This is a genomic window from Aeromonas sp. 601027 (assembly GCF_049174455.1).
Classification (GTDB): Bacteria; Pseudomonadota; Gammaproteobacteria; order Enterobacterales; family Aeromonadaceae; genus Aeromonas; species Aeromonas veronii_A.
Genome location: NZ_JAAKTN010000001.1, coordinates 634,388 through 749,730, shown reverse-complemented (window position 1 = coordinate 749,730; position 115,343 = coordinate 634,388). Strand labels below are relative to the sequence as shown.

The 115,343-nt window shown below is 58.0% G+C and carries 105 protein-coding genes and 1 pseudogene (2 of these 106 running past the window's edge); 62 read left to right on the top strand and 44 right to left on the bottom strand.

The features are described 5' to 3' along the window. Window positions 1-910: the 3' end of an anti-phage defense-associated sirtuin Dsr1 gene (gene dsr1 / locus G5193_RS03215; protein WP_421204931.1), read on the top strand. Its footprint begins 2,807 nt before the window's first position; the window shows 910 of its 3,717 coding nt (coding positions 2,808-3,717); its start codon lies beyond the left edge, outside the window; the stop codon is at window positions 908-910. 70 nt (window positions 911-980) lie between these two features. On the opposite strand, the gene G5193_RS03210 is transcribed toward dsr1, so the two are convergent. From G5193_RS03210 to selD, 3 genes are read right to left on the bottom strand one after another with little or no spacing between them, the layout of a single operon-like run. Beyond that, the gene (locus G5193_RS03210) at window positions 981-1,625 is read right to left on the bottom strand and encodes an MBL fold metallo-hydrolase (protein WP_421204930.1); all 645 of its coding nucleotides are present in this window, start codon (window positions 1,623-1,625) and stop codon (window positions 981-983) included. A gap of 22 nt (window positions 1,626-1,647) precedes the next feature. Beyond that, a complete protein-coding gene (gene mnmH, locus G5193_RS03205) occupies window positions 1,648-2,763 on the bottom strand; it encodes a tRNA 2-selenouridine(34) synthase MnmH (protein WP_421204929.1) in 1,116 nt (371 codons plus the stop codon). Then, on the bottom strand, window positions 2,760-3,797 hold the full coding sequence (gene selD / locus G5193_RS03200; RefSeq protein WP_043850834.1) for a selenide, water dikinase SelD: 1,038 nt from the start codon (window positions 3,795-3,797) through the stop codon (window positions 2,760-2,762). Before selD ends, mnmH begins: the two co-directional genes overlap by 4 nt. Window positions 3,798-4,206: 409 nt before the next feature. Here selD and G5193_RS03195 point away from each other — a divergent pair, with 409 nt between their 5' ends. Then, window positions 4,207-4,635 (top strand): GNAT family N-acetyltransferase, encoded by a 429-nt coding sequence (locus tag G5193_RS03195; RefSeq protein WP_421204928.1) that lies wholly within the window; start codon window positions 4,207-4,209, stop codon window positions 4,633-4,635. 34 nt (window positions 4,636-4,669) lie between these two features. Here the strand turns inward: G5193_RS03195 and G5193_RS03190 are convergent, their stop codons facing one another. The 3 genes from G5193_RS03190 to G5193_RS03180 form a co-directional block, all read right to left on the bottom strand. Further along, the gene (locus tag G5193_RS03190) at window positions 4,670-5,854 is read right to left on the bottom strand and encodes an acyltransferase family protein (RefSeq protein WP_421204927.1); all 1,185 of its coding nucleotides are present in this window, start codon (window positions 5,852-5,854) and stop codon (window positions 4,670-4,672) included. Window positions 5,855-6,199: 345 nt separating this feature from the next. Continuing rightward, window positions 6,200-7,393, bottom strand: a complete 1,194-nt coding sequence (locus G5193_RS03185; protein WP_025201720.1) for a class I SAM-dependent methyltransferase — start codon at window positions 7,391-7,393, stop codon at window positions 6,200-6,202. Between the two features lie 110 nt (window positions 7,394-7,503). Further along, on the bottom strand, window positions 7,504-8,934 hold the full coding sequence (locus G5193_RS03180) for a methyl-accepting chemotaxis protein (RefSeq protein WP_421204926.1): 1,431 nt from the start codon (window positions 8,932-8,934) through the stop codon (window positions 7,504-7,506). Between the two features lie 82 nt (window positions 8,935-9,016). Here G5193_RS03180 and G5193_RS03175 point away from each other — a divergent pair, with 82 nt between their 5' ends. Further along, window positions 9,017-9,289, top strand: a complete 273-nt coding sequence (locus G5193_RS03175; protein WP_194496408.1) for an acylphosphatase — start codon at window positions 9,017-9,019, stop codon at window positions 9,287-9,289. 15 nt (window positions 9,290-9,304) lie between these two features. Further along, on the top strand, window positions 9,305-10,171 hold the full coding sequence (locus G5193_RS03170) for a CHAD domain-containing protein (RefSeq protein ID WP_421204925.1): 867 nt from the start codon (window positions 9,305-9,307) through the stop codon (window positions 10,169-10,171). A gap of 136 nt (window positions 10,172-10,307) precedes the next feature. On the opposite strand, the gene metG is transcribed toward G5193_RS03170, so the two are convergent. Continuing rightward, complete coding sequence (gene metG, locus G5193_RS03165) at window positions 10,308-12,341, bottom strand: methionine--tRNA ligase (protein ID WP_026034905.1); 2,034 nt, start codon at window positions 12,339-12,341, stop codon at window positions 10,308-10,310. 186 nt (window positions 12,342-12,527) lie between these two features. On the opposite strand from metG, the gene apbC reads away from it, so the two are divergent. From apbC to G5193_RS03140, 5 genes and pseudogenes are all read left to right on the top strand, one after another. Further along, window positions 12,528-13,610: an iron-sulfur cluster carrier protein ApbC gene (apbC, locus tag G5193_RS03160; RefSeq protein WP_421204924.1), complete on the top strand. Its 1,083-nt coding sequence runs from the start codon at window positions 12,528-12,530 to the stop codon at window positions 13,608-13,610. A gap of 110 nt (window positions 13,611-13,720) precedes the next feature. Next, a complete protein-coding gene (gene udk, locus G5193_RS03155) occupies window positions 13,721-14,365 on the top strand; it encodes a uridine kinase (RefSeq protein ID WP_005345570.1) in 645 nt (214 codons plus the stop codon). A 63-nt stretch (window positions 14,366-14,428) separates the two neighbouring features. After that, window positions 14,429-15,010: a dCTP deaminase gene (gene dcd / locus G5193_RS03150; protein ID WP_005336719.1), complete on the top strand. Its 582-nt coding sequence runs from the start codon at window positions 14,429-14,431 to the stop codon at window positions 15,008-15,010. 377 nt (window positions 15,011-15,387) lie between these two features. Further along, on the top strand, window positions 15,388-16,857 hold the full coding sequence (locus G5193_RS03145; protein WP_216950818.1) for an inorganic phosphate transporter: 1,470 nt from the start codon (window positions 15,388-15,390) through the stop codon (window positions 16,855-16,857). 116 nt (window positions 16,858-16,973) lie between these two features. Continuing rightward, window positions 16,974-17,596 (top strand): annotated as a pseudogene (locus G5193_RS03140) (IS3 family transposase); the annotation flags it as partial. A gap of 446 nt (window positions 17,597-18,042) precedes the next feature. Here the strand turns inward: G5193_RS03140 and rne are convergent. Next, on the bottom strand, window positions 18,043-21,135 hold the full coding sequence (gene rne, locus G5193_RS03135) for a ribonuclease E (RefSeq protein WP_421204923.1): 3,093 nt from the start codon (window positions 21,133-21,135) through the stop codon (window positions 18,043-18,045). A 413-nt stretch (window positions 21,136-21,548) separates the two neighbouring features. On the opposite strand from rne, the gene rluC reads away from it, so the two are divergent. Continuing rightward, window positions 21,549-22,493, top strand: a complete 945-nt coding sequence (rluC, locus tag G5193_RS03130; protein ID WP_005351815.1) for a 23S rRNA pseudouridine(955/2504/2580) synthase RluC — start codon at window positions 21,549-21,551, stop codon at window positions 22,491-22,493. After that, window positions 22,493-23,173 (top strand): HAD family hydrolase, encoded by a 681-nt coding sequence (locus tag G5193_RS03125; protein WP_421204922.1) that lies wholly within the window; start codon window positions 22,493-22,495, stop codon window positions 23,171-23,173. Before rluC ends, G5193_RS03125 begins: the two co-directional genes overlap by 1 nt. 105 nt (window positions 23,174-23,278) lie before the next feature. Here G5193_RS03125 and G5193_RS03120 read toward each other — a convergent pair whose 3' ends face one another. Further along, window positions 23,279-23,860, bottom strand: coding sequence for a Maf family protein (locus G5193_RS03120; protein ID WP_216953600.1), 582 nt, complete (start codon window positions 23,858-23,860; stop codon window positions 23,279-23,281). A gap of 119 nt (window positions 23,861-23,979) precedes the next feature. On the opposite strand from G5193_RS03120, the gene yceD reads away from it, so the two are divergent. From yceD to G5193_RS03045, 15 genes are all read left to right on the top strand, one after another. After that, window positions 23,980-24,501, top strand: coding sequence for a 23S rRNA accumulation protein YceD (yceD, locus tag G5193_RS03115; protein WP_337072246.1), 522 nt, complete (start codon window positions 23,980-23,982; stop codon window positions 24,499-24,501). 19 nt (window positions 24,502-24,520) lie between these two features. Further along, a complete protein-coding gene (rpmF, locus tag G5193_RS03110; RefSeq protein ID WP_005300935.1) occupies window positions 24,521-24,688 on the top strand; it encodes a 50S ribosomal protein L32 in 168 nt (55 codons plus the stop codon). Window positions 24,689-24,697: 9 nt separating this feature from the next. Then, the gene (gene plsX, locus G5193_RS03105; protein WP_337072245.1) at window positions 24,698-25,717 is read left to right on the top strand and encodes a phosphate acyltransferase PlsX; all 1,020 of its coding nucleotides are present in this window, start codon (window positions 24,698-24,700) and stop codon (window positions 25,715-25,717) included. Between the two features lie 7 nt (window positions 25,718-25,724). Next, window positions 25,725-26,684 carry a beta-ketoacyl-ACP synthase III gene (locus tag G5193_RS03100; RefSeq protein ID WP_040065495.1) on the top strand — a complete coding sequence of 320 codons (960 nt, stop codon included), beginning with the start codon at window positions 25,725-25,727 and terminating at the stop codon, window positions 26,682-26,684. A gap of 71 nt (window positions 26,685-26,755) precedes the next feature. Continuing rightward, on the top strand, window positions 26,756-27,691 hold the full coding sequence (gene fabD, locus G5193_RS03095) for an ACP S-malonyltransferase (RefSeq protein ID WP_255912249.1): 936 nt from the start codon (window positions 26,756-26,758) through the stop codon (window positions 27,689-27,691). A 13-nt stretch (window positions 27,692-27,704) separates the two neighbouring features. Further along, window positions 27,705-28,439, top strand: a complete 735-nt coding sequence (gene fabG / locus G5193_RS03090; protein ID WP_005333159.1) for a 3-oxoacyl-ACP reductase FabG — start codon at window positions 27,705-27,707, stop codon at window positions 28,437-28,439. A gap of 158 nt (window positions 28,440-28,597) precedes the next feature. Next, window positions 28,598-28,834, top strand: coding sequence for an acyl carrier protein (gene acpP / locus G5193_RS03085; protein WP_005300909.1), 237 nt, complete (start codon window positions 28,598-28,600; stop codon window positions 28,832-28,834). A gap of 82 nt (window positions 28,835-28,916) precedes the next feature. Then, window positions 28,917-30,158, top strand: coding sequence for a beta-ketoacyl-ACP synthase II (gene fabF / locus G5193_RS03080; RefSeq protein WP_005333158.1), 1,242 nt, complete (start codon window positions 28,917-28,919; stop codon window positions 30,156-30,158). A gap of 68 nt (window positions 30,159-30,226) precedes the next feature. Beyond that, window positions 30,227-31,033, top strand: coding sequence for an aminodeoxychorismate lyase (gene pabC / locus G5193_RS03075; RefSeq protein WP_106843692.1), 807 nt, complete (start codon window positions 30,227-30,229; stop codon window positions 31,031-31,033). After that, window positions 31,023-32,024, top strand: coding sequence for an endolytic transglycosylase MltG (gene mltG / locus G5193_RS03070; RefSeq protein WP_005333156.1), 1,002 nt, complete (start codon window positions 31,023-31,025; stop codon window positions 32,022-32,024). Before pabC ends, mltG begins: the two co-directional genes overlap by 11 nt. Next, entirely contained in the window at window positions 32,024-32,665 is a 642-nt protein-coding gene (gene tmk, locus G5193_RS03065; protein ID WP_421204921.1) for a dTMP kinase, read from the top strand. The genes mltG and tmk overlap by 1 nt, the downstream gene beginning before the upstream one ends. Beyond that, complete coding sequence (gene holB, locus G5193_RS03060) at window positions 32,650-33,597, top strand: DNA polymerase III subunit delta' (protein WP_421204920.1); 948 nt, start codon at window positions 32,650-32,652, stop codon at window positions 33,595-33,597. The genes tmk and holB overlap by 16 nt, the downstream gene beginning before the upstream one ends. A gap of 25 nt (window positions 33,598-33,622) precedes the next feature. Further along, complete coding sequence (locus G5193_RS03055; protein WP_421204919.1) at window positions 33,623-34,402, top strand: TatD family hydrolase; 780 nt, start codon at window positions 33,623-33,625, stop codon at window positions 34,400-34,402. Between the two features lie 286 nt (window positions 34,403-34,688). Then, complete coding sequence (locus tag G5193_RS03050; protein ID WP_107682950.1) at window positions 34,689-35,717, top strand: site-specific integrase; 1,029 nt, start codon at window positions 34,689-34,691, stop codon at window positions 35,715-35,717. Window positions 35,718-35,877: 160 nt separating this feature from the next. Next, window positions 35,878-36,162: a RepB family protein gene (locus G5193_RS03045; protein ID WP_236322132.1), complete on the top strand. Its 285-nt coding sequence runs from the start codon at window positions 35,878-35,880 to the stop codon at window positions 36,160-36,162. 226 nt (window positions 36,163-36,388) lie between these two features. On the opposite strand, the gene rsmF is transcribed toward G5193_RS03045, so the two are convergent. From rsmF to G5193_RS03025, 4 genes are all read right to left on the bottom strand, one after another. After that, window positions 36,389-37,819 (bottom strand): 16S rRNA (cytosine(1407)-C(5))-methyltransferase RsmF, encoded by a 1,431-nt coding sequence (gene rsmF / locus G5193_RS03040; RefSeq protein WP_107682952.1) that lies wholly within the window; start codon window positions 37,817-37,819, stop codon window positions 36,389-36,391. A 143-nt stretch (window positions 37,820-37,962) separates the two neighbouring features. Beyond that, a complete protein-coding gene (locus G5193_RS03035; RefSeq protein ID WP_421204918.1) occupies window positions 37,963-40,515 on the bottom strand; it encodes an MlaD family protein in 2,553 nt (850 codons plus the stop codon). A gap of 55 nt (window positions 40,516-40,570) precedes the next feature. Continuing rightward, on the bottom strand, window positions 40,571-41,173 hold the full coding sequence (locus G5193_RS03030) for a paraquat-inducible protein A (RefSeq protein ID WP_005333132.1): 603 nt from the start codon (window positions 41,171-41,173) through the stop codon (window positions 40,571-40,573). Beyond that, window positions 41,157-41,783, bottom strand: coding sequence for a paraquat-inducible protein A (locus G5193_RS03025; protein WP_421204917.1), 627 nt, complete (start codon window positions 41,781-41,783; stop codon window positions 41,157-41,159). The genes G5193_RS03030 and G5193_RS03025 overlap by 17 nt, the downstream gene beginning before the upstream one ends. A gap of 147 nt (window positions 41,784-41,930) precedes the next feature. Between G5193_RS03025 and prpB the strand changes: the two genes are divergently transcribed. From prpB to G5193_RS03010, 3 genes are read left to right on the top strand one after another with little or no spacing between them, the layout of a single operon-like run. After that, window positions 41,931-42,818 (top strand): methylisocitrate lyase, encoded by an 888-nt coding sequence (gene prpB / locus G5193_RS03020; protein WP_421204916.1) that lies wholly within the window; start codon window positions 41,931-41,933, stop codon window positions 42,816-42,818. 10 nt (window positions 42,819-42,828) lie between these two features. Next, the gene (gene prpC / locus G5193_RS03015; protein WP_374841259.1) at window positions 42,829-43,956 is read left to right on the top strand and encodes a bifunctional 2-methylcitrate synthase/citrate synthase; all 1,128 of its coding nucleotides are present in this window, start codon (window positions 42,829-42,831) and stop codon (window positions 43,954-43,956) included. A gap of 10 nt (window positions 43,957-43,966) precedes the next feature. Beyond that, on the top strand, window positions 43,967-45,412 hold the full coding sequence (locus tag G5193_RS03010; protein ID WP_421204915.1) for a bifunctional 2-methylcitrate dehydratase/aconitate hydratase: 1,446 nt from the start codon (window positions 43,967-43,969) through the stop codon (window positions 45,410-45,412). Window positions 45,413-45,511: 99 nt separating this feature from the next. Here the strand turns inward: G5193_RS03010 and G5193_RS03005 are convergent, their stop codons facing one another. Then, on the bottom strand, window positions 45,512-46,240 hold the full coding sequence (locus G5193_RS03005) for an FFLEELY motif protein (RefSeq protein ID WP_416034878.1): 729 nt from the start codon (window positions 46,238-46,240) through the stop codon (window positions 45,512-45,514). Window positions 46,241-46,498: 258 nt separating this feature from the next. Between G5193_RS03005 and G5193_RS03000 the strand changes: the two genes are divergently transcribed. Continuing rightward, entirely contained in the window at window positions 46,499-46,831 is a 333-nt protein-coding gene (locus G5193_RS03000) for a polyhydroxyalkanoic acid system family protein (RefSeq protein WP_100645872.1), read from the top strand. 255 nt (window positions 46,832-47,086) lie between these two features. Further along, complete coding sequence (locus G5193_RS02995; RefSeq protein ID WP_421204914.1) at window positions 47,087-48,517, top strand: wax ester/triacylglycerol synthase family O-acyltransferase; 1,431 nt, start codon at window positions 47,087-47,089, stop codon at window positions 48,515-48,517. Between the two features lie 127 nt (window positions 48,518-48,644). On the opposite strand, the gene G5193_RS02990 is transcribed toward G5193_RS02995, so the two are convergent. The 4 genes from G5193_RS02990 to G5193_RS02975 form a co-directional block, all read right to left on the bottom strand. Further along, on the bottom strand, window positions 48,645-49,433 hold the full coding sequence (locus G5193_RS02990) for a hypothetical protein (protein WP_421204913.1): 789 nt from the start codon (window positions 49,431-49,433) through the stop codon (window positions 48,645-48,647). Window positions 49,434-49,458: 25 nt separating this feature from the next. After that, window positions 49,459-50,100, bottom strand: a complete 642-nt coding sequence (locus G5193_RS02985) for a TetR/AcrR family transcriptional regulator (protein ID WP_421204912.1) — start codon at window positions 50,098-50,100, stop codon at window positions 49,459-49,461. A gap of 1 nt (window position 50,101) precedes the next feature. Continuing rightward, on the bottom strand, window positions 50,102-51,289 hold the full coding sequence (locus G5193_RS02980; protein WP_421204911.1) for a patatin-like phospholipase family protein: 1,188 nt from the start codon (window positions 51,287-51,289) through the stop codon (window positions 50,102-50,104). Between the two features lie 94 nt (window positions 51,290-51,383). Next, window positions 51,384-51,956, bottom strand: coding sequence for a phasin family protein (locus tag G5193_RS02975; RefSeq protein WP_005333118.1), 573 nt, complete (start codon window positions 51,954-51,956; stop codon window positions 51,384-51,386). A gap of 248 nt (window positions 51,957-52,204) precedes the next feature. Between G5193_RS02975 and G5193_RS02970 the strand changes: the two genes are divergently transcribed. Then, a complete protein-coding gene (locus G5193_RS02970) occupies window positions 52,205-54,178 on the top strand; it encodes an SDR family oxidoreductase (RefSeq protein ID WP_266134647.1) in 1,974 nt (657 codons plus the stop codon). A 90-nt stretch (window positions 54,179-54,268) separates the two neighbouring features. Here G5193_RS02970 and G5193_RS02965 read toward each other — a convergent pair whose 3' ends face one another. Then, window positions 54,269-55,144, bottom strand: a complete 876-nt coding sequence (locus G5193_RS02965; RefSeq protein ID WP_421204910.1) for an esterase/lipase family protein — start codon at window positions 55,142-55,144, stop codon at window positions 54,269-54,271. Between the two features lie 170 nt (window positions 55,145-55,314). Between G5193_RS02965 and G5193_RS02960 the strand changes: the two genes are divergently transcribed. The 4 genes from G5193_RS02960 (at window position 55,315) to G5193_RS02945 (ending at window position 58,689) form a co-directional block, all read left to right on the top strand. Further along, a complete protein-coding gene (locus G5193_RS02960; RefSeq protein WP_216953581.1) occupies window positions 55,315-55,617 on the top strand; it encodes a YebG family protein in 303 nt (100 codons plus the stop codon). A gap of 380 nt (window positions 55,618-55,997) precedes the next feature. Beyond that, complete coding sequence (locus G5193_RS02955) at window positions 55,998-57,278, top strand: tyrosine-type recombinase/integrase (RefSeq protein ID WP_421204991.1); 1,281 nt, start codon at window positions 55,998-56,000, stop codon at window positions 57,276-57,278. Between the two features lie 200 nt (window positions 57,279-57,478). Beyond that, on the top strand, window positions 57,479-57,814 hold the full coding sequence (locus G5193_RS02950; RefSeq protein WP_216953580.1) for a hypothetical protein: 336 nt from the start codon (window positions 57,479-57,481) through the stop codon (window positions 57,812-57,814). A gap of 725 nt (window positions 57,815-58,539) precedes the next feature. Continuing rightward, entirely contained in the window at window positions 58,540-58,689 is a 150-nt protein-coding gene (locus tag G5193_RS02945) for a hypothetical protein (protein WP_216953579.1), read from the top strand. A gap of 24 nt (window positions 58,690-58,713) precedes the next feature. Here G5193_RS02945 and G5193_RS02940 read toward each other — a convergent pair whose 3' ends face one another. After that, window positions 58,714-59,112: a hypothetical protein gene (locus G5193_RS02940; RefSeq protein WP_421204909.1), complete on the bottom strand. Its 399-nt coding sequence runs from the start codon at window positions 59,110-59,112 to the stop codon at window positions 58,714-58,716. Between the two features lie 173 nt (window positions 59,113-59,285). On the opposite strand from G5193_RS02940, the gene G5193_RS02935 reads away from it, so the two are divergent. After that, entirely contained in the window at window positions 59,286-61,262 is a 1,977-nt protein-coding gene (locus G5193_RS02935; RefSeq protein WP_421204908.1) for a Lon protease family protein, read from the top strand. 97 nt (window positions 61,263-61,359) lie between these two features. Then, window positions 61,360-61,899, top strand: a complete 540-nt coding sequence (gene fabA, locus G5193_RS02930; RefSeq protein ID WP_421204990.1) for a 3-hydroxyacyl-[acyl-carrier-protein] dehydratase FabA — start codon at window positions 61,360-61,362, stop codon at window positions 61,897-61,899. A gap of 84 nt (window positions 61,900-61,983) precedes the next feature. On the opposite strand, the gene rmf is transcribed toward fabA, so the two are convergent. The 15 genes from rmf to G5193_RS02855 all read right to left on the bottom strand — a co-directional run bounded on the left by rmf (window position 61,984) and on the right by G5193_RS02855 (window position 81,306). Beyond that, entirely contained in the window at window positions 61,984-62,163 is a 180-nt protein-coding gene (rmf, locus tag G5193_RS02925) for a ribosome modulation factor (RefSeq protein WP_005315693.1), read from the bottom strand. A gap of 158 nt (window positions 62,164-62,321) precedes the next feature. After that, window positions 62,322-64,232, bottom strand: coding sequence for an ABC transporter ATP-binding protein (locus tag G5193_RS02920; RefSeq protein WP_421204907.1), 1,911 nt, complete (start codon window positions 64,230-64,232; stop codon window positions 62,322-62,324). A 73-nt stretch (window positions 64,233-64,305) separates the two neighbouring features. Further along, window positions 64,306-64,536, bottom strand: coding sequence for a glutaredoxin family protein (locus tag G5193_RS02915; protein WP_201951089.1), 231 nt, complete (start codon window positions 64,534-64,536; stop codon window positions 64,306-64,308). Further along, window positions 64,536-66,725: a bifunctional 23S rRNA (guanine(2069)-N(7))-methyltransferase RlmK/23S rRNA (guanine(2445)-N(2))-methyltransferase RlmL gene (rlmKL, locus tag G5193_RS02910; RefSeq protein ID WP_421204906.1), complete on the bottom strand. Its 2,190-nt coding sequence runs from the start codon at window positions 66,723-66,725 to the stop codon at window positions 64,536-64,538. Before rlmKL ends, G5193_RS02915 begins: the two co-directional genes overlap by 1 nt. 139 nt (window positions 66,726-66,864) lie before the next feature. Then, window positions 66,865-66,990 (bottom strand): type B 50S ribosomal protein L36, encoded by a 126-nt coding sequence (ykgO, locus tag G5193_RS02905; RefSeq protein WP_005336596.1) that lies wholly within the window; start codon window positions 66,988-66,990, stop codon window positions 66,865-66,867. Further along, window positions 66,991-67,254, bottom strand: coding sequence for a type B 50S ribosomal protein L31 (locus G5193_RS02900; protein ID WP_005336598.1), 264 nt, complete (start codon window positions 67,252-67,254; stop codon window positions 66,991-66,993). It abuts the gene before it with no gap. Window positions 67,255-67,634: 380 nt separating this feature from the next. Continuing rightward, the gene (locus G5193_RS02895; protein ID WP_421204905.1) at window positions 67,635-68,174 is read right to left on the bottom strand and encodes a cell division protein ZapC; all 540 of its coding nucleotides are present in this window, start codon (window positions 68,172-68,174) and stop codon (window positions 67,635-67,637) included. A 90-nt stretch (window positions 68,175-68,264) separates the two neighbouring features. Then, window positions 68,265-69,275, bottom strand: a complete 1,011-nt coding sequence (gene pyrD / locus G5193_RS02890) for a quinone-dependent dihydroorotate dehydrogenase (RefSeq protein ID WP_236345905.1) — start codon at window positions 69,273-69,275, stop codon at window positions 68,265-68,267. 77 nt (window positions 69,276-69,352) lie between these two features. Then, window positions 69,353-74,191, bottom strand: a complete 4,839-nt coding sequence (locus G5193_RS02885; RefSeq protein ID WP_421204904.1) for an NAD-glutamate dehydrogenase — start codon at window positions 74,189-74,191, stop codon at window positions 69,353-69,355. A gap of 278 nt (window positions 74,192-74,469) precedes the next feature. Next, window positions 74,470-74,691 (bottom strand): DUF2835 domain-containing protein, encoded by a 222-nt coding sequence (locus G5193_RS02880; protein WP_033136823.1) that lies wholly within the window; start codon window positions 74,689-74,691, stop codon window positions 74,470-74,472. 67 nt (window positions 74,692-74,758) lie between these two features. Next, a complete protein-coding gene (gene pepN / locus G5193_RS02875) occupies window positions 74,759-77,383 on the bottom strand; it encodes an aminopeptidase N (RefSeq protein ID WP_421204903.1) in 2,625 nt (874 codons plus the stop codon). A gap of 144 nt (window positions 77,384-77,527) precedes the next feature. Next, a complete protein-coding gene (prc, locus tag G5193_RS02870; RefSeq protein WP_216978779.1) occupies window positions 77,528-79,543 on the bottom strand; it encodes a carboxy terminal-processing peptidase in 2,016 nt (671 codons plus the stop codon). Between the two features lie 8 nt (window positions 79,544-79,551). Next, entirely contained in the window at window positions 79,552-80,190 is a 639-nt protein-coding gene (gene proQ / locus G5193_RS02865) for an RNA chaperone ProQ (protein ID WP_005351923.1), read from the bottom strand. A 102-nt stretch (window positions 80,191-80,292) separates the two neighbouring features. Beyond that, window positions 80,293-80,751, bottom strand: coding sequence for a GAF domain-containing protein (locus G5193_RS02860; protein ID WP_216978778.1), 459 nt, complete (start codon window positions 80,749-80,751; stop codon window positions 80,293-80,295). Between the two features lie 93 nt (window positions 80,752-80,844). Then, window positions 80,845-81,306 carry a hypothetical protein gene (locus G5193_RS02855; RefSeq protein ID WP_040065751.1) on the bottom strand — a complete coding sequence of 154 codons (462 nt, stop codon included), beginning with the start codon at window positions 81,304-81,306 and terminating at the stop codon, window positions 80,845-80,847. Between the two features lie 281 nt (window positions 81,307-81,587). On the opposite strand from G5193_RS02855, the gene ccoN reads away from it, so the two are divergent. The 11 genes from ccoN (at window position 81,588) to ttcA (ending at window position 91,831) form a co-directional block, all read left to right on the top strand. Next, on the top strand, window positions 81,588-83,012 hold the full coding sequence (ccoN, locus tag G5193_RS02850) for a cytochrome-c oxidase, cbb3-type subunit I (protein WP_005336616.1): 1,425 nt from the start codon (window positions 81,588-81,590) through the stop codon (window positions 83,010-83,012). A gap of 16 nt (window positions 83,013-83,028) precedes the next feature. Then, window positions 83,029-83,643, top strand: coding sequence for a cytochrome-c oxidase, cbb3-type subunit II (gene ccoO / locus G5193_RS02845; RefSeq protein ID WP_005336618.1), 615 nt, complete (start codon window positions 83,029-83,031; stop codon window positions 83,641-83,643). A 10-nt stretch (window positions 83,644-83,653) separates the two neighbouring features. Then, window positions 83,654-83,833: a CcoQ/FixQ family Cbb3-type cytochrome c oxidase assembly chaperone gene (locus G5193_RS02840; protein WP_005336620.1), complete on the top strand. Its 180-nt coding sequence runs from the start codon at window positions 83,654-83,656 to the stop codon at window positions 83,831-83,833. Beyond that, on the top strand, window positions 83,833-84,816 hold the full coding sequence (ccoP, locus tag G5193_RS02835; protein WP_421204902.1) for a cytochrome-c oxidase, cbb3-type subunit III: 984 nt from the start codon (window positions 83,833-83,835) through the stop codon (window positions 84,814-84,816). Before G5193_RS02840 ends, ccoP begins: the two co-directional genes overlap by 1 nt. 140 nt (window positions 84,817-84,956) lie before the next feature. Then, entirely contained in the window at window positions 84,957-85,457 is a 501-nt protein-coding gene (locus tag G5193_RS02830) for a FixH family protein (RefSeq protein ID WP_005345427.1), read from the top strand. An 86-nt stretch (window positions 85,458-85,543) separates the two neighbouring features. Next, window positions 85,544-87,928, top strand: a complete 2,385-nt coding sequence (locus G5193_RS02825) for a heavy metal translocating P-type ATPase (protein ID WP_421204901.1) — start codon at window positions 85,544-85,546, stop codon at window positions 87,926-87,928. Window positions 87,929-88,066: 138 nt separating this feature from the next. Next, on the top strand, window positions 88,067-88,255 hold the full coding sequence (ccoS, locus tag G5193_RS02820; RefSeq protein WP_005360558.1) for a cbb3-type cytochrome oxidase assembly protein CcoS: 189 nt from the start codon (window positions 88,067-88,069) through the stop codon (window positions 88,253-88,255). Beyond that, a complete protein-coding gene (locus G5193_RS02815; RefSeq protein WP_421204900.1) occupies window positions 88,239-88,925 on the top strand; it encodes a sulfite exporter TauE/SafE family protein in 687 nt (228 codons plus the stop codon). Before ccoS ends, G5193_RS02815 begins: the two co-directional genes overlap by 17 nt. Before the next feature lie 68 nt (window positions 88,926-88,993). Continuing rightward, entirely contained in the window at window positions 88,994-89,749 is a 756-nt protein-coding gene (locus G5193_RS02810; RefSeq protein WP_005336632.1) for an FNR family transcription factor, read from the top strand. A gap of 151 nt (window positions 89,750-89,900) precedes the next feature. After that, on the top strand, window positions 89,901-90,848 hold the full coding sequence (gene uspE, locus G5193_RS02805) for a universal stress protein UspE (RefSeq protein WP_005345417.1): 948 nt from the start codon (window positions 89,901-89,903) through the stop codon (window positions 90,846-90,848). 74 nt (window positions 90,849-90,922) lie between these two features. Next, window positions 90,923-91,831 (top strand): tRNA 2-thiocytidine(32) synthetase TtcA, encoded by a 909-nt coding sequence (gene ttcA, locus G5193_RS02800; protein WP_005336634.1) that lies wholly within the window; start codon window positions 90,923-90,925, stop codon window positions 91,829-91,831. 103 nt (window positions 91,832-91,934) lie between these two features. Here ttcA and G5193_RS02795 read toward each other — a convergent pair whose 3' ends face one another. Both G5193_RS02795 and G5193_RS02790 read right to left on the bottom strand, forming a co-directional pair. Further along, on the bottom strand, window positions 91,935-92,621 hold the full coding sequence (locus tag G5193_RS02795) for a DUF2987 domain-containing protein (RefSeq protein ID WP_204477063.1): 687 nt from the start codon (window positions 92,619-92,621) through the stop codon (window positions 91,935-91,937). 16 nt (window positions 92,622-92,637) lie between these two features. Continuing rightward, window positions 92,638-93,375, bottom strand: coding sequence for a hypothetical protein (locus G5193_RS02790; RefSeq protein WP_005351939.1), 738 nt, complete (start codon window positions 93,373-93,375; stop codon window positions 92,638-92,640). 201 nt (window positions 93,376-93,576) lie between these two features. Here G5193_RS02790 and potA point away from each other — a divergent pair, with 201 nt between their 5' ends. The 13 genes from potA to G5193_RS02725 all read left to right on the top strand — a co-directional run bounded on the left by potA (window position 93,577) and on the right by G5193_RS02725 (window position 106,154). Beyond that, window positions 93,577-94,680, top strand: coding sequence for a spermidine/putrescine ABC transporter ATP-binding protein PotA (gene potA / locus G5193_RS02785; protein ID WP_139432899.1), 1,104 nt, complete (start codon window positions 93,577-93,579; stop codon window positions 94,678-94,680). Continuing rightward, window positions 94,667-95,554 carry a spermidine/putrescine ABC transporter permease PotB gene (gene potB, locus G5193_RS02780; protein WP_421204899.1) on the top strand — a complete coding sequence of 296 codons (888 nt, stop codon included), beginning with the start codon at window positions 94,667-94,669 and terminating at the stop codon, window positions 95,552-95,554. Before potA ends, potB begins: the two co-directional genes overlap by 14 nt. Next, window positions 95,551-96,321, top strand: a complete 771-nt coding sequence (gene potC / locus G5193_RS02775) for a spermidine/putrescine ABC transporter permease PotC (RefSeq protein ID WP_005336644.1) — start codon at window positions 95,551-95,553, stop codon at window positions 96,319-96,321. The genes potB and potC overlap by 4 nt, the downstream gene beginning before the upstream one ends. 81 nt (window positions 96,322-96,402) lie before the next feature. Next, the gene (locus G5193_RS02770) at window positions 96,403-97,470 is read left to right on the top strand and encodes an extracellular solute-binding protein (RefSeq protein WP_421204898.1); all 1,068 of its coding nucleotides are present in this window, start codon (window positions 96,403-96,405) and stop codon (window positions 97,468-97,470) included. 402 nt (window positions 97,471-97,872) lie between these two features. After that, window positions 97,873-98,277, top strand: a complete 405-nt coding sequence (locus G5193_RS02765; protein WP_005336648.1) for an MbcA/ParS/Xre antitoxin family protein — start codon at window positions 97,873-97,875, stop codon at window positions 98,275-98,277. Further along, a complete protein-coding gene (locus G5193_RS02760; RefSeq protein WP_005336650.1) occupies window positions 98,277-98,966 on the top strand; it encodes an RES family NAD+ phosphorylase in 690 nt (229 codons plus the stop codon). The genes G5193_RS02765 and G5193_RS02760 overlap by 1 nt, the downstream gene beginning before the upstream one ends. 435 nt (window positions 98,967-99,401) lie before the next feature. Then, window positions 99,402-100,019: a glutathione S-transferase family protein gene (locus tag G5193_RS02755; protein ID WP_421204897.1), complete on the top strand. Its 618-nt coding sequence runs from the start codon at window positions 99,402-99,404 to the stop codon at window positions 100,017-100,019. Window positions 100,020-100,252: 233 nt separating this feature from the next. Next, on the top strand, window positions 100,253-100,672 hold the full coding sequence (gene rbsD, locus G5193_RS02750; protein ID WP_021230086.1) for a D-ribose pyranase: 420 nt from the start codon (window positions 100,253-100,255) through the stop codon (window positions 100,670-100,672). Between the two features lie 36 nt (window positions 100,673-100,708). After that, window positions 100,709-102,238 (top strand): ribose ABC transporter ATP-binding protein RbsA, encoded by a 1,530-nt coding sequence (gene rbsA, locus G5193_RS02745; RefSeq protein WP_216953559.1) that lies wholly within the window; start codon window positions 100,709-100,711, stop codon window positions 102,236-102,238. Further along, window positions 102,235-103,203, top strand: a complete 969-nt coding sequence (gene rbsC / locus G5193_RS02740) for a ribose ABC transporter permease (protein WP_005336670.1) — start codon at window positions 102,235-102,237, stop codon at window positions 103,201-103,203. The genes rbsA and rbsC overlap by 4 nt, the downstream gene beginning before the upstream one ends. Before the next feature lie 30 nt (window positions 103,204-103,233). Beyond that, window positions 103,234-104,109 (top strand): ribose ABC transporter substrate-binding protein RbsB, encoded by an 876-nt coding sequence (gene rbsB, locus G5193_RS02735; protein WP_005360585.1) that lies wholly within the window; start codon window positions 103,234-103,236, stop codon window positions 104,107-104,109. Between the two features lie 108 nt (window positions 104,110-104,217). Further along, window positions 104,218-105,150 (top strand): ribokinase, encoded by a 933-nt coding sequence (gene rbsK / locus G5193_RS02730; RefSeq protein WP_100645834.1) that lies wholly within the window; start codon window positions 104,218-104,220, stop codon window positions 105,148-105,150. After that, complete coding sequence (locus G5193_RS02725; protein WP_421204896.1) at window positions 105,150-106,154, top strand: substrate-binding domain-containing protein; 1,005 nt, start codon at window positions 105,150-105,152, stop codon at window positions 106,152-106,154. The genes rbsK and G5193_RS02725 overlap by 1 nt, the downstream gene beginning before the upstream one ends. Before the next feature lie 87 nt (window positions 106,155-106,241). Here the strand turns inward: G5193_RS02725 and G5193_RS02720 are convergent, their stop codons facing one another. The 7 genes from G5193_RS02720 to ihfA form a co-directional block, all read right to left on the bottom strand. After that, a complete protein-coding gene (locus tag G5193_RS02720) occupies window positions 106,242-107,891 on the bottom strand; it encodes a diguanylate cyclase domain-containing protein (RefSeq protein WP_421204895.1) in 1,650 nt (549 codons plus the stop codon). Continuing rightward, complete coding sequence (locus G5193_RS02715) at window positions 107,891-108,367, bottom strand: hypothetical protein (protein WP_216978767.1); 477 nt, start codon at window positions 108,365-108,367, stop codon at window positions 107,891-107,893. The genes G5193_RS02720 and G5193_RS02715 overlap by 1 nt, the downstream gene beginning before the upstream one ends. Window positions 108,368-108,456: 89 nt before the next feature. After that, window positions 108,457-109,230 carry a Sir2 family NAD+-dependent deacetylase gene (cobB, locus tag G5193_RS02710; RefSeq protein WP_216978766.1) on the bottom strand — a complete coding sequence of 258 codons (774 nt, stop codon included), beginning with the start codon at window positions 109,228-109,230 and terminating at the stop codon, window positions 108,457-108,459. 59 nt (window positions 109,231-109,289) lie between these two features. Continuing rightward, window positions 109,290-109,931, bottom strand: coding sequence for a GNAT family N-acetyltransferase (locus tag G5193_RS02705; protein ID WP_216978765.1), 642 nt, complete (start codon window positions 109,929-109,931; stop codon window positions 109,290-109,292). 3 nt (window positions 109,932-109,934) lie between these two features. Further along, complete coding sequence (locus G5193_RS02700) at window positions 109,935-111,179, bottom strand: response regulator (protein ID WP_266134623.1); 1,245 nt, start codon at window positions 111,177-111,179, stop codon at window positions 109,935-109,937. Then, on the bottom strand, window positions 111,166-115,155 hold the full coding sequence (locus tag G5193_RS02695; protein WP_421204894.1) for an ATP-binding protein: 3,990 nt from the start codon (window positions 115,153-115,155) through the stop codon (window positions 111,166-111,168). The genes G5193_RS02700 and G5193_RS02695 overlap by 14 nt, the downstream gene beginning before the upstream one ends. Before the next feature lie 15 nt (window positions 115,156-115,170). Beyond that, window positions 115,171-115,343: the 3' portion of an integration host factor subunit alpha gene (gene ihfA / locus G5193_RS02690; protein WP_005300715.1), read on the bottom strand. It continues 124 nt past the right edge of the window; the window shows 173 of its 297 coding nt (coding positions 125-297); its start codon lies beyond the right edge, outside the window — the gene reads right to left on this strand; it ends in the stop codon at window positions 115,171-115,173.

The window sequence follows — 115,343 nt, the reverse complement described above, 5'->3', positions numbered from 1 at the left end:
TCCCGTTGGGCATATTACTCAAGCATTATTGAACCAGTGGTTTAAACAGCAGCTGAACGATAATGACGGACTGCCTGCCGATTTGGCTCCAATATTTACAGAGTTATGTGATACCACTGTTGCGGTATTTCGTCATGGTCGCATAGTACTCTGTTCTCGATTGATTACATTTTTCCGTGTGGATCAAGAATGGACGACTCAAATCCTGTTGCCTCTGCTCGATTGGGAGAATCAAGCTGATGCCAATGCATATTGGCAGGGTTTTCTCTGGTCACCCCGTCTTTACCTTCCTTTATTAATGGCCTTTAAACCACATTTGCTCGCCTGTGCTGGCCATTACAATCAACTGGGCGAACACAGTCAGCAATTCGCAACATTTATGACGTATGTCGCCTTAGCACAAGCTGATGGTTATAAACCAGAAGAGTTCCGTGCAGCGATTGAAGTGATGCCACCTGAGGGATTCCAAAGTGTTTTGCATGCACTGGTTCAAGCGCTTGATGGCGCGGGTGAGCAGCGTGAGGAGTACTGGATAAACCGAGCCAAGCCTTTTTGGCAAAATATCTGGCCTAAATCCAACGCATTCTTCACGAGTAAAATCGCTGAAACTTTGGCCAGATTGGTCATTGCCGCTCGCGGTGAGTTTCCGGATGCATTAGCGACAGTTCATGCTGGATTACAGCCGATTCAAAACACTCATTACGTTATACACCTTTTGCATCAATCAGGCTTATGCAAACAATTCCCTACACATGCATTGTCTTTGCTGAACGCTATTATCGCTGAGCCGCAGTGGGTATCAGACGAGTTGGGTTTATGTCTGACAGCGATTGTGCAAAGCGATCCGCTTCTTGAGGAAAATCGTGATTACCAGAGGCTTCTCGGTGTCGTCCGGATAAAGACATTGTGAGTGATATGCACCAGGGGATTGCAGCGTAACGAATTGAAAAGGCAGCGGCTAACACCGCTGCCTTTTTTGATCACCAGATAGGCTGGGTCAGGTAGGGGTTGCTCACCTTCTCGCGACCGAAGGTGGAGCTGGGGCCGTGGCCCGGGATAAAGACAATCTCGTCACCCAGCGGCAGCAGGGTCTCGGTGATCGACTTGATCAGCGTACCGTGATCGCCACGGGGGAAGTCGGTGCGGCCGATGCTGCCGGCAAACAGCACATCGCCAACCCAGGCGAGTTTTTCGGCCTGGTTCAGCAGCACGATATGGCCCGGGGTGTGGCCTGGGCAGAAGTAGACCTCCAGCACGCACTGGCCAAGCTGCACCTTGTCACCTTGTTCAAGCCAGCGATCCGGTGTGAACGCGGGGGTATGGGCGAAGCCGAACATCTGGCTCTGCTGGGGCAGCATGTCGAGCCAGAAGGCGTCCTCCTTGTGGGGGCCGGTGATGGCGACGCCGGTCTTTTCCCGCAGCTCGGCGGCGGCGCCCACATGATCCAGATGACCGTGGGTCAGCAGGATATGAGTCAGGGTCAGGCCGCGCTTGGCGATGGCGGCCAGCAGTTTGTCCGCTTCGCCGCCCGGATCGATCAGTGCCGCCTGACGGGTCTCGTCACACCAGATGAGGGAGCAGTTCTGGGCGAACTGGGTGACCGGGATCACCTCGAATTTCAACATAGAGTTCCTCTCTTGGGATGGGTCAGCCGCGCAGCGCGCTGGCATGCTGCTCGGCGAAATAGTCGAGACAGGCCTGCTTGTCACCGCGAAACACGATGCGCTCCTGCTTGTTGCCAAGCTGATAGAGATACATGGGGTCGTAGTAGCGGGTCAGCAGCAACGTGATCCAGGCCAGATGCAGCCCGGTATCGCCGCTCTTTTCCTGCTCGGTGAGAGCGGTTTGCATCAGGGCATCCAGCTCGCGGTGGGCCAGATCGCCAAGACGGCGCTTGAGACGGGCCAACGCATCGGTGAGATAGGCGGCAAACAGCGGCCATCCCTCTTCTTGGCCATACATGGCTTGATAGCGCAGCCAGAGATCGTGCACGTAATCTTCTCGGATCTGCTCGGCGCGATCGATCTGCGGTACATCCACCACCACCAGCGGTGCCTGACTCATGGCCTCATGGAGGGAGAGGGGCAGGCAGCAGCGGCCAATCAGGCGGCTCTCGTCCTCGACCACGAAGGCATGCTCGCCCTGATGGCGGCGCTTGAGCAGCTCGATGGCCATGTTGTTTTCAAAATTGATGTTGCTGGGCTGGCCGCCGGGCAGCTGACCAAACGACGAGCCCCTGTGATGGGCGTGTCCTTCCAGATCGAGCGCCTGAGCTACGTGGTCCAGCATATGGGTCTTGCCGGAGCCGGTCATGCCGGTCAGCACAGTCCAGCGGCACTCGGCAGAGGCCTTGTCCTGGGTGTCGATCAGGAAGCGGCGCAGCTCCTTGTAGCCACCGGCGACGCGGGGGCGAGTCACCCCCGCTTCAGCCAGCCACTGTTGTACAGTTTGCGAGCGTAGGCCGCCGCGAAAGCAGTAGAGCAGGGCATCGGGCTGCTTGCGCAACTGCGCCAGCCAGCCTTCGAGTCGTTCGGCACGCACTGCTCCCCCCACCAGCTTGTGTCCAAGCTCAATGGCGGCGGCCTGACCCTGCTTCTTGAAGCAGGTCCCCACCTGGGCGCGCTCATCGTCTGTCATCAAGGGCAGGCTGGTCGAGCAGGGGAAGGCCCCCTCCTTGAACTCGATGGGGGCGCGCACATCAATCAACGGCACATCGTCCAAAAAGAGTTGGGCGTAGTCCGTGGCCAGTGGCAATTCACTCATTGGACAATCTCGATAAAGCGGGAGCCCTCAAGGGGCTTGATCTGGCCGATGGGCGAGAGCGCAAGGCCAGCTTCGCGCGCGATGGCGAGCAGCTCGGCTTCGCTCTCTTTACCCACGGCGACCAGCAGGCCGCCACTGGTTTGCGGATCGCACATGATGTTGCGGGTGCGATCGTCCATGGCATCCAGCTTGTGGCCGTAGGAGTCGTGATTGCGCAGGGTGCCGCCCGGGACGCAGCCCTCGGCGAGGTAGTAATCCACCTCGTCCAGCAGCGGCAGCGCCTTGAAGTCGAGGCGGGCGCTGACATTGGATCCCTCGCACATCTCCAGCAGATGGCCCGCCAGACCAAAACCGGTGACGTCGGTCATGGCGTGGACACCCGGCAGCTCGGCAAAGCGCTGGCCAATCTTGTTGAGAGTGCACATGGCGTTGGGGGCCAGTTGCTCGTGTTCAGGCTTCAGCTTGCCCTTCTTCTGGGCGGTGGTGAGGATACCGATACCGAGGGGCTTGGTCAGATAGAGGGTGTCACCCACCTTGGCGGTGTCGTTCTGCTTGATGGCATCCAGAGGCACGATACCGGTGACCGCGAGGCCGAAGATGGGCTCTGGGGCATCGATACTGTGACCACCGGCCAGCGAAATCCCCGCTTCGTGGCACACTTGACGGCCGCCGTCGATCACCTGCTGGGCCACTTCCGGCGCCAGGGTATTGATGGGCCAGCCGAGGATGGCGATGGCAACGATAGGCTTGCCGCCCATGGCGTAGATATCGCTGATGGCGTTGGTGGCGGCGATGCGGCCAAAGGTGAAGGGGTCATCGACGATGGGCATGAAGAAGTCGGTGGTGGAGACAATGCCCTGACCGTTGCCGATATCGACCACGGCCGCGTCATCCTTGCTGCTATTGCCAACGATCAGGGTCGGGTCGTTGAAGCCCGGGATCTGGCTCTTGAGAATGGTGTCGAGCACCTTGGGAGAGATTTTGCAGCCACAGCCAGCGCCGTGGCTGTATTGGGTCAGACGAATGGAAGACATACTTACCCCTTTTATTTGCAAACAGAGCAGAGGCTCTGTGGAGCCGTCTTGGTCAATGGGCGGCCTTGTAGAGAGGAAGACAAGAAGCCGCAAATATGGGTGGCCTCGGTGCCAACAGGGGCAGCGATGACTGGCAGTTATGAAGGACCGCCAGGCCAGACGGGGAAGAAAAGGGCGACAAGGTGCGCCAGCGCAGCCCCGCCAAGGGCCACAGGACGGGGCATTATGCCACATTTGCCCCTTGGGGTTCGAACAGGAATTCACATAAACAGCAGGGAATTGCCCGCACTTGCTTGTCATCGGGCTGGAACCGCCGCGCACTGCTTGATTGCAGTACAGATGCAGCCAAGAGAACGTCAATTGAGAGCAATGGCGCACGCAACCACTGCGTCATCAGGAGGAGAGCTTAGTGACCACCACATTTTTGGTTAACCACCCCATTACCACGGCGCAGTTTGCGGCGTTGTTGGCGCAGACCTCGCTGGGAGCGAGACGGCCGCTGGACCGTCCCGCCACCCTGCAGGGCATGCTGGATAACGCCAATTTGCTGATCACCGCCTGGCAAGGCGAGACCCTGGTCGGTGTGGCCCGCTTGGTGACCGATTTTCATTTTTGCTGCTACCTCTCGGATCTGGCGGTGGCCGAGTCGGTGCAGGGGCAGGGGATTGGCAAAGCCCTTATTCGCGAGACGTTTTTGCAATTGCAGCCGGGCTGCAAGCTGATCCTGCTGGCCGCGCCGCAGGCGGTGGCGTACTACCCCAAGCTCGGATTTAGCCAGCACCTGAGCGCCTGGGTGATGAGCAGTCTGGATGAACTGGTACTGGATGAGTTGGCATAAGCCCGTCAACTCATCCAGACAGGGTGAGATTAACTTATCCGGCTTGCTCCAGCGCCGGTTGCCGTGACTTGCCCCAGCGGCGCAGGCGCCGTTGCAGTGGCCGCTCCAGCAGGTTGTAGCTCAACGCCGAGAGCCCGATCAGCACCGCCAGCATCAGCAAGGTTGCCACTACCCCCAATAGCGGATTGGTCTGGCCATACCACCACTCGGTGAGCCCCGGTGCCAGATAGTGGATAAGTTCGCAACCGGTGAGCAGCACCAGCGCATGGAGCAGGTAGATGGAGTAGGAGAGATCTCCCAGCCAGTTGGTGAAGCGGTTATCCAAAAGGTGCAGCAGCGGGCTCTGGCGCTCCCCTTGGGCGGCGGCAATCCAGATCAGCAGCACGTAGGAGGCGATCAGCAGCAGGGTCAGCTGCGGCGTCATGGCGAACTGCATCAGCGCGAAGGGCAGCACAAAGGCGATCAAGAGCGGCAGATCATGCTTCATCATGGGCGAGCCTTTCGCGGCCTTCACCCTCGGCAGCAGCCAGAGGCCGAGCACAAATTCACTCACCCCGCGTCCCACTGCAAGCGCGCCGCTGGTGACATCCAGGGTGCTGCGACTGTGCACGATAAAGGCCAGCACCGTCAGCGCCAGCAGGGGGGCGAGATGGCTCCAGCGAGTGCGGGTCACCGCCAGCGGGATCAGCAGCGGGAACAGCAGGTAGCTTATCCACTCTACGCTCAGGGACCAGGCGGCGAAGTTCCAGGTCAACCCGTGATCGGTTACCACCTGCAGCAGCAGTAAGGCGCTGGGCAGCGCTTCGGCTGGCGTGAAGGGGGAACCGAAAGGCGGCATCCCTTCCCACTCCCACATCTTGAACAAGGGGCCGGCGTAGAAGCCCACCCCGTGCTGCGCCTTGTAAAGCTCCCAGCCGACCAGCAGCAGCAGGGTCACCAGATAGAGGGGGTAGACGCGGGTCAGCCGCAGCCAGAGAAAACGGCCATAGCTCACGGTGCGGGGTGCGCGGGTAAAGGCCTCGCCATAGACATGGGCCAGCACCACGCCGCTCAAAATAAAGAACAGGTCGACCCAGAGGTAGCCATTCTCGATGAGCAGGGTGTGGCCTGCGATCGGCTCCATCCACTGGGGAAAGAGCAGCAAGCGGGCATGGAATAGCACCACCATCAGGGCAGCGATGCCCCGCAGCGGCGTTAACAGCGGCAATGATTGATTCATAACGGGATCCCTTGTGATGTTCAGCTTGGCCTGACATCGATTTTTGTTGTTGTACCGTCCATCAATCCTGATGGGACGGTTGCCCCGGCTTGGCTGCCGCAGGCGGGATCACACTACGGAAATGAGAGCCATACGGGTGTGATTTAAATCATAAATGTGCAGTTATTGTGCAAAAAAATTTAAACAGATAAGAACGTGGGACGCAGGCAGGGAAGGAGGAGGAGAGAGAACACCCATAAAGCAGAGAGGGTGGTCAACGGAGCAAGGGGCTGGTCTATAGGCGTAAAGCAAAACAATCAGGCCCGCAAGGGGCCTGATTGATCACAAGAGGAGGGTGGTGGCCGATCAGCGGGCGCGTACCACCAGACCCTTGAGGTAGAAGCCTTCCGGATAGGCGGTACCGATAGGGTGATCAGAGGCCTGGGAGAGCAGCTCCAGGATCTGGGCATCGCGACCGGCATCAAGCGCTGCATCGGCAACGATCTTCTGGAACAGGCTCTGCTCCATCAGGCCGGAGCATGAGTAGGTCAACAGCACGCCACCCGGCGCCAGCAGCTGGAACGCCAGCATGTTGATGTCCTTGTAGCCGCGGCAGGCACCCAGCAGCTGCGCCTTGCTCTCGGCGAATTTGGGCGGATCCAGCACGATGACGTCGAACTTCTCGCCCTTCTCGCGATATTCACGCAGCAACTTGAACACGTCGTGACGGACAAACTGGGTGTTGCTGGTATCCAGCCCATTCAGCTCGGCGTTCTGGCGGGCGATATCCAGTGCATTCTGGGAGAGGTCGACGTTGACCACCTCCTTGGCACCGCCCTTGAGGGCATAAACGCCAAAACCGCCGGTGTAGCAGAAGCAGTTGAGCACCCGCTTGCCTTCGGTGTACTTGGCGGCAGCCTGACGGTTGTCCCGCTGATCCAGATAGAAGCCGGTTTTGTGGCCGTTGCGAATATCCACCAGGATCTTGACGCCGCCATTCTCCTCGATGACCACCGGCTCGTTCGGGGTCTCGCCATAGATGACGCCGGTGCGCTCTTTCAGCCCTTCCTTCTTGCGCACTGCCACATCGGAGCGCTCATAGATGCTGCACTCGGGGTAGAGGGTACGCAGTGCCTGCGTTATCAGCTCACGCTGGAACTCGGCACCGGCAGAGAGAATTTGGCACACCAGAAAATCGGCGTAACGATCGATGGTCAGACCCGGCAGACCGTCGGATTCAGCGGCGCAGAGGCGATAACCGGTGAGGCCCTGACGCTTGATGAGCCCGTCACGGGACTCTTGCGCATATTTGAGGCGACGGATAAAGAAGTCGAGATCGACGGTCTCATCCTTGTCGAAGGTCCAGACCCGGGCACGGATTTGGGAACTGCCCGACCAGGCGCCACGAGCGAGCCATTTGCCGTCATGGGTGAGGATCTCGACGGTATCGCCGTCAATGGGGTTGCCCTGAACCCGCTCAATCCCCTTGGAGAAGATCCAGGGGTGGCGACGCAGCAGGGATTTTTCGCGGCCTTTGACGAGATAGATGGAAGCGCTCATGGATGTTTGCCAGATGGTCAAAAGAAAAGGGGCCACATTCTATGTGGCCCGCAGGTAAAACTCAAACGGCCCGGTGCATCAGCGTGCCCGAACCGGATGTGACTGACAGATCAGATCCTGATCCCCTTGAGTGCCTGGGCCAGTTCGCTGGCTGTGGCTTTCAGCCCTTGCGTGCCAGCCACCGAGGCGCTGGCGGACTCTTCCACCTGCGCTGCTTCATGGCGCACCTGATCCAGATTGTGGGTGATCTCGGCGGCGACCGAACTTTGCTCTTCGCTGGAAGTGGCGATCTGGGTGCTCATCTCCAGCACCGCATCGCTGTGATTGCTCAGTTTTTCGATATCCAGCCCCACCTCGCTGATGAGCTGCTGGCTGCTGGCGGCGCGCCCCACGGTTTTCTCCATGATCTCGTTAAGGGCGCCGGTGCCGGTCTGCAGCTCTTCGATCATCTGCTGGATCTCCACCGTCGCCTGCTGGGTACGGCTGGCGAGAGTACGCACTTCATCTGCCACCACCGCAAAGCCGCGACCCTGCTCACCGGCACGGGCCGCTTCGATAGCGGCGTTGAGGGCCAGCAAGTTGGTCTGCTGGGAGATGGCGTTGATGACGTTGACCACCTCGTTGATCCGGTTGGCGTTGTGGGTGAGCCGCTCGACCGCGCCGGAGGCGTTGCCAATTTCGTCGGCCAGGGTACGGATCGCCTCTATGGTGCGGGCTACCCGGTTGGCACCATTGGCCGCCTCTTCGCTCGACTGGCGGGTCTGCTGCAGGGTGTCGTTGGCATTGCGCGCCACTTCGCGGATCGCCGCCGACATCTGCTCCATGGCAGTGGCCAGTGAATCCATGTGCTGGCGCTGGGAACGCGCCATGGTCTCGCCTTCGCGGGCATGGTCACGAAACTCGTCGGCGGCCATGGTCAGCGCTTCGGCAGACTCTTCCACCAGTTTGACGATCTGGTGCTGGCGGTCGGTAAAGCGGTCGATGCTGCCCGCCAGGGTGGAGAACTCGTCGCGCACCGGGAAGAAGTTGAGGCGGAAGGTGAGATCGCCGTCCGCCACGGTTTGCAACGCCTTGTTGGTGGAGTAAAGCGCACCGGAGACAAAGGTCATCATGTAGTGGATCACCAGCGCCATCAGGGCGGCCAGCGCGCCGATCAGGAGCAGGGTCGAGCCCTGCCCCTCCCACATGGAGAGGTTGCCGGTATCGAGATCACCGGTGACGTAGCCCGCCTGACCCGCTGGCGCGCTAAAGAGGTAGTGATCTCCTTGCTGCTGCAACCCGCTGCTGCCTTGCCGGGTGAGGCGCAGATCAGCAGGCAACACCAGAGTGGGCTGCTGGCTGACCAGCTGCGCCGTGGTCTCGACCCGTTGTTGCAACTGCGCTACCCGCAGGGAGATCTCCTGCTGATGGCTGGCCGCCAGCATGTACCAGCTGAGGAAGGCGATGATGAAGAGAGGTAACCAGAACGCGATATGGAATTTTTCACTGATGGTGAGGTGAATGAGATAGCGGTCAACCCACCGGAATTTAACTTCTTTCATAATGGAGCTGCATCCTGCAGAGATAGAGTGTCGGGCACATTATCGTCTCGGGAATTTTTTTCTTAAGCAGAAGGTGTGAGAAATGGGAGAGCAATCGTTTGTCATTCGGGTGTGGGGGCAGGTGCAAGGGGTCGGATTTCGCTACTTCACCCGTGAGCGTGCCTTGCAGCTGGGGCTGCGCGGCCATGCCTACAACCTGGAGGATGGGTCGGTGGAGATCCTCATCAGCGGGCCGACGCAGGGGGTACAGATGATGCTGGGCTGGCTGGAACATGGCCCGCGCACCGCCAGGGTGACCCGGATGGAGTATGAAGAGGCGCTGCCGCCCACCGGTCAGGGCTTTCACACCAACTGAAGGGGCGGAGACGAGATGGACGCTGACAAGGAAGGTCTGTTGCTGACTCAGGCAACAAGCTGGGTCGCCCGTTATCAGGAGGCGGCGCGGACGGTGCGCGAAGAGGCCAGTGAACCGGCCGTGCATGGCTACCGTATCGCAGCGCGCCGCTTGCTGGCGCTGCTCGCCCTGTGGCGGCCACTCACCTATCATCCCGAGCTGGAGCGGCGTCTGCTGCGCTCGGTCGGGCGGCTTTCGGCGCTGCGGGATGCTCAGGTTTACGCCGAGCGTTTTGGCAAGCCGCCTGCCAGCACGGGCAATACTCACAAATCGGCCTGTCGCGTACCCCTGTTGTCGCGGCGACTGGCCCGCTGGCTTGCGGCGGTGGCGCAGGTGCAGGATGCGTGGGCATTGGCGTTCCTCTATCAGCAGCATCTGGCCCTGCGCCTTGATGAGGCGCAGAGCGCTCACGATGAACCTATTCCCTGCGTTGGGAAATCTGCCAGCTCCCGTCAGCAACAGTTGCGCCGCTGGCATCGGCTGCGCCTCGAGATCAAGCAGGCCCGTTATGGCGTGGAACTGTTGCTGGATCTGGGGAGTGGAGATCCCGGCTGGTTGAGCACTTTGACTCACTGGCAGGAGCGACTCGGCCAGTTGCAGGATTGGCGTCAATGGCGGCGGAGGTTGCGAACAGAGCAGGGGAACACCTGCAAGCAGACGAAACTGCGGCAGCAGTTGAAGGGGAAGATCACCGCCCGTTTGTGTCAACTGGACTGCCAGCAGGCGGAGCTGGTGGCGCTCAAACTGGCGATGCTGGCAGGCCACAACATGAATGACATGCCAAGTCGGGTGGTCAGGTATTCAGAACAAAATGTATCGTCCACCAAGTCAAGCGGTGGATAGCCTCGAGGCCGCAATCTACGAAAGTCATCCGCGACCAGCATCTACAAAAACTATCCAAGCCAAACAGGTGAGACAAAAAAGAGAGGCCGTTTGGCCTCTCTTCTCTATCTGGTTGTGGTCGCAGTCAGCGATACGCTTACTTGACGCGCATGCCCGGCTGGGCGCCTTCCTGCGGCTCCAGGATCCAGAGATCCTTGCCGCCCGGGCCTGCAGCCAGCACCATGCCTTCGGACATGCCGAAGCGCATCTTGCGCGGCGCCAGGTTGGCCACCATGACGGTCAGCTTGCCTTCCAGATCTTCCGGATTGTAGGCGGACTTGATACCGGCAAACACCTGACGGGTTTCGCCGCCGATATCCAGTTGCAGCTTGAGCAGCTTCTCGGCTTCCGGTACCGCTTCGGCCTTCTTGATCAGCGCGACGCGCAGGTCAATCTTGGCAAAATCGTCATAGGTGATGGTTTCGCTGATGGGGTCATCAGCCAGGGGGCCGGTCACTTTCGGTGCCTGCTCTTTGGCCAGGTCTTCCTTGGAGGCCTCGATCATGGCTTCAATCTTCGCCGGCTCGATGCGGGAGAAGAGCGCCTTGAACGGTGCAACGGTGTGATCGACCAGCGGCATCTCGATGCCATCCCAGCTGAGGGTTTCGGCCAGGAAGGCTTCGGCACGCTCGGCCAGCAGCGGCATGACGGGCTTGAGGTAGGCCATCAGCACGCGGAACAGGTTGATACCGACGGAGCAAACGGCTTGCAGCTCGGCGTCAGCGCCTTCCTGCTTGGCGATGACCCAGGGAGCCTTGTCATCCACATAGCGGTTGGCCTTGTCGGCCAGCGCCATGATTTCACGGATGGCGCGGCTGAACTCGCGGCTCTCATACGCTTCGGCAATGGCGGTACGGGCATTGGCAAACTCGGCGTAGAGCTCGGGTTCGGCGCAGGTTGCCGCCAGCTTGCCGCCAAAACGCTTGGCGATAAAGCCGGCGTTGCGGGAGGCAAGGTTGACCAGCTTGTTGACCACGTCGGCGTTGACGCGCTGCACGAAATCTTCGAGGTTCAGGTCCAGATCGTCGATGCGGCTGTTGAGCTTGGCGGCGTAGTAGTAACGCAGGCACTCCGGATCCAGGTGGTTCAGGTAGGTAGATGCCTTGATAAAGGTGCCCTTGGATTTGGACATCTTGGCGCCGTTGACGGTCACATAACCATGCACGTTGACCTTGGTCGGCTTGCGGAAGTTGGCACCTTCCAGCATGGACGGCCAGAACAGGCAGTGGAAGTAGGCGATATCTTTACCGATGAAGTGGTAGAGCTCGGCGTCGGAGTCCGCTTTCCAGTAGCTGTCAAAGTCGATGTCGCCACGCTTGTTGCACAGGTTCTTGAAGGAAGCCATGTAACCGATGGGGGCATCCAGCCAGACGTAGAAGTACTTGCCCGGGGCGCCGGGAATTTCGAAACCGAAGTAGGGGGCGTCGCGGGTGATGTCCCACTGCTGCAGGCCGCTCTCGAACCACTCCTGCATCTTGTTGGCCATCTCTTCCTGAATGGCGCCGGAGCCGCGCACCCACTCAGAGAGCCATTTTTCAAACTGTGGCAGGTCGAAGAAGAAGTGCTCGGAGTCCTTCATTACCGGAGTCGCGCCGGAGACGGCAGATTTCGGATCGATCAGCTCGGTTGGGCTGTAGGTGGCGCCGCAGCTGTCGCAGTTGTCGCCATACTGCTCCGGAGATTTGCACTTGGGGCAGGTCCCCTTGACGAAACGATCCGGCAGGAACATGGATTTTTCCGGATCGAACAGCTGGGAGATGGTGCGGCTCTTGATAAAACCACCATTTTTCAGGCGGCCATAGATCAGCTCCGCCAGCTCACGGTTCTCGTCGCTGTGGGTAGAGTGATAGTTGTCAAAGCTGATGTTGAACCCGGCGAAATCGGCCTGGTGCTCCTTGGAGACCGCGGCAATCATCTCTTCCGGGGTGATCCCCATCTGCTGTGCCTTGAGCATGATCGGGGTGCCGTGGGCATCATCGGCACAGATGAAGTGCACCTGATGGCCGCGCATTCGCTGATAACGAACCCAGATATCGGCCTGGATATGTTCCAGCATGTGGCCAAGATGGATGGAGCCATTGGCATAGGGGAGGGCGCAGGTTACCAGCATTTTACGAGGATCAGTTGCCATATTACGTTCTTGATGTGCTTGTTGGGATGATAGAGTGCCGTGCATGTTACCCGAATTGGGGGTAGCCTGCCTAGGGTTGTGGCTATGCCAACCTTGGCAGCACCTGCCGTTATGATGGCAGGCAAGCCACTGATTTGTGTGTGGTAACCGTTCACCTCAAGATAATGACAAGATAATGAGGAGTTAATGGTGATTGATTCAGTAAAACAGATCCTCGCCGAATTTAAGCCAGCAGGCTGGCACAAGGATCTGGTGGATGCCGGATTCGTTCGCGAGATCATCAATCAGGGTCAGGGGCTTACTATCCGGCTGGTCTTGCCGTTTGCCGGTCTCTCGCTGCTCGATCAGCTCAAAGAGAACTACGATGCCAGGCTGCGTAGTGCCACCGGCGCTGCCCGTATCGACTGGGCATTGGAGATTGACGTCGCCAGCATGCCGCGGGCGCAGGGCCTCAATGCCGTGCAGGGCATTCGCAACATCATCGTGGTTGCTTCCGGCAAGGGCGGGGTAGGCAAGTCCACCACCGCAGTCAATCTGGCGCTGGCGCTGCAAAAAGAGGGGGCGCGGGTCGCTATTCTCGATGCCGATATCTATGGCCCTTCCATTCCCACCATGATGGGCACCCTCAAGGAGCGCCCGGTCAGCCATGACGGCAAGCTGATGGAGCCGGTGATGGCCTGCGGCCTCAAGAGCAACAGCATCGGCTATCTGGTCTCCGAGCAGGATGCCACCATCTGGCGTGGCCCGATGGCGAGCAAGGCGCTGGCGCAGATCCTCCATGAGACCCGCTGGGGCGAGGTGGATTATCTGGTGGTAGACATGCCGCCGGGCACTGGCGATATCCAGCTCACTATGGCTCAGCAGGTGCCTACCTCGGCGGCAGTGATCGTCACCACCCCGCAGGATGTGGCGCTGGCCGATGCCCGCAAGGGGATCGCCATGTTCAACAAGGTCAATGTGCCAGTGCTTGGCATCATCGAGAACATGAGCTACCACGTCTGCAGCGCCTGTGGTCATCATGAGCCGCTGTTTGGTACCGGTGGCGGCCAGAAGATGGCAGAGCAGTATCAAGTGGCACTGCTTGGTCAATTACCGCTGCACATCGATATCCGCCAACACATGGATGATGGCTGTCCGACGGTGTTCGGCGCACCGGAAGGACGCCTGGCTCAGGCCTATTTGAAGCTGGCGCGCAGGGTAGGGGCTGAACTCTTTTTCAGCGCAAAACCGATTGCGACCCCCCTCTATGCCATGGCGCTGGATGAATAATCGGCGGTCGGTCACTTGAAAGGGAATTGAGGGTGGGCATGACCCACCCTTTTTTATATAATGGATCGGTTTAAACCATCCCCACTGCTCTTCTCTTTTAGGTATTTGTCATGTCTGATACTCAACATTCGTGTGTGATCATCGGTATTGCGGGCGCATCTGCGTCTGGCAAAAGTCTTATAGCCCAGACCATTTATGAAGAGCTGGTGGCCGAACTGGGCGCAGGTCAGATTGGTGTGATCACCGAAGATTGCTACTACCGTGATCAGACCCACCTGACCATGGAAGAGCGGGTCAAGACCAACTATGACCACCCCAATGCCTTGGATCACGACTTGCTGGTACAGCACCTGAGCCAGCTGGTCAAAGGTGACGCGGTAGCCATTCCCCAGTACTCCTACACCGAACACACCCGGATGAGCGAAGTGACCCCGTTTGCGCCGCGCCGGGTGATCATTCTGGAAGGGATCCTGCTGCTGACCGACAGCCGTCTGCGGGATCTGATGGATGCCTCCATCTTCATGGACACCCCGCTCGACATCTGCCTGCTGCGCCGTCTGGTGCGTGATGTGCAGGAGCGTGGCCGTACCATGGACTCCGTGCTCAAGCAGTATCAGAAGACGGTGCGTCCGATGTTCCTGCAGTTTATCGAGCCGTCCAAACAGTATGCCGATGTGATCGTGCCCCGTGGTGGCAAGAACCGCATCGCCATCGACATGCTCAAGGCGCGTATTCGCCACATGTTGATCGGTTAAGATGAAACAAGCCGGGTGATGCCCGGCTTTTTTAAAAGCACAATTTGTCAGGAGAGTCGCCCAATGCGTCTGTGTGATACCGATATTGAACGCCATCTGGATGAAGGCAAGATCGTCATTGAGCCACGGCCCGGGGTAGAGCGGATCAGTGGTGTCAGTGTCGATGTGCTGCTGGGTAACGAGTTTCGGGTGTTTCGCGATCATACCGCGCCCTATATCGACCTGAGCGGCCCGAGCAGCGAGATGGCCGATGCCATCGATCGGGTGATGAGTGACGAGATCCATATCCCCGATGGCGAAGCCTTCTATCTGCACCCGGGTCAGTTGGCGCTGGCGGTGACCTACGAATCCGTTACTCTGCCTGCCGATATCGTTGGCTGGCTGGATGGCCGCTCTTCACTGGCGCGCCTGGGTTTGATGGTGCACGTGACCGCGCACCGCATCGATCCGGGTTGGTCCGGTCGCATCGTGCTGGAGTTCTACAACGGCGGCAAGCTGCCGCTGGCGCTGCGCCCGAAGATGAAGATCGGCGCCTTGAACTTCGAGATGCTTTCCGGCGTCGCGGCCCGTCCCTACAACAAGCGGGAAAATGCCAAGTACAAGAGCCAGCAGGGCGCCGTCGCCAGCCGCATCAATCAGGACTGATAACTGGCAACACAGCAACGATTCAAGGGAGCACAAGGTGCTCCCTTTTTGCATCTGGAATCAAACGGATATGGGATTGATGGTGCTGGTCGGATGAGATTGGTGGGGTAGGGGCGTTTTATCACCAATTTTGCCTGTTTTTATGTCATAAAAACGTCATAAAAATGAAATCATTGGCTTAATTGTCAGCTAATTTTGCCATTTCCTGCAATCATTGATGGCTTTAATTAATCGATGGCAAGCCGCATGAGGACTGGCTCTAGGATATTTTTTTCCAAAAAGCTCTTTTTTTTTATGGCTGAAATATTTCAATGGTGGCTATGGTGTTGGCCGCCATCTGGCATAATCCGCCGCAACTCATAAACAGGCTTTTTTTTATGTTTGAAATGTTTAGTGGTTTGGGTTTGTGGTGGTCAATCGGTTTGGTATTGGCCGTTTTTTTTGTGCTTGCCTATGAATTTATCAACGGCTTTCACGATACCGCCAACGCGGTAGCAACGGTTATCTATACCAAGGCGATGCCGGCTCACCTGGCGGTTGTCGCATCGGGGATCTTCAACTTTTTTGGCGTCATGTTCGGCGGTCTGGGGGTGGCTTATGCCATTGTCCATCTGTTGCCCATCGACCTGCTGCTTGGGATGGACTCCACCCAAGGGTTGATCATGGTCTTCTCCTTGCTGTTTTCCGCCATCGTGTGGAACCTGGGCACCTGGTTCTTCGGGATCCCGGCCTCCAGTTCACATACCTTGATCGGTTCCATTCTGGGGGTAGGCGGCGCCTATGCCTGGATCACCCATAAACCGGTGACAGAAGGGATCAACGTGGGCAAAGCGATCGACATCATGCTTTCCCTCATCATCTCTCCCACCATAGGTTTCATCATCGCGGCGCTGCTGCTGCTGGCAATGAAACGCATCTGGACCAGCAACAAGATCCACAAAACACCGGAAGAGCGTCAGCTGGTGGATGGCAAGAAGCACCCGCCGTTTTGGGCGCGTCTGACCCTGGTGGCATCGGCCATGGGCGTCAGCTTCGTGCACGGCTCCAACGATGGCCAGAAGGGTATCGGTCTGGTGATGCTGGTGCTGATCTGCATGGCACCCGCCTATTTCGCGCTGGACATGAACAGCCGCTCTTATGACCTGGATCGGACCCAGGATGCCAACCAGCGCATCATGGAGATCTACCAGCGCAACCAGTCCGCCCTCTCTGGTGTCATCAACTTCTCTGCACCGGCAACGGCTCAGGAAGAGCTGATGACTCACTGCTCCGCCGATGGCGTGCTGCAGGCGATGGCCACCCTGGATGCCCGTCTGGGGGCTGTGCGTACTTATGATCAGATGAGCCTGACCGACCGTCGCGAAGTGCGTCGTCTGCTGCTCTGTATCGATGACACTGCCCGCAAGGTTGCCAAGCTGCCGCTGCCCGCCAAGGAGCTGACCGACCTGGCCAAATGGCGCAAGGATCTGACCGCGACCGCTGAATACGCACCGACCTGGGTGATCGTCTCCATCGCACTGGCGCTCGGTTGTGGCACCATGGTGGGCTGGCGTCGTATCGTCCATACCGTGGGAGAGAAGATCGGCACGACCGGCATGACCTACAGCCAGGGCATCGCGGCCCAGATCACGGCTGCGACCTCCATCGGAGTCGCCAGTCTGACTGGTATGCCGGTGTCCACCACCCACATCCTCTCTTCTGCGGTGGCGGGGACCATGATTGCCAACAAATCCGGCCTGCAGAGCCAGACTATCAAGACCATCCTGATGGCCTGGGTGCTGACCCTGCCGCTGACCATGCTGCTCTCCGGCGGCCTGTTCATCGTCAGCCATCATCTGTTTGGCTAAATGCCAATACCATATTCGATAAAGGGCCTGCGGGCCCTTTTTTGTGTTTCCTGTCCTCTCCTGAATACGGTTTACACCTTTCCCCCCAATAAATGAACAGTCCTATGGGATAAGGTGTGAAACGGACACCGCGCGATGACTCGCTGACGTTTAAACTGGCGTTGGTCGAACAGATTGAAAAAGGCGAGCTCAGCTGCCTGCAAGCACAAGCCCGATATGGCATTCAGGGCAATTCGACCATTCTGGTGTGGTTTGCGTAAACATGGTTGGCAAGATTGGAGCCTGAGGTATCTGTACCCGCCGGCAATAGCATCACCATGCCTGACCCCGACAAACAGACGCACCAACAATGTATCAAAGAGCTCGAGCAGCTGGCGCTGATAAGCCTGAAGGCCCAAGTCGTCGATGTGCTGAAGAACGACTAGGCGTTTCCATCGTAAAAAAGCGACCCGACAAGTCCTCTCGCAGCGGCAGGTCGAGAGGCTGACCATTGTCAGGGCTTGCCTGTTTCTGGGAATAAGCCGGCAGGCTTTCTACAAGCGCAATCGGGTTGCGGACGGACATCTAAGCTCAGGGGCTGCAGGTGGTGCGATTTGTGCGTCAGGTTCAGCTGCGACAACTGCAGGTCGGCACTAGCAAGCTGCATTATCTGCTTCAGGGTCAGGATGATGCCTAGTTCAAGGTCGGGCGGGACAGGCTGTTTCGGATATTGGCCGAGTACCGCTACTGGTGCAGCCCAGTCTAGGGTTTCCTCGTCGCGCAGTAATGCCGATTAATCCCTGTTTGTATTGTGTATGCACTGAGCGATGCTTTGCTGTTATATGCCAACAGACTAGAAATCGAATATCATTTTTAACGAGTCGGAAGATAGAATGAAAATCTTGAGCCGGTTTAGCAAACCTTTACGACACAGACACAGTTTGCTGTCGCCAAGCTCCCGGTTCAAACAGAGGAGAGAGTCATGAGCCAGTCTGTGGCTTGGTCAATGCCATGCGGCGTATCGGTAGCGGATTTGTTTGTCCATATCCGAGGTATTACTGACCGGAGTCGGGTGTTCAAGAGGATATTTGCATTAGGTTCCTCATCCAAACTCCTTATCGATGAAGCTCGAGCAATCTATGTCATGAAGATAAAAAAAGAGCCACACAATGGTGTGGCTCTCGATTTAGTCGTTACCGGTGGATATCAGGGGCGGCCGGCCGGGCAGGTGGCCACGTTGACGGCGGCAGTGCTGCCACCGTGACGACCTGATGTGCTCACTTCGTTGCGTACCAGCGGCGGGTAGTTAACCGGCTCACGAGCAGGCAGGGCAGGGGCTTCGGCGGGGGTTGCCATCGGCGCGGATGCTTTGCGGGCACGAGCCAGCAGGCCAGCTCCGTGAGCTACCTGTTTGGTGACGGCCGGAGTCTCTTCCACCGCAACGGCAGCGACAGGAGTCAGGGCTTCGACAACAGCAGCTGGCATTTCGACTGCAACAGGTACAGCTTCCACGACAGGAGTGTTGACTGCAGGGGCTTCTTCAACAACCGGAGCGGTTTCAACCACGGTTGCGGCAGCCACGTCGACAGCCGGAGCGTCGACAACGGCAACCTCCGGCTCTGCTGCAACCACGACCTCAGCGACAGCTGCAACAACCGGGCTGGCAGCCACATCGGCTTGAGTTGCTTCGACCTGGGCAGCAGCCTGCTCGGCCGCTTCTTCATCAACGGCTTCGACAACCACATGCTCGGTCAGTGCCGCAGAGGCTTGCAGAGCAGCAGCGACGGCTTCAGCGCTCGGGATGGTAACAACAGGCACTACCGGCTCTTCAACCTGCGCTTTGGCAATATCTGCCTGGGCTGCGGTGGTCAGAGTGGTGGTATCTTGCTGTTCTTCGTCACGCTGGCTGCGGACATCTTCGTTGATGCGCTTGCGGCGCTGACCTTCGATACGCTGGCTGCGCGGAGTGCGGCGTGAACGGCGCTGGCCTTCACTCTGCTCTTCCTGCTCGTTACCCACGGTGGCATCGATCACTTCAGCTTGCGCTGGTACTTCGTCAATCGGCAGGGCAGGGGTGTCAGCAGCGGCGACATCGACGCGGATCTGCTTGCGCAGTTGGCGACGTTCGCGGCGCTCGGCCACTTTCTGCTCTTTCTCCTGACGTGGCTGGACGGCAGTTGCATCAACGCCGTCTACCGCTTCAACAACGACTTCGGCGCGCGGCTCACGGGGAGCACGAGGTTCACGGGCTGGACGTGGCGCACGTTCCTGGCGCGGCTCGCGAGGTTCGCGCTCCTGACGGGGTTCACGTTCCATGCGCTGTTCGCTACGCACCTCACCACGGGCTTCACGCTCCTGACGAGGCTCGCGCTCTTTGCGGGGACGGCGATTGCGGTTTTCACCGGCTTCGCGGTTGCCACCTTCACGCTTCTCGCCAGCTTCCGCATTGTTGCGGTTGCCACGATTGTCGTCACGACGGGGACGCTGACCACGGCCACGACCTTCTTCGCGCTGGTGGCGTTGACCTTCATCCTTGCGTGCTTCACGAGCAGCAGGTTTCTCGGCGGGCGCTTTCACGTCGGCAGGGGCTGCATCGCTGCTGAACAGGCCGGTAATGCCTTTGATCAGCTTGCTGAAGAAACCGGCTTCGGCAGGGGCCGCAGCAACGGGAGCCGCTGGCTGTTGCGGTGCAACAGGGGCTGGTTGTGCCGGTTGGGCAAAGCCTTGCAGCAGCGGTTGCTCGCGCTCGATCACCTGAGCTTGCTTCGGTTGGTAGACCGGCTTGGCAATCTCGGTTTTCAGCTCGTAGCTGGCTGCTTCCGGGATCTCGTTCTGACGAATGCGGGTTACTTCGTAGTGCGGGGTTTCCAGATGCTGGTTCGGAATGATGTAAACACGCACATCATTGCGCTGTTCCAGACTGGCGATGGCGGCACGCTTCTCGTTAAGCAGATAGGCGGCAACATCCACCGGCACCTGGCCGTGAACCTGCTCGGTGTTGTCCTTCATGGCCTCTTCTTCGATGAGACGCAGGATGGACAGGGCGAGGGATTCGTTGTCACGGATCACGCCCTGACCCTGGCAACGAGGGCAGATATGGCTGCTGGATTCGTTGAGGGAGGGGCGCAGACGCTGGCGAGACATCTCCAGCAGACCGAAACGGGAGATCCGGCCCAGCTGGATGCGGGCGCGATCCTGATGAACCGCTTCACGCAGACGGTTTTCCACTTCGCGCTGATGGCGAACCGGCGTCATGTCGATGAAGTCGATGACGATCAGGCCACCCAGATCGCGCAGACGCAATTGACGGGCAATTTCGTCGGCCGCTTCCAAGTTGGTTTGCAGCGCAGTCTCTTCGATATCGCCGCCCTTGGTGGCGCGGGAGGAGTTGATATCGATGGAGGTCAGTGCTTCGGTCGGATCGATAACGATGCTGCCGCCGGAGGGGAGGCGCACTTCACGCTGGAAGGCTGATTCAATCTGGCTCTCAATCTGGAAGTGGTTGAACAGGGCAACTTCACCCTTGTACAGCTTCACACGGTTGAGGAAATCGGGACGTACCAGCTCGATATGGGCCTTGGCGCGTTCGAAAATCACCGGATTGTCGATCAGGATCTCGCCCACATCGCGACGCAGATAGTCACGGATGGCACGCACGATGACGTTGCTTTCCTGGTGGATCAGCACCGGCGCAGCGCGCTCCTGGGAGGCCTTATGGATGGAGTCCCAATGGTTGAGCAGAACGTTCAGATCCCACTCCAGCTCCTCTGGCGACTTGCCTACACCGGCGGTACGTACGATCAGGCCCATGCCTTCCGGCACGGTCAATCCGCTCAGGGCTTCTTTTAGTTCAGTCCGCTCATCACCCTCGATGCGGCGGGAGATACCACCGGCACGGGGGTTGTTGGGCATCAGTACCAGGTAGCTACCTGCCAGGCTGATAAAGGTGGTGAGGGCTGCACCCTTGGTGCCACGCTCTTCCTTGTCGATCTGGACGATAACTTCCTGACCTTCGCGGACCACTTCTTTGATGTTGGGACGACCCTGATAGGAGTAACCGGAGGGGAAGTAATTGCGGGCGATCTCCTTCAACGGCAGGAAACCGTGGCGCTCGGCGCCGTAGTCGACAAAAGCAGCTTCAAGGCTGGGTTCTACGCGGGTGATCTTACCCTTGTAAATGTTCGCTTTCTTCTGCTCGTGTCCCGGACTTTCAATATCCAAATCGTAGAGCTGTTGTCCGTCAACCAGCGCTACGCGCAACTCCTCTTCTTGAGTTGCGTTGATAAGCATTCTTTTCATTGAGTTCTCATTATTGTGTCATTTTGATTTCCTCCATCTGGGTCCTGCCAGCGCCGGCCTCGGGTCTTCAGCATACTGGGGCAACCTCCCGGTTGGGGTATGCATGAGGCGCAAACTAAGGGCGTTCTGGTCATCACTTCTCGAGAAGGAATGAATAAGGATGCCGAAATGGAGACAAATAAACGGTGATGTTTGTGTTCTCCATGCGTTGTACCTCGCACCCGGGAACCGTCATGTTCTTGTATACACGGTGTTTCGGGATTGGGTGGCATACTTTTTGGCCACTTAGTACAAGGCTTGAACACAATGACAAAACCTTGTTTATTATCCCATTTAAACCTCTTTTATAGCAAGGCGCCATTTTTCAACAAACCATGCAGCCAAGGGGCGCTGGCAGTGTTAAAATCCGCGCCATGACACAGATACAACAACAAGTGCAGCTGCTCACCATCGAAGCTGAGCATGACGGGCAGCGCATCGACAATTTTCTCAAGACTCAGCTAAAGGGCGTCCCCAAGAGCCTGATCTATCGCATCCTTCGTAAAGGCGAAGTGCGAGTAAACAAAAAGCGCATCAAACCGGAGTACAAACTCTGCGCAGGTGACGAGGTGCGGGTGCCCCCCGTGCGCGTTGCCGAGAAGAATGAGCTGCCTTCAGCTAACCTCGGGGTTATCCAGCGTTTGGAGAGCCAGATCCTGTTCGAAGACGATGCCATGATCGTGCTGAACAAGCCCTCCGGCATGGCAGTACACGGTGGCAGCGGCCTGAGCTTTGGCGTGATAGAAGGGCTCCGAGCTCTGCGGCCTGAAGCCCGCTTCCTCGAACTGGTTCATCGACTGGATCGCGACACCTCCGGCGTGCTGCTGGTTGCCAAGAAGCGCAGCGCCCTGCGCAGCCTGCATGAGCAGTTGCGCGTCAAGACCATGCGCAAGCAGTATCTGGCGCTGGTGCGTGGCAAGTGGCAGGCTCACGTCAAGGTGGTTAATGCGCCGCTGCGCAAAAACGATCTGCAATCCGGTGAACGGGTAGTACGGGTCAGTGCCGATGGCAAGCCCTCCGAAACCCGGTTCCGCATCGTGCGTCAATTTGCCGAAGCGACCCTGGTCGAGTGCAGCCCCATCACCGGCCGTACCCACCAGATCCGCGTGCACACCCTGCATGCCGGTCACCCGATCGCCTGTGACGATAAGTACGGTGAAGCGGCGTTTGACGAGAAAATGCGCAGCCAAGGTCTGAAACGGCTCTTTTTGCATGCCTGGAAGCTCAGCTTCACCCATCCGGCCGATGGTCGCGAAATGCAGGTAGAAGCGCCGCTGGCACCTGAGCTCGACAACTTCCTCAACGGCTTGCCACGCTGATGCAGGATATCCGGCTCGCCATTTTCGATTGGGACGGCACCCTGATGGATTCGGTAGGCCGGATTGTTGCCTGTGTGCAAGGGGCCGCCAGAGATTGTGAGCTGGCGGTACCTGCTCCAGCCCAGATCCGGCAGATCATCGGATTGAGCCTTGATGTCGCCATGTCCCGTCTGTTCCCTTTAAGTAGTGGCAGTGGCAGTGGCAGTGGCAGTGGTAGTGCCTTTGATGAGCGCCAGATTGCCGCACTCATCGATCGCTATCGTCATCACTATCTGCACGATGCCACCCCCAGCCCGCTGTTTGCCGGGGCAGGAGCGTTGCTGCATGATTGGCGGTCACGAGGGGTGCAACTGGCCGTCGCGACCGGCAAATCACGCCGTGGGCTGGATCGGGTATTGGATGAGACCGGACTGCGCCCGTTGTTTGTAACCAGTCGCGGGGCCGATGAGGCTCGCTCCAAGCCTGATCCGCTGATGCTTGAGCAGATCCTGGATGAGCTGGGGCTGTCAACCCGGCAGGCGGTAATGATCGGCGACTCTGTTCACGATATGGCGATGGCCGAGGCGATCGCCATGCCGCGTATTGGTGCCACCTGGGGGGTGGATAGCCGCGATGCCCTCAGTCGTCACGGGCCAGTGGCGGTGGTGGATTCTATGGCGGCTCTTCGCGGGCTGTTATAGATGCCTCTCTTTAAGAGACATCAATCTGATTGATAACAGAAGCCCGGTCTATTGATCGGGCTTTTTATATGCTCGATCTAGCTTATCTATTCGTCTCGTCCGCAATCAGGGCAGGGCAATACCGTGGCGCTCCAGCAGTTCGATCAGGCCGATCAGTGGCAGACCGATCAAGGCGTTAGGATCGCGCCCCTCCAGCCCCTTGAACAGTACGATGCCCATACCTTCGCATTTGAAGCTGCCAGCACAATCGAGGGGCAGTTCAGCCTCTACATAGCGGCGAATGGCGGCTTCGTCGAGATCGCGAAAGTGAACCGTAAACGGTTCAATCAATTGATGAATCTCATTGGTTGCAGCGTTAAGTACGCACAGGCCGGTGTAAAAGGTGACGCTGCGCCCCTGAGCCGCCATCAGCTGGGCGATGGCATTGTCTATGGTGCCCGGTTTGCCGAGGATGTGGCCATTGCAGACACACACCTGATCAGAGCCGATGATCAAGCCGTGATCACGATATTGGGCGATGGCATCAGCCTTGGCACGAGCCAGTCTGGCCACCAGCGCCTCGGCGTATTCGCCAGCCAGCGGTCGCTCATCCACATCGGGGGCGGCACATTCAAAGGGGAGACCAAGCTTCTCCAGCAGGGCTTTGCGATAGCGAGAAGTTGAGGCGAGGATCAGATTCTGTGGCATAATCGAGTTACCGATGAAAGCAGGTACCGGCATTCTAGGGACTTGTGACGTTAAAATCATCGGCGGTAAGGACTTTTTCCTTTGACTATCAGTTGTTGGACCTATATTATTCGCGCCCTATGCAAAAGGTGAAGTTGCCCGTTAAGGTTGATCCAGTCCGTAGTGCCTTGAAGCTGCTCGACTATGTCGGGATAGTGGAAAAGTCGCAGATGCCCAGGCTGGAGGAATCAACCGCTGGCTTGCTGAGTGATATCGAGGTATCGCTGCACTTTGGCAAAGATGTCCAGAAGTTGACCGTTATGAAAGGCACTGCCCATGCCAAGGTCGACCTGGTTTGCCAACGTTGCGGAGAGACTTTCGAGCATCTCTGTGAAGCTGAATTTATCTACACTCCGCTGTTCGAAAGAACAAACGAGGAAGAACTGCCGGAAGCTTATGAGCCCATTGAGTTGGACGAAAACGGCGAGATAGACCTTCATCAAATCCTGGAGGATGAACTCATCCTCTCGTTGCCTCAGGTAGCCATGCATTCTTTGGATGCGTGTCCCCGCGGTAACATGGAGATGACCTGGGGTGAAATCGAACCTGCTGATGAGCGGCCGAATCCCTTTGCAGTTCTTGAAGAGCTTAAACGTAAGTGAATTTAGGAGTTAGCCTACAATGGCCGTACAACAGAACCGTAAAACCCGTGCCAAGCGTGGCATGCGTCGTTCCCACGATGCGCTGACCACCGCTGCCCTGACTGTTGATCAGACCAGTGGCGAAATTCATCGTCGTCACCACGTGACTGCCGATGGTTTCTACCGCGGTAAAAAGGTAATCGCTTAAGGATTGCCTTTGTCTACGCAAACTGTCGCGCTAGACATCATGGGGGGAGATATTGGCCCCTCGGAAACAGTGCCTGCCGCCGTGCAGGCACTGTCTCTTTTACCCCAGCTAAAACTGATCCTGGTCGGCGACCAGCACCAGACCTCTTCTCTGCTGCAGCAACATGGCTTGCTGAATAATCCCCGCGTTCGTTTCGTACATGCATCCCAGGTGGTTGGCATGGGCGATAAACCGATCGTGGCGCTGCGTACTCTGAAAGACTCCTCCATGCGGGTGGTACTCAATCTGGTGAAAGCCGGTGAGGCCGATGCTTGCGTCAGTGCTGGCAATACCGGTGCGTTGATGGCGATGGCCAAGTGCGTGCTCAAATCCCTGCCCGGGGTAGACAGACCTGCCCTTATCAAGGCGCTGCCGACATTGAGCGGCAAACGCACCGTGATGCTGGATCTTGGCGCCAACGTCAGTTGCGATGCCGATACCCTATTGCAGTTTGCGGTGATGGGCTCCGTCGTGGCCGAAAAGGTAGAAGGCATTGCATCACCCCGTGTTGCCTTGCTCAACATCGGCGAGGAGGAGATCAAGGGCAACGATCTGGTGCGTCACAGTGCCGAATTGCTGCGTCAGTGCCACGCGCTCAATTATGTCGGGTTCGTCGAAGGGGATCGCATCTTCAGCGGCGACAGCGACGTGATCGTCTGCGACGGTTTTGTCGGCAATGTCGCCCTCAAGACGGCAGAAGGGGTGGTGCGGATGATGGCTCAGCTGGCCGGATATCCCCGCAAGAAACGCACTTTTCTTGGCCGGATCGCCGGATTTATGTTCAAACGGCGTTTTTCTTACCTGAACCCCGACCAGTATAACGGAGCAAGTCTGTTAGGATTGCGCGGCATTGTGGTAAAAAGTCATGGGCGGGCCGAACGGCGCGCTCTGTGTAATGCGATCCTGCTGGCCGCACAAGAGGCCAAACATCAACTTCCACTGCAAATAGCAGATCGCCTTGAAGCTGTCTTCTCTGACAGGGATCTATAAGAACTCTATGCATAGCAAAATTCTGGGTACTGGCAGCTACCTGCCGAGTTCAGTGCGTACCAACGCCGATCTCGAGCAGATGGTTGAGACCAGTGATGAGTGGATCGTGGAACGCACCGGTATCCGTGAGCGCCGTATTGCCGGGGCTGACGAAACCGTTGCCACCCTCTCTTACCAGGCCGCCCTGCGCGCCCTGGATGCAGCCGGTCTGACCGCTGCCGATCTCGATATGATAGTGCTGGCCACTACCAGTGCTGAAAATGCCTTCCCGGCTGCCGCGTGCGAGCTGCAGGGGCTGCTCGGCGTTCCGGGCATTCCTGCCTTTGACGTGGCTGCTGCTTGCGCAGGCTTCACCTACGCACTCTCCATTGCCGATCAGTTCGTCAAATCCGGCGCCGCCCGCCATGTGCTGGTCGTCGGGGCCGATGTACTCTCCCGCATGTGCGATCCACAAGATCGCGGCACCATCATCCTGTTTGGTGATGGGGCAGGGGCTGTGATTGTCGGTGCCAGCGAGACGCCGGGTATCCTCTCTACCCATCTTCATGCCGATGGCCGTTATGGCGAGCTGCTCAAGCTGCCGCACCCTCGTCGCGGCATGCCGGGTGCCGAGCTCGAAGCCTACATGTATATGAAGGGCAACGATGTCTTCAAGGTCGCGGTCACCCGTCTGAGCGAGATCGTAACCGAAACGCTGGCCGCTGCTGGCATCGAGCCGAGCGAGCTGGATTGGCTGGTGCCGCATCAGGCCAACTTCCGCATCATCAGCGCCACCGCCAAGAAGTTGGGTATGAGCCTCGATAAAGTGGTGCTGACCCTCGACAAGCACGGCAATACCTCTGCCGCTTCCGTTCCGGTCGCCTTCGATGAAGGGGTGCGGGATGGCCGGATCAAACCGGGTCAGCTGGTTCTGCTGGAAGCCTTTGGCGGCGGTTTTGCCTGGGGCTCTGCGCTGGTTCGCCTCTGATCTTCGGCGGGATGGTGCGCCCATCATCCCGTCATCGATTTCATTTTTGTCTTATCTAAAAGGAATCAATGATGACCCAATTTGCCATTGCCTTCCCGGGACAAGGTTCCCAGTCCGTAGGCATGCTGGCCGAGCTGGCCGAACAACATGCCGTGATCAAGGAGACCTTCGCCGAGGCGAGCCAGGTGCTGGGTTATGACCTGTTTGCCCTGGTGATGGATGGTCCGGTTGAAGATCTGAACAAAACCTGGCGCACCCAGCCTGCGCTGCTGACTGCCTCTGTCGCCCTGTGGCGCCTCTGGCAACAGCTGGGTGGGGCAACGCCTGCCATGATGGCGGGTCACAGCCTGGGTGAGTACTCGGCGCTGGTTTGCAGCGGCGCACTCGATTTTGCCGATGCGGTCAAACTGGTCGAGCTGCGTGGTCTGGCCATGCAGGAAGCGGTACCGGAAGGCACCGGGGCCATGGCGGCTATCATCGGTCTGGATAACGAATCCATCGCCGCCAACTGCGAAAAAGCGGCAGAAGGGCAGGTGGTCTCTCCGGTCAACTTCAACTCCCCGGGCCAGGTGGTTATCGCCGGTCACAAAGAGGCCGTTGAGCGCGCCAACGTGCTGATGAAAGAGTCGGGCGCCAAGCGTGCGCTGCCGCTGCCGGTCTCCGTGCCGTCTCACTGCGCGCTGATGAAACCTGCCGCAGAAAAACTGGCAGCTGCGCTGGACGGGATCGAGATCAAGGTTCCAACCATCGCGGTCATCAATAATGTCGACGTATCCTGTGAACAGGATCCGGCCGCCATCAAGCAAGCACTGGTTCGTCAGCTGTTCAGCCCGGTTCGTTGGACCGAGACTGTCGAGCGGATGGCCAATGAGGGGGTTACCCTCGAGATCGAGATGGGACCGGGCAAAGTGTTGACCGGGCTCGCCAAGCGTATCGACAAGCGCGTGGAAGGTATTCACGCCAACGATGCCGCCTCTTTCGAGCAGGCGCTGGCCCAGATCAAGTAAACAGGAGCAAGTGATGAGCTTTACCGATAAGGTTGTGTTGGTGACCGGTGCCAGTCGTGGCATCGGCCGTGCGATTGCCGAAACATTCGTGGCCCGTGGCGCGAAAGTGGTCGGTACGGCGACCAGCGAGAGCGGTGCCGAGGCGATCAGCGCCTATCTGGGCGAGAATGGTTGTGGCATGGCACTCAACGTGACCAGCCAAGAATCCATCGAAGCCGTCTTCGCCGCCATCAAGGCGCGCTTTGGCGACATCGACATCCTGATCAACAACGCAGGGATCACCCGTGACAACCTGTTGATGCGGATGAAAGATGACGAGTGGAACGAGATCATCGATACCAATCTGACCTCGCTTTACCGTCTGAGCAAACCGGTGTTGCGTGCCATGATGAAGAAACGTCACGGTCGCATCATCAGCATTGGCTCCGTGGTGGGAACCATGGGCAATGCCGGTCAGGTCAACTATGCTGCCGCCAAGGCCGGTCTGGTTGGTTTTACCAAATCGTTGGCGCGGGAAGTGGCATCCCGTGGTATCACAGTGAACGCGGTTGCTCCCGGTTTCATCGAAACCGACATGACCCGTGCCCTGAATGACGATCAACGTGCCGGCATCATGAGTCAGGTGCCTGCCGCCCGTTTGGGTGATCCAAAAGAAATTGCCGCAGCTGTGGTATTCTTGGCTTCTGATGAAGCAGCCTATATCACCGGCGAAACCCTGCATGTTAATGGCGGGATGTACATGGTGTAATCAATTTGTCGTAAGATCTGTTCAAATTTGCGATAGTACGCCGAAGTTTGGCACATTTCGTGGTTTGACCAGCGGCAAGCTACTTGCAAACTCACGTCAATTGAATAAACTACCCCAACCAGACGCAAATAGCGTATTTTTAAAGGAAAATTCAGGTCATGAGCAACATCGAAGAACGCGTAAAGAAAATCATCATCGAACAACTGGGTGTTAAAGAGGAAGACGTTAAGAACGCTGCCTCCTTCGTCGACGACCTGGGCGCTGACTCTTTGGATACCGTTGAACTGGTAATGGCGCTGGAAGAAGAATTCGATACCGAAATTCCTGATGAAGAAGCCGAGAAGATCACCACTGTTCAAGCGGCTATCGACTACATCACCGCTAATCAGGAATAAGTTCCTGTTCTGAAAGAAGCGGCCCAAGGGCCGCTTCTTTTGTATTTGTTCCCTTTCAAAACACCTCTCGGAGACTACCTCAGTGTCAAAACGCAGAGTCGTGGTGACCGGCTTGGGGATGCTTTCCCCGGTGGGTAACACTGCCGAATCCAGCTGGCAAGCCCTGCTCAACGGGCAGAGCGGCATTTCCCTTATCGAACACTTTGATGCCAGCGAGTTTGCAACCCGTTTCGCAGGTCTGGTCAAGGATTTCGATCCCGAGCAGTACGGTATCAACCGTAAAGATGCTCGCAAGATGGATCTCTTCATTCAATACGGCATCGCGGCCGGTATGCAGGCGCTGGATGATTCCGGCCTGACCATCAATGAAGAGAATGCCGAACGTGTCGGCGTGGCGATTGGCTCCGGTATCGGCGGTCTGGGTCTGATTGAACAGAACCACGAAAGCTTGGTCAACGGCGGCCCGCGCAAGATCAGTCCCTTCTTCGTTCCGTCCACCATCATCAATATGGTGTCCGGTCATCTTTCCATCATGAAAGGTCTGCAAGGGCCGAACATCGCCGTGACGACCGCCTGTACCACTGGTACCCATGCCATCGGCATGGCTGGCCGGATGATCGCTTACGGTGATGCCGACGTGATGGTCGCCGGCGGTGCCGAGAAAGCTTCCACCGCGATGGGGATGGGTGGTTTTGCTGCCGCCAAGGCACTCTCCAACCGCAACGACGAGCCGCAAAAAGCGAGCCGTCCGTGGGATAAAGATCGCGATGGTTTTGTGCTGGGTGACGGTGCCGGGGTACTGGTGCTGGAAGAGTACGAACACGCCAAGGCCCGTGGCGCCAAGATCTATGCCGAGCTGGTTGGTTTTGGCATGAGCGGTGACGCGTACCACATGACTGCGCCTCCTGCAGATGGCAACGGTGGCGCTCGTGCCATGAAAAATGCCATCAAGGATGCCGGCATTGCCCCCGAGCAGATTGGTTACATCAACGCGCACGGTACCTCCACCCCGCTGGGTGATGTGGCCGAGCTGCGTGGCATGAAGTCGGTGTTTGGTGAGCACGCCAAATCCCTGATGGTGAGCTCTACCAAGTCCATGACCGGTCACCTGTTGGGCGCCGCCGGTGCCATTGAGGCGATCATCACAGTGTTGGCCCTGCGTGATCAGGTGGCTCCGCCCACCATCAACCTGGACAACCCGGATGAAGAGTGCGACTTGGATCTGGTGCCCCATGTGGCCAAGCCAGGCAGCTTCGAGTACGCCCTTTCCAACTCGTTTGGTTTTGGCGGCACCAATGGCTCACTGATCTTCAAACGCGTATAATTTGCCGCAGGACAAAGACACAGGCCCGATACTGCCGGTATCGGGCCTTTTTTATCGGAGGGATCCCTTTGCTTATCAATGGCATGAAGCTTGATACCATCTCGGCCCATGATCGGGGGCTGGCCTATGGTGACGGCCATTTCACCACCATGGCGGTCAGGGAAGGTCGCGTGTTGCAGTGGCCTGCCCATCTGGCACGGTTGCAGCAGGCGAACAACCGGTTGGGATTGGTTGAACCGGACTGGGATCTCTTGACCCGAGAGGTTGAAGAGATGGTGGCCGACCAGCCACAATGCGTGGCCAAGGTGATCCTGACCCGCGGCGAGGGGGGGCGGGGCTATGACGGCAGCGGATGTCAGCACACAACCCGGATTGTCACTCTGGCGCCGTTTCCCACTCACTATGGCCAGTGGCAACAGGAGGGGATCGAGATGGTGGTGTGCCGCCAGCGGATCGGTGATGCTCCCATGCTGGCCGGGCTTAAAACCTTGAATCGTCTGGAGCAGGTATTGCTGAAAAGCGAACTTGTCAGCCGAAATGCAGTCGAAGGGATAGTGCTTAACAGTCGTGGTTTTCTCATTGAAGGGGTCAGTGCCAATCTGTTTTGGCGTCGGGGCAAGACGGTGTTTACGCCCGATCTCGCCCGCGGTGGTGTCGATGGCATCATGCGCCGCCAGGTGATGGCGATGTTGAAACAGATGAGTATTGAGTTGCGTGTGGTAGAGGCTCCGCTGGAGTCACTATGGCAGGCGGAAGAGGTGTGGCTCACCAATACCCTGATGGGGGTCGTGCCGGTCAATGGCATCGAGGATATCCATTATCCCACAGCGGTATTGAGTCGCCGTTTACAGGAGCGTTTGGTCATTGAAGTTTAATCGGCTTTACACCCTGCTCGCGGGGGCGGCACTGACGGTAGCCGCTGCCGGGGGCTATGTACATTACAAATGGCAACAGGTAGAGACGCTCACCAACAAGGGACCGACCCGGCTCTTTACAGTGGAGAAGGGCGCCCATGCGGCGCGCCTGATTGCCGAGCTGGGTGAGGGGGAAACCAGCCCCTGGGCGGTGCGGCTCTGGCTGCGCAGCCATCCCGAACTGGTGGCCATCAAATCGGGCACCTATGAAATCAAGGAAGGGGCCCCTCTCAAGGAGACCCTCTCTCTGTTCGCATCGGGCAAGGAGTTTCACTTCAGTCTCACCTTCGTCGAAGGTTCCCGTTTCGAGGATTGGCAGAAGCAACTCTCCAGCGCCCCATATCTTGAGCGATTGACCGTCGAGCAATCCGAAGCCGACCTGGCGCAGGAGCTCGGCATCGAGAATGGCAAGCTGGAGGGGTGGTTCCTGCCGGAAACCTACGCCTATACCACCCATGCCAGCGATCTCTCGATCCTGCGTCGTGCCCATCAGGATATGGAGACTTTCCTGCAGCAGAGCTGGGAGAAACGTCAGGCCAACCTGCCTTACAAGACCCCCTATGAGGCGTTGATCATGGCCTCAATTATTGAAAAAGAGACCGGCCAGCCGGACGAGCGGGCGCAGATCGCCTCGGTGTTTGTCAATCGTCTGCGTTTGGGCATGAAGTTGCAAACCGATCCCACAGTCATTTACGGGGTGAAAGATCGCTACGATGGCAACATTCGCCGCAGCGATCTGACCGACAAGAATCCCTACAACACCTATGTGATCGATGGTCTGCCGCCCACGCCTATTGCCATGCCGGGCAAGGCCTCCATCGAAGCTGCGCTTAACCCCAAGTCGACCGACTATCTCTACTTTGTCGCTAAGGGGGGCGGTGCCCACTATTTCTCCAAGACCCTCGATGAACACAATCGGGCGGTTCGCGAATACATATTGAAGAAACCCTAATGTCTAAATTTATTGTGATCGAAGGATTGGAAGGGGCAGGGAAGAGCTCGGCCGTTCGTTATGTGACCGACTATCTGCAGCGCCACGGCATAAACCGGATCGAGTGCACCCGCGAGCCGGGTGGTACGCCACTGGCCGAGCGGATGCGGGCCATCGTCAAAGAGGTGCACGACGAGCGCCTCACCATCGAGGCGGAATTGCTGCTGATGTATGCCTCCCGGGTACAACTCGTGGAGACCCGCATCAAACCCGCACTGGCCGACGGTGTCTGGGTGGTGGGGGATCGCCACGATCTCTCCTCCCAGGCCTATCAAGGCGGTGGCCGTGGTATCGATGCACAGCTTATCGGAGCCATCAAGCAGGCGGTGCTCGGCAACTTCAAGCCGGATCTCACCCTCTATCTCGATATCGATCCTGCCCTTGGCTTGCAGCGTGCTCGCCATCGCGGCGAGCTGGATCGCATCGAAATGGAGCAACTGAGCTTCTTCGAGCGTACCCGAACTCGTTATCTCGAACTGGCCGCCAAGGATGATTCCATTGTGGTGATCGATGCGGCGCAAACGCCGGAACAGGTCAAAGCTGCTATCGAGCGTGCATTGGATCACTATCTGTCGAACGAGCCGCTATGTATCCCTGGTTGATCCCCGACTGGCATGCCCTGAGCCAGACGGCCCAGTCCGGTCGTCTCGGCCACGCCTGGTTGTTGCTGGGCGATCCCGGTCTTGGCAAGGAGCAACTGGCCGAGCGGTTGGCACGTTTGCACCTTTGTCAGCAACCGGATCGCGGAGAACCGTGTGGTCAGTGCCACTCCTGCCAACTGTTTGACAAGGGTAACCACCCGGATCTCGGCACCATAACGCGCGACAGCAAGACCATCGGGGTCGAGGCCATTCGCGAGATCTGCACCCGGCTGCAGGGCTCTGCCCAGCTCGGCCGTGGCAAGGTGGTGATCATTCCTGATGCGGAGCGGATGACCGAATCGGCGGCAAATGCCCTGCTGAAAACCCTGGAAGAGCCGGCCGGCGACAGCTTGCTATTGCTGATTGCCTCCCAGGTTTCCCGGTTGCTTCCCACCATTCTCAGTCGCTGTCACAAACATGTCTGTCAGTTGCCTGCGGAAGGGGAAACAGTACGCTGGTTGGCCGAGCAGGGTCATCAGGCCACTCTGGCTCAGGTGCGGATCTGTCAGGGGGCCCCGCTGCGGGTACTCGACTATATCGAGCAGCAACAGGACGGTACTCGCCGCGAACTGCTGGAACAGTTTGTCGCCCTGAGTCAAAGTCCGGTCAAGGCGACGGCATTGTGCAGCCAGCTTGGTCAGGAGACGCAGGTCAGGTTGCACTGGTTGCAGCTCTTCTTGTGCGATGCCTTGAAAACCCAGGCAGGATGTGGTCACCATCAGCTGGCGATGCCGGACTTGGCAATCTTGAGCCAGCGGTTGGCGGAGCAGCACTCCAGCGAAAAACTGCTGGAGGCAGAACAAGATCTGGTTGCCCTGAAAGCGGCATTTCTGCCGGGTCAGCTCTCCAATCCCACCATCCATCTGATGAACTGGCTCAGTCGCTGGTTATAAGTTCCGACAAGCAGAAAGGTTTTATATGTTACTCGTTGATTCCCACTGTCATCTCGATCGCCTCAGCTATGGCAGCAAGCAGACCAGCATGGCTGATGTACTGGCAAAGGCCGCAAAACTGGACGTGGGATATTTTCTCTGTGTCAGTGTGACTCAGGCACAGTTCCCGACCATGCTCGAGGCGATCGCTCCCTATCCCCAGGTATTTGCCTCTTGCGGGGTACACCCGCTCAATCAGGAACCCGGTGTCGATGCCGAGTTGCTGCTCAAGCAAGCTGCCGATCCACTTGTGGTGGCCATCGGTGAGACCGGTCTCGATTACTTTTACTCGCCCGAGAACAAGGACGTTCAGCAAGCCTCTTTCCGCGAACATATCCGGGTTGCTCGCGCGCTGAACAAGCCGCTGATCATCCATACCCGCGATGCCCAGCAAGATACCTTGCAGATCATGCGTGAAGAGGGCGCTGATCAGGTTGGCGGTGTGCTGCACTGCTTCACCGAATCCCTCGAAATGGCAGAAGCAGCAATGGCGATGGGGTTCTATATATCCATCTCCGGGATCGTCACCTTCAAAAATGCGTCTGCACTGCAAGAGGTGGTCAAGGCACTTCCCCTCGACAGATTGCTGGTCGAAACCGACTCGCCCTATCTTGCCCCCGTGCCGCATCGGGGGAGGGAGAACGAACCCGCCTTTGTGCGAGACGTTGCCCAGTTTATTGCCGACCTGCGCCATATTTCGCTTAACGAATTGGCAGAAGCCACCAGCCGAAATTTCTTTGAACTGTTCAAGCTGGCGAAAAAATAATCCCCAAGCCCCGTTATTCGGGGCTTTTTAATTTTCAAATACCAAGCTGATTACCCACCTGAATATCAACACCACCTTGCGTTATCTCTCACTTCTTCCTGCCAATTTTACTTTTTCGTTTCTGCCAAACTGGGTTGAATGATATTCCTATGTTTCCTTTATTCAGCGTGGTCAAAGGGCATTAAAACAAGATGTTCTAAGTATCGATAATATTCATTATCGATACTTGATGTATGTGGAGGATCCTGTAAGATCCACTTAAACTTCATACAAATCATAGTGTTCCGTGGCATATCCAACCTTGTCCAATCCGGCTCATCAGTCACTGCAGACTGTTTTCGATGCACAGCTAAATAGTCGGGCACGCCGCTTTTTGCGCAGTGCAAAAGCGGATTCCACCCTCAATGCCTATCAGGCGGATACCCGTATTTTTGTCTTCTGGTGCCAATTGCACGGGCTGGATCCGCTACAAACAACCCATCATGACATCATGAACTTTCTGGCAGATCAGGCCGATGGCGTATTGGCTGACTGGGTATGGCTGGATAAAGAGGAGGGGAAGGGGGAGCTGCGTAACGGTGAACCTCGTAAACCGGCAACTCTGGTAAGGCGTCTGGCAGGGATCCGTTATGCCTTCAAGCAGAAAGGCATTCATCCCATGCCCACCGAACATCCCGAAATAAAGGAGATGATGCGCGGTATTGTCAGGTTGGGGGATAACCGCAAGCGCAAAACCGGTGCCCTGACGCTGCAACCATTGACCCAGGTGCTGGATGGCATCGACACCGGTGATCTGGCTGGCTTGCGTGATCACACCTTGCTGCTCTTGATGTTCAGTGGCGCCTTGCGCCGCTCGGAAGCAGCCCGAATTGAAGTGAGCGATCTCGATTTTGTGGGGCAGGGGATCCGCCTTCGCCTTAAACCGAGCAAGCATCAGCTGCATGAAACCGAGATAGCCCTGATCCCGGGCAAACACTATTGCCCCGTGTCGGCACTGCAAAAATGGCTACACAAAAGCCGGATCAGCGAGGGGCCGCTGTTTCGGCGCATGAACCGCTGGGGTCAACTGATGGCTGAACCACTCGGCCCCCAGGGCATCAATCTGATGATCAAGCGGCGAACTGGCCAAACCATCGACGATCTCTACGTCAGTGGCCATAGCCTGCGCCGTGGATTTATCACCTCAGCGGTAACTGCCGGCAAGCCGATGAACAAGATCATTGAGGTGACGCGCCACAAGGATATGCGAACCCTGCAGGAGTATTTCGATGACGCCCACAAATTCTCCGATCATGCCCTTGATGGTTTGCTTTGACACAACTGCGTCACTTCGTTTTTTATGTTAAATGATATCTTGTTGATCTGATGATATATTTGCCGCGCAGCCAACAGCCCAAAGGGGAAGAGCATCTTCCAATGGATAATGGCATGTGATGAGAGATAACAAACTCAGAAACGTAATATCGCAAGGACATATGAGCCAAGAAATGACAGTGCGTGAAGAGCAAGAAGCGGCCCCCCAAAACAATGCCGAGCGGCAGCGCCAACATGTAAAACGCAAGCAAGAGACCCATACCCGGCTGCAATGCTGGATCAGCAATCGCCACGCCGAGCGATTGGCCGCACTGGGTCTTCATCTCGAAGACAGTCAGGCGTCACTTATCGAGCAGGCGATCGATCTGCTCTACCAACATGAGCTGGGTAGAGAACCTCCGTTTGAAAACAGAGTCGCCACACAGGTCGAAGAGACCGTTGAATAGACACAAGAGTGAAGTAACAGCGATACGTGAAGAGATAAAAAAAGCCAGGTACGAATTCCTTGTACCTGGCATAGGGGAATTGGCTCCTTGCAGAGCCGTGCGCTAACTGGTGTTCGGATTGCCTTAAGCTTAGACAAGGCTCAAGGCTTTTCAAGAGCCGAAGAAAAGTTCAACCAGAGTGTGGGTATTTCAGACTCGTTCAAGTGCTGATGCACCGAACGGCCCACTACGCATTGAACAGATTGTTGTCACGCACCAGCTCGCGGGGGAGGGCATTCTTGACCCGACTACCCACCCATTTCCCCATCCCCAGGGTATGTCCCTGATAGCGGACGATCACCTCGCCAGTGCCCGCATCCTGCTCTGGCCAGACGTCCCGCCCCATCATGAATTCCCGCGCATTGGCGCTATCCAGCTCGACCACGCCCTTGCTCGCTTTATCGCCATAGGCCAGTGCCCACTCATGAGTGAGGCGATAGCCTTTCTTGAAGGTCTCAGCCAACTTGATGCCGATGCGATCGAAACGCAACTTGCCCTGCACCTGATCAAACTGCTGGGGGAAGAGCCAGATCTCGTCATTGCGGCCAAACAGCTGACCCTGCGGTGCCACCCCGAAGTTGGCTTCGATCTCGCGCAACATGGGTTCCGCCTCTTTGGCAGGAAGCGGCGCAAAAGGGAATTTACCCAGCTTGCCAGGCTTGAACATGGTGTTGGGCACAGAGTGATGCTTGCTCAATCTGGCGACAAAAAAGCCTTCACTGTCGAAGATCTGGGGCCAAACGTGCAGGTATCCTTCGGATGTACAGGCCTGCTCTGCATGGGGGAACAGGTCAGCCAGCGAGTCAAAACTCAAGGCATCGCCAAACTTGTCCAGCAGGGATTGGCAGACCGCCTGATTCTCCTGCTCACTCAAGGTACAGGTGGAGTAGACCAGCACACCGCCCGGTTTCAAGGCATGGAAGGCACTCTCCAGCAACCCCTGCTGTACCGCCGCAATCTCGTCGATGCTCTCGATACTCCAGTTGCGCAGCGCATCTTCATCTTTTCGCACCGTACCTTCACCGGAGCAGGGGGCATCGAGCAGGATGGCATCGAAGGTCTCCGGCAACCACTGGCCAAAAACCTTGGCATCAAAATGGGTCATGCCTACATTGGTCACGCCGCAGCGCTGGATATTGGCGCTAAGCACTTTCAACCGGCTGCTGGAAAACTCGTTGGCAACCAGCATCCCCTGATTGTTCATCAAGGCGGCTATCTGGGTGGTCTTGGAGCCGGGGGCCGCCGCTGCATCCAGCAACATACCATCCGCTTTGATCCTGTCGCTGGCAAAGAGCGCCATCACCGGCAGCATGGAGCTTGCTTCCTGAATGTAGAAGAGCCCGCTCAAGTGCTCGGCGGTGTTGCCAAGGGGGACAGTTTCATCGCTGCGGGTCAGCCAGAAGCCGGTATCACACCAGGGCACAGGGTCGAGCTGCCAACCCAGTGGCTCCATCAGGGCGACGAAATCTGAGACGGCGATCTTCAAGGTGTTGACCCGAATGCTGCGGCGCAGAGGACGTCGACAACTGGCCACAAAGTCATCCATCGAGAGATGGGCCGGCATGATGGCCGCAATGTGGCGTAAAAAGTAATCGGGAAGGAAGGTGTTGTCGTGCACTGTGCCGTCTCGTTGACCGAAAAAGAGGGGCGATATCCTACCACAAGGCTAAGAATATTCTGAATCTGAACCCTATCAACAGGCACCGGAATATAAAAAGCCCGGCAGGGAGCCGGGCTTGGATGGGATGCAAAGGGAAGAGATCAGGGCTGGATACGAGGGCTCCACTCCAGCCACTCTTTCTCGGCCTTGCCGTAGAGCGGATAGCTGTGGCCCGCCCTGACGGTTGACCCCATTTCTCTCTCCGGCGTATTGAACGCAATGCCGCCGGCCAGCAGGCTCTGCACCGTCTCCACTTCGATAGTGCCGCCGGTCAGCCCGATATCCGCCTTGACCCCGGAGACATTCCAGAAACGGGAGTTGGCCCGCACCAGATGGGCATACTCCTGTTCCACGTTGACGTCGATCACCACCTCGCTGCCATCCCGAGCCAGCGCCACCTTGGTGACACTGCCCACCACCATCTTGCGAAACAGCAGCGGGCTGCCGACGCTCAGGCCATTGACGGAGGGGCTCTTGAGGGTCAGGGCCAGACCCACCGTGCCGACCTGACTCAAGGGGAAGCGATCTTTGCCAGCGCCTTTACCGGGTTGAGCTTCTACAAACGCCCCCTTGATCAGGGTATCGAGGTGAGCGACACCGCCCAGCCCCAGCTTGGCCTGCACCAGAGTAAAGCGGGCGCCGGACTGCAGGAAACGCTCGGCGTAGTGGCCATCGAGTTCCGCCTTGAAGATCACCTGACCCAGTGACGGCTCCAGCTCGATCTCTTCAATTTTGCCGATATCGACACCGCGATAGCGGATCGGGCTGCCAATCCCGAGCCCCGGATTGCTCTCTGCCACCAGTGACAGCTGGCGCACCTTGGCCTTGGCTTGCTCCCTGGAATCGAACAGTTGATGACTGCTGCGGCCATTGGCCAACCGATCGAACTCGATGGCGCCACGCAGCAAAGTACCTAGGTTGCCCACCTTGACCTGCACACCATCGACCCGCACCTTGGTGTCGATGGCCGGTTTTTTCCAGAACTGGGGTTGTTGGGCGAGGAGGGGAGCATAGACGCCATCAATTTCTAGCTCGATCTCGACCCCCTCTTTGGCGGCGCGCAGCTGCTTGACTTTGCCCGCTTCCAGCCCCAGATAGAGCACAGGCGAGCCAATGCCAATGCCATCGGCCTGATCTGCCTTGAGCAACCAGCGCTGCGGCTTGGCATCACGGGTGCCGAGCAGTGCCAGCTCCTGACTCGGGTAGAGAAGGTTAATCCGCTCGCCACTGCTGGCTTGTACCAGCTTGATCCCGCCCCCCAACCAGGCACTGGCCGGACTGGTTTCTACTTTGATGCCGCTCAGATCGGCATCAATCTGCAACGGGGCGGCGCGATAGAAGCGGGCACGGTTGAGCAGATGGCCATAGTTCGGCGCCATCACCAGCTCAACGCTGGCATTGCCGCGTGCATCCAGGGTGAGCTGGCTGATACGGCCCACCTGCAATCCCTTGTACCAGACAGGGGCATCCTGATTGAGCCCCGCCAGATCGTCAGCCTGCAGCGTCACCTTTGTGCCGCTCTGGGGCGCGCGATCGGTCAGGGTCATCTTCTCTACCGGTTTGCCCGCCACATAGTCGAGGCGAATGGCCGGGCCGGAGAGCAGGCGATCTGCATGCTGCACGCCGGTCGCGGAGAGGGAGACACTCTCCCACACCAGTTGGCTCTTGTCGGTAATGCGATAAGCCTGCTCCGGATTGATCAGTGCCGTTACCACCCGCCCCTTGTCAGTAAGGTGGATGGGATCGACGCGACCAATTTCGATTCCTTCGAAGAGAATGGGCATTCCCTCCTTGATGGGCAGATCGCCCGCCATGATATCGATGCGCTCGCCGCGCGCCGCTTCCGCCAGCCCTTTATAGAGGACGAAGGTCTGTCCCTTCTCCGGTTCCGGTGAATCTTTGGGCGAGTCAAAGGCAATGCCGCCGCTCAGGATGGAGGTGAGGCTGCCAGCTTCCACGCTCACCCCGGCCAGACTGAAGGAGCCCTTGATACCGCTGATATTCCAGAAGCGGGTATCGGCTTTGACCAGATGTTCGAAACGCGGCTCGATCACTAGATCCAGAATGACGTTCTGGTTGTCCTGACCCAGGCGGGTATTGATGACGCTGCCCACCTCGATACCGCGGAAATAGAGCTTGGCGCCAATCCCTACCGAACCCAGAGAATCGGCGGTCAGGTGCAGCATGCGTCCCTGAGCCTGATAGCCGGGAGGAGGGCCCTCCAGTGCATCGAAGGTCTCTTCCAGCGGATTGCTTTCACGCCCCGGTTGCAGGTTGATGTAGTTGCCGGAGACCAGGGTATCGAGGCCGGAGATCTCGGTGAGCGACGCCTTGGGGCTCACCAGCCAGAAGTCGGATCCCTTGCGGATCAGCGGTCTGGCACGGCTGTCAATCTTGGCCATCACCGCAATCTTGCGGCCATCTTCAGCCAGCTCCAGCTCTTGCACAACGCCGATGGCCACCCCCTGATAACGAACCTGGGTTTTACCCGGCAAGATGCCGTTGCCCTGGGCGAAGTTGATCTGGATAAGCTGGCCACGGCTCAATACCTGCTGATAGAGAAAGCCACCCGCCAGCAGCAGGGCTATCAGGGGTAACAGCCAGACCGGCGATAACCAGCGGCGCTTTTCGATGACGGGTTCAGCCCCGATCATAGTGACTCCTTATTGGCTGGAATAAACAGCACATCAGACAAAAACAGAGAAATCATCAACGGGCCGCCTTGTCCCACAGTAAACGGGTATCGAGCATGCGGGCCGACATCATGGTCAGCACCACCACACCGGCAAAGGCGGTGGCCCCCGGGCCTGCACGGACACTCAGCAGCACACCCCGATCGACCAGTGCCACCATCAGCGAAATCACGAACAAGTCCAGCATCGACCAGCGACCGATAAAATCGATCACCCGATACATCACCAGCTGGCGCTTGCGCCGCACTGGCTTGGCCCGCTGCAACTGCCAGCAGATCCAACCCAGCCCCAATATTTTGCCCACAGGCACCAGTATGCTGGCGGTGAGAACTATGGTGGCAATCCCGCTCATTTTGCTGCGATAGAGCATCATGATACCGCTGAAGATGGTATCTGACTGCAGTAACCCCTTGTTATAGAAATGGGTTATGGGCAACAGATTGGCAGGCAATAACATGAAGGTGGCGAGTGCCAGTAAGCCCCATGACCAGGCGAGGGAGCGGGGAATGCGCACCTGTAATTTGCTGCTGCAACGGGGGCAGACTGCCCCGGCTTGATAACGCACCAGCAGACCGCAGGTATGGCAGCGGCAGAGCCCCATCTCACGGGCGCTGGTCATGTTCCGGCTCCTTTAACGGGATCCGCGCCCAGTAGGGGGCGGGGTCAAACAGGATCAGCAGGGTCATGTTGAGCAGCATCAGAATACCGAGGCTGAGCAAGCCGCCACCGAGGCGCACATCGGCGATGTCGATCAGTTTGAACAGGGCAACCAGCAGGCTGACGATATAGACCTCCAGCATGGCCCAGTGGCGAAACACCTCGACCAGCTTCAAGGTGGCGGGAAGAATGTTCCAACGTTTGGCCAGACCCGAAGCCAGCACAAAGATCCCCGCCAATAATCCCACCGGCGCCAACACGGCGCACCAGAGCACCAGGCTGGCCACCCACCATTCGCCCTCGCCAAACAGCACCAGAATACCGCGCAGCAGGTCGGCGTCGGTGTTGACCCCAGCCAGCCGCAGATAGATCAACGGCTCAAAAAATGCGGAGGGCAGCAGCAGAAACCCGGTAATGGTCAGGGCCATCAACTGGGAGGGACGAAAGGCATAACGGCCATAGAGATGTTGGTGACAACGCGGGCAGTGGGCATGACGACGCAGCGGCAGTGCTTTGCGCTGGATCAGCAAGTCGCACGCCGGACAGACAATTACGGAACCGGGCTCCATCATACAATTCAACCTGTTGAAGGAATTGGTGAAATTTACCCTAAAACCGGTTTCCTGTCTTGCCTGCAGCCAGAATGTTACGAAAGTATAATTGACGTTAACGTAAACGTGATATTAGATAGCCAGACTAGACAGGTGAAAGGAGTCATGATGTCCAGTTTGTCCCCCTCGGCAGGCCTGCGCTTTCGCACCGCCCTTGCCAATGAACATCCCCTGCAGATCGTCGGCACCATCAATGCCTATATGGCGCTGATGGCCGAGCACAGCGGTTTTCAAGCTATTTATCTTTCAGGTGCCGGAGTGGCCAATGCCTCCTACGGCTTGCCGGATCTCGGTATGACCTCCCTCAACGACGTGCTGATCGATGCCGAACGGATAACTGCTGCGACCCGTGTGCCGCTTCTGGTTGATATCGACACCGGCTGGGGCGGGGCATTCAATATCGCCCGCACCATTCGCGCGTTCGAGCGAGCCGGGGTTGCCGCCGTCCATATGGAAGATCAGGTGGCCCAAAAGCGCTGCGGCCACCGTCCCAACAAGGCGGTGGTCACGCTGGAGGAGATGTGCGATCGCATCAAGGCAGCAGTGGATGCCCGCGAGAATAGCGAGTTCGTCATCATGGCCCGCACCGATGCACTGGCGGTGGAGGGGATGGAGTCTGCTCTTGAACGCACCGCTGCCTATGTGGCCGCCGGTGCCGACATGATCTTCGCCGAAGCGGTGACCGAGCTTGCCCAGTACGACCAGTTCAAGCTGGCGGCCAAAGTGCCGATCCTCGCCAACATGACCGAGTTCGGCAAAACCGAGCTGTTTGACAAAGAGCAACTGGCCGCCTACGGGGTCGACATGGTGCTCTACCCATTAAGTGCCAACCGCGCAGCCAATCAGGCCGCCCTCAACGTCTATCACCATATTCGCCAGGATGGCCATCAACGGGCCGTCGTGGAGACCATGCAGACCCGGGAGTCGCTCTACGACTTCCTCGGATATCACCACTACGAGCAGACACTGGATCGTCTGTTTACAGCCAAGGAATAGGAGGCAGCTTATGGGACAGCAAAAACCGTTGGGCGGGGCCGGTCTGCGCGGTCAAAGCGCAGGGGAGACCAGTATCTGCACAGTAGGCAAGAGCGGCACCGGTCTTACCTATCGCGGATATGACATCAAGGAGCTGGCCGACAGCGCCCAGTTCGAGGAGGTCGCCTATCTGCTGCTCAAGGGGGAGTTGCCCGGTGAGCAGCAGCTTGACGCCTACAAGCGCGAACTGCGTCGCCTGCGCACCTTGCCCCTGCCGCTGCTGGAGGTACTGGAGCGGATTCCCGCCGATGCCCATCCCATGGATGTGCTGCGCACTGGCTGCTCCATGCTCGGCGATTTGGAGCCGGAAGATGGTTTCGAGCATGAGCATGAAGTGGCGGATCGGCTGCTGGCCGCCTTCCCGGGCATTCTGATCTACTGGTACAAGTTCAGCCACGAAGGAGTTCGCATCGCCCTCGACAGCGACGAGGAGTGTATCGGCGGCCACTTTCTGGCCCTGCTGCACCAGAAGGCACCGAGCGAGCTGGAGCGTCGGGTGATGCATGTCTCCCTCATCCTCTACGCCGAGCATGAGTTCAACGCCTCCACCTTTGCCGCGCGAGTCTGCGCCTCAACCCTTTCCGACATGTTCTCCTGCATCACCGCCGCCATCGGTACCCTGCGCGGCCCGCTCCATGGCGGGGCCAACGAGGCGGCCATGGCGATGATCGAAGATTGGCAAGACGAGACGCAGGCAAGGCGGGAACTGCTGGCCAAGCTGGCGGCCAAGGAGAAGATCATGGGCTTTGGCCACGCCATCTACCGCACCTCGGATCCGCGCAACGTCATCATCAAGGAGTGGTCGGCCAAGCTCGCCGAGGCGGTGGGGGATGATCGCCTCTATCGCGTCTCCTGCGAGGCGGAGAAGGTGATGTGGGAAGAGAAAGAGCTCTTTCCCAACGCCGACTTCTTCCATGCCAGCGCCTATCACTACATGGGGATCCCGACCAAGCTGTTCACGCCTATCTTCGTCTGCTCGCGGGTCACCGGCTGGTGCGCCCACGTGATGGAGCAGCGTGAGCACAACCGGATCATCCGCCCGAGCGCCGATTATGTCGGCCCGGCCCCCCGTCACTTTGTCTCTCTACAACAACGATAAGGAAATCACGATGTCCGCCAACGTCGACGTCAACCACAGACCCGAGCCCGATCAGGTGCTGGTCGATATTGCCGATTATGTCTGCAACCACCCCATTACCAGCCAGGCGGCCCTCGACACCGCCCGCTACTGCCTGATGGATACGCTCGGCTGTGGCCTCTTGGCCCTGCGCTTCCCCGAGTGTACCAAACACCTTGGCCCCATCGTCCCCGGTACACTGGTACCCCACGGCGCCCGGGTGCCAGGTACCCAGCTCTGCCTCGATCCAGTCAAGGCGGCCTGGGATATCGGCGCCATCATCCGCTGGCTCGATTACAACGACACCTGGCTGGCCGCCGAGTGGGGTCACCCATCCGATAATCTGGGGGGCATTCTAGCCACTGCCGACTGGCTCTCCCGTACTCGCGTGGCCGAGGGCAAGGCGCCGCTCACCATGGCCGATGTGCTGGTGGCCATGGTCAAAGCCCACGAAATTCAGGGTGTGCTGGCGCTGGAGAACTCCTTCAACCGGGTTGGTCTCGATCACGTGGTGCTGGTCAAGGTCGCCAGCACCGCCGTGGTGACTCATATGCTTGGCGGAACCCGCGATCAGGTGATCGATGCGGTCTCCCAAGCCTGGGTCGATGGTCAGAGCCTGCGTACCTACCGTCATGCCCCCAATGCAGGGTCGCGCAAGAGCTGGGCAGCGGGGGATGCCACCTCTCGCGCAGTGCGCCTCGCCCTTATCACCATGAGCGGCGAGATGGGCTATCCCGGTGTGCTGAGCGCCCCCAAGTGGGGCTTCTACGATGTGCTGTTCAAGGGCAACCAGTTCGCCCTGCATCAGGGGTACGGCAGCTATGTGATGGAGAACGTGCTGTTCAAGATCTCCTATCCCGCCGAGTTCCACGCCCAGACAGCTGTGGAGTGCGCCATGAAGCTGCACGCTCAGGTGAAGGGTCGGCTGGATGAGATCGATCGCATCGAACTCACCACCCATGAGTCGGCCATTCGCATCATCAGCAAGGTGGGTGCCCTCAACAACCCGGCCGATCGGGATCACTGCCTGCAGTACATGGTGGCAGTGCCGCTCATCTTTGGGCGCCTGATCGCCGAGGATTACGAGGATGACGTGGCGGCCGATCCCCGCATCGATGGGCTGCGTAGCAAGATGGTGGTGCAGGAGGATAAACGCTACAGCCGTGAATATCTGGAGGCAGACAAGCGCTCCATTGCCAACGCCATCCAGATCTTCTTCAAGGACGGCACTCACACCGCCAAGGTGGAGGTGGAATACCCGGTCGGCCATCGTCGCCGTCGGGAGGAGGGGATCCCGCTGCTGGTGGAGAAATTCCAGCACAATCTGACCACCCGCTTCCCGGCCAAACGGGTCAGCGACATTCTGGCCCTTTGTCAGGATGGGTCACGGCTTGCCGCCACCCCGGTACACGCCTTTATGGATCTGCTGGTGATCTGACCGGTCTTGCATTGGCCAACATATCGGCAAACAGTGATAAACGAAAAGCGGGCTCATCGGCCCGCTTTGTTATTCTGGCGGCTTATCCCTCGATAAGCCTCACCCCAGCGCACTGCTGTCGCCGTTAAAAAGCGCCGTCATGATGGCCGTCTCGCGACTGGCGATGGTCTCGAGAAACTCGTTGGCACGCCCCATCTGATGACACACCTGATAGCCGCGCTCGACAAAGGAGAAGAGCTCGCCAAGCCCCGCCAGATGGGCGGGCCCTGACACCAGCTTGAGGGTTGCCCCCAGCAGCGGTTTTCTCGCCAGCCTGTCCAGCGTCATGCCAAGCTCGCTCACCAACGCAATCTGATGTTGCCGGCGCGCCTGCTCGCCTACGGCACGATAGGCGATGGTGTAATGGTCCGGCGTGATGGGATCAATGCCATCAATGCGCCGCAGCGCCACCACCATCAGGTAGTCCAGCTCTTCGGAGAGAGCGTCGAGCTCGATCGCTTGGGCCAGCACCTTGAGGCCGGACTCAGGTAACAGCCGCTCGGCGGTCGGCATCACCCGCATCACGTCCGCATCGCGGCGGGCGCAATCCCCGGGTCCATAGAGGTCGGTCAGGAAGAACTCGGCGGCAGGGCCGTAGCGGTCACTTTCCAGCAGATCACGATGGGTTCGCCCCAACCGGTCGGCCTGCCACTGGCGTAGCCGATCCCGAGCCTGCTGATCTTCCGGGTGGGCACGCATCTGCTCGCGCAAGGCTGCAACCCGCTTGAGCTGGCGGTAGAGCCGACCCAGGGTGCTATCGTCGTCGTGGGCATGTTCTTGATGCGTCATCTACAGCTCTCTGGCCTTGGGCCCATTGATGGGGATTCGGTGATACGAAGATACAAGTGAATGAAAAACAAGCAGCTTTTGCTGACCGTCCGTGACAAGTGTAGCGCGCACGGGGGAGGGAATAAATGCCATGCCCCGCTGATGGCCTGCATCCCTCTCGACTCTGTTAAGTGAGTCCCATTTATGTGAACCATCCTTTCATTTGTTGTGAACATGTGTTTAATATCAATAACTAACTTATGACCCAGAGTAACGACCATGTTCTTCAACTCGCTCGCTGGCAGCAGCGCACTCTCTACCATCCAGATCAGCCGTCAGCATCCGCTGGGATTGGCTGCCGCCCGGATCGCGGCCGAAGCCATCGCTGCGGACATGAGCGAGAGCTATCAACTCGATTGCGAATGGGCGGATGAAGAGGAGACCGAGCTACGCTTTCGCGGCTCAGGGGTACATGGCACTCTCACCCTGGACGAAGATACCCTGGAACTGGAAGTGCATCTTGGTTTGATGCTGTTGCCAGTACGCAGTGTACTGGAGCAAGAGATCCTCGATTATGTCGACAATCGCTTACCTTGCCCCAAACGTGTTTGAAACTCTTCGTTGCACTGGTTTTAAATAAATCAGCTGTAAACGATGGCTGTTTGAAATAAGTTGGTAAGCCATATGGTTTGTCAGATTTATTCTCCAGCGAGGTCTCGATTCTATTTTGCAAGTAATCTTTCATCTTTATTTCATATTTCGAGTCGGCACTCATTAATGTCATTCTGATTGCATCAAGTCTTCATCCGGATATGAGGGAAGGAGCAATTTGCCGCCTCGGTAAATTCATTTTGTAGGGAAACAACCATGCCACTGAGTGAATTTATCTCCTGCGTCGATACCGCCTGGTTACGCATGGACAGACCCAACAACCTGATGCAGATCATCGGTGTCCTGATGTTTGAAGGGGAGCTTGATGAAGCGCGTCTGCGGGCCGGATTGCGCCATACCATTTCGGTGCAACCCCGCTTCCACCAGCGGGCCGTGCTGGAGGGGGGCTCCTACTACTGGCGTCATGATCCCGATTTCGATCTCGATCAGCACCTCAAGCGAGTGATCCTGCCGGGTGAAGCGGGCAAGCTGGAGCTGGAGAAGCTGGTGGCCGATCTCGCCTCGACGCCGCTCAACCACCAGCGCCCCCTGTGGGATATGCACCTGACCGACACGTCGCTGGGTGGGCAAGCGCTGGTGGTGCGCATTCACCACGCCATGGGCGATGGTTTCTCGCTGGTGCGGGCCATGCTGACCATGATGGATAACACACCGGAAGGGGCGCCGCGACCACCGTCATCGGAGCCACTGGATGACAGCGATGACGAGGATGATGAGGATTGCCACCAGGGCAGCCGTCTGGTGCGGGCCGGCCTCAAGCTGACCGGTAGCCTCTGGTCCAAATATGTCGAAGTGGTCACCCATCCCACCAAGGCGGTGGATTACCTCAAGACCGGGCGGGATGTGGCGAGCGAGCTGTGCAATATCGCCACCCTCGGTGATGATTCACCCTGCCGCCTGCGTGGCAAGACTACCAGCACCAAGCGGGTGGCCTGGTCGGAGCAAATTGATCTGCCGGATATCAAGGCGGTGGGCAAGGTACTGGGCTGCTCGGTCAACGATCTGCTGATCGCCGCCACCGCAGGGGCGTTTCGCCACTACCTGCAGGAGAAGGGGGATGATGCCAACAAGGTCAAGATCCGCGCCCTGGTGCCAGTCAATATGCGTGCACCGGACGATGAGGGGGCACTTGGCAACCGCTTCGGGCTGGTGGCCCTGGACTTGCCACTGGATGTTGAACACCCGTTGCAGCGGCTCTATACCGTACGTGACCGGATGCAGGCGCTGCGCACATCTCTACAACCCGTGGTGGTGCTCAACCTGTTACATGCCCTTGGCATGGCCCCCAATGCGGTGCAGCAGCAGGCCGTCGAGCTGCTCACGGCCAAGGCCAGCGCGGTGATCACCAACGTGCCCGGCCCGCAGCAGACCCTCTATCTGGCCGGCGCAAGACTGCGTCAGCCGCTGTTCTGGGTGCCGCAATCGGGGGATATCGGCGTCGGCGTATCCATCCTCTCTTACGATCACAAGGTGCAGCTGGGCCTTATCACCGACAAGAAGCTGGTACCGGATCCGGATCGGGTGGTCGAGCGGTTTGCGGTGGAGTTCGAACAACTGCTGTTGCTGGTGCTGATGGAACCGGAGCTGCTGTTTGACCCCAACGGGCTGGATGCGCTGCTCGGTTGAGCGAGCATTTGAGCGACCATTTGAGCGACCAGTGACAGCGTAGCCAACCGGACTGCACCCATCATAAAAGAGGCCAACCCGTGGGTTGGCCTCTTGTTTTGTTGTCTATCCGTGGCAAGAGTGGCGGTTAATCCGCCAGCTCTTCGCGCGCAGCCTCCACATCGAGGCGCTCCATGGCATCCATGGGTTCGCACTCGGCCGCTTCGGCATAGAGGGCTTCGGCCGCTTTCAGGCGGCTCTTGCCGTGCAGCATCACCTGAGCGTTGGCGTACTCCATGCGAGCGATAGCCGATTCGGGGATCAGCGCCAGCGCCTCCTTGAAGTGACGTTCGGACTCTTCCTTCTTGGCACCATAGGTGAGGCCGCCGATCATGGCCCCCAGCTTGTCGACGATCTCCGCGTGCCAGGCGCCAAAGGCGATATGGGCCTCGGCGTGATCGGGCGCCAGCTCCAGCGCCTTCTCAAGACTTGCCTTGATCTTGTCACCAATTCCTTGCGAGAGGGCCTTGGAGATGGAGATCACCTGGCTGTAGCGACCGAGTGCCAACGCGTGGAAATACCAGGCGTTGGCGTTCCTGGACTGGCGTTTTTGCAGCTTCTCGGCATTGCTGGCCGCCCGCTCGAAGGCGGCGCGCTTGGCATATTTGTCTTCCAGCAGATAGCTGGCATGGATCACCAGCGCTTTGTTCGCCACATTGAGGCCCGCCTCACCGGCCGCTTCGCCAAGGGCGACGGCCCGGGCAAAATCCCCGGCATGATAGGCCCGCCAAGCATCCTGTACCTGTTCATCCTCGGGCCAAGGTTCGGCATCCCCCTGATGGAGGCGATCCCAGTTGTCCGCCAGCTTCTGGCCGGCATAGTCATAGGCCGCATCCGCGTAGGGGAAGGGGACAAATTCGAGTTGTGAAGTGGTCATGCTTGTTCTCCCTGTAGCATGTGAATCAAACCTTGTCGGTGTAGTGGTGGGCGAGGGCGCCCAGATGAGCGCGGGCATCGGCCCGCAAATAGGGTGCGACCAGCTGCATCACCTGAAAGACGCCGAGGGCGATATCGGCGTCCGCCTTGGGGTGCAGTGCCCGCTGGTAAGAGATCCAGAATGTGCCCACCAGCGCCACATTGGCCGCCAGCGTGCGCATCTGTTGCGCCGTGCCCTCCATCAGCCCGACCGTTTGCAGATGGTTGCAAATGGCGATGGCGGTCAGCTCCTTGCGGCGCAGCAGGGCGGAAAAGCGCTGTTCCACCTGATGATAACCACTCATCAGGGTCGCGATATCGTAGTAGAGGAAACGGTACTGCCAGATGGTTTCAAACATCAGGTGGAGAAAGAGCCAGATATCTTCTGGCTCATCGGACGGGGTGCTGACCGCCTCCAGCAGGCGATCCATCTGCTGTTCAAATTCGCAGAACAGGGAGTTGACGATCTCCTCCTTGTTGTGGAAGTGGTAGTAGAGATTGCCCTGGCTGATCTCCATCTCGGCCGCAATGGCCGAGGTGGTGACGCTGGGTTCCCCTTGTCGATTGAAGCAGGCGAGGGCAGTGGTCAGGATCCGCTCCCGGGTACGACGTTTGGGTTTGCGATCCATGCTACTCCTTTGGTGATGAACGGCGCACGCCGTGGCGATAGCGTTTGGCAAGCCAGTGCTGCAACTGCTCCAGCGACTTGTCGAGGACGGCGACCGAGCCAATGCCGGGGGCCAGCAGGGTGCGATCTTCATCGGCCAGAGCGGCCAGATTGAGCTCGAGGCCATGCTTGGCCAGCACTGGCGCCAGCTCGTCACGACGCTGCCAGAGATCGCGACGGGTATGCTGGTAAGCGTGCTCGCAGAGGCGGCGACGATCCCGGTAACTGAACACATTGGTGAAGAACATCTCGCCATCGGCAGAAGAGGGCTCAAACAGCAGGGCGTCGGCGTCGGGATATTGGTGCTTGTAGCGATCCATCCCCACATGCATGCGGGAGTGGATGATGGCGCGAAAGGTCTGGGCCAGTACCACCGGCAGACCGCTGTCCACCAGATTGGTCGGGGTGCCGGCGGCCATGTCCGCATCATAGGGAACCAGCGGATTGATGCAGAACACCAGATCCGCCCCCTCTTCCAGCGCTACCGAAGCGTGCAGAGTCTTGATCAGCGCCCCGTCCACATAGTAACGCCCGTTAATCAATGAAGGGGGAAAGAGGCCGGGCAGGGCGGCCGACGCCTGTACCGCCGCCGAGATGGGCACGTCATCGAGCCCCGGGCTGCCGAAGGCGACCGGATGACCGGTGTCGAGTTCGGTAGCGACCACAAACAGTCGACTGCGCAGCTGGCGAAAATCATTGCTGCGGCCGGGACGAGAGAAAAACTGGGTCAGGGTACGATCCACCCCGCGGTTGTCGAACAGTCCGGTCGGAATGGCCTTGGAGAGCCCCTGCAGCGATTCAAACAGGCTGCGCTTCCAGGGCGCCGCCAGATAGTAGGTCAGGCTCTGCCACGCCAGCGGCGGGATCGAGGTCAGACGGTCGGCGTATTCACGAAAGGCGGGTCGCAGCAAGGTGGCCGGGTCAAACATCTCCCCAGAATCATCGCTGAGCAGGATCCGCACCAGCTTCGCCGGCGAGATGCCGTTGGCCAGCGCCGAGGCCACCACGGCCCCCGAACTGACGCCAACATAGATATCGGCATGGTCAAGGCGCAAGCCGTTGATGCTGTCAGAGAGGGCTGCGCAGGCACCAATCTCGTAGATGCCGCCGAGCGGCCCGCCGCCAGCAAGGGCAATTGCGATGGTACTCATAGCGTCGCCTCTCTATCCATGACATTCACCATGACAAGACCGGCCCAGCGCAGGGCATGGGCCGGTATCAATCACCTTCCGTCACCGCGAGGTATCAGGGCAGGACGCTCTCTGCTTTGGCTTTCACCTCTTTCACCGCATCTTCAGCGGCGGAGAGGAGATCGGCGGCCTGCTCAACCACGGCCTCTTTAGCCTTGGCTACCGGCGCCTTCTTTACCGGAGGCTTGCGGGCCGCGGGCTTTTTGGCGGCAGCCGGTTTGGCTTCAGCGGCAGGGGCTTCCTCTTCCTGCGCATCCAGCAGTTGCTGGACTACATCGGTCAGCTCGGCCATGCGCTTGGAGAGCTTGTCGATATCCTTGCGGGTCGGAATGCCGAGGCTGGCCACAGCGCGGGCCACGCGATCTTCAAACACCTGCTCCAGACGACCCCAAGTATTGGCGGTCTTGTCGGTCACAGCGGCAATCTTCTCATCTGCGCTCTGACGGGTTTTGGCCTGCAATGCTTCCCCTTCCTGCACCAGGGCTTCAAAGATCTTGCCACCCTCTTCCTGCGCCTTGGCATAGGCACCCAGACCCGCCAACCAGATCTGCTGGGTGGACTCCTTGATGGTGGAGGTGAGTTGGTTGTCGGTCACTGACCCTGCCAGCGCTTTCAATTTCTTAGCCATGATCTTCTCCTTGAATAACGACTGTTAAATGTAATGGCGACAACGAAACTGCAATCGGGTTGTGGCATTACTGATTTTTCGACTTCAGTCTAGGGACAAAAAATAGAGGGTTCTACCTAATAACGGAACAGGCACACCACCGAAATTAGGGTTTGCTCACGAACCGACAATCAAATTGCAGATTCCCATATGAATCGTGATATATCTAACAACCTAGTAACACCCTAATCAGTAGCAGGATTCTCTTTATGAACTATTTCATTACTGGCGGTAGTGGTTTTATCGGGCGTCGATTGATCAAAAAGTTATTCCAACAGCATCCCGACTGTACCGTCTATTTTCTGATGCGCGCCTCTCATCAGGAGAAATTGCCAGAGCTGTTCTCATTCTGGAATGTGGATGAATCGCGCGCAGTCCCGGTTTTTGGCGACATGACACAACCGCTGCTGGGGGTATCGGTCGAGATGCAGGAGCAGTTGATCGGCAAGATCGACCACTTCTTCCATCTGGCTGCCATCTATGATCTCAACGCCAAGGCGGGGATCCAGCAGCAGGTCAACACCGAAGGGACCCGTCAGGCTGTTCAACTTGCCGAGCGGCTGGGGGCGGGGCAGTTCCACCACTGCAGCTCCATCGCTGCAGCGGGCCTGTTTGACGGTCTGTTTCGCGAGGACATGTTCGATGAGGCCGAACACCTCGACATGCCTTACTTCCAGACCAAGCACGAAGCGGAAGGGATTGTGCGAAACGAGTGCACAGTTCCGTGGCGAGTCTATCGACCGGGGATAGTTGTCGGTGACTCCAATACCGGCGAGATGGACAAGATCGACGGCCCTTACTACTTCTTCAAGACCATTCAGAAGCTGCGCCGTCTGCTGCCGCCCTGGATGCCAGCCATCGGGGTTGAGGGCGGGCGCATCAATATCGTGCCGGTCAACTTCGTGGTCGATGCCATGGTGCATATCGCCCATCAAGAGGGCGAGGAGAACAAGACCTTCCACCTGACCGACCCCAACCCGATGCGGGTCGGCGACATGCTGAGCACCTTCTCCCGCGCCGCCCATGCGCCGGAGCCTGCGATCCGCATCAATGCCTCTCTCTTTAATTTCATTCCCCGCCACCTGACCGCCATGCTGATGACCATGGCGCCGGTGCGCCGCATCCGCGATGCCGCCATCGCCGATCTGGGTCTGCCCAAGGATGTGTTCCGCCTTATCAGTTATCCCACCCGTTTCGACAGTCGCGAAACCCAGCGAGTACTGAAAGGGACCGGTATCGAAGTGCCACCACTGCACAGCTACGCCTGGCGGCTGTGGGATTACTGGGAGCGTCACCTCGACCCGGAGCTCTTCATCGATCGCTCCTTGCGTGGTCGGGTAGAGGGCAAGGTGGTGCTGGTGACCGGGGCCACCTCCGGCATTGGCCGAGCAACCGCACGCAAGCTGGCGGGGGCAGGGGCCAACGTCGTTACCATCGCGCGCGACGAGCAGAAGATTGCCGAGACTAAAGCTGAGTTTGCCGAGCTGGGGCTGACCATCGAGATCTATCAGGGGGATCTCGCCAATCTGGCGCAAGCCGAGGAGATCACCGCTCGCATCGTGGCCGATCACGGCGGCGTCGATATTCTGGTCAACAATGCCGGCCGCTCCATCCGCCGCTCCATCGAGGACTCCTTCGATCGCTTCCACGATCTGGAGCGCACCATGCAGCTCAACTACTTCGGCGCACTCAAGGTGATCATGGGGGTGCTGCCCACCATGATTGAGAAGAAAAAAGGGCACATCATCAACATCTCCTCCATCGGGGTGTTGACCAATGCGCCGCGCTTCTCCGCCTATGTTGCCTCCAAGTCGGCCCTCGATGCCTGGGTGCGTACCGCCGCCTCCGAGTTTGCCGATAAGGGGGTCAGCTTCTCCATCATCAATATGCCGCTGGTGAAAACGCCGATGGTAGCGCCGACCAAGGTCTATGAGCAGGTACCTATGATGACGCCGGAAGAGGCGGCCGATCTGGTGTGCGATACCATCATCAACAAGCATGTGCGACTGGCCACTCGCCTCGGGGTGTTTGGTCAGGTGGTGCATGCCCTGGCACCACGTGTCGCCCAGGTGATCATGAACACCAGCTTCCGCACCTTTGCCGATCCCAAGGATGGCGACAAATCCAAAGCCACCGCCGATCAGGTTGCCGTCTCGACCCTGATCAAGGGGATACACTTCTAACCGGATGATGGGATAAAGAGATCAACAGGGGCCTGAGCAATCAGGCCCCTGTTTTATTTGGAATAACAGTTGAAGGACGAATAAGGAGGGTCAGACTCGGGACAACAGATCAAGCAGCAGATCAGTCGTGCGACGGGAGTAGAGCAGAGAGAGATGGCCAATGGCAGGCAACTCGATATCTTCCATTCCCGCCAATCGTTGCCGCTCCTGCGGCATCACCACATTGTCGTGACTGGTGCGCACCGAGATGCCGGGTACGCAGAGAGGAACCGAGGCGAAACGCTGCAACCAGCCGGAACCGGGCTCCATCTCACGGGCATTGGCCCCAAGCCCAAGGGCGGCAAGCTGACTCCCCTGATGAGGCGTAGCCAGCGTGATCATCCGCTCTACCTTGTCACCCCCATAGAGAGCCAGATAGTCGCGGCAGACCAGCCCACCCATGCTGTGACCGACCAGCACCAGCTTGTCAGCCCCGGTTTGCGCGAGCACATCGTCAATTCGCTTGGCCAGTAGCGGCACCATCTCATCGATATGACCAAATGGTGGCATCAATGTAATGGTGGCGACCACATGGCCTGCGGTCTCCAGTCGGGTGCGCTGGGTACGCCAGATCCCGCGACTGCAACCGTAACCATGCACCAACAATACGGGGCGCTGGCATGGCCGCAGCCGATCGGGTGCCATCAGCAAAGGCTCGAACGGCAACAGCAAGGTGAAGGTGTAGAGGTAGGCCAGCATCTCCTGCGCCATCATCTTCACCCTGCGCCAAGGGCCGATAGCCGGGGAGGGGTAGAAGCGGGTAAACAGCCAGCTGCCGAGCACCACCAGACAACGCAACCCAAGCAGGGTAAACACGACAAACAGCAGGGTCAGCAACCAGGGGAGTCCCACGACCAAATGGGCGATACTCCCGAGGAGCAGCACCTCTACCATCAGCAGAATAAACAGGTGTCGTACGATCGTCATAAGGCCATGATCCGACCAGTCTGGCGTGGAAGTCAAATGACACTTTGAGACAGCTTGATCCAGCGCGGCTTTTGTCGCTAAACCCCGGCGAACTCTTTTCCGGTGAGGTTATTTGCAATACTGTATATCCATACATATACTCTATCCATCATCACCAAGAGGAGGCCATCATGGCTGTCGAGATCAAATATGTGGTTGTTCGTGGGGGAGTGGAAAAAATGACCTTTGCCAGCAAAAAAGAGGCCGATGCCTATGACAAGCTGCTGGATACGGCCGATGAGTTGATGACCCTGTTGGCTGGCGCCCCGATCGAGCTGGCACCAGAGCAGCAAGAGAGTCTGGCATTCTACCTTGCAGAACAGCGCGATGTGCTGCAAACCCTGCTGCGCGGCGGCAAGGTTCAGGCAGGCACGAAAGAGGAAGAGGCCCCAGCAGCCAAGCGCAAGGATAAGCCACTCAAACAGGTGGCCTGATTGCACAGACCTGCTATTTCTCGGGATAAACAGCTCGCCGCATTCATTTTATTTGCATTTAAAACCATATTTACGGCTATTTACCCCGAGAATTTTCTAACAAAGGTGCATATCCAATGCATAACTGAATAGCGTGCACCACTGAGCGACACCAGCCAGGTCTATGAGGAAATAATGAGCAAACAGTGAAGAGAACGTTATCCAGATCGCTCCCGGTTACCTTAATCAGCAACAACAAGAGGCAGTACCAGTCCCAATTGAAGCTGCGTTCATCTATCACGAGCCCTTTTCTAGCAACTCGGCTCACAGGCTCATATCGACTCATCTCATCATCAACAAGCAACACCATGACTCAACAACCATTATCCTTGCCGCCAGCCATGCCGCTGTTTGACAGCCTTATCTATCTGGAAGCTGGTAATCCGCAGGTCAATCAGTACCTTGCCAACCTCAGCCTCAATGATGTGCCCGATGCCGGGCTGGTTTACGAACTGGCGGTTGATTGGCTGCTGGAGCAGCGCAACAGCGAAAACAACTACAAAACCTATCGCAGCGAACTGACCACTTTTTTACACTGGTGCTTTCGCGAGGCAGCCATCAGCCCGAAAGATCTCACTCGCCGCATCATGATCCGCTATCTCGACTACTGTCAGTCCCCCCCTGAAGAGTTGATTGCCTATCGCAACGTGGCGCAGTTTGTCCTCGACAAAGAGTGGGGAGAGCGGTTGCCCAACCCGCAATGGCGACCGTTTCTCGGCAAGCGGGAGCTGGGCCGCACCTTGCCCTATCGCCTAAGCGAGCAGGCGATGAAGACCAAGCTCGCCATCTTGTCCGCCTTCTTCCAGTTCCTGATCCAGGAGGAGTACATGGACAGGAATCCAGCTCTGCTACTGCAGCGAGTCAAACGGCCGCAACAGCTGGAGGCCAATGATCAGGTGCAGGTCTTCAGCGAGTTGCAGTGGTCATACGTGATGCAGGCCGCCGATACCCTTGCCAACGACCATCCGGAGCAGCACGAGCGCAGCCGTTTTCTCATCATTCTGATGTATGCCTGCTATCTGCGGATCTCTGAGGTGGCGGCCCGGCCGGGCTTTACCCCTGTGATGGGGCAGTTCAGGCGGGATCGCAAAACCGGCGTCTGGGGCTACTTTATTCCGCAAAGCAAAGGGGGCAAACGGCGTACCGTAGCGGTATCCCAAGCGCTGCTGGCGGCACTCGAGCGCTACCGCCGTTTCCTCGGTCTCTCTCCCTTGCCGACACCGGATGAACAGACGCCACTGTTCGTTCGTCATAAAGCGGCAGCCCACGGCCGCGAGCAGGGGGAGATCAACGCCAACCTCGGCATTCGCCAGTTACGGGATTTGATCATGGTGATCATCGGTAAAGGGGCAGAATTGGCAGAGCAGGATGGATTTGCCCAGGATGCAGCCGAAATGCGGCAACTATCTCCCCATGCGATCCGCCATACCGGGATCACCCATGACATCAATCTGCACGGGCGGCCGCTCTCCCACGTACAGGCCGATGCAGGACATGACAGCATCGACACCACTTCGAAATACCTGCACACCAGCAACAGTGAACGACATGAGAGCGCGCAACAAAAACCGCTAGACAGATTGAGCCAACAAACGAGAGATAATCGTTCAAAGGGCGGGTGAGCATCGTGACCTAAAAAAGTGATTCATTAAGGTCTCATTCAAGCTGGTGCCGTTATTTTGTACTTCTCTGGATAGCAACCGGTTCAGGGAACAGCAGGGCTGTTAAGAACGAGCAGGTAGCCATCCGCGGGATCAATATTTATTCCGTATCAGAGAGAAAATTAACCAAATCGCTTGCTCAAACATCGAGACAACCCCCTATGCCGATAGACATTATCAAGAAGACCTACAAGATTGTCGGACAAGGCGATCTGATGGCGCAATTTACCCTTATCCCCTCAGGCACGTTGAATATCTGGTTTCCCGAAACAGGATTGCAGATGGAGGCACCCTGTAGCCAACTTCGTTTTGAAAATGACACCCTGCTCTATACCAACGGCATGCACTACAGCCAGGCGAGAGCATTCTGGTCGTTAACACTTCACTCTGTCGATATGAATGAACTGAAGAGGTTAATCATGGATATGTGCAGCAATGTCCACATATCCCATCCGCGAACGCCCATACCCAAACGCAAACATTGGCTAATAGCCTGATCAGCCGGAATCAAAGAACAAGACCCGTCTCGCAAAAGGCGGGTCTTTTTCATTCTCTCTGTGGAGTGCATTGAGGTCTAAAAAGGTGATTTGATGACTTATACGAATGGTCATCGTCGTGGGCTACCGAAAACTCTCAGGAGCCAGACGCCACCTAACGTAAATATATGAATGGTTACGTTAAATTCACCATTATAAAAGTCACGGAAACCAAGAGGGAAGGGAGCGCTTATTGCATCAAGGGCATTGATGATCCGGCACTGTTGTAAGTGTGAACTATTCAATACGGGAAATTTGCATTTTTAGCATTTTGAGTAAGGGCAGGGGATCTGTCCACCCATTAAGGCGACTACTTTAACTAGGTCAAGACAGCCTCTAATAGTGGACTCTTGTCTCAAGATGGGACATTTGTGGTTTCAGAATATCGACTAAGGGGAGGGGACATGGTCCCAAGACATGTTCGGGTACAGCTAAATGAGCAGTTGGTGAACTAGCCAATTCTATTGCCAACGCTATGGCACCAAGCACGATGCATTGCCTGCTTTAGGTGAGGTTCTTCTGCATTTGGCTGCAAGGTATCAAGATGGTTCTTCATCATGGATCGCATTGACCGGAGTTGTGTCGCCGTAGTGGTTAAATTCACTCAATGTTATCTCTCACAGAGATGCCGATAAATGGGGTTATCGGCATAATTTGTAAAGACTCTGTTATTTTTGACCTTCAACATGTCTCACCCAGAAATGACCGAGATCATCAGCGTCCTGCAAACCGGCAGCGCCTGGCCTGTGGATGTGGTGCGGCGCATCAGCCCAGGGGAAATGTCCGACGAGCTCCATGCTGCACGCCGCGAGGTCGCGCCAATCGATCATGCCTGAGCCATTCAACCCGGTGAGCAATGTTTAGGGCTGGCCTATAGCACTAGCGTTCACCGACAGGCCACGGGCGCGGGCCTCCCGCAGGCAGCGCTGCCAAAAGTACCTGCCACTGGGCGAATCCCATTTAACCTGGTAACGACTGGATAGCCAACAAATCGCCTCCAGCGGCAGATGGGCAAAATCCTGTTGATGGGTGTACCAAAAGGCCCGCCAGTCGTGGATAACCGCCACACGGTTGACCAACTGCCAGCGGCAGATCCACAACAGGGTGTCCTTATGAATCAACACCAACGCACCGGCCAACGGGAACACGTCGAACCACAGCAACTGGTGGTCATCGGGCACACTGATATCTAGCTGCCGAAACCGATGGCGCCGCAGTGGTGTCAACAGATCGACACCGGCGGTTAATGCATCCAGCAAGAGTCGATCCTGTGGGCGACGGCTGTGTTTCATCGGAAATAACTCCAAAACGTAGAATCCCATTACTGCGCATAATGCATATTATGTTAAATATAGTATCTTGTTTCCTGTCACCGCTTATTGAACTGTGTATAATGGCAACAATTGATCCTATCTTCGACCGGATGTCTTAAGTGGCTGAATTAACATCAGAACAATTAAAACCCGCTTTTGCGATTGAACAGTTCCCCAGGCTTTGTGAGCTTGAGCCCATCCCCTTTGCCGCTCTGCAACCCAGAGCAATCTCCGGTATCAAACGTCTGGCCAGTTTTGATGGTGATTGCCCGGTTATGCTGCTCAACGGTTTCCCCGGTGCCGATTATGAAGATGTGTGCCGCACTCTGATTGCCGACTCCAATGGTAAGGATGGCGATCTGTTCGACCTCTGCTATACCGAGAATCTCAACAACCCGTTCAAACCTATCTGGCTGCGACTGCAACCCGGTACTGGCGTTGAGTTTTGCGAAATGGTTGGCGAGCTACTCAAGTTGCTTAGCCACCATCTCGATGCCGAGCGAATCGTAACCCGCATCATGCGCAAGCAAAACAACGATCCAAAGATCGATGACTTTCTCTCGGATCTGGCGGCCCATGTGGCATTGGGACTGGAGTTTCAGCATCCGGTGCTGATCAACCTGCTTATTCATCACGAAGAGCAGGAAGCACCGGTAATTTACGGTCGTGATCTCAACTGGGATACCCTGTTTGGTTCCATCAACTATCAGACAGAACAGGGTTCTGTCTACGCGAATCAGCACTTGCTGGAACCAGGTTTGCTACGTCAGGCCAATGGTGGCTACCTTATTCTTCAACTGGATGAGCTGCTCGACCAGCCTCATCTTTGGTTTAAGCTCAAAAATGCCATGCAAAAAGGCGAGCTGGACTGGAACGCCTATCAGGAAGGCAAGACACTAACCCCCTTCTTTGCACCTGAAGCGACCCCCATCAAGCTCAAGCTGATCCTGGTGGGTGACCGACTCGACGTGGCTGAGTTCCAGATGCTGGATCGCGATATGTCCGAGCGCATCTTCCTGCGCGCGGATCTGGTTTCAGAGGTGAATATTGAAGAGGATCTGCAGGAATTTCTGCAGTACCTGGCCTGGCTGCGCCAGCGCTGGAACCTGCTGGACTTCACGCCAGCCGCCCTCGCCGCCCTTTGTCGTCATGCCAGCCGCCTCTGTGACCATCAGGAGTGGTTGTCGCTCTCCGAAGTGCAACTCTCCGCCATCATGCGGATGGCTGACAGTCTGGCCCGGGAGCTGGAATCTGATGTGGTCACCGACGAGCATATTCGCGGCGCACTGGAAGAGCAGGATTACCGCCTCAACTATCTGGTTGAGCAGTCCGATCAGGGGGTTATCGACGGCCAGATCCTGCTGCAAACCGATGGCGAAGAGATTGGCCAGATCAACGGCCTGTCTGTCATTCAGGTCTCCGGTCACCCTTATGACTTCGGCGAGCCGGTGCGCCTCACTGCTACCGTACACCTTGGTGATGGCGATGTGGCGGATATCGAGCGCAAAGCTGAGCTGGCCGGTCATATCCACGCCAAGGCGATGATGATTATCCACGGCTATCTCTCCAACAAATTTGGCGCAGAGAACCCCTCCCCCCTGTCGGCCAATCTGGTGTTTGAGCAGTCTTACCACGAAATTGATGGCGACAGTGCCTCACTGACCGGCTTGTGTGCCCTGCTCTCTGCCCTCGCCCGCCAGCCTATCTATCAGCACTTTGCCGTGACCGGCGCGGTCGATCAGTTTGGCAATGTGCAGGCCGTTGGTGGTGTAAACGAGAAGATTGAAGGCTTCTTCCGGGTATGCAAGATCCACGGACTTACCGGCAAACAAGGGATTATTCTGCCAGGCACCAATGTGCAGCAGTTAAACCTTTCTGATGAAGTGATCGCAGCGGTCGAAGCTGGCCAGTTCCACATCCATCCGGTGGACCATGTTGAAGAGGCCATCGAGCTACTGACCGGTTGTGTGGCCGGTGAGCCTGATATGCCTGACACCTTGTTTGGCCGTATTCAGGAGCGTCTGGATGAACTGAACGGCACCACAGCAAAAGCCGGGCTACTACGCTCGCTGCTGGAGCGCTGGTTGGGCCGTTAATGAAGTGATCGGAGTTGTTTAGCTAACAACTGTACGCTAGATTGACGCAGCTTTATTCATTTGAAGGAAACTCAGTGTGACCGTAGACAATCCAACCATGGAAGCCCGCCTTTCCCTGTGCGAACAGGGCAAGAACTCTTTTACCCGTGAGGAGCTGCTGGCTTGCAGCCGTGGCGAACTGTTTGGTGAGGGTAACAGTCAGCTGCCCGCCCCCAACATGTTGATGATGGATCGCATCGTCAAGATTAACGACCACGGCGGCGAGCACGGCAAGGGAGAGATCCTCGCAGAGCTCGACATTACCCCTGATCTCTGGTTCTTCGATTGTCACTTCCCCGGCGATCCCGTGATGCCTGGCTGTCTCGGTCTGGACGCCATGTGGCAGCTGGTTGGCTTCTTCCTAGGCTGGAAAGGCGGTCCTGGCAAGGGTCGTGCTCTGGGCGTGGGTGAAGTGAAATTCACCGGCCAGATCCTGCCGACCGCCAAGAAAGTGACCTACAAGATCACCTTCAAGCGGGTCATCAACCGCAAGCTGGTGATGGGAATTGCTGATGGTGTGGTCGAAGTCGACGGCCGTCCGATCTACAGCGCCACCGACCTGAAAGTGGGCCTCTTCAAAGATACCAGCGCATTCTGATCTCTCTGATTGGTGGTAAAACAGCATTAACGCAAAGGGGCCACAACGGCCCCTTTCCTTTTGTAATGAGTGATGAAGTACCTGCTACTTCATGAAGAGGCCTGAGCCCCGCCCTTCCATGGCGTCACGCCAACCACCAAGCCAATGCCCACGGGCATCCAGGCATTGATACGGACACGCTTCTTTCTGTTTGCCGACCACGCCAGCCTGATAACCACGAGCACGAGCTCTTTCCAGACGGTCCCGCTTCTGTCTCTTCATCATCTACGACCCTCTTCGTGGAACAAAAAAAGCGACCAAATTCTCATCGGTCGCTTTCATCTTTACTCCTGCGAGCGCACTCGGTCAAACAAAAACTTCCACCCTAACCGGGCTATGTGACACAAGGCACTGAACTGGATTAAGTTTTAATTACAGGGAACTTACTCCTGATTTTTGAGTCCTTCCAGCTCTTCCCAACGAGCAAATGCCTCCTCCAGCGCCGTCTCGGCTGCACTCAATTCGGCCAGTTTGGGCTGGGTCTGCTCGCTTGGCAGGGAGAAGAAACCGGGCTGGTTGATCTCGCTTTGCAGCGCATCGAGTTCGGCTTCCAGCTGCTCAAGACGCGCCGGCAGACCATCCAGTTCAAGCTGTAGCTTGTAGGAGAGTTTTTTGCCTTTCTTCGGCGCTTCGCTCACTGTGGCTACCGGCTCGGGAGCCTTCACAGGCGTGCTCTTGGCCTGTTGCTGAGCACGCTGCTGCTCGCGGGTCGCAATCATGTCGGCATAGCCGCCCACGTAGTCGCTGATGCGGCCATCCCCCTCAAACAGCCAGCAACCGGTTACCGTATTGTCGATGAAGCGACGATCGTGACTGACCAGCAGCAGAGTGCCTGGATAGTCCGCCAGCAGCTCTTCCAGCAGCTCCAGAGTCTCGACGTCGAGGTCGTTGGTCGGTTCGTCGAGGATCAGCAGGTTGCTGGGTTTAAGGAACAGCTTGGCCAGCAGCAAACGGTTTTTCTCACCGCCAGAAAGCGCCTTGACCGGCGTTCTGGCCCTCTTGGGTTCAAACAGGAAGTCCTGCAGATAGCCGAGGATATGGCGGGAGCGACCGCGCACCATCACTTCCTGCTTGCCCTCCCCGACGTTGTCCACCACCGTCTGCTCGGGATCGAGCTGTTCGCGGTACTGATCGAAGTAGGCCACTTCCAGATTGGTACCCTGACGCACCGAACCACGAGTGGCATCTAGCTGACCCAGCAGCAGCTTGATCAGGGTCGACTTGCCGCAACCGTTGGGGCCGACCAGCGCAATCTTGTCCCCACGCAGCACCTGCAGATCCAGCCCCTCGAACAGGGTGCGATCACCAAAGTCGAGTCCCAACCCTTCAGCTTCAAATACCAGCTTGCCGGAGCGGCTCGCCTCGTCGAGTTGCAGCTTGGCTTTGCCCTGCAGTTCGCGACGCTGGGTACGCTCCATGCGCATCGCCTTGAGGGCGCGCACTCGCCCCTCGTTACGGGTACGGCGCGCCTTGATCCCCTGGCGTACCCACACCTCCTCCTGCGCCAGCTTGCGATCGAACTCAGCATTTTTCAGCTCTTCGACCCGCAGCCACTCCTCTTTGCCCTGCTGGTACTCGTCATAGTTGCCGGGCCAGGAGGTGATCACGCCGCGATCCAGATCGATGATCCGGGTCGCCAGCTTGTGGATGAACTCACGGTCGTGGGAGATGAAAACGATGGCGCCACGGAAATCCTTGAGGAACTCTTCCAGCCAGTTGATGGCCTCGATATCCAGGTGGTTGGTCGGCTCATCGAGCAGCAGCAGATCGGGATCGCATGCCAGTGCACGGGCCAGCGCTACCTTGCGCAGCCAGCCACCGGAGAGACTGTCGAGGGTCACGTCAGGATCAAGACCAAGCAGGGTCAGCACCTGATTGATGCGGGTCTCGTACTGCCAGCCATTCTGATAATCGAGCTGCTCCTGCAGCTGGCTCATCTTGCGAATGTTGGCATCGGACGGGTCACTCGCCAGCGCCATGGAGACGTGGTGATACTGCTTGAGCAGCTCACCGACTCCGGCCAGCCCTTCGGCGGCGTAATCAAACACGGTGAGCTCGCTCGAGGTGGGCGGATCCTGCTCAAGACGAGTCACTTTCAAGTCCTGCTGCAACACCAGACGGCCATCATCGAGGGGCAATTCACCGGCAATTACCTTCATCAGGGTGGACTTGCCCGCCCCGTTGCGGCCCACCAGACAGAGGCGCTCGCCTCGCTCTATGGTCAGCTCGGCCTTGTCGAGCAACGGAAAATCACTGAACGACAGACACGCGCCGTGCAATGTTAAAAGAGCCATGTTCGTTCCTTATCTCATATGAAAAAACGGGCAACAGACTGGGTCTGCTCCCGTTTCATCGTCAAATCACAAATCAACCCTGACGAGCGAGCCAGCCTTTGAGCTCCACCAGCGTGAAGGGCCAGCCCAGCTCGCGGCCAGCCTCGTCCCGCAGCACCGGAATACGCACCCGATAGGCCTCAAGCCAGCTGGCATCGTCCATGATGTCGCAGCGGCGGGTCACATCGCTTGCCCCCGCCTCCTCCACCAGCGCCCAAGCTTGCTCACACAGGTGGCAACCGTCGGTGTGAAACAGGGTCAGCATCAAGCCTCAGCCTCCGCATGGGTGATGATCCAGCAGTTGTGGATGTGCTGGTTGCGCTCGAAATCCTTGGGCCGGGTCTTGCCGGTGATGTTCTGCGCTTTGAGACCGATGGCCTCGAGACCGGCCAGATCCATCTTGAAGTGGCGCTTGTTGTTGGAGAACACCAAGGTGCCACCAGCAGCCAGCAAACGCTTCAGGTGCTGCATGAGCAGCAGGTGATCGCGCTGCACATCGAAGCTCTCATCCATCCGCTTGGAGTTGGAGAAGGTGGGCGGATCGATGAAGATGAGGTCGTACTGCTCGTCCGCTTCAGACAGCCACTTCAGGCAGTCAGCCTGCACGAACTTGTGCTGACGGCCCACCAGCGAGTTGAGGCGCATGTTGTCCTGTGCCCAGTTGAGGTAAGTGCGCGACATATCCACTGTGGTGGTCTCGCTGGCACCGCCAAGACCCGCGTGCACGGTGGCACTGCCGGTGTAGGCAAAGAGGTTCAGGAAGCGCTTGCCCTTGGCCATCTGACCCAGCATGCGGCGGGTCTGACGATGGTCGAGGAACAGACCGGTATCGAGGTAGTCGTAGAGGTTGACCCACAGACGGGCACCATACTCCTGCACTTCCATCCGGTGCTGCTCTTCGGATAGCTTCTGGTACTGCTGCTTGCCCTCCTGACGCTCGCGTACTTTCAGGATCACCTTCTCGCCGTCCATCCCGGTCACCTTGATGGCGGCTTGCACCATGTCGAGCAGACGCTGACGGGTCTTCTGGGCAGGAATATCCTTGGGCGCCGCGTACTCCTGCACCACCAGATAGTCCTGATAACGGTCGATGGCGGCGTTGTACTCAGGCAGGTCGGCGTCGTAGAGACGGTAGCAGTCGAGATTCTCTTTCTTGGCCCACTTCTCGAGCGCCTTCAGATTCTTGCGCAGACGGTTGGCAAAGTCCTGTGCCACCTCTTTTTGCGAGGCCACGGAGTCCAGTGCGATTTGATAATTGCGCAGCTGACACTCGAGGGCGCCGTTGAACAGGCGATATTGTTTGTCGGCGCGCAGGCGCAGACAGCTGAGCAGCTCGGGCGATGCAGAAAGAATGGAGACTTTCCAACCCTGGAAGCTGCGACGCAGGGCATCGCCGAGGGCCTGATGCACTTCCAGCAGGGCCGGGAACTCGCCAAGACGCTCGCCATAAGGCGGGTTGGAGATCAGCATACCGACCTGGCGGGCCTCCCCTTGACCTTCTTCCCCTTCAACAGGGGCAGGCATCGGCAGCGGGTTTTCCAGCTTGGTGACCTCGGCCTGCTTGAAGGTGATGAGATGGGCCACACCGGCCGCTTTGGCATTGTCGCGAGCTTTGAGCAGCACGCGCTGGTCGGCATCACAGCCAAACAGCTTCACTTCGCAACGTTGCATGCCGCGTTTGGCACGCACTTGCGCTTCCATCATCAGGCTCTGCCACAGCTCGCTATCGTGCTGCAGCCAGCGATCGAAACCGAAGCGCTCGCGGCGCAGCGCAGGCGCCATGTCGGCGGCGATAAAGGCCGCTTCAATCAGCAAGGTACCGGAACCGCACATGGGGTCCATCATGGGCTCACCGGCCCAGCCGCTACGGGCAATCATGGCGCAGGCCAGGTTCTCTTTGAGTGGTGCTTCACCCGTGCCCTGACGATAGAAACGCTGGTGCAGCGCCGGGCCTGACAAGTCCAGCGTGATATTGGCCTTGCCTTTGCCCAGGTGCGCCATGATGCGAATATCCGGCGCCTTTTTGTCCACGTCCGGACGCACGTGACCGCGCTTGGTGAAGCGGTCGACGATGGCATCCTTGATTTTCAGCGCGCCATATTGGGTATTGCGAATGGCAGGGTTGGTACCGGTAAAGTCCACCGCGATGGTAGAGGTACCGGAGAAGTGCTCTTCCCAGGGGATGGTGTGGGCGCCCAGATAGAGATCCAGATCGTCGTTCATCTGGAATTCGGAGAGCACCAGCACGATGCGGGAGGCAAAACGGCTCCACAGACAGGCCTTGTAGCCAATCGCCAGTTCGCCTTTGAAATGGACGCCAGCCACGGTCTCACGGACCTGCTCTGCGCCAAGATTGGTCAGCTCATCGGCCAACAGGTTTTCCAGCCCCTTGGGGCAGGTTGCAAAAAATTCTTTCATCACGCTCACGGGGAACCCATAAAAATAGTGCCGCATTATACCTCATCAGGCGGGCTGGAGCATGCAAAAGTCGGCGCAAACAGCAGGATGGAAACAGATTGATAGGTGGCGAAAAGGTAAAAGGCCCCATGACTACCCGATGGCGAGATCATGGGGCCAGACATCATTTAGCGGATCACTTCATACGAGCCTTGAAGCGGGGATTGCTTTTGCAAATCACGAACAATTTGCCCCGACGACGCACCAACTGACAATCGGGATGACGCGCCCTTGCGGATTTGAGTGAACAGACGACCTGCATTCAGGACTCCTTCTTGCTTGAAAATGCGCCAAAGCGCTTGTTGAAACGGGCCACACTCCCCTCACTCGATACCTGCTTCTGCTTGCCGGTATAGAACGAGTGCGACTGGCTGGAAACATCGAGCGATACGTAGGGATACTCCTTCCCGTCTTGCCACGTATAGCGGCGATCGCTCTTGATGGTTGACCCGACCAGGAAAAAGGCATCTGCTGCCGTGTCATGGAACAGCACCAAACGATAATCAGGATGAATATGAGGCTTCATGGCAACTCCATTTTGTTATGTTATAACAAAATGTAAGTGAGAATAGCTCTCGTTTCAAGCATAAAATGTCGTATGTAGAAAATCGCAGCAGTGAGTGATGTGTTGATAGCGAGGTGGAGGCACTAGGCAAGCAGAACGAAACAAGAATGAGACACCATGCTGACAGCACGAAAGACCAAGATACTGCGTGGGTCAGAACACAAGGTGCAAGTGGATGTAACAAGCCTCAAGAGAGGCTGAGCCACAACCATGAAGATCAATGAGAATGGGCAAGATGTTCGCGGATCAATGAAGGATCAGAAACGAGGCGCGATTGAGGTGACCACAGTAAAAACAGGCAGCGGTGTAATCACAGAGATAAAAAGATTGATGAATATATATCAACTGACCTGACGATATTGCTCGGTCACGGTAATACGCGGCTTCATCCGGTTATTCATCACCTTGATCACCCCGAAACGCGGCAGAGTTTTACTACTGGTGGTCAATACCAGATCGGCAGTGAGGTTCAAACAGACGCTGGCCTGCTCCCCTGTCTCAATGACCATAAATTCGCCGTTGCCGTGGGGTGTATTCATCAGGACCAGATCACCATTTTGCGGGATCACTTGCGGATGTTGTTCACTAAAAAACCAGCTTTGCGGCATCAGGGGTTTATAAAAACGACTGACCGCGATGGCATTAAGCACCAGTTGCACCTGATGGGGAATACTCCACTCAAGTTCGGCTGCTTTATCCATCAACTGATAATAGAGGGCTGCATCATCGACGCAAAAAGGCTGGGTTGCAAATGAGCTGGGCACCAATTGTCGCCCTTTATATTCGGTTGCAAATAACATGTTATCAGACAGGTCCAACATCAGGCGGTCATTCTGGGCATCATAGTGCCATTGCCAGCTATCGGTCGGTTGGATAAACATGTTGGAGCCCTTACTTGATAATTACCAGTTGACTTTATTCCATATGCAGGAAATCAGCAACGTCAAATAAAGGGCTCCGCCATCTATTTCTTAAATATTGGTCACAATCTCTTTGACCAGCCCCGGCCCTTTATAAATAAAGCCGCTATAAATTTGTACCAGACTGGCACCGGCGGCCAATTTTTCACGGGCGGCCATGGCACTATCAATACCACCCACACCGATAATTGGCAGAGCACCATTGAGCGCCTTGGCCAGATGACGGATCACCTCGGTACTCTTGTGCTGCAGCGGACGCCCACTCAGGCCACCCGCTTCACCGGCGTGGGGCATGTCATAAATCATCTCGCGCTCGAGGGTAGTATTGGTGGCGATAACCCCATCAATGCCATTACGTACCAGCGAAGCGGCCACCTGATCTATTTCTTCAAGGCTTAAATCCGGGGCGATTTTAACTGCCAGCGGCACATATTTTTTATATTGGGCGGCCAGCTCTTGCTGACGCACCTTGAGGGCGGCCAACAATTCATCCAGCGCTTCGCCATATTGCAGCGAACGCAAACCCGGGGTGTTGGGGGAAGAGATATTGACGGCAATATAACCGGCATGATCATAAACCTTGTCCATGCAGAAGAGGTAATCATCCTTGCCCTGTTCGATGGGAGTATCTTTGTTCTTGCCGATATTAATGCCGATGACCCCCTGATATTTGGCCTCTTTTACCTTGGCCACCAGATGATCAACCCCCTTGTTGTTGAATCCCATCCGGTTGATGATCCCCTCTGCCGGAATAACCCGGAACAGGCGGGGCTTGTCATTGCCGCTCTGGGGTCTGGGGGTGACGGTACCGACCTCGATAAAGCCAAATCCCATGGCGCCCAGCGCGTCAATGCACTCACCATCTTTATCCAGACCGGCCGCCAACCCCACTGGATTGGCAAAAGAAAGCCCCATGACAGTGACGGGGCGTTTCGGCAAATTCTGGCGGAAGAAACAATCGAGTGGCGTACCGAGAAGGCGGGGCAAATATTTCATGGAGAGATCGTGAGCCTGTTCCGGATTGAGTTTGAACAGGAAATGCCTAGCGATGGGGTACAACATCTTTGCTCCTTAAAGAAAGCCCCGGCAACTGGCCGGGGCTTTGGGTGTAATGTCGGTGTCATGCCTTAATCTGGCAATTAAAGTGCCCGACAATTCAACTGGAGCAGGTTCAACTCTCGCAAGGCCACCGAGAACTTGGCGAACTCGTGGGTACTGGTGGTCTTGAAGTCGGCCAACATGTGGGTCCAACGGGACAAGAGTTGCTCATGCTCCGAAATCCAGTCGGCCAGTATGGTAGCGCATTCTCCCTGATCTTTGCACCCTTCCAGTACCACAGAAGTGAGACTGCGTTGCTGCCAGTCCAGATCTTCGCGGAAGGAGGCTCGCGCCATCGCCTGCCAGTGGTTGCCGACCGGCTGATGGTTGATCTGGTCAAGGAACCAATGCAGATCCAGTTTGGCACCGAGGCGATAGTAAACGTTGGCGGCGCGCAGGATATCGGTCTTGTGCTCCGCGGCAATTTGCGCCAGATCCAGGCTGGAGAAGAGGCTGCTCATATGGGCGACCTGACGGGCAATGGCCTCCGGCACCTGTTTCTCCATCCACTTGGCAACAGCCTGACGATGCTCAGCCACTTCGCTCTCATCCATCACCTCGTAGAGGTGCTTCCCTAAGGTCTCGAACGCCGGACGGAAGAAGGCGATGTTCTCGCTGATGCTCCAGCTGCGATTGCGGGCACGCAGGAACCAGCGGGTGGCACGGCGCACAATGCGGCGGCTGTAGAACATCAGCTCGAGCTGAGTCTGGGCATCAACCAGGTTGTCGCACCCTTCGATATCGCGCCACAGCTGGTTCATACCAAACACTTCGCGGGCCATGGCGAAGCAGCAAGCCACTTCGGCGACCGAGGCTCCGGTCTCGTCCTTCATCCGGCTGGCGAAGTTGAGCCCCATGTCGTTAACCAGCATGTTGGCCACCCGGGTAGCGATTATCTCGCCGCGTAGCGGGTGATCGGCCAGCTGGGCACCAAACTGCTGCTGCACCTTGGCCGGGAAGCTGGTGACCAGCATGTTGGCGAGGAAGGGCTCGTCGGTCACTTCCGGGCAGTTGAGCTGCTCTTTCAGCACCATCTTGCCGTAGGCCACCAACACCGCCAGTTCGGGGCGGGTCAGTCCCTGCCCTGCCGCCATCCGTTCGGAGAGCTCCTCGTCAGAGGGGAGGAACTCCAGCGCACGGTCCAGCTTGCCTTCCCGCTCCAGTCCCTGAATAAAGCGCTGCTGCTCTTTCAGTTGTTCAGAGCCGCGGAAGCTGGTGACCGAGATAGACTGGGACTGGCGATAGGCGTTGGTGATCACGATCTGCGCCACGTCGTCGGTCATCTCATACAGCATCTGGTTACGCTGCTTGAGGGTCAGATCCCCTGCCGCCACCAACTGGTTCAGCAGGATCTTGATGTTCACCTCGTTGTCGGAGCAATCCACCCCGCCCACGTTGTCGGTAAAATCGGTATTGATGCGACCGCCCTGACTGGCGTACTCCACCCGGCCGAGCTGGGTAAAGCCGAGGTTGCCCCCCTCACCCACAATGCGGGCCCGCAGATCGCGACCGTTGACCCGCAGAGCATCGTTACTGCGATCGCCCACCTCGGCATCGCTCTCGCGAGCGCTCTTCACATAGGTGCCGATGCCGCCGTTCCACAGCAGGTCGACATTGAGGCAAAGCAGTGCCTTGATGAGCTCGTTCGGCGCCATGCTGGCCTTGTCGGTGCCGAGTAGTGTCTGCATCTCGGGGCTGAGCTTGATGGATTTGGCCGAGCGCAGGAAGATGCCGCCCCCTTGTGATATCAGCTCGCGGTTGTAGTCATCCCAGCTGGAGCCCGGCAGATCGAACAGGCGCTGGCGCTCGACAAAACTCTTGGCCGCATCCGGAGTGGGGTCGACGAAGATGTGCATGTGGTTGAACGCGCCCACCAGCCGGGTGTGCTCGGAGAGCAACATGCCGTTGCCGAACACGTCGCCGGCCATGTCCCCAATCCCCACGCAAGTGAAGTCGGTGGTCTGGCAGTTGACGCCAATTTCACGAAAATGCCGCTTGACCGACTCCCAGGCACCACGGGCGGTGATGCCCATCTTCTTGTGGTCGTAACCGACCGAGCCGCCGGAGGCGAATGCATCGCCGAGCCAGTGACCGTATTCGAGGCTGATCTCGTTGGCAATATCCGAGAAGGTGGCTGTGCCCTTGTCTGCGGCGACTACCAGGTAGTAGTCATCCTCATCGTGACGCACCACGGATTTGGGCGGGATCACCTCGCCGCCGATGATGTTGTCGGTCACATCGAGCAGGCCACGAATAAACAGGCGATAACAGGCCTTACCCTCCTCCTGGATGACAGCACGGGGCGCCCCCACCGGCATCTGTTTGCAGTAGAAGCCGCCTTTTGCCCCCACCGGCACAATGACGGTGTTCTTCACCTGCTGGGCTTTCACCAGACCCAGCACTTCGGTGCGGAAGTCCTCTTTGCGATCTGACCAACGCAGACCGCCACGAGCCACTTTACCCCAGCGCAGATGCACCCCTTCCACCCTCGGCGAGTAGACGAAGATCTCGAATTTCGGCAGCGGTAGCGGCATGTCGGTGATGCTGGAGGGAGCCAGTTTGAAGGAGATGTAGGGCTTGATGTTGCCCGCCTTGTCCAGCTGGTAGTAGTTGGTGCGCAGGGTAGCGTCGATCATCTCCACATAGCGGCGAATGATGCGATCGTCGTCCAGGTTGGCGACCTGATCCAGCTTGGTGGCAAGCTCCTCATGCAACTTGGTTTCTGCTTTGGCATCCTGCTTGCCAGCCGGGTCGAGGCGCTGCTCAAACAGGGTAAACAGCAGCTGGGCGATATCAGGGTAACGGGTCAGGGTCTCTTCGATATAGGACTGGCTGAAGGAGACGCCGGTCTGGCGCATGTATTTGGCATAGGCGCGCAGCACCGACACCTGGCGGCCGGTGAGACCCGCCCCCAGCACCAGCCGGTTGAAGCCGTCATCTTCCAGCTGCTTGTTCCAGATGGCGGCAAACGCCTGCTGGAAGCGCTGCTGGCTCTGGGCCAGATCAAAGGGCTGCTCGCCATGCAGCAGCATGGAGAAGTCGAGGATCCAGAACAGATCGCCCCCCGGAGTGCGTACCTGATACGGGGTCTCGCCGATCACCCGCAGCCCCATGTTCTCCAGCATCGGCAGCACATCGGAGAGGTGAATGGGCTCGGTGCGGTGGAACAGCTTGAGCCGTACCCGACGGTCGTTGTCCTCCTCCTGCGCGCGGTAAAACAGCATCCCCAGCGGCTCGGCTTCGCTCAGGTTATCGAGCGCCATGATGTCGGCCACGGCAGAGCCAGGCAGCACATCCTCCTTGTAAGCGCGAGGGAATGCAGTACTGAAACGGCGGCGCAGCTCGTTGCCACGGGCCTCGCCATAGTGGGAAAGCAGCACGGAGTCGAGTCTGTCGTCCCAGCTGCGGGCCGCTTCAATCAGGTTGTTCTGTACTTCGTTCACATCCACATCCACGTTGTTGTTGTTGACCCGCACTATGTAGTGGGTCCGCGCCAGCACGCCTTCGGTGAAGTAGACGTTGAACTCCACCTCTTCGTTGCTGCCAAAATACTTCTGCAATATTTGCTGGGTCTTGATCCGCAGCGCCGTGTTGTAGCGCTCCTTGGTGACATAGACCATGCAGGAGAAGAAACGACCATAGACATCCCGGCGCACGAATAGCCGCAGCATGTCCCGCTCCTGCATCTCCAGCACCCCAAGACCGGTGGCCAGCAGCTCCTCTTCACGAGCCTGGATCAGTTCGTCACGGGGATAGGTTTCCAGCACGTTCAGCAGCGCCTTGTATGCGTGGGAGCCCTTCTCATGACCGGAGGCCGCCATGATGCGTTCGAGACGATGGCTGATGAGCGGGATCTGGGTCGCGCTGGTGTTGTAGATGGAAGAGGCGTAGAGGCCGATGAAGCGATCTTCCCCGATCACCTTGCCATGCTCGTCAAAGCGCTTGATGCCGATGTAATCCACATAAGCCGGACGGTGCACCCGGGACTTGCTGTTGGATTTGGTGAGGATCAGCAGGTCAGAACTCAGAGCGGCATGACGGGCGCTGGCAGGCATGTTGCCAAGGCGCTGGCCCACCTCCTTGATGGAGTTCTTCATCAGCCCCAGACTGGAACTCGCCTGCGGCAGGATCTCGTGATCCCCCTCCACCGCCTTGACATCGTAACGACGATAGCCCATCAGGGTAAAGTTGTGGGCAGCTACCCATTTGAGGAAGGCAACGCAGGAGGCCACCTCCTCCTTGCTGACCGGGTGCTTGCGCTTGGGCAGTTCGTCGATGATCTCATTGAGCTTGGCCAGCATCGGCTGCCAGTCGCCGACTGCAAGCGCCACTTCACCGGCCACCGAGTTGAGCTCGGCAGCCAGCGCGGCCATCTGCTCCTCGCTGGTGAGGTGATCGATCTCGATAAGGAAGGCCGTTTCAACCGAGGTCTGCCCGTCGGTGTTGTCGAGCGCCAGAATGGCGTCAATCTTGCCATCCGCTCCACGAATGAGGTGCAGCGGTTGGTGCAGCATCATGTGGGCGGTGATATTGAGCCGTTTAAGCGCCATCCGGATGGAGTCCACCAGGAAGGGGGAGTCCTGCAGGATCACCTCGACGATGGTATGGGGCGATTGCCAGCCGTGACGGGTCAGCTCGGGGTTGTAGACCCGGATGTAGGGATCGGTACCGCTGCGCTGATTGAGGGCATTCCACAGGCTCAGGGCCGCACCATAGAGATCGCTGTCATTGCGATCGTGCAGGTCGGAACTCGCCATGTTGCCGTAAAACTTGGCAACGAAGCGCTCGACCAGAGAGGCGCTGTTTTTGGGCAACTTCTGATGGATCAGACTGAGAACGTTTTCGAGCAGAACTGAGGTAGGGGCGTCTTTCAATGCCATTTTTATATTCCTTATCGGACGACATTAACCACCGACGCAGAGGCAACCACCCTGGTTACCCGCTGGTGCAGAGTTGTTGCGAAGTGTAATGGCTTGGATAAGGGAAGGCGAGGAAAGGTGCTAACGAGATGTTAAAAACAAGGTGCAGATCACGGCTTAAACTGTGAGAAATTTTGCAAATAACCAAAAATACAGAAATTCCCACTACCTTTGTGCCAGTTTACCGGATAGATAGTGACGCAAAGCAGATAAACAGTCGGTAATCTGTTCGATTTTTGTTAATTTATGCGTTCGAGACTGATAAAGCGGTAATCGTCCTGGGTTTTCAGCCGAAAGTAGCCATGCACACCATTGATGGCGACAAAGGGGCGTATTTTTTCTATGCCAAGCTCCAGGGTCAACCCCTGTTCGCTGCGCACCACCAGCCGTCTGGCATGGCCCTGATACATCAGCATCACCTCGTCACTGCTCAATGAGAGCCGAAAAGTAAACTGCTTCACGCTTGCTCCTGATCACACGGCACATCAATGTGGGGCAAGAGCGTTATCGCCCCTGCCCCGTCGACACTTACTGCTGCAGCGCCTTGCTGACCTTCTCGAACAGATCCCTTGCCAGCCCCTCAAGGTTGGCAAGACGGGTCAGCTCGGCGCGGATCAGGGCCTTGCGCGCCTCATCCAGTCGCTTGAACTGGATAAGCGGAGTGATAAGGCGGGAGGCCACCTGCGGATTGACCTCGTTGAGCTCGATCAGCAGATCGGTCAGGAAGCGGTAACCGCTGCCATCCACCGCATGGAACTGCACCTGATTGCTCATGGCAAAACTGCCGATCAGCGCCCGCAGCCGGTTCGGGTTGCGAATGCTGAAAGTGGGGTGACTCATCGCCTGTTTCACTTCGCTCAGTACATCGGCAGCCGGTTTGCTGCCAATCAGCCGCAGCCAGTTGTCCAGCACCAGTCCATCCTTGGCCCACTTGCCCTCGAAATCGGCCAGCAGCGCGGCGCGGCATGGCAACAGATAGCCGTTGGCCACCTGCAGCGCCGCCAGGGTGTCGGTCATGTTGTCGGCGGTTGCGTACTGCTCGCGCACCAGCGCATCGGCATGCTCCGCATCCAGCGCAGCCAGATAGCCCAGCACCACCCCTTTAAGAGCCCGCTTGGCCATGTCGGCGTGCACCACCTGATAACCGTTCAGACGCAGGCTCTGATAGGTCGCCGCCAAGCGCGTGCCAAAGGCCTCGGCAAGACGGGTGTGGATCGCGTCGCGCACCTGATGGATGGCATCGATATCGGCCACCTCGAACAGCTCGGCCAGGGTCGCCTCACTGGGCAGCGCCAGGATCTCCGCCTTGAGGGCCAAATCGAGATCGCTGTCGTCCAGAATAGCGACGAAGGCGGCCAGCAGGGTTTGGGAGAGCTCAACCCCCTGCCCGTGCTGCACCCGTGCCACCCCGTCGATGACCGCTTTGTTGATCAGCATCTGGGCCGCATCCCAGCGGGCAAACTCGTTGCGGGCAAAGCGCATCAGAAAGGCGAGCGCTTCGTCGCTGTAGTCATAGTGCAGCTTGACCGGCGCAGAGAAGTCCCGCAGCAGGGAGGGAACCGGCTTGACCGGCACCCGATCGAATACGAAGGTCTGCTCCGCTTCCAGCACATCGAGCACGTTGCCGATGGCCTTGCCCCGATACTGCAGCGCAATGACAGCACCCTGCTCGTCATAAAGCTCGATGTCGAGAGGGATATGCAGCGGCAGCTTTTGCGGTTGATCCTGAGTCGGCGGGGTATGCTGGCTCACATGAAGGCGATAGATACCGCTGGCGGCATCATACTCGTCGGTCACGGTCAGCTCGGGGGTGCCGGACTGACTGTACCAGCGGCGGAAACGGCCAAGATCGACACCGGACGCATCCTCCATCGCCTGCACGAAATCATCGCAGGTGGCGGCCGAGCCGTCGTGACGCTCGAAGTAGAGGCGCATACCGGCCTGGAAGGCCTCTTCACCTAGCAGGGTGTGCATCATGCGGATCACTTCCGACCCCTTCTCATAGACGGTCAGGGTGTAGAAGTTGTTCATCTCGATCACCACATCCGGACGGATCGGGTGTGCCATAGGGCCGGCATCTTCGGCAAACTGCGGGCCGCGCACGGTACGCACGTTGTTGATGCGGTTGACGCCACGGGAGCCCAGATCTGAGGAGAACTCCTGATCCCGGAATACCGTCAGCCCCTCTTTCAGGCTGAGCTGGAACCAGTCACGACAGGTGACGCGGTTGCCGGTCCAGTTGTGGAAATATTCGTGACCGATCACCCGTTCGATACCGTGGTAGTCGCCATCGGTAGCTGTGGCCGGATTGGCCAGCACGAACTTGGAGTTGAAGATGTTGAGCCCCTTGTTCTCCATGGCGCCCATGTTGAAGAAGTCCACCGCAACGATCATGTAGATGTCGAGATCATACTCGAGGCCAAAACGCTGTTCGTCCCAGCGCATGGAGTTGATGAGGCTCTCCATGGCAAAACCGGCGCGATCGAGGTTGCCCTTGTCGACGAAGATCTCGAGGGCCACTTTGCGGCCGCTCTTGGTGGTGTAGTGGCTGCGCTCCACATCGAAATCACCGGCCACCAGCGCAAACAGGTAGCTCGGTTTGGGGAAAGGATCCTGCCACTGTACGAAATGACGGCCGCCATCGAGATCACCGCTGTCAACCTTGTTGCCGTTGGAGAGCAGGAAGGGGAACTGGGCTTTGTCGGCGGTAATGCGGGTGCTGTAGCGCGCCAGAATGTCGGGGCGGTCCAGATAATAGGTAATGCGGCGAAAGCCCTCCGCTTCACACTGGGTGCAGTAGGCATCGCCTGACTTGTAAAGCCCTTCCAGCGCGGTGTTGGCGGCCGGATCCAGCAGGGTGACAATGGTCAGTACACATTCGGCAGGCAGGTTGAACAGGGTCAGACTGCTCTCGCCTTGCTCGTAGTGGTCACAGGGAATGCCATCAATGGCAACGCTCTTGAGAGTCAGCTGTTCACCATCGAGGACGAGCGGCGCATTGTGCTCACCGTTGCGACGAATGCGGGTGATGGCGGTGACCTGAGTCAGCGGCTCCTGCAGTTGGAAATCGAGGTCGATGGTGTCGATCCAGTAGAGCGGCGCCTGATAATCCTGGCGATATTTGGCCGTCATGGCCTGGGAGTGATCGGTCATTATTGTCTGCTTCCACGCTTGTTAAAGGCGAGAAAGAGGCTGTCACAACCAACTGGCGGGGTCAAACAATTTGCATTACGTCAGATACGCCAGACAAAAAGAAAGGGCGACCGCAGTCGCCCTTGTGCATTGGAGGTCGCCTTGTCAGCTGCGTTTGCTGACCTTGGCCAGATCCGCCGTGATATTGGCCGCTTCGATGAGATACTCATCGGGCGCTTCAAAATCAGCGGGCAGTTCATCCAGACTCTTCACCGCCGGCTTGCCAAGACGTGCCAGACGCTCGTTGGTACGTTTGAGCGCTTTCTCATCCTGTTTCGCCTGCTCTGCAACACGCTCCGCCTCGTTGAGGGAGACCGACTTCTTCTCCTTCTCCACCTTGTAGTCTGCAATATCCTGCATCACGTAGGCAAACTCGGGATCCTTGGCGATGCGGGCATCGTGGGCGGCCTGCAGCTTGGGCAGCAGAGTAGTGAAATTGCCCAGAGTCTGATAGTTGGCAGAGGCTATCTTGTCCCACGGCAGCGCATTGAACTCACGGCTTTCACCCGTCTCTTCCGGCGCAACCGGTGTCGGGAAGCTGATATCCGGCGCAACGCCCTTGTTCTGGGTACTCCCACCATTGATCCGGTAGAACTTGGCGATGGTGTACTGCACGTGACCCAGCGGCTGCTCGTAGAAGTCATAGACCTTGGCGAGGCTGCGATGCTGCTGCACCGTCCCCTTGCCGAACGAGTTTTCACCCAGGATCAGGGCTCGACCATAATCCTGCATGGCGGCAGCGAAGATCTCGGAGGCCGAGGCACTGTATCTGTCGATCAGCACCGACATGGGACCGCCGTAATAGACGTTGCCATCGTCGTCACCGTTGACCGTGATACGACCCATATGATCACGGATCTGAACAACAGGACCGCTGCCAAAGAAGAGACCACTCAGGGCAGAGGCTTCAGTCAGGGCGCCGCCGCCGTTACCGCGCAGATCGATGATCAGACCATCGATCTTCTGCTTGTTGAGGCTGGAGAGCTCCTTGATCACGTCGTCATGCAGATTGACGTAGAAACTCGGGATCTCGATGACACCAATCTTCTTGCCTTCGGCGTTAATCACCTTGGACTTGGCGGCTCTGTCTTCAAGGCGCACCTTGTCGCGGGTCAGCTCGATCTGCTCGGTCTTGGCGGTTGCGCCCTTGCCGCGCTGAATTTCAAGCTTGACCTTGCTCCCCTTGGGCCCCTTGATGAGCTCGACCACGTCATCGAGACGCCAGCCGATCACATCAACAATCTTGCCATCTTCCTGCCCTACCCCGGTGATCTTGTCATCGGGCTTGAGGTGGTTAGATTTGGCAGCCGGGCCACCGGGCACCAAAGAACGGATGACGGTAAAGTCATCTTCCGCCTGTAACACGGCCCCGATCCCTTCCAGCGAGAGGTTCATCTCGGTGTTGAAACGATCGGCACTGCGCGGGGAGAGGTAACTAGTGTGTGGTTCGATGGCGCGAGCGAAGGAGTTCATGAAGAGCTGGAAGACATCTTCGCTCTCGGTCTGGGACATCCGCTTGATGGCGTTGTTGTAACGCTTGCCAAGCAGCTCCTTGATCTCGGGCCACTCCTTGCCGCTGAGCTTTAGGCTCAGGGCATCGAACTTGACCCGCTGACGCCACAGCTCGTTGAGCTCTGCTTCATCTTTGGGCCAAGCCGCCCCTTCCCGATCAAACACATAGTTGTCGGTCTGGGTAAAATCGAAAGGAGTATCAAGCAGTTTGAGGGCGTATTCGAACCGCTCATAACGCCGCTGCTGACTCAGGTTGAACATCTCGTAGGCGGGAGCCAGACGGCCTCTTTCGAGGTCGGTGTCAAAACCGTTACGGTACTTTTCAAAACGGCTGATATCAGAGGCCAAAAACAGGTTGCGGCTGTAGTCCAGATTCTCCAGATATTTATCGAAAATCACGGAGGAAAAGGCATCGTCCAGCTTGAACTGTTTGTAGTGCGAGCGGGTAAACAGATTGGTAATTCGCTTGCTGGCCGTAGCATGTTGGCTCTCTTGAGCCAACACAGGCAAATCACTCTCCTTGAGCACCGGCTCGATGGCCTGTGCAAGCCCGGCAAGCGCCAGGCTACAGGCAACGAGGGAAAAACGAATTACGCCATGCTTCAACATTTGTCTCCTTAGAGAACCAAGTGCTCTGATTTGACCCGCACCATCATGCCGGTCTGCAGTTGGACCTGTACATCGTCCTTGGTTACTTCCTTGATGGTTGCCGGAACCGGGAATTTACCCATAACGACGCGCACATCCTGGCCCACTTTCAGCGTAGCGGCATCCACTTTAACCAGCGGAGCGTCAGCGACCGGTGCCTTGGCGGCAGCTTTCGGCTTGGCAGCTACATCAGCTTTCTCGGTTTTGCGCACAGCAGGACGACGGGGCTTCTTGGCCTTCTCATCCTTCTCTTTGGTATTGGTACGACGGCTGGCGAATACGCGCTCTTTGCTCTCTTTCAGAGCTTGCTTGGCGTGTTCGATGTGCTCTTCGGTCAGCAGCTCGCCCGGGTTGCCATCCAGATCAACGCGAGCCTGGCCAGCTTTGAGACCGTGCAGGTAGCGCCAGCTGGAGGTGTATTGACGCAGTGCGGAACGCAGCATGGTCTTGGAGACTCTGGCATCGTCAGCAAGACGCTCGGCCAAATCCTGGAAGATGCCAATCTTGAGCGGCTTGGCCTCTCCTTCAGCAACGAAGCAGGCCGGGAATTTCTCGACCAGGTAGGCAACGATCTCTTTACTGTTCTTCAGCTTCTCAGTGTTTTCCATGTATAACCTTGGCTTTCATATAAACGCACGGGCACGTCCCGAGCACAACAAAGGCCCCATTATAGAGAGCTTGGGGCCTTTTGCGAACCATCTAGCAATGACTTAGAGCATGCTTTCCAAAATTTGCACCGTTTCTTCGAGGCCAATCCGGTCTTCCTGGTTGAAACGGTTAAAAATCGGACTATCGATATCGAGTACCCCGATGATCTCGCCACCACGGCGCACCGGGATCACGATTTCCGAGTTGCTCGCGCCATCGCAAGCGATGTGACCATCGAACTGGTGGACATCGTCAATGAGCTGGGTTCTCCCCTCTGCCACTGCCGTACCACACACCCCGCGGCCGACCGGGATCCGCACGCAGGCCGGTTTGCCCTGAAATGGCCCCAATACCAGGGTCTCGCCCTGCAACAGATAAAAACCGACCCAGTTGATCTCCGCCAGCTCCTGATTCAGCAGTGCGGAGAGGTTGGCCAGATTGGCAATCAGATCGGTTTCCCCCTCCAGCAGCGCCTTGGCCTGCTGGTTGAGGGTGCGATAAAATGGTTGTTTTTCAATCATGATTAAATGAACTTCACTCCCTGATGGTTTGGGGAAGGTAACGCCTGGCCGGGAAATTTCAAATATTTTTTCCACTCCCCGCTCCTTGCGCCGTTATTCCCGGGCAACGGAAAGCGCCAATTGCTGGCGTTGACCATTACTCCACTCGATATTTAACAACCAGATCATGACGGGTGATGTACAACTCCCCACCTGGGTTACCCCCTGCCACTGTCCGTCTATTTGTTCAAAGTTCACCGGAATGGTGCCCATAAACATATCTTTGCCTTCGAGTGTCGCTTTCACCGGTTTGATGGCCGGATCGCCGCCGCTAATAGCGATGACAAAGTCATGTTCAGCGCGCAGCGGTAATTCCTTGATGGCGACCGTCAGCGACTTGTCACCAATCAGCGCGCTGCAAGGGGTGTGGGAAAGATCACAAATCTGATCTTTTGTCTGGTCAGCAGAGACGCTGTTATCGACCGAAAACCAGGTGCGATAGGCCATCAGCGCCAATAACAGCGCCAATACCAGTACGAGGTGCAAAACTTTACGTGCGGTAAGTCTCTCTTTCATCAAAAACAGCCCGATTAAGATGCAATTAAAATAGTTTTTTGTGATCTCGAACAAGGTAAAAAACTGCCATATCGAGACCGGACGGAGCCAAATATATCACTGTTTATACTGTTATTTTACCTGTCACTTCAGTATCATTCCCATGCAGTTTTCATTTAGCCATCTTTTGCTTTTCCTTTCGTTAACAGATGTTAACAACTGGTCGGCGGTGGCTGATGAAGCCAGTCCGGTTCTCCGGATACAAAACCAAACAACAGCAGCATCGGAAGCGGAATATAACGATGAGCCATACAACTAACCATCCTGAGTACAACTACACCGTTGTTCGCCAGTTTACCGTCATGACGATTGTCTGGGGAATTGTCGGCATGTCGGTTGGCGTACTGATCGCAGCCCAGTTGATCTGGCCTGCCCTCAACTTCGAGACCCCGTGGCTGACTTACAGTCGTCTGCGGCCCCTCCATACCAACGCAGTGATCTTCGCCTTCGGCGTCAGTGCACTGATGGCCACCTCCTTCTACGTGGTGCAGCGCACCTGTCAAACCAGACTGTTTGGTGGCCCGCTGGCAACCTTCGTCTTCTGGGGCTGGCAAGCAATCATCCTCTCTGCCGCCATCTCTCTGCCGCTGGGTTACACCTCCGCCAAAGAGTATGCCGAGCTGGAGTGGCCGATTGATATCGCCATCACTGTGGTATGGGTCGCCTATGCCATCGTCTTCTTCGGCACCCTGATGAAACGCACCACCTCCCACATCTATGTGGCGAACTGGTTCTTCGGCGCCTTCATTATCACCGTTGCGGTGCTGCACATTGTCAACAACATGGAAGTGCCCCTCTCCGGCATGAAGTCCTACTCCATGTACTCCGGCGCCATGGACGCCATGGTGCAGTGGTGGTATGGCCACAACGCGGTAGGCTTCCTGCTGACCGCCGGCTTCCTGGGGATGATGTACTACTTCGTGCCCAAGCAGGCGGGTCGTCCGGTTTACTCCTATCGCCTCTCCATCGTCCACTTCTGGGCGCTGATCTCCCTCTATATCTGGGCCGGTCCGCACCACCTGCACTACACCGCACTGCCTGACTGGGCTCAGTCGCTGGGCATGGTGATGTCCCTGATCCTGTTCGTCCCCTCCTGGGGCGGCATGATCAACGGCATCATGACCCTCTCCGGTGCCTGGCACAAACTGCGTTATGACCCCATCCTGCGCTTCCTGATCGTCTCCCTCTCTTTCTACGGCATGTCGACCTTCGAAGGCCCGATGATGGCGATCAAAACCGTCAACGCCCTCTCCCACTACACCGACTGGACCGTTGGTCACGTTCACTCCGGTGCGCTGGGCTGGGTTGCCATGGTCTCCATCGGTGCTGTCTATCACCTGATCCCGAACTTGTTCGGCCAGGGCAGGATGTACAGCGTCAAGCTGATCAACGTTCACTTCTGGCTGGCGACCGTGGGCACCGTGCTCTACATCGTTGCCATGTGGATTTCCGGCGTGATGCAGGGCCTGATGTGGCGTGCAGTCAACGAAGACGGCACCCTGACCTACAGCTTCGTTGAAGCGTTGCAGGCATCCTATCCCTTCTATTTCGTGCGCTTCCTGGGTGGCTGCTTCTTCGTCACCGGCATGTTGCTGATGGCTTACAACGCCTATCGCACCATCACTGCGCCCAAAGGTTCTCTGGAACCTGTCGCCCAGCCAGCATGATTGAAGAGGTCAACCCATGAGCAACAATAACCGTCACGAAATATTTGAAAAAAGCGTTCCCATGCTGGTGGTCGGCATCATCTTCGCCATCAGTCTGGGGGGCCTGGTTGAAATCACTCCGCTGTTCTTCCAAAAGCAAACCACCGAGCCGGTGGAGGGCCTCAAGCCCTACACCGCTCTGCAGATGGAAGGACGCGACATCTTCATTCGCGAAGGCTGCACCAACTGCCACAGCCAGATGATCCGTCCGTTCCGTGCCGAAACCGAGCGTTACGGTCACTACTCGGTCGCCGGTGAGAGCGTCTGGGAGCACCCCTTCCTGTGGGGCTCCAAGCGTACTGGTCCGGACTTGGCCCGTGTCGGTGGCCGCTACTCCGACGAGTGGCACAAGGTTCACCTGATCAACCCGCGCGATGTGGTACCGGAATCCAACATGCCCGCCTACCCCTGGCTTGATACCAATGTGCTGACCGGTGAGATGACGGCCAAGAAGCTGGCGCTGTTCCGCGATCACTTCGGTGTGCCCTATACCGACGCTGATATTCAGGGTGCTGGCGAAGCCGTCAAGGGCAAAACCGAGCTGGATGCGCTGGTGGCCTATCTGCAATCACTGGGTCATGCCCTGAAATAAGGAGGCGAAAATGGACTACGGCACATTTCGCGGTCTGTATACCCTGCTGTTGATGGCCATCATGATTGGCATCATCGTCTGGGCCTACAGCAAACGCCGCAAGACCTCTTTCGACGAGGCTGCCAATCTGGTTTTTGCCGATGATGAGCAACCCGGTGCTGATAAAAAGAACGCAGGAGCGAAACAATAATGAGCACTCTGTTTAGCATTTTTGTGACTGTCATCAGTCTGGGAACCATCCTCGGCTGCTTCTTGCTACTGATGTGGTGCCGCAAGGACAAGATGGGTGTTGAAGAAGGTAAATCGATGGGTCACTCCTTCGATGGCATCGAGGAGATCAACAACCCGCTGCCGAAGTGGTGGACTTACATGTTCCTCTTCTTCATCGTCACCGGTCTGGTCTATCTGATCGCCTTCCCGGGGCTTGGCAACTTCAAAGGCCTGCTGGGCTGGCAAAGTTCCAACCAGAACGTGCGCTCGCTGGCCGAGTCCAAGGCTGCAACAGAATCGGCAAAGGCCGAAGGTCGCGCGGTGGAGTATGACCGCGAGGTCGCCAAGGCTGACGAGATCTACGGCGCCAAGTTCCGTGAACTCACCTACGAAGCGGATGGCAAAACCTATCGTGCCATCACCGAGATCGCCAAGGATCCGGAAGCCCTGAAAGTGGGTCAGCGTCTGTTCCTGCAGAACTGCTCCCAGTGCCACGGCTCCGATGCCCGTGGTGGCCGCGGCTTCCCGAACCTGACCGACAGCGAATGGCAATGGGGCGGCCAGCCTGATCAAATCAAGACCACCATCATGGGCGGTCGCCAGGGGATCATGGCTGCCTGGGGTGAAATCCTCGGCAAAGATGGCGTTCAGGAAGTGGCCTCCTATGTGCTTAGCCTCTCCGGTCGCAAGGTCGACCTGGTGGAAGCGAAGAAAGGTGAAGCACGCTTTGCCATCTGCGCTGCCTGCCACGGGGCCGATGCCAAGGGCGGTGTTGCCGTCGGTGCGCCAGATCTGACCAACAACACCTGGCTCTACGGTGGCTCCCGCGAAGTGGTGGTGCAAACCATCACCCACGGTCGTCACGGCGTGATGCCAGCCTGGAAAGATATTCTGGGTGAGGACAAGGTTCACCTGCTGGCCTCCTACGTTTACAGCCTGTCTCATCAACAGTCTGCCAAATAAGGTTCGCCCGTAACGTTGTAACATGTGATAAACACGTGATTACACAGCAAAAAGCCTCGACTCCTCGAGGCTTTTTGTTATCTTGTGTTGCGTAAAAACCATCTTCCACGTTAATCATTCGTTTCATGGCAGTAGCAATCATGACCCAACCTCTATCCAAACCGTGGTATCGCCAATTCTGGCCCTGGTTTATCATCGCCCTCCCCACTGCCGCCGTGGTCGGCAGTATCGCCACCGCCATCATCGCCAGCAAGGATGGGGTCAATCTGGTGGCCGAGGACTATTACAAACAAGGGAAAGAGATCAATCAGGACTTGAGCAAGTTTGACCGCTCCGAAGCGCTCAATATCCGCTTTGGACTGGAGGTTGACGGCAACGAGCTGACCCTCAAACCCATCAGCGGCGATATTCCTGCCGGGCAAGCTCTCTATCTTTCATTGTTTCACCCGACCTTGGCCGGTCAGGACAGCGAACACATGATCACCGCCGATGCGAGCGGCACCTATCGCCTCCATTTTGACAAGCCGCTGGTCGGCAAGTGGCACATTCGGGTCGATGCCTTCGATCACCAGTGGCGATTGCAAGAGACCGTCCAGCTGCCCACCCTGGCCCCTGTCGAACTCGACCCGAAAGGACGCTAAGCCATGACCGGCTGTTCTCACTGTGGCGAGCCGGTGCTCGCCAGCGCCCCTGCTGCTTGCATTCTGCATTCAGGGAGGCATAACGCATGACCCCCTGTTTTCACTGTGGCGAGACGGTACCCACCAATAGTGGCTATTCCCTCGAGATAAAGGGGATTGTTCGCCCCATGTGCTGCCCCGGTTGTCAGGCTGTGGCAGAAACCATCATGGAGTGCGGCCTTGCCAGTTACTACGATCACCGCACCGCCCCCGGTACCAAGGGAGATCTGGTACCCGAAGAGCTGGCCGCCCTCACCCACTACGATCTGGCAGAAGTGCAACAGGATTTTGTCACCGACAGCGGTACCCTTCGCGAAATCCAGCTGACAGTTGAAGGGCTCACCTGCGCCGCCTGTGCCTGGCTTATCGAACGCCACCTGATGACCCTTGGCGGCCTGCGCTACATAAACGTCAACACCACCACCCACCGGGCCCGCATCAAGTGGGATCCGGACCAGCTCTCCCTGAGTGACATCCTCAAGGGATTTGCCCAGATCGGTTATCGTGCCTACCCGTTCCAGACCCATCAACAGGAGGCGCTCTACGCCAAAGAGGTGCGCAGCTATATGTTCCGGCTGGCTCTGGCGGGGCTGGGCTCAATGCAGGTGATGATGTGCGCCGTGGCCCTCTACATGGATCTCTTCATCAGCGTTGAAGATGAGTTCATGGTCTACTTCAAGTGGATAAGCCTGTTGCTCTCCACCCCCATCATGATCTATTCAGCCCAACCCTTTTACGTGGGTGCCTGGCGCAGCCTGAAACAGGGCCACCTGTCGATGGATGTGTCGGTGTCGCTGGCGCTGATCGGGGCTTTTATCGCCTCTATGTGGGCCACCGTGTTCAATACCGGTGAGGTCTATTACGACTCCATCACCATGTTCGTCTTCTTCCTGCTGCTGGGGCGCTTTCTCGAGTTGCGGGCCCGGCGCAAGGCGTCGGAATCGAGCTCCAACCTGGCACGACTGGTGCCCATCATGGCGACCCGCATCGATGATGAAGGGGAGCATGAGGTAGCGGCCAAGACCTTGCAGGTCGGCGATCGGGTACGGGTGCTGGCCGGAGCAACCTTGCCGGCGGACGGCATCATTGTCGAAGGGCAAGCCAGCCTCAACGAATCCATGCTGACCGGTGAACAGCTGCCCCTGCTCAAACAGCCCGGTGAGCAGGTCTATGCCGGTACCATCAACACCGATGCCCCGCTGCAGATCCGGGTCAGCCACCGTATCGAAGAGTCGCGGATCGCCCAGATCATGCGGCTGCAGGATCACGCCCTCGACGACAAACCGGCCATCGCCCAGATGGCGGATCAGCTGTCGCGCCACTTTATTCTGGTGCTGCTGATCATTGCCGCCGCGGTCTGGACCTTCTGGCACTTCCATCAACCGGATCAGGCGTTCTGGGTCACCCTCGCCGTGCTGGTTGCCACCTGCCCCTGTGCCCTGTCGCTGGCCACCCCGACGGCGCTGACCTCGGCCACCGCCAATCTGACCCGCAACGGCATTCTGCTGCGCCGTGGTCATGTGCTGGACGTGTTGACCAAGGCCAACCGGATAGTGATGGACAAGACCGGTACCCTGACCACAGGGGAGATCAGTCTGACGCAGACTCAGGCGTTGGCCGACCTTGACGAGACGCACTGCCTCGCCATCGCCCGGGCCATGGAGGCGCAATCCGAGCACCCCATAGCTCGCGCCTTCCGGCTACCTGCCGACAGTATCAGTGTGCTGCCATCCGCCCGCGAGATCACCCCTGTCATCGGTCACGGCATCACAGCGCTGGTGGATGGCGTACGTTACCGCATCGGCAGTGCCCGCTGGCTTGGGCTGGATCCGGCGCAAGAACGCGGCCGCGGTCTGGCTATCTATCTGGCCGACGAGCAGCAGGTCTTGGCCCGCTTCAATCTGGAAGATACCCTGCGCCCCGATGCTAGGGCGCTGATCGCGGCATTCAAGGCGGCAGGTCTGCAAACTACCGTGCTGACTGGCGACAGCTCTTTTCAGGCAGACGAGATTGCCCGCGAGCTGGGCGTGGATGAGCTGGTCAAGGGGGTCTCACCCGATGGCAAGCTGACCTACCTCAAGGCCCGGGAAGCCCAGGGGGATATCAGCATCATGGTGGGCGATGGCATCAACGACGCCCCGGTACTGGCCGGAGCGCACGCCTCGTTTGCCATGGCTGGTGGCACCGATCTGGCGAAAAACAGCGCCGATGCCATCCTGCTGGCCGATGACCTGAGCCGACTGCTCGAGGCCAGAGTGCTGGCAATGCGTACCCGCAAGATCATCATCGAGAACTTCGCCTGGTCCATCGGTTACAACCTGCTGGTGTTGCCGCTGGCGGCCTGCGGCTGGCTGCCCCCCTATCTGGCGGCGGCGGGCATGTCGCTCAGCTCACTCATCGTGGTAACCAACTCCATGCGCCTCAACCGATGAGGCTGGTGGCGGAAAATAGCTGAAAATGTGGCCTGCCTTCGATGCAGGCCACATTTCTAATTGATAGCGGCTGGCCCCCTGCCCGAACAGGGTTACCATAGGGGACGCTTGCCAAGGAAGAACGCCAAGGTACCTCTCATGAATATAATTTTTGTCCTGATCCCCATCGCCATCCTGTTTGTGATCATCGCCGGGGTCGTCTTCTTCTGGGCCATTCGCTCCGAGCAGTTTGAAGATCTCGACCGGCAGGGTTCCAACATCCTGTTTGACGAAGAGCAACCCACCCACAAACCCGCAAAGCCTGCTGACCATGACCCACAACCTTGATCTGGCCGGCGCCCTGCTGGTCGGACTGGCAGGCTCCGCCCACTGCATCGGCATGTGTGGTGGCGTCTCCGCCGCGCTCTCCATGGCAATCCCCGCCAACAAACAACACTTCTGGGGGCGGCTCGCCTATCTGCTCAACTACAACCTCGGCCGGATCCTGAGCTATGTCATTGCAGGTGCACTGGTGGGCGGCCTGCTCGCCACCACCAGTGAGCTGGGCGCTGGCAAACACGCTATTGCCGGCTTGCGTCTCGTGGCAGCGCTATTGATGATTGCGCTTGGTCTCTATCTGGCGGGCTGGTGGCAAGGGATCTTGCTGCTGGAGCGGCTCGGCGCCAGATTTTGGCCACGTATCAAACCGCTGGCGGGCAAATTTATCCCCTTCACCTCACCTGTGCAGGCACTGCCCTTTGGCATGGTGTGGGGTTGGCTCCCCTGCGGGCTGGTCTACTCCATGCTGACCTGGAGCGCGGCGGCCGGTTCGGCCAGCGGCGGGGCGCTCATCATGCTCTTTTTTGGTCTCGGCACCCTGCCCACCCTGTTTGCTTTGGGGGGACTCGCTGATCGCCTGAGATACTGGCTCACCCTGCGCAGTTTGCGCCTTGGCGGGGCCCTGCTGCTCATTTTGTTCGGGGTACATACCCTGTGGATTGGCATTGCATCCTTTTGAAACCCTATCCAAAACGGATGAGTTGATGGTAAACTTGTTTGATATAAATCAATTATTCGTATGAGCCTATGATCCCGGAAAAGAAACCTGGCAGACGTATCCAGAGCGGTGGCTGTGCAATTCATTGCCAGGATTGCAGCATCAGTCAGCTCTGTATTCCCTTCACTCTGAACGACAACGAGCTTGATCAGCTGGACAGCATCATCGAGCGCAAAAAGCCGATCCAGAAGGGTGAAGAGCTGTTCAAGGCCGGCGACGAGTTCAAATCGCTCTATGCCATCCGTTCCGGGACCATCAAGTCCTACACCATCACCGAACAGGGCGATGAGCAGATCACCGCGTTCCACCTCGCTGGCGATCTGGTTGGTTTCGATGCCATCCACAAACAGGCACACCCCTCCTTCGCCCAGGCGCTGGAAACTGCCATGGTGTGCGAAATTCCGTTTGAAGTGCTCGACGATCTCTCCGGCAAGATGCCCAAGTTGCGTCAGCAGATCATGCGTCTGATGAGCAACGAAATCATGGGCGATCAGGAGATGATCCTGCTGCTCTCCAAGAAAAATGCCGAAGAGCGCCTCGCCGCCTTCCTGCACAATCTGTCGGTACGCTTCTCCGAGCGCGGCTTCTCCGCCAAGGAGTTCCGTCTCTCCATGACCCGTGGTGACATCGGCAACTATCTGGGACTGACCGTCGAGACCATCAGTCGTCTGCTCGGCCGCTTCCAGAAGTCCGGTCTCATCAGCGTCAAAGGCAAATACATTACCGTGCTGGATCAGGTCGCGCTAGGCATGATGGCCGGTGCCACTCGCCCGCCCTGCGGCTGATTTTTCCGCTTACCCTCCCGCTATTTTCCTGCTTTCCCTGCCGGATCCTTTCCTCTGGAATGTGATCCGGTACGTTCCCCATACCCTCCTCCTGCGCTAAGCTGTAATGGCTAAGATTCTGCTGTCATTGGACTTTTCCAAGGAGGAGAAGATGGTCAAATATCAGAATATTCTGGTGGTTATCAATCCAGAAGAGGAGCGTCAAATCGCCCTCGAACGGGCAGTCAAAGTCGCCGAGCTGGACGAAAACGCCCATCTGACCCTGCTGCTCACCATCTATGACTTCTCGTATGAAATGACTGCCATGCTTTCGGTGGACGAGCGGCAAGAGATGCGTGATGGCGTCATTTCACAGCGACGTGAGTGGCTGGACGAGATCCTGACCCCCTATCGGGCACAGGGGATAGAGTGCGAAGTCAAGGTGGTCTGGCACAATCGCCCCTTCGAGTGTGTCATTCAGGAAGTGCTGGAGCAGCGCCACGATCTGGTGGTCAAAGCCACTCACCATCACAGCTTCCTGCAAACCTTTATCTTTACCCCCACCGACTGGCACCTGCTGCGCAAATGCCCCTGTCCAGTGCTGCTGGTCAAGGAGGGTCACTGGCAACGGGGCGGCAACATCATCGCCGCCATCAACTGCTCAAGCGACGATCCGGATCAGAAATTGCTCAACGAACGGATCACCCAGGAGGGAAGCGACATCGCCGAGCTGCTGGGCTCCAACCTCTATCTGGTCAATACCTACCCGGGCACCCCGGTCAACGTTGCCATCGAGCTGCCGGAGTTTGATCCCAACGCCTACAACGAAGCTATCCGCAAACACCATGAAAGCCTGCTGCTGAGCCATGCCGACAAGTTCGGGATCGGTCATCTCTGGACCCGGGTAGCTGAAGGATTACCGGAAGAGGTGTTGCCGGATATGGCCGAAGAGCTCAAGGCGACCCTGATGATCATGGGCTGCGTCGGCCGTACCGGGCTTTCTGCCGCTTTGCTCGGCAATACCGCCGAACATGTGATTGACCGCCTCTCCTGCGACATCCTGATCCTCAAACCGGCAGACTACAGCTGCCCGGTCGACAGTCGTCGCAATCAATCATAAGGTGCCTGGCACCTTGCCCTCCCCCGGGACATGGCTATAATAACGCGCTTATTTGTGTCCCGGGTTTTACGAGCATGCTAGAAGAGCTGAACGCCAAAGAAAAATACAGTTTTAACAAACTGCAGAAGCGCCTGCGGCGCAACGTGGGTCAGGCCATTGCCGACTTCAACATGATTGAAGAGGGCGACAAGGTCATGGTCTGCCTCTCCGGCGGCAAGGACAGCTTCGGTATGCTCGACATACTGATGAGCCTCAAAGCCAGCGCCCCCATCCATTTCGATCTGGTTGCCGTCAACCTGGATCAGAAGCAGCCCGGCTTCCCCGAGCATGTGCTGCCCGAGTATCTGGATTCCCTCGGCATCGAGTACAAGATCGTCGAGGAAGATACCTACTCCATCGTCAAGGAGAAGGTGCCGGAAGGCAAAACCACCTGCTCTCTCTGCTCACGGCTGCGCCGCGGTATTCTCTACCGCACCGCCCAGGAGCTGGGTTGCACCAAGATTGCCCTTGGCCACCACCGCGACGACATCCTCGAGACCCTGTTCCTCAACATGTTCTACGGTGGCAAGCTCAAGTCCATGCCGCCCAAGCTGGTGAGCGACGATGGCAAGAACGTGGTGATCCGCCCGCTGGCCTACTGCAAAGAGAAGGATCTGATCCGCTATGCAGACGTCAAAGCCTTCCCCATCATTCCGTGCAACCTGTGCGGCTCGCAGGAGAACCTGCAGCGTCAGGCCATCAAGCAGATGATGCAGGATTGGGATCGCCGCTTCCCCGGTCGTATCGAAACCATGTTCACCGCCATTCAGGACGTGATCCCGAGCCACCTGCTCGATCACAAGCTGTTTGACTTCAAGAGCATCAACCGCGACTCCGGCATCATCGATGGCGGAGACAAGGCGTTTGATCCGCCCGAGATGCCAAAGGCGCCGCTGCTGGACATCGACGAGATGGACATGCTGGATGTGATTGAAGTTCGCTAAGCCGCGCTCACAGGGCACACGCCACACAATAAAAAAGGAGCGATAATCGCTCCTTTTTTGCTTTCTTGATCTGCCTGTTACCAACGTGACAGCACCACCAGCATCAGCCTTTGTGCAGCCAGGGGGTCAGTCGCAGCACGTCCCCCTGCAGGCGCAGTTGCCCGGCGGCGAACGCGGCCAGTTGCTCATTGCTCAGCAGCAGGTGGCCTTCCTGCCAGGGCAGTGCTTCCTGGCGGGCACCATCAATCAGATAAGCAGTTCCGCTCTGCTGCACCAGGGTAATGCGCACCCCTTCCATCTTCGGCAGGAAGTGCTTGCCGACCATGCCCGCCATCTTGTCGAGCAGCGACTGCATCTGCTGCTGACGGGCCGCCAGCTCGGCCACCGGCAGCTCGGGTCCGTTTGGCGCATCGGCCATCACCTGTACCGTCATATCGCATGTGGCGTGCTCTTCTTTCAGGCCGACGGTCACGATCCCCTTGTCGAGGTTGAGATCCTCATCAAAAGGCAGTCGCAGTTCACTATCAACCGTTACCTCGCCCGCGACCTCCTTGCTGTCGGTTGCAACCCGGGCAAAGGTGAGGCCACAGCGCTGACCATTTTGCGGATCGGTCAGATAAAACCCCAGTCTGGCGTGACCAAACTCCCCTTTGGCAAAGGTCTTCATCTGGCTGTAAAAGGTGCTGTATTGCAGATCCAGCACCGGCTCAGCCAGCGCCAGCCCAGGCAGCAAGAGCGTGGCCAGAAGGCTCTGGCGCACAGCCTTGGTCACTCCATATCGACGGGTCATTCAACGTCCTTTTGCATCATGCATTGAAATGGTTGGGGCCTTCTGTCACCTCGTTAACCTCTACCCCCACCCCGCAGAGATCCCGATAGAGGATCCCCTTGCAGTTGAAATAGAGCGGTGCCACCCAGATAAGCCCCAACCCCATGGGGATCAGAGCCAGGAAGAAGAGCGCGGTCATCACGCCGTGGAACAGCACAATGCTGGGCCAGCCGCGCGCAAAGAGCTTGAGAGAGACCAGAATGGCCTGGGGCGGCGTCAGGCCGCGCTCCAGCACCAGCGGGACGGTAAAGAGCAGCCCCATGCCGATCAGGGCCGAGGGAATGAATGAGAGTACGGCAGGCAATCCCAGCAGATCGAATAGCGGGCCAAACAGGCTGGTGAGCAGACTGCCAAGCAGGCTCAACATGCCGAGGCGTACAAAGTGGCGGAAGAAGTCGAACACCTGGTTGGCGCGGGCGCGCACCCCGACCGACTGCTGCAACCCCAGCATATCGAGGGAGCTGGTCATGGGGGCCATCACCACCGTCATCAGCAAGCTCAGCACCATGGCCACATTCATCTGGCTGTCATCCCCCAGATAGGGCAACAGCAGCACATTGCTGAGCAGGATCCAGATCGCCGTCACCCCGACAATCGCCAGCAGCAGGCCAAATCCGGTACGGCGGGTCTGTTGCCATCCCTCCTGGATGACCCCTTTCAGATCAAGGCGGTAGCCCTGGTTCAGAGACTGCTCAAGGGAGCCGCCAATACGCATTTTATTACTCAATTGACTATCCAATATCGAAAACGACCAAATCAGGTGGCACATTATAGCGATTTGGTCTGCTATTCGTAGCCGTTTTTCCTGCGCACTTGCGGCTAATTCGGGCCAAAAAGCCTTTGATTTCATGGATTGGCTGCATAGAATGCGGCCCTCTTTCAACACGATGGCCACTGGCTGGGGTGAGACTGGCGGATGATGAACAATCCACAGGTAATTGTTGCGCTGAACAAGATCAGCAAAAAATACGATGGCAAGGTGATCCTGAGTGACCTTGACCTTGAAATCTATGACGGTGAATTTCTTACCCTGCTGGGCCCCTCCGGCTGTGGCAAGACCACCCTGCTGCGCCTGCTGGCCGGGCTAGAATCGGTCGACGGTGGCACCATCCATCTGGCCGGTGACGAGATCACCCATATCCCCGCCGAACACAGGCACATCAACACAGTGTTCCAGAGCTATGCGCTCTTCCCCCATATGACGGTGTTTGAAAACGTCGCCTTTGGCCTCGAGATGCAGAAAGTACCGGCCAGCGAGATCCGCCAGCGGGTCGAGGAGACTCTCGCCATGGTGCAGCTCACCGAGTTGGCCAACCGCCGCCCGGATCAGCTCTCCGGCGGCCAGCAACAACGGGTCGCCATCGCCCGCGCGGTAGTCAATAAGCCCCGTCTGCTGCTGCTCGATGAATCCCTCTCGGCGCTCGACTACAAGCTGCGCAAGCAGATGCAGAGCGAGCTCAAGGCGCTGCAACGTCGCCTTGGCATCACCTTTGTCTTCGTTACCCATGATCAGGAAGAGGCGCTCACCATGTCTGATCGCATCCTGGTGATGGAAGGCGGCAAGATAATCCAGCGCGGCACCCCGCGCGATATCTACGAATCGCCAGCCAACCTGTTCGTGGCCCGCTTTATCGGCGAGATCAACGTGATGGATGGCAAGCTGATCAGCCAGCGCGAGCCCGGCATCTGGCAGGCTGAGGTGGAGGGGCGCGAGTGCCTGCTTCATACCACCTTGCCGTTCCAGCCAGACGACAAGGTGCTGGTGTTGCTGCGCCCGGAAGATCTGCGCATTCTCGATCAGGATGACGATCAACGTGGCGCGCTGCGGGGCAACATCCGCGAGCGCAACTATAAGGGGGCGACGCTGGATTCGGTGATCGAGCTCGAAAGTGGCAAACAGCTGCTTATCTCCGAGTTCTTCGACGAGGATGACCCCGACTTTGACTATCGCCTAGGTCAGGAGGTGGCGATCCACTGGGTTGACAGCTGGGAGGTGGTGTTGCCCTATGAGCCTCACTAATCTGCGGGTAGCGCACAGCTTTGCCCACAACGGCGTTCGCAACGGGGCCATCGCGCTGATCCTCGGCTGGCTGACGCTGTTTGTCTTCCTGCCCAACCTGATGATCATCGGCGTCAGCTTCCTGACCCGTGACGAGTCCGAGCTTATCGCACCGCTCTTTACCCTGAGCAACTATGGCCGCCTGCTGGACCCCCTCTATTTCGAGGTGCTGCTCCACTCCCTCTGGCTGGCGCTGCTCGCCACCGCCATCTGCCTGCTGGTGGGCTACCCCTTTGCCTGGCTGCTGGCTCATCTGCCAGCGCGTATCCGCCCGCTGCTGCTGTTTCTGGTGGTGGTGCCGTTCTGGACCAACTCCCTGATCCGCACCTATGCGCTGAAAGTGCTGCTCGGCACCCGGGGGCTGATCAATGGCTGGCTGCTGGATCTGGGGCTTATCGAGCGACCGCTGCAGATGATGTATACCGAGGTGGCCGTCATCATCGGGCTGGTCTATGTGCTGCTCCCCTTTATGGTGCTGCCGCTCTACTCCAGCATCGAGAAGCTGGATGGCCGTTTGCTGGAGGCGGCGCGGGATCTTGGCGCCAACGGCTGGCAGCGGCTGGTGCGGATCATTCTGCCCCTCACCCTGCCCGGCATCATCGCCGGTTGTCTGCTGGTGTTCCTGCCCGCCATGGGGATGTTCTACGTCTCCGACTTGCTGGGGGGCGCCAAGCACCTGCTGATCGGCAACCTGATCAAGACCCAGTTCCTCAACAGCCGTGACTGGCCCTTTGGCGCGGCCATCAGCGTGATGCTGACGGTGCTGATGGCGCTCTTGGTCTACTGCTACTGGCGGGCGGGCAAGCTATTGAGCAAGAAGGGGGAGCTGGCATGATGCGCGCACTGAAAGCTCTGTTTCTGCTGCTGGTGTTTGGCTATCTCTATGTGCCCATCGGGGTGCTGATCGCCAACTCCTTCAACCTGTCGAAATATGGCATCGACTGGCGCGGCTTTACCCTTGGCTGGTATGAGAAGCTGTTTGCCAGCGCCAGCCTGATGCAGGCGGCCCAGCACTCCCTGACCATCGCCGCCCTCACCGCCACCGCCGCCACCCTGATCGGCACCCTCACCGCCGTGGCGCTGTTTCGCTACCGCTTTCGCGGCAAACAGTACGTGAGCGGCATGCTGTTCGTGGTGATGATGTCCCCCGATATCGTGATGGCTATTTCGCTCCTGACCCTGTTTGTGGTCACCGGCATTGCGCTCGGCTTCTGGTCGCTGCTGATCGCCCACATCACCTTCTGTCTGCCGTTCGTGGTGATCACTGTCTACTCGCGGCTGTGCGGTTTTGATGTGCGGATGCTGGAAGCCGCGCGGGATCTGGGGGCTGGCGAGTGGATCATCCTGCGCCGCATCATACTGCCGCTTGCCCTGCCGGCGGTGATGGCGGGCTGGCTGCTCTCCTTTACCCTGTCGCTGGACGATGTGGTGGTGAGCTCCTTTGTTACCGGCCCGGCCTACGAGATCCTGCCACTCAAGATCTACTCCATGGTCAAGGTGGGGGTCTCCCCCGAGGTCAACGCCCTGGCAACCCTGATGCTGGTCGCCTCCCTCGGGATGGTGCTGCTGGCGCAACTGTTACTGCGTAAACGGCAGGGTTGACCCTGCCCGTTTCGTCCCCGCCATCTTTGGCGAACTCTGTCACGGTGGGCCGCAAGGCCCCATAACCCCAAGGAGTTGTTGATGACAATCCAACACAAGGCCGGCGCCCTGCTGGCAGCCGCCCTCACCCTCACCACCCCGCTGCTGAGCCAGAGCGCTCACGCGGCCGACGACAAGGTGGTCTACTTCTACAACTGGTCGGAATATGTGCCGGACGGCCTGCTGGAGCAGTTCCAGCAAGAGACTGGCATCAAGGTGATCTACTCCACCTACGAATCCAACGAGACCCTCTACGCCAAGCTGAAAACCCATGGCGACGGCTATGACGTAGTGGTGCCCAGCACCTATTTCATCTCGAAAATGGCCAAAGAGGGGATGTTGCAGCCGCTGGATCGCGCCCAGCTGCCCAACTTCAAGCACCTCGACCCCACCCTGCTCAACCATGAGTACGACCCGGACAACCGCTACTCCATCCCCTATATCTGGGGTGCGACCGGGATCGGTACCAACACCGACATCATCGAGCAACCGGTGACCAGCTGGAAGCAGCTCTGGGCACCGGAGTGGAAAGAGAGCCTGCTGCTGATGGACGATGCCCGCGAGGTGTTCCATATCGCGCTGGTGCAGCTGGGCTACAGCCCCAACACCCAGGACAAGGCGCAAATTGCCGAAGCGTTCGAATACCTGAAAAAGCTGATGCCCAACGTCAAGGCGTTCAACTCCGACAACCCGGCCGACCCCTTTATCGCCGGTGAGGTCAATATCGGCATGCTGTGGAACGGCTCGGCCTACGGCGCCCAGCGCGAATATCCCTCCATCCAGATGACCTATCCCGAAGAGGGAGCGGTACTCTGGATGGATAACCTTGCCATCCCGGCAAAGGCCAAGCATGTGAAGGAAGCCCACGCCCTGATCAACTTCCTGATGCGCCCCGATGTCGCCGCCAAGGTGGCCGAGGCAATCGGCTACCCCACCCCGGTCAAGGACGCCATCCCCTTGCTCACCCCGGCGTTTCGCAACAACACCATGGTCTTCCCGAGCGACGAGATCAAACGCAAGGGCGAGTTCCAGTCTGATGTGGGTGATGCCTCCCGCCTCTACGAGCAGTACTTCCTGCAGCTTAAAGCCATGGTGGCCAAGGCCGGTTAAGTCGGCGGTTAATCGACCCTGACGGGGTTAATGGATTAAGGGAGCAATCGCTCCCTTTTTCATCTTCACCTCTTCGATGCCTAAACACGACAGCACACCGATCGACACATGGCGCGCCTCGTGTCTGGCCTCCATCAAGCTGGCCCATCGGCTCGAAAATGAGGCCAATAAAGACGCCGAGAAAATCAACCCAATGTACCAGCCAGGACCACACCAGATAGTGGCTGACCACTGAGTGTTTTTTGCGTGACCTCAAGGAAGAAGATTAACGCCCAAGAATGAACATATATGTGCACATATGTATAAATGTGTACATGTGTGCGCATTTCTTCTACACTAAACTCAAGTTAACATTTCACGCGCCAGACAGCCGTCTGGCGCTGACTATAGTAAGGAGGACATATGGCCAACACTGCACAAAAAGCCCTGAAAAATGGCGCCATTGACCCCAGTAAGGCACTGCCTGTGGTATTCCGTATCCTGGATAAGTGGCACTGCAATACAGATGAACAGCTGAAACTTCTTGGCATTTCATCCCGTTCAACATTGAACAAATACAAAGAGTCAAACGGCGGGATCCGTCTGACCGTGGATATGCAAGAACGGATGAGCTACATCCTCAATATCCATAAGTGTCTGAGGATGCTGTTCAGTGCCGACGACAGCATCTACGGCTGGGTGCGCAAACCCAACAGCCATCCCTTCTTTGCCGGGCGCAGCGCGATGGACATTATGAACGCTGGCCGCGTGGCTGATTTGTATGAAGTGGCCACCCGTCTGCATGCCTGGCGCGGGGGTATGGCCTGATGCAAGAGCCGCCACTGATTGAACTCAAGGGGGAGCGAGCCTATCGGATCATTCCAAGCCGCTACCCCACCATCGATCTCTATGAAGACGTAGCTAATGCGGACGAACTGGAGGCCGTCTGGGCCATAGAGTCACTGACCAATGATCGGTTGAATGAAGCGGCGGGTGATCTGTCGTTGGTACCGAAAGAGGATTGGTTGGTCGGGCTAAATGGCAGCAGCTATGTGATGGCAGCCTTCACCCATATCAACCCGGAAGGAGCCCGATTCACCACTGGCGATTTCGGCGGTTACTACTGCGCCCCCCTGCTCGATACTGCCATCAAAGAGACTGTGTATCACCAAGAGCGCATGTTCGGCTACACCAACGAACCCGCTCAGAAAGTACAGATGCGGGTGCTCTATACCGAGTTCAACGCCAATCTGGTCGATATCACCAGCGCGGAATTTCTCTCCACCCCGCTTTATCACGCAACCAACTATGGTCAATCCCAAGCTTTCGCCCAAGAACAGAAAACCAAGGGGATAGACGGTATCCACTACCGTTCTGTGCGCCACAGCGGTCATAACTGCCATGTGCTCTATCGCCCCCGTCTGGTCACCAAGATCCACCAAGCCCAGCATCTGGAATACCACTGGAATGGCAGTGCCATCGCCAATGTTTTGGAAATTAAGCTATATGGGGAATAAGGTTCTGTCTTATTGATAATAATTGCGGTGCTCCCCTTCAAGCCTGAAAGGATCATCGCAAAAAGGATCTGTATTCCCGCACACGGGCATCAGTCTTCCACCTGCATGATTTCTCACAGATAGAGTGCATCGCGAGGCGGGAGCGCTATTGCCCCCCCAGTCCTTTCAGTACCAACTTGCCACCCCTCAGTCGTCAGCGATGCCATCAAGCTCAGCAACATCTGGTTCGAGGTTTTGGCCAAGGGGTTTAGGGTGTGGGCAAACAGCAAAGCGGCCAAAGTCGATTAATTCTGCGCTTTTTCATGCCCCCTCAGGGGTGTAGATTGGTTGTGGGGGCAAGCGTTGCCCCCTCTCTTTTTTCATGACCCTCCGTGGTGTTACGCGAAACAATCTTTCGCCGATATTGCGGGTGGCCTGAGCCAATCAGGAGTATTCATGTCCGATCTGACCCTCTATTTCGCTCCCGGCACCTGTGCCATGGCCGTGCAGATTGCCCTGCTGGAAGCGAATGCCCCGTTCCAACCCCGTCTCGTCAACCTCGCCGCCGGTGAGCAGCGTGATCCTGCGTATCTTGCCATCAACCCCAAAGGACGGGTGCCAGCCCTTGTCACCGAGCAGGGCACCCTGACCGAGACCCCGGCCCTGCTGCTCTATGTGGCGCAGCGCTTCCCCGATGCCAAGCTGGCGCCGCTGGACAACCCGTTCCTGCTGGCCCGCATGCAGGAGGTCAACAGCTTCCTCGCCTCCACCGTGCATGTCTCCCACGCCCACGGTCGCCGTGGCAGCCGCTGGGCCGATGACGAGCAGGCCATTGCCGCCATGCAGCAGAAAGTCGCCAGCAATATGCGCGATGGTTTTGCCCAGATTGAGCAGCACTATCTGGCAGGCCCCTGGGTACTCGGCGAGCAGTTCAGCGTGGCGGATATCTATCTGTTTGTGGTCGCGGGCTGGCTGAAAAGCGATGGGGTCGAGATCAATGAATTCCCCAAGGTTGCCGATCATTATCAGCGCATGCTGAGCCGTCCGGCGGTCGCCAAGACACTGGCCAACTAACCATAAAATCAATAGCTCGATGAATAACAAGGGTGTCAGGGCTCTGCTGACACCCTTCCTGCCTCCTCCCCTGCACTTCTTCTCCCGCCTTTGAGATCGTTTTCACATTTCCGTGGTTTTGCCGTGGCCCTTCCTTAGTAAAAGGCCTATCTTTGCGCCATGACGCAACCGGTTGCGTAACCGGTTGCCTAGCGGTTCACAGATTGACGGGCCAAGGCCTGATGAGGTGCTGTATGAAACGAGGCGTACTGCTCAATGCTCCCCTGAGTGCTCTGGTGGCACAGATGGGCCACACCGACGAGATCACCGTCTGCGATGCAGGCTTGCCCATTCCGGCAGGTCCGGAGCGGATCGATCTGGCGCTGATGGCGGGGACGCCCAGCCTTGCAACCGTACTGACCGCCCTGCTCACCGATCTGGTGGTGGAGAAGGTGATCATGGCAAGCGAGATCAAGCAGATCAGCCCCGCCGCCCATCAGGCACTGGTCGATCAGCTTGAAGCGCACGCAGCCGCCCAGGGCAAACCCATCGCCATCGAATACTGCCTGCACGAGGAGTTCAAAACCCGCTCCCGCCAGAGCAAGGCAATCGTGCGCAGCGGCGAGGTGACTCCCTACGCCAACCTGATCCTCTGCGCCGGTGTGGCGTTCTGACATTCTTCAAAGAAGGCCTCTTCAAGGAAGCTGCAAATGAGCACAACCTCCCCCCTCTCACCCATTCTGGAGCTGACTGGGATCGTCAAGACCTTCCCCGGTGTACGCGCCCTCGACGAAGCGGGTCTGCGGGTCTATCCGGGCCAGGTGATGGCCCTGCTCGGTGAAAATGGCGCCGGCAAATCCACCCTGATGAAGGTGCTGACCGGTATCTATCAGGCCGATGCGGGCAGCGTCAGCTATCGCGGCCAGCCGGTCCACTTCAAGGGCCCCCGCGACTCTCAGGATCAGGGGATCAGCATCATCCATCAGGAGCTGAATCTGCTGCCGGAGTTGTCGATTGCCGCCAACATCTTCCTCGGTCGTGAACCCCGTACCCGTTTTGGCAGCATCGACCACAAACAACTGCGCGAGCGGGCAAGCGGCCTGCTGGCACGACTTGGCGTCAAACACGGGCCGGATACCCGACTCGGGGATCTCTCCATCGGCGAACAGCAGATGGTGGAGATCGCCAAGGCGCTGTCGTTCGATGCCAGCGTCATCATCATGGATGAACCCACCGATGCGCTGACCGATACCGAGACCGATCAGCTGTTCAAGGTTATCCGCGAGCTGCGTGAGCAGGGTTGCGGCATTGTCTATATCTCCCACCGCCTCAAGGAGATCTTCGAGATCTGCGATCGGGTCACCGTGCTGCGCGATGGCAAGTGGATCGGCGAGAAGGCGGTGAGCGATCTGGATGAAGACAAGATCATCGAGATGATGGTGGGCCGCCGACTGGAAGAGCAGTACCCGCGTCTTGAGCGCGAGCTTGGCCCCGTCAGCCTGCAGGTAAAAGATCTGGCCGGTCCCGGCGTGCGCGGGGTGAGTTTCTCCCTGCGTCAGGGGGAAATTCTGGGTTTTAGCGGCCTGATGGGTTCCGGTCGTACCGAGCTGATGAAGCTGATCTATGGCGCCAGCCCCATCAGCGCCGGTGAAGTGGCAGTGGACGGTCATGCTCTGGTGCCCAAAAGCCCGGCCGATGGGCTGACCGCAGGCATCGCCTATATCTCCGAAGATCGCAAGGGGGATGGGCTGGTGCTGGAGCTGTCGGTGCGCGAAAACATGAGTCTGTGCGCCCTCGACGAGTTCATCAGCAACGGCAAGATCGACGGCAAGGCCGAGCGGCAGGCGGTGAGCGACTATGTGCGTCTGTTCAACATCAAGACCCCGAGTCAGGATCAGCTGATAAAGCTGCTCTCCGGCGGCAACCAGCAGAAGGTGGCCATCGCCAAGGGGCTGCTGACCCGGCCCAAGGTACTGATCCTCGACGAGCCGACTCGCGGCGTCGATGTGGGGGCGAAAAAGGAAATTTATCAGCTGATCAACCAGTTCAAGAAGGAGGGGATGAGCATCATTCTGGTCTCCTCAGAGATGCCGGAAGTGCTCGGCATGAGTGATCGCATCATGGTGATGCACGAAGGGCGCATCAGCGCAGAGTTCAACACCCGCGATGCCAATCAGGAGAAGCTGATGGCGGCGGCAGTCGGTAAACAGTGGCAAGCAGAGCAAGAGGCATCCCAATGACAACCCAAACCCTTTCCCGCCGTGGCGTCATGAGCAAGGCGTGGTGGATCGAGAACAAATCCCTGGTCGCGCTGCTGGTTCTGATTGGTGTGGTCTCCTTTCTGAGCCCCAACTTCTTCACCGCCGACAACCTGCTCAACATCCTGCGCCAGACCTCGGTCAACGCCATCATGGCGGTCGGTATGACGCTGGTTATCCTTACCGCCGGTATCGATCTGTCGGTCGGCTCTGTGCTGGCCCTGTGCGGTGCGCTGGCCGCGACCATGGTCGCCATGGAGCTACCGATCTGGCTGGTGGTGCCCCTCACCCTGGGTGCCGGTGCCCTGCTGGGCGGCGTCAGCGGCCTCATCATTGCCAAGGGCAAAGTACAGGCATTTATCGCCACCCTGGTCACCATGACCGCTCTGCGCGGCATCACCATGGTCTATACCGAGGGTCGTCCCATCTCCACCGGTTTCAGTGACGGCGCCGATCACTTCGCCTGGCTTGGTACCGGTTACCTGTTCGGTCTGCCGGTGCCCATCTGGCTGATGGCCATCGTCTTCCTGCTCGCCTGGTTCATGCTCAACCACACCCGTCTCGGTCGCTACATCTACGCCCTGGGCGGCAACGAATCGGCTACCCGCCTCTCCGGCATCAATGTGGATCGGGTGAAGCTGGCGGTGTATGGTCTGTGCGGCGCGCTCTCGGCACTGGCAGGGCTTATCGTCACCTCCCGTCTCTCCTCTGCCCAGCCGACCGCCGGCATGGGTTACGAGCTGGATGCCATCGCCGCTGTGGTGCTGGGTGGTACCAGCCTGATGGGCGGCAAGGGCCGCATCATGGGCACCCTGATAGGTGCGCTGATCATCGGCTTCCTGAATAACGCCCTCAACCTGCTCGACGTATCCTCCTATTACCAGATGATCGCCAAGGCCAGCGTGATCTTGCTTGCCGTGATGATCGATAACAAAAGCAATCGTTGATAAGACAAGCCACACACAAGGAATGAAATGATGAAAAAGCTCAATACCCTGCTCGCTGCCGCCATCATGTCCGTGCTGGGCACCGCCCAGGCCGCCGATCAAACCCTGGCCATGGTGGTCTCCACCCTCAACAACCCCTTCTTCGTCACCATGAAAGAGGGTGCCGAAGCCAAAGCCAAAGAGCTTGGCTACGAGCTGGTGGTACTGGACTCCCAGAATGACCCGGCCAAAGAGCTCTCCAACATGGAAGATCTCACCGTGCGCAAGGTCGGCGCCATCCTGATCAACCCCACCGACTCCGAAGCGGTCGGCAACGCTATCCGTCTGGCCAACCGCGCCAGCATTCCGGTGCTGACCCTGGACCGCGGCGCTGCGCAGGGTGAGGTCAAGGCCCACATTGCCTCCGACAACGTGGCGGGCGGCAAGCTGGCCGGTGACTTTATCACCGAGAAACTGGGCACCGGTGCCAAGGTGATCCAGCTGGAAGGGATTGCCGGTACCTCCGCCGCCCGCGACCGTGGCGAAGGTTTTGCCCTGGCCGTGGCGGCCAACAAGCTGCAGGTGCTGGCTTCCCAGCCTGCCGACTTTGACCGCACCAAGGGTCTGAACGTCATGGAAAACCTGCTGGCGGCCCACCCGACCGTTCAAGCTGTGTTCGCCCAGAACGACGAGATGGCGCTGGGTGCCATCCGCGCCGTGCAGGCTGCCGGTAAAGAGGTGATGATCGTCGGCTTCGACGGCACTGACGATGGCAAAGCCGCCGTTGCCAAGGGTAAACTGGCCGCCACCGTGGCCCAGCAGCCTGCCCTGATCGGTGCCATCGGCGTCGAGACTGCCGACAAGGTGCTGAAAGGTCAGCCGGTCGAGAAATCCATTCCGGTACCGCTGCAAGTGGTCAGCAAGTAAGTTCTCGAGGGGAGGTTCGCCTCCCCTTTTCCCTCTCGTTCAGGTGCCTCCCGGCTTGGGCTCACTCCATCACAGTGTTCAAGCCAAGATGCATCAGGAGTAGTCAACATGAATCGTCTCGTCGTTCTGGGCAGTGTCAATGCAGACCATGTGCTGCGCGTTCCCCACTTTCCTCGCCCGGGTGAAACCCTGACCGGTCACAGCTATCAGGTTGTCCCAGGTGGCAAGGGGGCCAATCAGGCGGTGGCCGCCGCCCGCCTCGGCGCCCCCGTCTCCTTTATCGCCCGTATCGGCGATGACGCCATAGGCCACCAGATGAAGAGCGGCTTTGCCAAAGATGGCATCGACGTCAGCGCCGTCGAACTCGATCCCAAGCTCCCGACCGGTATCGCCATCATCTATGTGAGCGATGAGGGGGAGAACAGCATCGGCATCTCTGCCGAGGCGAACGGTGCCATCACCCCTGCCGTGGTGAAAAACCACGAAGCGATGATCGCCGACGCCCACACCCTGCTGTTGCAGCTGGAAGTGCCGCTCGAGAGCGTTCATGAAGCTGCACGGCTGGCCCGCGCCCACGGCACCCGGGTGGTGCTCAACCCCGCCCCCGCCCGCCCGCTCTCCGCTGAGCTGTTGGCGCTGGTCGACCTTATCACCCCCAACCAGACTGAAGCCGAGCTGTTGACCGGCGTCAAAGTCACCGACGAAGCAAGTGCCCGCGAGGCGGCCGCCCGCTTCCACCAGATGGGCATTGCGGATGTGATGATCACCCTGGGGTCGCAGGGGGTCTATTGCAGCAACGCCCAGCAGCAACAGCTGATCCCGGGCTTTCGGGTCAAGGCGGTCGATACCACTGCCGCAGGCGATACCTTCAACGGCGCCCTGCTGGCGGCGGAACTGGCCGGAGCCGATTTCCACAGCGCGGTGCGCTTTGCCCACGGGGCGGCGGCGCTCTCCGTGACCCGATTCGGAGCCCAGAGCTCCATTCCGAGCAAACAGGAGGTTGACGCCTTCCTGCTTGAGCAGACTGCGCAGGGGCACTGATGGCCAATATCAAGGAGGTGGCGGCGCTGGCGGGTGTGTCGACCACCACCGTCTCTCATGTCATCAACGAGACCCGCTTTGTGGCCGAGGAGACCCGCGAACGGGTCTTCGCCGCCATGCGCGATCTCAACTATGCCCCGAGTCTGGTGGCCCGCAGCCTTAAGGTGAAGGAGACCAACAGTATCGGCATGCTGGTCACTACCTCCAGCAACCCCTTCTTTGCCGAGGTGGTGCGCGGGGTGGAACGTTACTGCTTCGAGCAGGGCTACAACCTGATGCTGGGCAACACCGAGGGGCAAGCCGAGACGGCCCTCTCCTACCTCAAGATGATGCTGCGCAAGCGGGTCGATGGCCTGCTGATCATGTGTAGCGAAGGACAGCAAGAGGTGTTCAATCAGCTCGACTGGCTCAAGAGCCTGCCGGTGGTGGTGATGGATTGGGGGCTGGTCAGCGAAGATGTGGATCTTATCGCCGACAACTCCTTCCACGGTGGTTATCTCGCGACCCGCCATCTGATTGAGCTGGGCCATACCGCCATCGGCTGTATCACAGGCCCCCACAGCCGCGCCCCCGCCAACCAGCGCCAAGCTGGCTTCGAGCAGGCGTTGCAGGAGGCAGGTCTCATCGTCAATCAGGAGTGGATCCAGGAGGGTGATTTTGACTGCGCCAGCGGCCATCAGGCGATGACTCGTCTGCTGGCATTGCCCGAGCGCCCCACCGCCCTCTTTGTCTGCAACGACATGATGGCGATGGGAGCCATCAGTGCCGCCCATCAGGCGGGGCTGGTGATCCCGCGGGATATCTCCATCGTTGGCTATGACAATGTGGCGCTGGCTGAATTTATGTCGCCGCCGCTCACCACCGTCAACCAGCCCAAAGAGGAGCTGGGGCGTCTCGCCGTCACCCGCCTGCTGGCCCGCATCAACGGTGAAGCGGTGGAGAACCCCCTGATCACCGTCGACCCGGACCTGGTGATCAGGCAATCCTGCGCCCCTCGCACCTGACGTTCAGGGGCAATAAACGAAACAAGGCGACCCCAAGGTCGCCTTGTTTCATTTTGTCTCTTGCCGGTGCAATACCGCTTTTTGCCCTCAGGCCAGCGACCGGGTCTCCCTGGCCGCCAGCACTTGCAGTGGCACCAACCCCAATCGTCGGGCCAGAGGCTGCAACAACTCGCCATCTTCATCACCCTGCGGCAGCCAGTAGCGGACAGGCCAGCCGACTGCCAGCTGCGCCGCGGTGGTACTGCCAATCTCTCTGAGCGCCAGAGTGCAACCCTGTTGGCGCAATCCCGCCAGCAAGGCACTATCCGGCTGCAGCATCGGCACCAGCAACACCAGCGGCGTACGGGAAGCCTCCGGCAGATAGGCCAGTAGATGAGTAAGCTGGGCCTGGTTGTCGAGCGGGACCAGCAGTGCCCGCCCATCGGCATACTGCGCCTCGTGTGTTTGCAGCACACGGGCCAACACGGGCCCAAGCACACCGCACTCCTGCAGCCAGCGCATGTGGCAGGGCACTCCCTGCTCACCCCACTCAAGCGCCAATTGCCACATCTCGTTGCCCTGTCCGTCCGTCAGCGCCTGCAATGCCACTTGCAGCGGTGCAGGCTCGCGCCCCGCCAGCCACTCTCGCAGCTGATGAAGCTGCTGCTGACTCAACTGCAGCTGCTGCAGCATGGCAGGCTCAAACCAACTGATCGCCCCCTCCTGGCTACGCTTGGCCTGGTTGAGGGCCAGGATGGCCTGATCCAGCAGCCGGGCGGCATCCTGTTGCTGCGCCTTGGCGACCCCGAGCCGACAGGCCAGATCGAAGCTGCACTCCCGGGTCACGAACTCGAAATGGAGCAGATCCACCAGCTCATGAATGGCGGTTTCCAGCGCATCATTCGCCTTGGTCAGCACCACGGCAAATTCGTCACCACCAAGCCGGTAAGCGTGACTGCCATGGGCCTGTTGCAGCTTGTTGGCCACCATCTGCAACAGCCGATCACCGACCTGATAACCCAGCAGATCATTGACCTGCTTGAAGCGCTTGAGATCGAGCACCACCAAAGCGCTCACATCATCAGCATGCAGAGCGCGAGAGAGCTGCTCCTGCAGGGCACGGCGGTTGCCAAGCTGGGTCAGGGGATCGAGCAGGGCAAGCCGGCGGTTCGCCAGATTGGCGCGAATGAGGGCTGCGACCAGAGCGCCGCCAGTCAGCAGCAGGATCAGTTGCCAGATCTGCAGCCAGAACAGACTGTTGCGGATCTGGCTGACCGAATGCTCCCGCTCCTGGCCGGAGAGGATCTGATCCCCTATCTGTTCGATGAGACGGGTCTGGCTGGCGATCGCCTCCTGCAAGCGGGCAAGCTCAGCCCCCTCGCGCAGCGCACCAGCCTCCATCTGGGGTTCGAGCTGCTTGATCTGCTCGAACAGGGTGGCCAGCACCTTGCCGAGTCCGTGCCGCTGGCGCATCTCGGCGGTCTCGCTGCTGATGAGGAAGATGTCGAGCCGGTTCCACAGCAGATCGTAATCGAGGCTCAGGGTCTCCATCGACAGTCTGCCAGCCCGATAGAGCTGCAGGTCGTAGAGGAAACGCTGGGATTCGAGCATCACCTGGCTGATGTTCCAGTGGACATTGCGGTAGAAGGTATCGACCAGCTGCTCTTGCCGATACTGCAGATAGAGGCTGCTGCCCGACGAGAGCAGAAACAGCAGCGACACCGCAACCAACAGCAGATTTTGGCGGGATAGCCCCATCAATCGACGATCTCGATGCGGGTCACCTGCCACACCATGCAGTTGTGAATGGCAGGCACGTCCAGCTTGGGATAGGTGGTGAACGGGATGAGCAGCCAGAGCGGCCCCTTGTTGCGCCGGGTCAGCGGTTTGCCGTCCTCCTGACGCACCAGGGTCAGCGGCACGCCGTCGAACAGGGCCAGATCCACCACCTGCTGATAGCCGTTGAGGGCCGAAACGGCGATCTTGCGAGCATCCGGGATCCCTTGCGCCGCCAGCACGGTTGACAGGGTCGGCCCGCGATAGTGGTGGGTGCCCTGGGTCCAGGGAGTAGTGGTGGTGAATTCGGTCTGTGGCAAGGCGGAGAGGGCCGCCTCATCGAGGGTCACCTGCTGGCCATCTGGCAGTACCAGGGTCATCAGGGGGATGGAGGCCGATGCGCTGGCACTGGCCAGCATCAGGAGAAAAAAAGCGATCCATTGCTTTACTGCGTTCATGGTAATTTGCGCCAACTGCGTCCCATTTTTTGTGGCTGCCAGTGTGGCGATTTCACCGAACCATTGCAACTGTCCCGTCACACACTAGCTCAGGGACCGCGCATCTCCATCCAGTTGTGCCCCTCGACTTGCCTCGGTTGATGGATGCCGCACGCCTCCAGCAACTCATCGACATAGGCGGGTACCAGCAGGGAGGCCGGCCCATAGCGCTTCTCGTCAAACTGGCTACCCACCTCGCTCGGCTCGAGATTGAGCTCTATGGTGTGGGCCCCGTTCAATCCCGCTTCGTGCACGAAACCGGCGGCCGGATAGACGGCACCCGAGGTGCCGATGGAGATGAACAGATCGCACTGGGCCAGCGCACTATAGATGCGATCCAACCCGAGCGGCATCTCGCCAAACCAGACCACGTGGGGGCGCATCGGCTGGGGGAACTGGCAGCAGGAGCAGAGCTCGTCCTGATGGAGATCCCCGCGCCACTCGATCACCTGACCGGACTCCGGGCAGCGAGCCTTGAGCAGCTCGCCGTGCATATGGATAAGGTTCTTGCTGCCAGCACTCTCGTGCAGATTGTCGATGTTCTGGGTCACCAGGGTGACCGTGCCGGGCAAAAGCCGCTCGAGACGAGCCAACGCATAGTGGGCCGGATTGGGGTGAACCTGGGGCTGTTGCAGCTGTTTGCGGCGGGAGTTGTAAAAGCGCAGCACCAGATCGGGATCACGGGCATAACCCTCGGGGGTCGCCACGTCCTCGACCTTGTGCTCTTCCCACAAACCGTCGCAGGCACGAAAAGTCTTGATGCCGGATTCGGCAGAGATCCCCGCTCCGGTCAGGATCACGATATGTTTGTATGACTGCGCCATAAGCTGCTCCGTCTATCCCCGCATAATAGTGTGACCTTAGCACAGGGAAAAAAGCGCCACTATTCGCCCTTGGTCTTAAAAGCTTGGCGTGGCTGTGCGGGCAACCACTCATCCAGCACGGTCAGATCGAGCCTGACAAAAACCATCTCCCGCCCGGTTACCAGGGTCAGCGGCAGACCAAGGCGCTTGAGCAAAGTGAGCATGGGACGATTCTGGGCCAGCACCTCCGCGGTCCACTCACAGATCCCCTCAGCTCGGGCCAGCAGTGCCAGCGCCAGCAGAATGCGCCGTCCCGCTCCCTTGTGCTGGAAATGATCTGCCACGATGCAGGAAAATTCGGCACGCTCCGGATGGAGTCGACGCCGGATGGACTGAGCCTGAGCCAGCGGCTCACCGGCAAGATCGGTCAGCAACAGCGAGATCTGGTGTTCGGGATGGTAATTGAGAAACTGGGCCACCTGCTCCGGCGGTGGCCTCCGTTTGGGGCGCATAAAACGCAAGTAGATGCTCTCCTCACTGAGCGCATCATAGGCGGCCAGCATACGGTCAGGATCCACCCCCTGCAGCTCTCGTAGCAGACAAGGTTGGTCGGCGACCTGCATCGTCAGTGGCAGTACCGACCGCGAAGCCGGATGGGGCCAGCCTGCCAGCCCCTTGCAGAGACGCTCCCGATGGATGGGCCAGCAGAGATAACGGGGCACGGGTTACCAGCGCCCCGCAATACCCTGCTCCCGCCACACCTCGGCGTCGAGCAGATTGTAAGGATCATCGAGATAGACGGCGATCCCCAGCTCTCTGACTCGGGCCATAAAGCGTCCCAGCAGGGAGTCCATGGCCAATGACTCTATTTCGGGTAAAAGCGCCTGCCCCAGCAGCAAAGCGCTCAACGGCAAACGCTCCAGCAGATCGAATGGCAAATGCTGGCTGTTATCGAGCAGCAACGCCAGCTTGCTCCCCGCCAGACTCGCTTGCAGTACCAGCGCAAACCGCTCTCCATTGCTCAACAGGTGATCCCGACGATGGATCAATAATGTCAGCTCTGTGGGGCTACGTGACTGATCCGTCAACCACTCTTTAAGTGCCTCCCAGCGGCTGGGTAAACCCGTTACCGCCAGCCAGACCGGATGAGGAGTCGCGGGGCTGGAGAGCAGCCCAAGTTGCCCCTGCACTTCCCCCTGCCAACGACGAATTGTTCGACGTTGGCCACTCAGCCGACGCTGACGCAGAGGCCCCAGATAGAGTCCGCGCAGCAACCTGAGCAACTCGTTGCCATCGAGTGGCTTGGCCAGTGCAGCCAGCACATTGAAACCGGCATCGTGCAGCAGACGGCGGGCACCGTCGATCAATGTCTGCTCGTGCGCCGACAAGAGAATGATCGGCAACCCGCTGCGCTGAATTTGCGGCTGGCTCATCAGCAGGCTGATGGCATCCTGCTCCACCAGACTGAGATCACACACCAGCAGACTGATGTCGCCAGCCTCCAACGCAGCAAGACAGGCAGTTTCATCCTGCACCCACTGGCAGGAGAGCCCCAGTTCGGCGATAGCCTGCTGTAACTGCATCCCCTGAAACGGGTGATCTTCTAGCAGCAGTACCCGCTTGGCCGCCAGCCAGTTGTTCCAGTCACGGTAACTGGCGGCAAGTCCTCCCAGCCAATCTTCACCAATGGCATAAATTCCCTGATGATGCTGCAACTCGGGGAAATAGTCCGCCTGCTGGTGAGCGGCAGGATCGTAAAGGGCAATGGCTCCTGCCGCAAACAACCCTTCCCACTGCCAGCAGGCGTCCGGTTGGGTGCGCTGCAAAGTGACATAGGAGGGGAGTGTCGTGCTCTTTGCCAGCTCATGGGAGGCCCGATCAAGCGCATACAGCAAGACAGGGCAAAAATCTGCCGCCTCGTGCTCTTCCGAGTCGAGCAACGCCAGCAGTTCTTCATCAGTAATGATCATCTTGGGTCCTTTTCGAGAAATGCTGGCTGAACTCATCCAACGCCCGGTTCAAACTGCTCTGGAGAGCTGGATGGGGGGCTTGTTGCCACTCGTCAATCACCGTCACCAGCGCCGTGGCTCCTACCATTCTGGCGGCCCCCTTCAGCTTGTGTAAAGCAGCATTCACGCCAACTTCATCTTCTTCTGTGCAGCAGCGTTCAAGTTCGGCCAAATCATCACGGGTAGCCTTCAGATAAAGGGCAGCCAGTTCATCGGTCAGCAACGAGGCAACCGGCGTCGGGGCGACAGCATTGCTCCCCTCTTTGCCAATATGGCGCAGCAAGGTCGCCAGCACCTTGAGGGCGACCGGCTTGTCCAGATGACCATCGCAACCGCAGGATTGCAGCTCCCTTGCCGCTTGCTCACTGAGATCTGCGGTGATCACATAGACCGGAAGACGGGCCCAACGGGCGGATTTGCGCAATTGCCTGCACAGTTCGGCCCCGTTCATCACCGGCATCTGCAGGTCTGTCAACACAAGATCCACCTGGTGCTTCACCAGCATCTCCAGCGCTAGCTGCCCATTGGCGGCACTGACTACGCTTGCACCGAGTTGCCCCAGTTGCATACAGATCAGCTCCCGGTTGACATCGTGATCCTCAACAAGCAGTACCCGCATACCAAGCCCGGGCTGCATCTCACCCACAGGTTGCTCTGATGTCATCCGTGGCTGGAACAGGCTGATCATGGTGCCCGGCACCCAGGACTCCCCCTGCCATGACCAGTGATACAGACTATCCTCGTCTCTCTCGGCCTGCAGCAGATCAACCGCACGACTGGCAACATGAATACCGAGCCTGGACAACCAGGGCGTGACCCCCAAAACCTCATCGTGAGGCAGTGAGAGGGATAACTGGCGTACTCTTGGCTGCCAATCGATATCTTGCTGAACCTGTTGCAACGGCAACTCGCAGAAGAAGCGGCTACCACCGTCCGGGCGTCCCTCGACATCGATCAACCCGCCCATCTGCTCGAGCAGCTGCTTGCAGATCGCCAGACCAAGGCCGGTGCCCGGCGCCCGCAACTGTCCTTCAACAGCAAACTGTTCGAATGGCATAAAGAGAGTAGGACGCATCTTGGCGGTGATCCCCGGCCCTTCATCATCGACCCCGAAGCGCAAGGTCGATGCGACTACCTCGACCCACAGCACCACTTCCCCACGCAGGCTGAACTTGATGGCATTGGAGAGCAGATTGTGGAGCACTTGCCGTACCCGATGGGGATCGAGAGTCAGCAAGGCTGGCAAGGCGGGGTCAAGCCGCAATCGTAATTGCAGCCGTTTGGATCTGGCCTTACTCCAGTGCACCGCCGCCACGTGCTCGCACAGCTCGGCGAAATCGGTGGGCTGGGGCGAGAGGGAGAGTTTGCTGTTTTCGTTGCGACTAAAGTCGAGTACATCGTTGAGCAGGCCGAGCAGCTCATCCCCCGCCTGACGCACCCGCGCCAGCGCCGAATCCTGTTCTCTCGACAAAGGGGTGCTGGCCAGCCACTCAAGCAAGCCGAGCATGGCGTTCATCGGTGTACGGATCTCGTGGCTAATCGCCGCCAGGAAACGGCCCTTGGCCTGCACCGCCTGCTGCGCCTGTTCATGGGAGTGCTGCAATGCTTGATCCTGCTCGACCCGGGCAGTGGCATCCTGCATCACCGCATAAATTCGCCAACCATGCGGTTGACTGCGGCCACGGCCATAGAGCTGCAACCAGCGCAGACCCTTGGTCGGATGGTGATAGCGCAGGGTGAATGCGAAGGGTTTGCCAGCCTGCAACATGGCGAACATCTCACGGCTTACCCGGCGGCGATCCTCGCGCTCAAGCATAATGAGCACCCGTTTGGGCTCACGGCGGATCTGCTGGCTCGCCAGCCCCAGCAGCTCGTAACAGCCTCGGCTGATAAACTCGATGGCCCCTACCCGTCCCCGCTCGAACATAAACTGCAGCACCACGCCGGGGACTGTATTGGTCAGGGCACGCAGGCGGCGCTCTGCCTGACGTAGAAAACGGGCCTGCTCACGCAGCACACTGATATCCGACAGGGCGATGAGATCGGTGGCAGGTGCTTGCTTGTCCAGCCGCAGCGGATGCTGGGCATAGGCGAAGACCTGCTCCCCCAGCACCAGCTCCCCTTCGCTCTTTTGCGGCTGAACCGGCGGCAGCATCAACTGCTGAGAGTAGCGCAGGGCCAGACGTCGCCCCTGTTTATTGGATTTGATCACCTTGCCCTGGCTGTTGCGCAGATAGACGGGCACCGGCAACGCCTGAAACATGGTTTCCCGCAGCTCGCTCTCGATGGCCAGCGCCTTCTCGGCGGCGTGACGCTGGGCCACTTCCCTTGCCAGTTGCTGGCGGGAACGCCAGATCCCGCCGATGACAATACCGCTGATCAGCAGTGCCATGGCGATGGAGCCAAACCAGGCGGCGTAGCTCACACCGGGTTGCTGCACGACGAGCAAGCGGCGCCAGCGCTGGTTAAGTTCGTCAATCTGGGTGCTGGTAAGGGCCATCAGGTTGCGATCCATCACCCCGGCCAGTTCGGTCTGACTCTTGTTGATGGCAAAGCCAAGACTGAAGCGATCTTCCAGCTCCTCAATATCGAGCCCTTCCAGCAAGTTGGTACGCTGGGGATATTGCAGCTGATATAGCTCGCTCAGCATGGCGTCAGCCTTGCCATGTTTGATCGCTGCCAGCCCCTGTTCGATGCCGTCGGTGCGAACCCACTCCTGATCACCGAGCAGGGCGAGCAAGGAGGGATCGTAGAGGGATTCCGGCACCAGAATACGCTGCCGCTTGAGTTGGGTAATGCGATCAGAAGCCAGCTTGCGCTTGCTGATCAAGGCAAACCGGTTGGTGGAGATCGTCCGGCTGAAAATGAACTGATCCGTCAATGCCGGGGATTCCGGCAAACCGGCCATCATATCCGCCTCACCACGACGCAGCTTTTCTACGGCCTCCGCCTTGCTGGCGGCAGGCACCAGCTTGTATTTCAGGCCGGTCTCCTGGGTGACCCAGCGCAACACATCCGCGCTCCACCCTTTCGGCTCCCCCAGATCATTGACGCCGCTATAGGGCATCAACTCGGGATTGACCACCAGGCGAATGGTGCGACCGCGGCCGGATAACCAGGCCTGCTCGGTATCGCTGAAGTGGGGTTGGTTGACGTAGAGCGACCCCTGATCGAGATAACGGGCCAGATCGGTATAGATAGTACCGGCGGGCATATGACGGATCAGGGTGTCCACCAGATTGGCCAACTCAGGCTGATCACGCATCATCAAGCGATAGCTGATGATCCGATCCTCACCAAACAGGCGGCGCAGGCGCAAACCATCGGCAGGAAACTCGCGCATCAGATAGCGCAGTTGCAGATAGTCCCCCAGATAGGCATCACCCTTGCCACTCTGCAGCGCGTCGTAGACCTTCTCTCCGCTTTTTAGGGAAATAATGCGTGCCTGTGGATAGAGCTCGTGCAGCAGGCGGGCAGAGTCTGCCAGCGAGTAGACCAGAAAGCGGGCCTGTTTGAGATTTTCACCCTTGTAGAGGATGGCGGCATCGGTCTCCATCATCGGACGACTTAACCGCATGCCCTCCACGGCCTTCTTGCGGGTTCCGACATAGGGAATGATGTCGCAGTCACCCTCTGCGAGCCCGTTGCGCAATATCTGCCAATCGGGCAACTCTTTGAGCACGAGGGGAACCGGGAACAGCTCCTGCAACCGGGCGAGACGATCCTTGAGCAGACCCCCCTCGGCCATCAGGTATGGTGGAGGAAGCGTCGCAGGATAGCAGAGCGAGAGCTGACTCAGTGAATTTACATAAGCTTGGGTCGCCGGCGCCAACGGCAGCACTGTGGTCTGCAAAGGCTTGGCGTGCAATGGCAGTGCCAGTACGGCACCCAGAAGAAAAACGGGGAATTTGGTCATCTGAAAACAAAAGCCAGGCATCTGCCTGGCTTTTTATCACTCGTTGGGTTCAACATTTTCTACCCTGGCCTTGAGCTTCTGGCCAGGCCGGAAGGTCACCACGCGGCGGGCGCTGATAGGAATATCCTCGCCCGTCTTGGGGTTGCGTCCGGGACGCTGATTCTTCTCACGAAGGTCAAAGTTACCGAAGCCTGAAATCTTGACTTGTT

Bases quoted from the DNA above. Each gene is read 5' to 3' on its own strand.
- G5193_RS03210 (WP_421204930.1), bottom strand. From the start codon at position 1,625: ATGTTGAAATTCGAGGTGATCCCGGTCACCCAGTTCGCCCAGAACTGC.
- mnmH (WP_421204929.1), bottom strand. From the start codon at position 2,763: ATGAGTGAATTGCCACTGGCCACGGACTACGCCCAACTCTTTTTGGAC.
- selD (WP_043850834.1), bottom strand. From the start codon at position 3,797: ATGTCTTCCATTCGTCTGACCCAATACAGCCACGGCGCTGGCTGTGGC.
- G5193_RS03190 (WP_421204927.1), bottom strand. From the start codon at position 5,854: ATGAATCAATCATTGCCGCTGTTAACGCCGCTGCGGGGCATCGCTGCC.
- G5193_RS03185 (WP_025201720.1), bottom strand. From the start codon at position 7,393: ATGAGCGCTTCCATCTATCTCGTCAAAGGCCGCGAAAAATCCCTGCTG.
- G5193_RS03180 (WP_421204926.1), bottom strand. From the start codon at position 8,934: ATGAAAGAAGTTAAATTCCGGTGGGTTGACCGCTATCTCATTCACCTC.
- G5193_RS03175 (WP_194496408.1), top strand. From the start codon at position 9,017: ATGGGAGAGCAATCGTTTGTCATTCGGGTGTGGGGGCAGGTGCAAGGG.
- G5193_RS03170 (WP_421204925.1), top strand. From the start codon at position 9,305: ATGGACGCTGACAAGGAAGGTCTGTTGCTGACTCAGGCAACAAGCTGG.
- metG (WP_026034905.1), bottom strand. From the start codon at position 12,341: ATGGCAACTGATCCTCGTAAAATGCTGGTAACCTGCGCCCTCCCCTAT.
- apbC (WP_421204924.1), top strand. From the start codon at position 12,528: ATGGTGATTGATTCAGTAAAACAGATCCTCGCCGAATTTAAGCCAGCA.
- udk (WP_005345570.1), top strand. From the start codon at position 13,721: ATGTCTGATACTCAACATTCGTGTGTGATCATCGGTATTGCGGGCGCA.
- dcd (WP_005336719.1), top strand. From the start codon at position 14,429: ATGCGTCTGTGTGATACCGATATTGAACGCCATCTGGATGAAGGCAAG.
- G5193_RS03145 (WP_216950818.1), top strand. From the start codon at position 15,388: ATGTTTGAAATGTTTAGTGGTTTGGGTTTGTGGTGGTCAATCGGTTTG.
- rne (WP_421204923.1), bottom strand. From the start codon at position 21,135: ATGAAAAGAATGCTTATCAACGCAACTCAAGAAGAGGAGTTGCGCGTA.
- rluC (WP_005351815.1), top strand. From the start codon at position 21,549: ATGACACAGATACAACAACAAGTGCAGCTGCTCACCATCGAAGCTGAG.
- G5193_RS03125 (WP_421204922.1), top strand. From the start codon at position 22,493: ATGCAGGATATCCGGCTCGCCATTTTCGATTGGGACGGCACCCTGATG.
- G5193_RS03120 (WP_216953600.1), bottom strand. From the start codon at position 23,860: ATGCCACAGAATCTGATCCTCGCCTCAACTTCTCGCTATCGCAAAGCC.
- yceD (WP_337072246.1), top strand. From the start codon at position 23,980: ATGCAAAAGGTGAAGTTGCCCGTTAAGGTTGATCCAGTCCGTAGTGCC.
- rpmF (WP_005300935.1), top strand. From the start codon at position 24,521: ATGGCCGTACAACAGAACCGTAAAACCCGTGCCAAGCGTGGCATGCGT.
- G5193_RS03100 (WP_040065495.1), top strand. From the start codon at position 25,725: ATGCATAGCAAAATTCTGGGTACTGGCAGCTACCTGCCGAGTTCAGTG.
- fabD (WP_255912249.1), top strand. From the start codon at position 26,756: ATGACCCAATTTGCCATTGCCTTCCCGGGACAAGGTTCCCAGTCCGTA.
- fabG (WP_005333159.1), top strand. From the start codon at position 27,705: ATGAGCTTTACCGATAAGGTTGTGTTGGTGACCGGTGCCAGTCGTGGC.
- acpP (WP_005300909.1), top strand. From the start codon at position 28,598: ATGAGCAACATCGAAGAACGCGTAAAGAAAATCATCATCGAACAACTG.
- tmk (WP_421204921.1), top strand. From the start codon at position 32,024: ATGTCTAAATTTATTGTGATCGAAGGATTGGAAGGGGCAGGGAAGAGC.
- holB (WP_421204920.1), top strand. From the start codon at position 32,650: ATGTATCCCTGGTTGATCCCCGACTGGCATGCCCTGAGCCAGACGGCC.
- G5193_RS03055 (WP_421204919.1), top strand. From the start codon at position 33,623: ATGTTACTCGTTGATTCCCACTGTCATCTCGATCGCCTCAGCTATGGC.
- G5193_RS03045 (WP_236322132.1), top strand. From the start codon at position 35,878: ATGAGCCAAGAAATGACAGTGCGTGAAGAGCAAGAAGCGGCCCCCCAA.
- G5193_RS03035 (WP_421204918.1), bottom strand. From the start codon at position 40,515: ATGATCGGGGCTGAACCCGTCATCGAAAAGCGCCGCTGGTTATCGCCG.
- G5193_RS03030 (WP_005333132.1), bottom strand. From the start codon at position 41,173: ATGACCAGCGCCCGTGAGATGGGGCTCTGCCGCTGCCATACCTGCGGT.
- G5193_RS03025 (WP_421204917.1), bottom strand. From the start codon at position 41,783: ATGATGGAGCCCGGTTCCGTAATTGTCTGTCCGGCGTGCGACTTGCTG.
- prpB (WP_421204916.1), top strand. From the start codon at position 41,931: ATGTCCAGTTTGTCCCCCTCGGCAGGCCTGCGCTTTCGCACCGCCCTT.
- prpC (WP_374841259.1), top strand. From the start codon at position 42,829: ATGGGACAGCAAAAACCGTTGGGCGGGGCCGGTCTGCGCGGTCAAAGC.
- G5193_RS03010 (WP_421204915.1), top strand. From the start codon at position 43,967: ATGTCCGCCAACGTCGACGTCAACCACAGACCCGAGCCCGATCAGGTG.
- G5193_RS03005 (WP_416034878.1), bottom strand. From the start codon at position 46,240: ATGACGCATCAAGAACATGCCCACGACGACGATAGCACCCTGGGTCGG.
- G5193_RS03000 (WP_100645872.1), top strand. From the start codon at position 46,499: ATGTTCTTCAACTCGCTCGCTGGCAGCAGCGCACTCTCTACCATCCAG.
- G5193_RS02995 (WP_421204914.1), top strand. From the start codon at position 47,087: ATGCCACTGAGTGAATTTATCTCCTGCGTCGATACCGCCTGGTTACGC.
- G5193_RS02990 (WP_421204913.1), bottom strand. From the start codon at position 49,433: ATGACCACTTCACAACTCGAATTTGTCCCCTTCCCCTACGCGGATGCG.
- G5193_RS02985 (WP_421204912.1), bottom strand. From the start codon at position 50,100: ATGGATCGCAAACCCAAACGTCGTACCCGGGAGCGGATCCTGACCACT.
- G5193_RS02980 (WP_421204911.1), bottom strand. From the start codon at position 51,289: ATGAGTACCATCGCAATTGCCCTTGCTGGCGGCGGGCCGCTCGGCGGC.
- G5193_RS02975 (WP_005333118.1), bottom strand. From the start codon at position 51,956: ATGGCTAAGAAATTGAAAGCGCTGGCAGGGTCAGTGACCGACAACCAA.
- G5193_RS02970 (WP_266134647.1), top strand. From the start codon at position 52,205: ATGAACTATTTCATTACTGGCGGTAGTGGTTTTATCGGGCGTCGATTG.
- G5193_RS02965 (WP_421204910.1), bottom strand. From the start codon at position 55,144: ATGACGATCGTACGACACCTGTTTATTCTGCTGATGGTAGAGGTGCTG.
- G5193_RS02960 (WP_216953581.1), top strand. From the start codon at position 55,315: ATGGCTGTCGAGATCAAATATGTGGTTGTTCGTGGGGGAGTGGAAAAA.
- G5193_RS02955 (WP_421204991.1), top strand. From the start codon at position 55,998: ATGCCGCTGTTTGACAGCCTTATCTATCTGGAAGCTGGTAATCCGCAG.
- G5193_RS02950 (WP_216953580.1), top strand. From the start codon at position 57,479: ATGCCGATAGACATTATCAAGAAGACCTACAAGATTGTCGGACAAGGC.
- G5193_RS02945 (WP_216953579.1), top strand. From the start codon at position 58,540: ATGTCTCACCCAGAAATGACCGAGATCATCAGCGTCCTGCAAACCGGC.
- fabA (WP_421204990.1), top strand. From the start codon at position 61,360: ATGGAAGCCCGCCTTTCCCTGTGCGAACAGGGCAAGAACTCTTTTACC.
- rmf (WP_005315693.1), bottom strand. From the start codon at position 62,163: ATGATGAAGAGACAGAAGCGGGACCGTCTGGAAAGAGCTCGTGCTCGT.
- G5193_RS02920 (WP_421204907.1), bottom strand. From the start codon at position 64,232: ATGGCTCTTTTAACATTGCACGGCGCGTGTCTGTCGTTCAGTGATTTT.
- G5193_RS02915 (WP_201951089.1), bottom strand. From the start codon at position 64,536: ATGCTGACCCTGTTTCACACCGACGGTTGCCACCTGTGTGAGCAAGCT.
- rlmKL (WP_421204906.1), bottom strand. From the start codon at position 66,725: ATGCGGCACTATTTTTATGGGTTCCCCGTGAGCGTGATGAAAGAATTT.
- ykgO (WP_005336596.1), bottom strand. From the start codon at position 66,990: ATGCAGGTCGTCTGTTCACTCAAATCCGCAAGGGCGCGTCATCCCGAT.
- G5193_RS02900 (WP_005336598.1), bottom strand. From the start codon at position 67,254: ATGAAGCCTCATATTCATCCTGATTATCGTTTGGTGCTGTTCCATGAC.
- G5193_RS02895 (WP_421204905.1), bottom strand. From the start codon at position 68,174: ATGTTTATCCAACCGACCGATAGCTGGCAATGGCACTATGATGCCCAG.
- pyrD (WP_236345905.1), bottom strand. From the start codon at position 69,275: ATGTTGTACCCCATCGCTAGGCATTTCCTGTTCAAACTCAATCCGGAA.
- G5193_RS02885 (WP_421204904.1), bottom strand. From the start codon at position 74,191: ATGGCATTGAAAGACGCCCCTACCTCAGTTCTGCTCGAAAACGTTCTC.
- pepN (WP_421204903.1), bottom strand. From the start codon at position 77,383: ATGACCGATCACTCCCAGGCCATGACGGCCAAATATCGCCAGGATTAT.
- prc (WP_216978779.1), bottom strand. From the start codon at position 79,543: ATGTTGAAGCATGGCGTAATTCGTTTTTCCCTCGTTGCCTGTAGCCTG.
- proQ (WP_005351923.1), bottom strand. From the start codon at position 80,190: ATGGAAAACACTGAGAAGCTGAAGAACAGTAAAGAGATCGTTGCCTAC.
- G5193_RS02860 (WP_216978778.1), bottom strand. From the start codon at position 80,751: ATGATTGAAAAACAACCATTTTATCGCACCCTCAACCAGCAGGCCAAG.
- G5193_RS02855 (WP_040065751.1), bottom strand. From the start codon at position 81,306: ATGAAAGAGAGACTTACCGCACGTAAAGTTTTGCACCTCGTACTGGTA.
- ccoN (WP_005336616.1), top strand. From the start codon at position 81,588: ATGAGCCATACAACTAACCATCCTGAGTACAACTACACCGTTGTTCGC.
- ccoO (WP_005336618.1), top strand. From the start codon at position 83,029: ATGAGCAACAATAACCGTCACGAAATATTTGAAAAAAGCGTTCCCATG.
- G5193_RS02840 (WP_005336620.1), top strand. From the start codon at position 83,654: ATGGACTACGGCACATTTCGCGGTCTGTATACCCTGCTGTTGATGGCC.
- ccoP (WP_421204902.1), top strand. From the start codon at position 83,833: ATGAGCACTCTGTTTAGCATTTTTGTGACTGTCATCAGTCTGGGAACC.
- G5193_RS02830 (WP_005345427.1), top strand. From the start codon at position 84,957: ATGACCCAACCTCTATCCAAACCGTGGTATCGCCAATTCTGGCCCTGG.
- G5193_RS02825 (WP_421204901.1), top strand. From the start codon at position 85,544: ATGACCCCCTGTTTTCACTGTGGCGAGACGGTACCCACCAATAGTGGC.
- ccoS (WP_005360558.1), top strand. From the start codon at position 88,067: ATGAATATAATTTTTGTCCTGATCCCCATCGCCATCCTGTTTGTGATC.
- G5193_RS02815 (WP_421204900.1), top strand. From the start codon at position 88,239: ATGACCCACAACCTTGATCTGGCCGGCGCCCTGCTGGTCGGACTGGCA.
- G5193_RS02810 (WP_005336632.1), top strand. From the start codon at position 88,994: ATGATCCCGGAAAAGAAACCTGGCAGACGTATCCAGAGCGGTGGCTGT.
- uspE (WP_005345417.1), top strand. From the start codon at position 89,901: ATGGTCAAATATCAGAATATTCTGGTGGTTATCAATCCAGAAGAGGAG.
- ttcA (WP_005336634.1), top strand. From the start codon at position 90,923: ATGCTAGAAGAGCTGAACGCCAAAGAAAAATACAGTTTTAACAAACTG.
- G5193_RS02795 (WP_204477063.1), bottom strand. From the start codon at position 92,621: ATGACCCGTCGATATGGAGTGACCAAGGCTGTGCGCCAGAGCCTTCTG.
- G5193_RS02790 (WP_005351939.1), bottom strand. From the start codon at position 93,375: ATGCGTATTGGCGGCTCCCTTGAGCAGTCTCTGAACCAGGGCTACCGC.
- potA (WP_139432899.1), top strand. From the start codon at position 93,577: ATGATGAACAATCCACAGGTAATTGTTGCGCTGAACAAGATCAGCAAA.
- potB (WP_421204899.1), top strand. From the start codon at position 94,667: ATGAGCCTCACTAATCTGCGGGTAGCGCACAGCTTTGCCCACAACGGC.
- potC (WP_005336644.1), top strand. From the start codon at position 95,551: ATGATGCGCGCACTGAAAGCTCTGTTTCTGCTGCTGGTGTTTGGCTAT.
- G5193_RS02770 (WP_421204898.1), top strand. From the start codon at position 96,403: ATGACAATCCAACACAAGGCCGGCGCCCTGCTGGCAGCCGCCCTCACC.
- G5193_RS02765 (WP_005336648.1), top strand. From the start codon at position 97,873: ATGGCCAACACTGCACAAAAAGCCCTGAAAAATGGCGCCATTGACCCC.
- G5193_RS02760 (WP_005336650.1), top strand. From the start codon at position 98,277: ATGCAAGAGCCGCCACTGATTGAACTCAAGGGGGAGCGAGCCTATCGG.
- G5193_RS02755 (WP_421204897.1), top strand. From the start codon at position 99,402: ATGTCCGATCTGACCCTCTATTTCGCTCCCGGCACCTGTGCCATGGCC.
- rbsD (WP_021230086.1), top strand. From the start codon at position 100,253: ATGAAACGAGGCGTACTGCTCAATGCTCCCCTGAGTGCTCTGGTGGCA.
- rbsA (WP_216953559.1), top strand. From the start codon at position 100,709: ATGAGCACAACCTCCCCCCTCTCACCCATTCTGGAGCTGACTGGGATC.
- rbsC (WP_005336670.1), top strand. From the start codon at position 102,235: ATGACAACCCAAACCCTTTCCCGCCGTGGCGTCATGAGCAAGGCGTGG.
- rbsB (WP_005360585.1), top strand. From the start codon at position 103,234: ATGAAAAAGCTCAATACCCTGCTCGCTGCCGCCATCATGTCCGTGCTG.
- rbsK (WP_100645834.1), top strand. From the start codon at position 104,218: ATGAATCGTCTCGTCGTTCTGGGCAGTGTCAATGCAGACCATGTGCTG.
- G5193_RS02725 (WP_421204896.1), top strand. From the start codon at position 105,150: ATGGCCAATATCAAGGAGGTGGCGGCGCTGGCGGGTGTGTCGACCACC.
- G5193_RS02720 (WP_421204895.1), bottom strand. From the start codon at position 107,891: ATGGGGCTATCCCGCCAAAATCTGCTGTTGGTTGCGGTGTCGCTGCTG.
- G5193_RS02715 (WP_216978767.1), bottom strand. From the start codon at position 108,367: ATGAACGCAGTAAAGCAATGGATCGCTTTTTTTCTCCTGATGCTGGCC.
- cobB (WP_216978766.1), bottom strand. From the start codon at position 109,230: ATGGCGCAGTCATACAAACATATCGTGATCCTGACCGGAGCGGGGATC.
- G5193_RS02700 (WP_266134623.1), bottom strand. From the start codon at position 111,179: ATGATCATTACTGATGAAGAACTGCTGGCGTTGCTCGACTCGGAAGAG.
- G5193_RS02695 (WP_421204894.1), bottom strand. From the start codon at position 115,155: ATGCCTGGCTTTTGTTTTCAGATGACCAAATTCCCCGTTTTTCTTCTG.